This window comes from Mesorhizobium sp. CA15 (assembly GCF_020165215.1).
In the GTDB taxonomy this organism is placed as follows: domain Bacteria; phylum Pseudomonadota; class Alphaproteobacteria; order Rhizobiales; family Rhizobiaceae; genus Mesorhizobium.
Genome location: NZ_JAIUHQ010000005.1, coordinates 1 through 112673, shown reverse-complemented (window position 1 = coordinate 112673; position 112673 = coordinate 1). Strand labels below are relative to the sequence as shown.

The 112673-nt window shown below is 64.4% G+C and carries 108 protein-coding genes and 1 tRNA gene (1 of these 109 running past the window's edge); 51 read left to right on the top strand and 58 right to left on the bottom strand.

What is annotated here, in order from left to right; genetic code table 11:
* From LB515_RS11565 to LB515_RS11550, 4 genes are all read right to left on the bottom strand, one after another.
* Window positions 1-875 carry the 5' portion of a tetratricopeptide repeat protein gene (locus LB515_RS11565; protein WP_224707786.1) on the bottom strand. It extends 556 nt beyond the left edge of the window, so only the first 875 of its 1431 coding nucleotides appear in the window; it begins with the start codon at window positions 873-875; its stop codon lies beyond the left edge, outside the window.
* Window positions 862-1830 carry a GDP-L-fucose synthase gene (fcl, locus tag LB515_RS11560; protein WP_224631062.1) on the bottom strand — a complete coding sequence of 323 codons (969 nt, stop codon included), beginning with the start codon at window positions 1828-1830 and terminating at the stop codon, window positions 862-864. The genes LB515_RS11565 and fcl overlap by 14 nt, the downstream gene beginning before the upstream one ends.
* 12 nt (window positions 1831-1842) lie before the next feature.
* Window positions 1843-2949: a GDP-mannose 4,6-dehydratase gene (gene gmd / locus LB515_RS11555; RefSeq protein WP_224707785.1), complete on the bottom strand. Its 1107-nt coding sequence runs from the start codon at window positions 2947-2949 to the stop codon at window positions 1843-1845.
* 80 nt (window positions 2950-3029) lie between these two features.
* A complete protein-coding gene (locus LB515_RS11550) occupies window positions 3030-4184 on the bottom strand; it encodes a dihydrodipicolinate synthase family protein (protein WP_224707784.1) in 1155 nt (384 codons plus the stop codon).
* Window positions 4185-4422: 238 nt separating this feature from the next.
* On the opposite strand from LB515_RS11550, the gene LB515_RS11545 reads away from it, so the two are divergent.
* The 14 genes from LB515_RS11545 to LB515_RS11480 all read left to right on the top strand — a co-directional run bounded on the left by LB515_RS11545 (window position 4423) and on the right by LB515_RS11480 (window position 20379).
* Window positions 4423-5466, top strand: a complete 1044-nt coding sequence (locus LB515_RS11545; protein ID WP_224603665.1) for a LacI family DNA-binding transcriptional regulator — start codon at window positions 4423-4425, stop codon at window positions 5464-5466.
* The gene (locus LB515_RS11540; RefSeq protein ID WP_224707783.1) at window positions 5463-6479 is read left to right on the top strand and encodes a Gfo/Idh/MocA family protein; all 1017 of its coding nucleotides are present in this window, start codon (window positions 5463-5465) and stop codon (window positions 6477-6479) included. The genes LB515_RS11545 and LB515_RS11540 overlap by 4 nt, the downstream gene beginning before the upstream one ends.
* Window positions 6476-8077 carry an acyl CoA:acetate/3-ketoacid CoA transferase gene (locus LB515_RS11535; RefSeq protein WP_224707782.1) on the top strand — a complete coding sequence of 534 codons (1602 nt, stop codon included), beginning with the start codon at window positions 6476-6478 and terminating at the stop codon, window positions 8075-8077. Before LB515_RS11540 ends, LB515_RS11535 begins: the two co-directional genes overlap by 4 nt.
* A complete protein-coding gene (locus LB515_RS11530; RefSeq protein WP_224707781.1) occupies window positions 8070-8843 on the top strand; it encodes an enoyl-CoA hydratase/isomerase family protein in 774 nt (257 codons plus the stop codon). The genes LB515_RS11535 and LB515_RS11530 overlap by 8 nt, the downstream gene beginning before the upstream one ends.
* 10 nt (window positions 8844-8853) lie before the next feature.
* Window positions 8854-10365: an aldehyde dehydrogenase family protein gene (locus LB515_RS11525; RefSeq protein WP_224707780.1), complete on the top strand. Its 1512-nt coding sequence runs from the start codon at window positions 8854-8856 to the stop codon at window positions 10363-10365.
* 58 nt (window positions 10366-10423) lie between these two features.
* Window positions 10424-11677 carry an ABC transporter substrate-binding protein gene (locus tag LB515_RS11520; protein ID WP_224631068.1) on the top strand — a complete coding sequence of 418 codons (1254 nt, stop codon included), beginning with the start codon at window positions 10424-10426 and terminating at the stop codon, window positions 11675-11677.
* Between the two features lie 123 nt (window positions 11678-11800).
* Complete coding sequence (locus LB515_RS11515) at window positions 11801-12760, top strand: carbohydrate ABC transporter permease (RefSeq protein WP_224707779.1); 960 nt, start codon at window positions 11801-11803, stop codon at window positions 12758-12760.
* Window positions 12757-13701 carry a carbohydrate ABC transporter permease gene (locus tag LB515_RS11510; protein ID WP_224707778.1) on the top strand — a complete coding sequence of 315 codons (945 nt, stop codon included), beginning with the start codon at window positions 12757-12759 and terminating at the stop codon, window positions 13699-13701. The genes LB515_RS11515 and LB515_RS11510 overlap by 4 nt, the downstream gene beginning before the upstream one ends.
* Before the next feature lie 21 nt (window positions 13702-13722).
* Window positions 13723-14838, top strand: coding sequence for an ABC transporter ATP-binding protein (locus LB515_RS11505; RefSeq protein WP_224707777.1), 1116 nt, complete (start codon window positions 13723-13725; stop codon window positions 14836-14838).
* Between the two features lie 6 nt (window positions 14839-14844).
* Entirely contained in the window at window positions 14845-16347 is a 1503-nt protein-coding gene (locus LB515_RS11500; protein WP_224707776.1) for a GMC oxidoreductase, read from the top strand.
* Entirely contained in the window at window positions 16344-17105 is a 762-nt protein-coding gene (locus LB515_RS11495; protein WP_224707775.1) for a 3-ketoacyl-ACP reductase, read from the top strand. The genes LB515_RS11500 and LB515_RS11495 overlap by 4 nt, the downstream gene beginning before the upstream one ends.
* Window positions 17106-17111: 6 nt before the next feature.
* Window positions 17112-18740: a GMC family oxidoreductase gene (locus LB515_RS11490; RefSeq protein WP_224707774.1), complete on the top strand. Its 1629-nt coding sequence runs from the start codon at window positions 17112-17114 to the stop codon at window positions 18738-18740.
* 10 nt (window positions 18741-18750) lie between these two features.
* Window positions 18751-19068: a Dabb family protein gene (locus LB515_RS11485; protein WP_224707773.1), complete on the top strand. Its 318-nt coding sequence runs from the start codon at window positions 18751-18753 to the stop codon at window positions 19066-19068.
* Between the two features lie 93 nt (window positions 19069-19161).
* Complete coding sequence (locus LB515_RS11480) at window positions 19162-20379, top strand: MFS transporter (RefSeq protein ID WP_224707772.1); 1218 nt, start codon at window positions 19162-19164, stop codon at window positions 20377-20379.
* A 10-nt stretch (window positions 20380-20389) separates the two neighbouring features.
* Here LB515_RS11480 and LB515_RS11475 read toward each other — a convergent pair whose 3' ends face one another.
* The 13 genes from LB515_RS11475 to LB515_RS11415 form a co-directional block, all read right to left on the bottom strand.
* A complete protein-coding gene (locus tag LB515_RS11475) occupies window positions 20390-21235 on the bottom strand; it encodes an EamA family transporter (RefSeq protein ID WP_140842193.1) in 846 nt (281 codons plus the stop codon).
* Window positions 21236-21242: 7 nt separating this feature from the next.
* Window positions 21243-22160, bottom strand: a complete 918-nt coding sequence (locus LB515_RS11470; RefSeq protein ID WP_224707771.1) for an endonuclease/exonuclease/phosphatase family protein — start codon at window positions 22158-22160, stop codon at window positions 21243-21245.
* A 108-nt stretch (window positions 22161-22268) separates the two neighbouring features.
* Window positions 22269-23822, bottom strand: coding sequence for a cation:proton antiporter (locus tag LB515_RS11465; RefSeq protein ID WP_224707770.1), 1554 nt, complete (start codon window positions 23820-23822; stop codon window positions 22269-22271).
* Window positions 23823-23956: 134 nt separating this feature from the next.
* Window positions 23957-25021: an ABC transporter ATP-binding protein gene (locus tag LB515_RS11460; RefSeq protein WP_140842199.1), complete on the bottom strand. Its 1065-nt coding sequence runs from the start codon at window positions 25019-25021 to the stop codon at window positions 23957-23959.
* A 26-nt stretch (window positions 25022-25047) separates the two neighbouring features.
* Window positions 25048-25839: an ABC transporter permease gene (locus LB515_RS11455; RefSeq protein WP_224707769.1), complete on the bottom strand. Its 792-nt coding sequence runs from the start codon at window positions 25837-25839 to the stop codon at window positions 25048-25050.
* Window positions 25836-26750 carry an ABC transporter permease gene (locus LB515_RS11450; protein ID WP_140842203.1) on the bottom strand — a complete coding sequence of 305 codons (915 nt, stop codon included), beginning with the start codon at window positions 26748-26750 and terminating at the stop codon, window positions 25836-25838. Before LB515_RS11450 ends, LB515_RS11455 begins: the two co-directional genes overlap by 4 nt.
* 62 nt (window positions 26751-26812) lie before the next feature.
* Complete coding sequence (locus LB515_RS11445; RefSeq protein WP_140842205.1) at window positions 26813-27919, bottom strand: ABC transporter substrate-binding protein; 1107 nt, start codon at window positions 27917-27919, stop codon at window positions 26813-26815.
* 245 nt (window positions 27920-28164) lie between these two features.
* Entirely contained in the window at window positions 28165-29337 is a 1173-nt protein-coding gene (locus LB515_RS11440) for an iron-containing alcohol dehydrogenase (RefSeq protein WP_224707768.1), read from the bottom strand.
* 18 nt (window positions 29338-29355) lie between these two features.
* Window positions 29356-30744 carry an aldehyde dehydrogenase family protein gene (locus tag LB515_RS11435; protein ID WP_224707767.1) on the bottom strand — a complete coding sequence of 463 codons (1389 nt, stop codon included), beginning with the start codon at window positions 30742-30744 and terminating at the stop codon, window positions 29356-29358.
* Window positions 30745-30932: 188 nt separating this feature from the next.
* The gene (locus tag LB515_RS11430; RefSeq protein ID WP_095766696.1) at window positions 30933-32303 is read right to left on the bottom strand and encodes a glutamine synthetase family protein; all 1371 of its coding nucleotides are present in this window, start codon (window positions 32301-32303) and stop codon (window positions 30933-30935) included.
* An 88-nt stretch (window positions 32304-32391) separates the two neighbouring features.
* Window positions 32392-33948, bottom strand: a complete 1557-nt coding sequence (locus tag LB515_RS11425) for an amino acid permease (RefSeq protein WP_224707766.1) — start codon at window positions 33946-33948, stop codon at window positions 32392-32394.
* A gap of 88 nt (window positions 33949-34036) precedes the next feature.
* A complete protein-coding gene (locus tag LB515_RS11420) occupies window positions 34037-35575 on the bottom strand; it encodes an amino acid permease (RefSeq protein ID WP_224543424.1) in 1539 nt (512 codons plus the stop codon).
* A 12-nt stretch (window positions 35576-35587) separates the two neighbouring features.
* Window positions 35588-36415, bottom strand: a complete 828-nt coding sequence (locus LB515_RS11415; RefSeq protein WP_224707765.1) for an N-formylglutamate amidohydrolase — start codon at window positions 36413-36415, stop codon at window positions 35588-35590.
* 145 nt (window positions 36416-36560) lie between these two features.
* Here LB515_RS11415 and LB515_RS11410 point away from each other — a divergent pair, with 145 nt between their 5' ends.
* Window positions 36561-37385 (top strand): MurR/RpiR family transcriptional regulator, encoded by an 825-nt coding sequence (locus LB515_RS11410; protein ID WP_224524066.1) that lies wholly within the window; start codon window positions 36561-36563, stop codon window positions 37383-37385.
* Window positions 37386-37468: 83 nt separating this feature from the next.
* Here LB515_RS11410 and LB515_RS11405 read toward each other — a convergent pair whose 3' ends face one another.
* From LB515_RS11405 to LB515_RS11380, 6 genes are all read right to left on the bottom strand, one after another.
* Window positions 37469-37876 carry a GtrA family protein gene (locus LB515_RS11405; protein WP_224707764.1) on the bottom strand — a complete coding sequence of 136 codons (408 nt, stop codon included), beginning with the start codon at window positions 37874-37876 and terminating at the stop codon, window positions 37469-37471.
* Entirely contained in the window at window positions 37873-38691 is an 819-nt protein-coding gene (locus tag LB515_RS11400) for a ChbG/HpnK family deacetylase (RefSeq protein WP_224707763.1), read from the bottom strand. The genes LB515_RS11405 and LB515_RS11400 overlap by 4 nt, the downstream gene beginning before the upstream one ends.
* Window positions 38688-39656, bottom strand: coding sequence for a glycosyltransferase family 2 protein (locus LB515_RS11395; protein ID WP_224524059.1), 969 nt, complete (start codon window positions 39654-39656; stop codon window positions 38688-38690). The genes LB515_RS11400 and LB515_RS11395 overlap by 4 nt, the downstream gene beginning before the upstream one ends.
* Window positions 39649-40815: a glycosyltransferase 87 family protein gene (locus tag LB515_RS11390; protein WP_224707762.1), complete on the bottom strand. Its 1167-nt coding sequence runs from the start codon at window positions 40813-40815 to the stop codon at window positions 39649-39651. The genes LB515_RS11395 and LB515_RS11390 overlap by 8 nt, the downstream gene beginning before the upstream one ends.
* A 227-nt stretch (window positions 40816-41042) precedes the next feature.
* On the bottom strand, window positions 41043-42080 hold the full coding sequence (locus LB515_RS11385) for a zinc-binding dehydrogenase (RefSeq protein ID WP_224603290.1): 1038 nt from the start codon (window positions 42078-42080) through the stop codon (window positions 41043-41045).
* 5 nt (window positions 42081-42085) lie between these two features.
* A complete protein-coding gene (locus LB515_RS11380; protein ID WP_224603288.1) occupies window positions 42086-43327 on the bottom strand; it encodes an acyl-CoA dehydrogenase family protein in 1242 nt (413 codons plus the stop codon).
* Window positions 43328-43445: 118 nt separating this feature from the next.
* Between LB515_RS11380 and LB515_RS11375 the strand changes: the two genes are divergently transcribed.
* The 6 genes from LB515_RS11375 to LB515_RS11350 all read left to right on the top strand — a co-directional run bounded on the left by LB515_RS11375 (window position 43446) and on the right by LB515_RS11350 (window position 47815).
* Window positions 43446-44261: an SDR family oxidoreductase gene (locus LB515_RS11375; protein ID WP_224707761.1), complete on the top strand. Its 816-nt coding sequence runs from the start codon at window positions 43446-43448 to the stop codon at window positions 44259-44261.
* 51 nt (window positions 44262-44312) lie between these two features.
* The gene (locus LB515_RS11370; RefSeq protein WP_095766281.1) at window positions 44313-44792 is read left to right on the top strand and encodes a MaoC family dehydratase; all 480 of its coding nucleotides are present in this window, start codon (window positions 44313-44315) and stop codon (window positions 44790-44792) included.
* Window positions 44789-45826 (top strand): phosphotransferase family protein, encoded by a 1038-nt coding sequence (locus tag LB515_RS11365; protein WP_224707760.1) that lies wholly within the window; start codon window positions 44789-44791, stop codon window positions 45824-45826. The genes LB515_RS11370 and LB515_RS11365 overlap by 4 nt, the downstream gene beginning before the upstream one ends.
* A gap of 18 nt (window positions 45827-45844) precedes the next feature.
* Window positions 45845-46621 carry an SDR family NAD(P)-dependent oxidoreductase gene (locus tag LB515_RS11360; RefSeq protein WP_224707759.1) on the top strand — a complete coding sequence of 259 codons (777 nt, stop codon included), beginning with the start codon at window positions 45845-45847 and terminating at the stop codon, window positions 46619-46621.
* A 149-nt stretch (window positions 46622-46770) separates the two neighbouring features.
* The gene (locus LB515_RS11355) at window positions 46771-47415 is read left to right on the top strand and encodes a TetR/AcrR family transcriptional regulator (protein ID WP_224707758.1); all 645 of its coding nucleotides are present in this window, start codon (window positions 46771-46773) and stop codon (window positions 47413-47415) included.
* A 169-nt stretch (window positions 47416-47584) separates the two neighbouring features.
* A complete protein-coding gene (locus LB515_RS11350) occupies window positions 47585-47815 on the top strand; it encodes a DUF680 domain-containing protein (RefSeq protein WP_095766277.1) in 231 nt (76 codons plus the stop codon).
* Window positions 47816-47903: 88 nt separating this feature from the next.
* Here LB515_RS11350 and LB515_RS11345 read toward each other — a convergent pair whose 3' ends face one another.
* From LB515_RS11345 to LB515_RS11325, 5 genes are all read right to left on the bottom strand, one after another.
* The gene (locus LB515_RS11345; RefSeq protein WP_224636827.1) at window positions 47904-48128 is read right to left on the bottom strand and encodes a hypothetical protein; all 225 of its coding nucleotides are present in this window, start codon (window positions 48126-48128) and stop codon (window positions 47904-47906) included.
* A gap of 72 nt (window positions 48129-48200) precedes the next feature.
* The gene (locus LB515_RS11340; protein ID WP_224707757.1) at window positions 48201-48785 is read right to left on the bottom strand and encodes a sarcosine oxidase subunit gamma; all 585 of its coding nucleotides are present in this window, start codon (window positions 48783-48785) and stop codon (window positions 48201-48203) included.
* Window positions 48778-51771, bottom strand: a complete 2994-nt coding sequence (locus tag LB515_RS11335) for a sarcosine oxidase subunit alpha (RefSeq protein WP_224707756.1) — start codon at window positions 51769-51771, stop codon at window positions 48778-48780. The genes LB515_RS11340 and LB515_RS11335 overlap by 8 nt, the downstream gene beginning before the upstream one ends.
* Window positions 51768-52064, bottom strand: a complete 297-nt coding sequence (locus tag LB515_RS11330; RefSeq protein ID WP_140842248.1) for a sarcosine oxidase subunit delta — start codon at window positions 52062-52064, stop codon at window positions 51768-51770. Before LB515_RS11330 ends, LB515_RS11335 begins: the two co-directional genes overlap by 4 nt.
* Before the next feature lie 86 nt (window positions 52065-52150).
* Window positions 52151-53404: a sarcosine oxidase subunit beta gene (locus LB515_RS11325; protein WP_224707755.1), complete on the bottom strand. Its 1254-nt coding sequence runs from the start codon at window positions 53402-53404 to the stop codon at window positions 52151-52153.
* Between the two features lie 213 nt (window positions 53405-53617).
* Between LB515_RS11325 and LB515_RS11320 the strand changes: the two genes are divergently transcribed.
* From LB515_RS11320 to LB515_RS11290, 7 genes are all read left to right on the top strand, one after another.
* Entirely contained in the window at window positions 53618-53986 is a 369-nt protein-coding gene (locus tag LB515_RS11320) for a YrdB family protein (protein WP_224707754.1), read from the top strand.
* Window positions 53987-54087: 101 nt separating this feature from the next.
* Window positions 54088-54846, top strand: a complete 759-nt coding sequence (locus tag LB515_RS11315) for an SDR family oxidoreductase (protein WP_224707753.1) — start codon at window positions 54088-54090, stop codon at window positions 54844-54846.
* Between the two features lie 109 nt (window positions 54847-54955).
* A complete protein-coding gene (locus LB515_RS11310; RefSeq protein ID WP_095766271.1) occupies window positions 54956-55342 on the top strand; it encodes an SET domain-containing protein in 387 nt (128 codons plus the stop codon).
* Window positions 55343-55521: 179 nt separating this feature from the next.
* On the top strand, window positions 55522-55788 hold the full coding sequence (gene rpsU, locus LB515_RS11305) for a 30S ribosomal protein S21 (RefSeq protein ID WP_027165252.1): 267 nt from the start codon (window positions 55522-55524) through the stop codon (window positions 55786-55788).
* Between the two features lie 132 nt (window positions 55789-55920).
* A complete protein-coding gene (locus LB515_RS11300) occupies window positions 55921-56772 on the top strand; it encodes a tetratricopeptide repeat protein (RefSeq protein ID WP_224524038.1) in 852 nt (283 codons plus the stop codon).
* A 222-nt stretch (window positions 56773-56994) separates the two neighbouring features.
* Window positions 56995-57471 carry a DUF992 domain-containing protein gene (locus LB515_RS11295; protein WP_140541919.1) on the top strand — a complete coding sequence of 159 codons (477 nt, stop codon included), beginning with the start codon at window positions 56995-56997 and terminating at the stop codon, window positions 57469-57471.
* Between the two features lie 228 nt (window positions 57472-57699).
* Window positions 57700-59166, top strand: coding sequence for an MFS transporter (locus LB515_RS11290; protein ID WP_224707752.1), 1467 nt, complete (start codon window positions 57700-57702; stop codon window positions 59164-59166).
* Window positions 59167-59214: 48 nt separating this feature from the next.
* Here LB515_RS11290 and coaBC read toward each other — a convergent pair whose 3' ends face one another.
* The 3 genes from coaBC to ubiE all read right to left on the bottom strand — a co-directional run bounded on the left by coaBC (window position 59215) and on the right by ubiE (window position 63157).
* The gene (gene coaBC / locus LB515_RS11285; protein ID WP_224707751.1) at window positions 59215-60690 is read right to left on the bottom strand and encodes a bifunctional phosphopantothenoylcysteine decarboxylase/phosphopantothenate--cysteine ligase CoaBC; all 1476 of its coding nucleotides are present in this window, start codon (window positions 60688-60690) and stop codon (window positions 59215-59217) included.
* Between the two features lie 72 nt (window positions 60691-60762).
* A complete protein-coding gene (gene ubiB / locus LB515_RS11280; protein ID WP_224707750.1) occupies window positions 60763-62337 on the bottom strand; it encodes a 2-polyprenylphenol 6-hydroxylase in 1575 nt (524 codons plus the stop codon).
* A gap of 43 nt (window positions 62338-62380) precedes the next feature.
* Entirely contained in the window at window positions 62381-63157 is a 777-nt protein-coding gene (ubiE, locus tag LB515_RS11275) for a bifunctional demethylmenaquinone methyltransferase/2-methoxy-6-polyprenyl-1,4-benzoquinol methylase UbiE (protein ID WP_224707749.1), read from the bottom strand.
* A 168-nt stretch (window positions 63158-63325) separates the two neighbouring features.
* Between ubiE and LB515_RS11270 the strand changes: the two genes are divergently transcribed.
* The 3 genes from LB515_RS11270 (at window position 63326) to LB515_RS11260 (ending at window position 65868) form a co-directional block, all read left to right on the top strand.
* Window positions 63326-64300 carry an adenosine deaminase gene (locus tag LB515_RS11270; protein WP_224707748.1) on the top strand — a complete coding sequence of 325 codons (975 nt, stop codon included), beginning with the start codon at window positions 63326-63328 and terminating at the stop codon, window positions 64298-64300.
* 165 nt (window positions 64301-64465) lie between these two features.
* Window positions 64466-65095: a uracil phosphoribosyltransferase gene (gene upp / locus LB515_RS11265; RefSeq protein WP_027165262.1), complete on the top strand. Its 630-nt coding sequence runs from the start codon at window positions 64466-64468 to the stop codon at window positions 65093-65095.
* A gap of 206 nt (window positions 65096-65301) precedes the next feature.
* Entirely contained in the window at window positions 65302-65868 is a 567-nt protein-coding gene (locus tag LB515_RS11260; protein WP_224603479.1) for a TIGR02281 family clan AA aspartic protease, read from the top strand.
* Between the two features lie 108 nt (window positions 65869-65976).
* On the opposite strand, the gene deoA is transcribed toward LB515_RS11260, so the two are convergent.
* The 6 genes from deoA to LB515_RS11230 form a co-directional block, all read right to left on the bottom strand.
* On the bottom strand, window positions 65977-67293 hold the full coding sequence (deoA, locus tag LB515_RS11255; protein ID WP_224707747.1) for a thymidine phosphorylase: 1317 nt from the start codon (window positions 67291-67293) through the stop codon (window positions 65977-65979).
* Window positions 67293-68096: a purine-nucleoside phosphorylase gene (locus tag LB515_RS11250; protein WP_224524023.1), complete on the bottom strand. Its 804-nt coding sequence runs from the start codon at window positions 68094-68096 to the stop codon at window positions 67293-67295. The genes deoA and LB515_RS11250 overlap by 1 nt, the downstream gene beginning before the upstream one ends.
* A 13-nt stretch (window positions 68097-68109) precedes the next feature.
* Entirely contained in the window at window positions 68110-68502 is a 393-nt protein-coding gene (gene cdd / locus LB515_RS11245) for a cytidine deaminase (protein WP_095766692.1), read from the bottom strand.
* Between the two features lie 76 nt (window positions 68503-68578).
* Entirely contained in the window at window positions 68579-69550 is a 972-nt protein-coding gene (locus tag LB515_RS11240) for an ABC transporter permease (RefSeq protein ID WP_095766261.1), read from the bottom strand.
* A 1-nt stretch (window position 69551) separates the two neighbouring features.
* Window positions 69552-70691, bottom strand: coding sequence for an ABC transporter permease (locus LB515_RS11235; protein WP_224524019.1), 1140 nt, complete (start codon window positions 70689-70691; stop codon window positions 69552-69554).
* The gene (locus LB515_RS11230; protein WP_224524006.1) at window positions 70688-72220 is read right to left on the bottom strand and encodes an ABC transporter ATP-binding protein; all 1533 of its coding nucleotides are present in this window, start codon (window positions 72218-72220) and stop codon (window positions 70688-70690) included. Before LB515_RS11230 ends, LB515_RS11235 begins: the two co-directional genes overlap by 4 nt.
* Window positions 72221-72473: 253 nt before the next feature.
* On the opposite strand from LB515_RS11230, the gene LB515_RS11225 reads away from it, so the two are divergent.
* Both LB515_RS11225 and LB515_RS11220 read left to right on the top strand, forming a co-directional pair.
* The gene (locus LB515_RS11225) at window positions 72474-72683 is read left to right on the top strand and encodes a SlyX family protein (protein ID WP_140901446.1); all 210 of its coding nucleotides are present in this window, start codon (window positions 72474-72476) and stop codon (window positions 72681-72683) included.
* A 22-nt stretch (window positions 72684-72705) separates the two neighbouring features.
* Window positions 72706-73107, top strand: a complete 402-nt coding sequence (locus LB515_RS11220; RefSeq protein WP_224524004.1) for a hypothetical protein — start codon at window positions 72706-72708, stop codon at window positions 73105-73107.
* On the opposite strand, the gene LB515_RS11215 is transcribed toward LB515_RS11220, so the two are convergent.
* The 4 genes from LB515_RS11215 to LB515_RS11200 form a co-directional block, all read right to left on the bottom strand.
* Complete coding sequence (locus tag LB515_RS11215) at window positions 73102-73557, bottom strand: GNAT family N-acetyltransferase (RefSeq protein ID WP_224524001.1); 456 nt, start codon at window positions 73555-73557, stop codon at window positions 73102-73104. The two genes, LB515_RS11220 and LB515_RS11215, sit on opposite strands and share 6 nt — an antisense overlap.
* 67 nt (window positions 73558-73624) lie before the next feature.
* On the bottom strand, window positions 73625-74614 hold the full coding sequence (locus LB515_RS11210) for a BMP family protein (protein ID WP_095766256.1): 990 nt from the start codon (window positions 74612-74614) through the stop codon (window positions 73625-73627).
* Window positions 74615-74838: 224 nt separating this feature from the next.
* Window positions 74839-75165, bottom strand: a complete 327-nt coding sequence (locus tag LB515_RS11205) for a hypothetical protein (RefSeq protein ID WP_095766255.1) — start codon at window positions 75163-75165, stop codon at window positions 74839-74841.
* An 84-nt stretch (window positions 75166-75249) separates the two neighbouring features.
* Window positions 75250-75951 (bottom strand): DUF2569 family protein, encoded by a 702-nt coding sequence (locus tag LB515_RS11200; RefSeq protein WP_140846322.1) that lies wholly within the window; start codon window positions 75949-75951, stop codon window positions 75250-75252.
* Between the two features lie 453 nt (window positions 75952-76404).
* Between LB515_RS11200 and LB515_RS11195 the strand changes: the two genes are divergently transcribed.
* Window positions 76405-76494: transfer RNA gene (locus tag LB515_RS11195), tRNA-Ser, on the top strand.
* Window positions 76495-76511: 17 nt separating this feature from the next.
* Here the strand turns inward: LB515_RS11195 and LB515_RS11190 are convergent.
* Entirely contained in the window at window positions 76512-76742 is a 231-nt protein-coding gene (locus LB515_RS11190; RefSeq protein WP_224707746.1) for a KTSC domain-containing protein, read from the bottom strand.
* Window positions 76743-76837: 95 nt separating this feature from the next.
* Here LB515_RS11190 and LB515_RS11185 point away from each other — a divergent pair, with 95 nt between their 5' ends.
* The 3 genes from LB515_RS11185 to LB515_RS11175 all read left to right on the top strand — a co-directional run bounded on the left by LB515_RS11185 (window position 76838) and on the right by LB515_RS11175 (window position 79198).
* Entirely contained in the window at window positions 76838-77449 is a 612-nt protein-coding gene (locus LB515_RS11185; protein WP_224603252.1) for an alpha-ketoglutarate-dependent dioxygenase AlkB, read from the top strand.
* A gap of 83 nt (window positions 77450-77532) precedes the next feature.
* The gene (locus LB515_RS11180) at window positions 77533-77928 is read left to right on the top strand and encodes a hypothetical protein (RefSeq protein WP_095766251.1); all 396 of its coding nucleotides are present in this window, start codon (window positions 77533-77535) and stop codon (window positions 77926-77928) included.
* A gap of 79 nt (window positions 77929-78007) precedes the next feature.
* Window positions 78008-79198, top strand: coding sequence for an NADH-quinone oxidoreductase subunit D (locus LB515_RS11175; protein ID WP_224707745.1), 1191 nt, complete (start codon window positions 78008-78010; stop codon window positions 79196-79198).
* 77 nt (window positions 79199-79275) lie between these two features.
* On the opposite strand, the gene LB515_RS11170 is transcribed toward LB515_RS11175, so the two are convergent.
* Entirely contained in the window at window positions 79276-79710 is a 435-nt protein-coding gene (locus LB515_RS11170) for a hypothetical protein (RefSeq protein WP_095766690.1), read from the bottom strand.
* Between the two features lie 301 nt (window positions 79711-80011).
* Here LB515_RS11170 and LB515_RS11165 point away from each other — a divergent pair, with 301 nt between their 5' ends.
* Window positions 80012-80194, top strand: a complete 183-nt coding sequence (locus tag LB515_RS11165) for a hypothetical protein (RefSeq protein ID WP_095766249.1) — start codon at window positions 80012-80014, stop codon at window positions 80192-80194.
* A gap of 41 nt (window positions 80195-80235) precedes the next feature.
* Here the strand turns inward: LB515_RS11165 and LB515_RS11160 are convergent, their stop codons facing one another.
* From LB515_RS11160 to LB515_RS11150, 3 genes are read right to left on the bottom strand one after another with little or no spacing between them, the layout of a single operon-like run.
* On the bottom strand, window positions 80236-81027 hold the full coding sequence (locus tag LB515_RS11160; RefSeq protein WP_224707744.1) for a sugar isomerase domain-containing protein: 792 nt from the start codon (window positions 81025-81027) through the stop codon (window positions 80236-80238).
* Window positions 81028-81049: 22 nt separating this feature from the next.
* On the bottom strand, window positions 81050-81817 hold the full coding sequence (locus tag LB515_RS11155; RefSeq protein ID WP_224707743.1) for a GntR family transcriptional regulator: 768 nt from the start codon (window positions 81815-81817) through the stop codon (window positions 81050-81052).
* Entirely contained in the window at window positions 81814-82686 is an 873-nt protein-coding gene (locus LB515_RS11150) for an ROK family protein (protein ID WP_224707742.1), read from the bottom strand. Before LB515_RS11150 ends, LB515_RS11155 begins: the two co-directional genes overlap by 4 nt.
* A gap of 280 nt (window positions 82687-82966) precedes the next feature.
* Between LB515_RS11150 and LB515_RS11145 the strand changes: the two genes are divergently transcribed.
* From LB515_RS11145 to LB515_RS11135, 3 genes are read left to right on the top strand one after another with little or no spacing between them, the layout of a single operon-like run.
* A complete protein-coding gene (locus LB515_RS11145; RefSeq protein ID WP_224707741.1) occupies window positions 82967-84259 on the top strand; it encodes an ABC transporter substrate-binding protein in 1293 nt (430 codons plus the stop codon).
* A gap of 38 nt (window positions 84260-84297) precedes the next feature.
* Window positions 84298-85188, top strand: a complete 891-nt coding sequence (locus LB515_RS11140) for a carbohydrate ABC transporter permease (RefSeq protein ID WP_224707740.1) — start codon at window positions 84298-84300, stop codon at window positions 85186-85188.
* Complete coding sequence (locus LB515_RS11135; protein ID WP_224543482.1) at window positions 85185-86045, top strand: carbohydrate ABC transporter permease; 861 nt, start codon at window positions 85185-85187, stop codon at window positions 86043-86045. Before LB515_RS11140 ends, LB515_RS11135 begins: the two co-directional genes overlap by 4 nt.
* A gap of 21 nt (window positions 86046-86066) precedes the next feature.
* Here the strand turns inward: LB515_RS11135 and LB515_RS11130 are convergent, their stop codons facing one another.
* Window positions 86067-86723: a class I SAM-dependent methyltransferase gene (locus tag LB515_RS11130; protein ID WP_224707898.1), complete on the bottom strand. Its 657-nt coding sequence runs from the start codon at window positions 86721-86723 to the stop codon at window positions 86067-86069.
* Between the two features lie 212 nt (window positions 86724-86935).
* Here LB515_RS11130 and LB515_RS11125 point away from each other — a divergent pair, with 212 nt between their 5' ends.
* Window positions 86936-87562 (top strand): TetR/AcrR family transcriptional regulator, encoded by a 627-nt coding sequence (locus LB515_RS11125; protein WP_224707739.1) that lies wholly within the window; start codon window positions 86936-86938, stop codon window positions 87560-87562.
* A 30-nt stretch (window positions 87563-87592) separates the two neighbouring features.
* Here LB515_RS11125 and LB515_RS11120 read toward each other — a convergent pair whose 3' ends face one another.
* Window positions 87593-88777: a Gfo/Idh/MocA family protein gene (locus tag LB515_RS11120; RefSeq protein WP_224707738.1), complete on the bottom strand. Its 1185-nt coding sequence runs from the start codon at window positions 88775-88777 to the stop codon at window positions 87593-87595.
* Window positions 88778-89198: 421 nt separating this feature from the next.
* Between LB515_RS11120 and LB515_RS11115 the strand changes: the two genes are divergently transcribed.
* The 9 genes from LB515_RS11115 (at window position 89199) to LB515_RS11075 (ending at window position 98972) form a co-directional block, all read left to right on the top strand.
* On the top strand, window positions 89199-90086 hold the full coding sequence (locus tag LB515_RS11115; protein WP_224707737.1) for a MurR/RpiR family transcriptional regulator: 888 nt from the start codon (window positions 89199-89201) through the stop codon (window positions 90084-90086).
* Between the two features lie 197 nt (window positions 90087-90283).
* Complete coding sequence (locus LB515_RS11110; protein ID WP_224707736.1) at window positions 90284-91066, top strand: SDR family oxidoreductase; 783 nt, start codon at window positions 90284-90286, stop codon at window positions 91064-91066.
* A complete protein-coding gene (locus LB515_RS11105) occupies window positions 91042-92589 on the top strand; it encodes a mannitol dehydrogenase family protein (protein WP_411969128.1) in 1548 nt (515 codons plus the stop codon). Before LB515_RS11110 ends, LB515_RS11105 begins: the two co-directional genes overlap by 25 nt.
* A gap of 19 nt (window positions 92590-92608) precedes the next feature.
* Window positions 92609-93520, top strand: coding sequence for a sugar phosphate isomerase/epimerase family protein (locus LB515_RS11100; RefSeq protein ID WP_224707734.1), 912 nt, complete (start codon window positions 92609-92611; stop codon window positions 93518-93520).
* 53 nt (window positions 93521-93573) lie between these two features.
* Window positions 93574-94626 carry an ABC transporter substrate-binding protein gene (locus LB515_RS11095; RefSeq protein WP_411962454.1) on the top strand — a complete coding sequence of 351 codons (1053 nt, stop codon included), beginning with the start codon at window positions 93574-93576 and terminating at the stop codon, window positions 94624-94626.
* Between the two features lie 228 nt (window positions 94627-94854).
* Complete coding sequence (locus LB515_RS11090) at window positions 94855-96399, top strand: sugar ABC transporter ATP-binding protein (protein ID WP_224707897.1); 1545 nt, start codon at window positions 94855-94857, stop codon at window positions 96397-96399.
* Entirely contained in the window at window positions 96396-97382 is a 987-nt protein-coding gene (locus tag LB515_RS11085; protein ID WP_224707733.1) for an ABC transporter permease, read from the top strand. Before LB515_RS11090 ends, LB515_RS11085 begins: the two co-directional genes overlap by 4 nt.
* Window positions 97379-98365, top strand: coding sequence for an ABC transporter permease (locus LB515_RS11080; RefSeq protein ID WP_140846303.1), 987 nt, complete (start codon window positions 97379-97381; stop codon window positions 98363-98365). Before LB515_RS11085 ends, LB515_RS11080 begins: the two co-directional genes overlap by 4 nt.
* 103 nt (window positions 98366-98468) lie before the next feature.
* Window positions 98469-98972, top strand: coding sequence for a hypothetical protein (locus LB515_RS11075; protein WP_181164935.1), 504 nt, complete (start codon window positions 98469-98471; stop codon window positions 98970-98972).
* 89 nt (window positions 98973-99061) lie between these two features.
* Here the strand turns inward: LB515_RS11075 and LB515_RS11070 are convergent, their stop codons facing one another.
* The 10 genes from LB515_RS11070 to LB515_RS11025 all read right to left on the bottom strand — a co-directional run.
* Window positions 99062-101731 (bottom strand): nitrate reductase, encoded by a 2670-nt coding sequence (locus LB515_RS11070; RefSeq protein ID WP_224707732.1) that lies wholly within the window; start codon window positions 101729-101731, stop codon window positions 99062-99064.
* A 3-nt stretch (window positions 101732-101734) separates the two neighbouring features.
* Window positions 101735-102064, bottom strand: a complete 330-nt coding sequence (gene nirD / locus LB515_RS11065; RefSeq protein ID WP_224707896.1) for a nitrite reductase small subunit NirD — start codon at window positions 102062-102064, stop codon at window positions 101735-101737.
* A 5-nt stretch (window positions 102065-102069) separates the two neighbouring features.
* Window positions 102070-104520, bottom strand: a complete 2451-nt coding sequence (gene nirB / locus LB515_RS11060) for a nitrite reductase large subunit NirB (RefSeq protein ID WP_095766230.1) — start codon at window positions 104518-104520, stop codon at window positions 102070-102072.
* Window positions 104521-104536: 16 nt separating this feature from the next.
* Window positions 104537-105838, bottom strand: a complete 1302-nt coding sequence (locus tag LB515_RS11055) for an MFS transporter (RefSeq protein WP_224603225.1) — start codon at window positions 105836-105838, stop codon at window positions 104537-104539.
* Between the two features lie 64 nt (window positions 105839-105902).
* On the bottom strand, window positions 105903-106079 hold the full coding sequence (locus LB515_RS11050; protein WP_224543498.1) for a twin-arginine translocation signal domain-containing protein: 177 nt from the start codon (window positions 106077-106079) through the stop codon (window positions 105903-105905).
* A 320-nt stretch (window positions 106080-106399) separates the two neighbouring features.
* Window positions 106400-107626 (bottom strand): CmpA/NrtA family ABC transporter substrate-binding protein, encoded by a 1227-nt coding sequence (locus LB515_RS11045; protein WP_224707895.1) that lies wholly within the window; start codon window positions 107624-107626, stop codon window positions 106400-106402.
* A gap of 2 nt (window positions 107627-107628) precedes the next feature.
* Complete coding sequence (locus tag LB515_RS11040; protein ID WP_224707731.1) at window positions 107629-108231, bottom strand: ANTAR domain-containing response regulator; 603 nt, start codon at window positions 108229-108231, stop codon at window positions 107629-107631.
* A gap of 137 nt (window positions 108232-108368) precedes the next feature.
* Entirely contained in the window at window positions 108369-109700 is a 1332-nt protein-coding gene (locus LB515_RS11035; protein ID WP_224707730.1) for an HlyD family type I secretion periplasmic adaptor subunit, read from the bottom strand.
* The gene (locus LB515_RS11030; protein WP_224707894.1) at window positions 109697-111421 is read right to left on the bottom strand and encodes a type I secretion system permease/ATPase; all 1725 of its coding nucleotides are present in this window, start codon (window positions 111419-111421) and stop codon (window positions 109697-109699) included. The genes LB515_RS11035 and LB515_RS11030 overlap by 4 nt, the downstream gene beginning before the upstream one ends.
* Before the next feature lie 37 nt (window positions 111422-111458).
* On the bottom strand, window positions 111459-112673 hold a 1215-nt coding region (locus LB515_RS11025), incomplete at its 5' end, for a VCBS domain-containing protein (RefSeq protein ID WP_224707729.1).

Genomic DNA, 112673 nt, shown 5'->3' with positions numbered 1-112673 from the left:
TGTCGGCTGAGTTCAGCCAGAATCATTTCCGCGGCTCTCGAACTGTCGAACAAGGTTTTCGGATGGACGAGACCGACATCGCCCATCGTCGATGCGACGGACGCATAGACGCTGCCGCCTGCATAGATTTTCTGGCACCGCGCCATCAGCCTCATCTCGAAGAATGCCTTGAGCGTCTCATCTGCGAATTCCGCCGATCCCAGATCGTCGCCCAGCAAGGCTCCCGTTTCGGACCGCAGATATTCGAGCGTTTCACGATCCTGACCGATCAGAAGAGTTGTCAGGCCTTTTGACGAAAGCTCCGACGCGACAGCTTTGACCAAGGTCGAGGCCACTACCTTGTCGCTGAAATGCAGCATGAAGCGATACTTGCCGCGCACGATGTCGCCGCTGCGAAGATGCACAGCGGCGATCGGCCCCGGAAACGGGCATCTGTCGGCGGCGTCGAGCGCCTGGTTCACGGCCCTGGAAAAACCGAAACCTCGCAATGTCTCCGATCGTCGGACGAATTGGGGTCCGCCCTGAAAATGATCCAGTATCTCAAACTCGTTGCAGATCCAGCCGCGAAACCTTCGCCGTGCCGCCGCGGCATCGAGACTGGCACGGCTAAAGGCTACCTCGTCCAGAACATCGAAACCCAATGGTTCGACCGTCTCCCCCAGCCAGTGCTTCTCGATGAAACCGGCGGAGAATATCTTGTCGACTTTCTCGACCGAGTGAAATTTATCGTCATGGATCGGCTTCCATGCAAAGCCGAAGCGATAGCCGAGCGAGTCGGCAAGCGCCTTGGCGTTGACCATAGCCAGAAGCCGGCCGCCCAAACCGTCCTCCCTGGTCGCCGCGATGAGTTTCGATTGAGAATCATGCAGCGCCAAGACGGATATCGCCTTTCTCGACATGGTCGAGGAACCAGGCATAGGTCTGTTCCAATCCATCTCGAAGCGAATAGGCCGGCCTCCAGCCGGTCTTGAACAGGCGCGAGACGTCCATCAGCTTGCGCGGCATCCCGTCCGGCTTCGTCGGATCGAACGCGATCTCGGCGCCGGCGCCGACGACCGATACGACGGTGCCGGCAAGCTCCGCGATGGTGATGTCCTCACCGCTACCGACATTGACGTGGCCGTCGCCGGAATAAGTCTTCAAAAGCCAGACAAAGGCGTCGGCGGCGTCGTCGACATGCAGGAATTCTCGCATCGGCCGGCCCGAACCCCACACCTGCAGGGTCTTTTGACCGGTTAGCTTCGCCATATGCGCCTTGCGCATCAGCGCAGGCACGACATGACTGCTGTCGAGGTCGAAATTATCGCCCGGACCATAGAGATTTGTCGGCATGGCCGAGATGTAGTCGACGCTATGTTGGCGCCGGTAGGCCTGGCAAAGTTTCAACCCGGCGATCTTGGCGACGGCGTACCATTCGTTTGTGGGTTCGAGCGGGCCGGTGAGCAGCGCGTCTTCCGGGATCGGCTGCGGCGCAAGCTTCGGATAGATGCAGGACGAGCCCAGGAACAGGAGCTTCTGCACCCCGCTGCGAAAGGCGGCCTCGACGACATTGGTCTGCACGACGAGGTTTTCGTAAAGGAAATCCACCGGGAAGCTGTCATTGGCCAGGATGCCGCCGACCTTGGCGGCCGCCATGATCACGGCGTCCGGCCGCCGGGCCTCCATCCAGCGGCGCACGCCGGCCTGGTCGAGAAGGTCGAGCTCGCTGCGCGCCACGGTCACGATCTCGCAATCCTCGCCGGCCAGGCGGCGCACCAGGGCCGAGCCGACCATGCCGCGATGGCCGGCAACGAAAATGCGCTTTCCTTTGAGATCGAAACTCTTGTCCATAAGCGCGGAGTCCTAGGTTGAACGGCCGTTGCGCCAAGTAGCGCCGGCGGCGCGCATCAGATCGGCCCGAACCATTTCCGCTACCAGATCCTTGAAGCCGATGGTGTGCGACCAGCCCAAAACCTTTCTTGCCTTGGCGGCGTCGCCGACCAGCGTATCCACTTCGGTCGGCCGGAAGTAGCGCGGATCGATCCGCACAAGCGCGGCGCCGGTGGCTGCGTCGATGCCGACTTCATCGGCGCCGCTGCCCTGCCAGCGAATGCGGTGTCCGGCCTCGGCGAAGGCGAGTTCCACGAATTCGCGCACCGAATGCGCCTCGCCGGTCGCGAGCACGAAATCGTCCGGCTCGTCATGCTGCAGGATGCGCCACATGCCCTCGACATAGTCGTGCGCATGGCCCCAGTCGCGACGTGCGTCGATATTGCCGAGATAGAGCGTGTCCTGCAGGCCGTGATGGATCGCGGCAACGGCGCGCGTGATCTTGCGGGTAACGAAGGTTTCGCCACGCGTCGGGCTCTCGTGATTGAACAGGATGCCGTTGGCGGCGAACATGCCATAGGCCTGGCGGTAATTGACCGTGATCCAGTAAGCATAAAGCTTGGCTGCCGCATAGGGTGAGCGCGGCCGGAATGGCGTGCTCTCGTTCTGCGGAGTTTCGATGGCCTCGCCATAGAGCTCCGAGGTCGAGGCCTGGTAGAAGCGCACCGATTTCTCGAGGCCGAGAATGCGGATCGCTTCGAGAAGCCTGAGCGTCCCCAGCGCATCCGCATTGGCGGTGTATTCCGGCGTCTCGAAGCTCACCTGGACATGGCTTTGCGCGCCGAGATTATAGATCTCGCTGGGCTTCGTCTCCTGCACGAGGCGGATCAGATTGGTCGCGTCGGTCAGATCGCCATGATGCAGAAAGAAGCGCGCGCCGCTCTCATGCGGATCGACATAGATGTCGTCGACGCGCTCGGTGTTGAAGGAAGACGACCGGCGTTTGACGCCGTGGACGACATAGCCCTTGCCGAGCAGCAGCTCAGCCAGATAAGCCCCGTCCTGCCCGGTAACCCCGGTGACAAGCGCAACCCTGTCTGCCAGGGCGACCTTGTCTGCCGGGGCGACTTTGTCCGCCATTGCCATGTGCGCCCGCGCCTACTTTTCGGCAAGCGAATACGATTTATCGCCGAAACGCAAATCCTCGCACGGGGACCGGCTTAAACGCCCGCGACCGCCAGCAGGGTCTTCATCCTGGCGATGGCAAGATCGGGGTCGGCCAGCAGCCCGGCCTGGTCGGAGAGCCGGAAGACATCCGCGTAGTGGCATATGCCGCGCGCCGATTGCATGCCGCCCACCATCGTGAAGTGGTCCTGATGCCCGTTCAGCCAGGCCATGAAGACGATGCCGGCCTTGTAGTATTCGGTCGGCGCCTCGAAGATTTTTCGCGACAGCGGCACGGTCGGCGCCATCAGCGCGTCATAGCCGGCCTTGTCACCTTCCGCCAGCTTCGCCAGCGCGGCATTTGCCACCGGCGCGATGGCGTCGAAGATGCCGAGCAGCGCGTGCGAGTGTTTCCTGCCGTCGCCGGCGATCAGTTCGGGATAGTTGAAATCGTCGCCGGTGAACATCACCACCCCGTCGGGCAGCCGGTTGCGCAGCAAGACCTCCTTCTCCGCGTCGAGCAGCGATATCTTGATGCCTTCGACCTTGCCCGCATGCCGCTCGATGATGGCGACGACCGTGTCGAGCGCGGTATCGAAATCGTTGCTGCCCCAATAGCCCTTGAGCGCCGGATCGAACATGTCGCCCAGCCAGTGCAGGATGACCTTGCCCGATGCCTGGGACAGCATGCGCTCATAAACGCGGGCATAATCGTCCGGCCCTTTGGCCACCGCCGCCAGCGCGCGGCTCGCCATCATGATTGCCTTGCCGCCCCCGCCTTCGATGAAGGCGAATTGCTCTTCATAGGCGCCGATGACGTCGTCGAGCGTCTTGGCCGCCGCCGGCGCCAGGTGATCGGTCCCCGCCCCCGACGCCACGTCGGCGCCCGGCACCGTTTTGGCTTCCGCGATCGAGCGGCGAATCAGCTCCTTCGCGCTCGCCCAGTCGAAACCCATCCCGCGCTGGGAGGTATCCATGGCCTCGGCGATGCGAAAGCCGAGCCGCCACAGATGATGGCGGAACGCCATCGTCCTGTTCCAGTCGACCGCTGGCCGCGACCCCGGATCGGTCATGGCGATGGGATCGGCAACGACATGGGCGGCGGCATAGGCGATGCGCGAAAAGCGTGCGCCCTCGATCGGTTCGACCGGTTTGCCGACAAGCCGGTAGCTGACGCGGTCGCCGTTTGCCGCAGGCAAGGTGATGTCCATGGAACTCTCCCGTGCGGTCGCTATAAATGGAACGTTCCAATAAATCAAGAACCTTTAGATTCACGGCATCCAAGCCGGAAGACATTGTGTCTCCTTCGGATAGCCCTTACATTCATTGACGTTTTGAACCGCTCCAATCAATTTTTCGAATCTCAGCGGAATCGTGATTGACTCGGATTTGGATCGATGATTAGAACGTTCCAATAGATTTTCTCGAAACTTGGAGGACATGACGAGGATGGCCAGCCGGGCCAAGGCGACGATCCTGGACATCGCTCGCGAGGCCGGCGTGTCCAAATCGACGGTATCGCTCGTACTGCAGGGCAGCGGGTTGATCCGGCCTGAAACCGCGGTCAAGGTGCGCAAGGCGATCGAGGATGTCGGCTATGTCTACAACCGCGGCGCCGCCAATCTGCGCAAGGCCCATTCCAATGTCATCGGCATGGTGATCAACGATCTCACCAACCCCTTTTTCGCCGAGTTGGCGGTCGGCATGGAGCGCGTCTTCCAGGCGGCGGGCGTCGTCCCCTTCATCGCCAACACGGCGGAAAACCCGGTGCGTCAGGAAGAGGTGCTGAAGTCGCTGATGGAACAGGGCGTCGCCGGCCTGATCGTCTCGCCGGCGCGCGGCACCACGCCTGGTACCTTCCGCCGCATCGAGACGGCCGGCGTCCCGATCGTCTTCACCATGCGCAGGCTGCCGGACAGCCGCATTCCGGTGATCGCGCCGGACAATCATCGCGGCGCGGTGCTTGCCGCCGAACATCTGATCCGCAGGGGCCATCGCCGCCTGGCCTTCTTCGGCGGTTCATCCGATCTCGTTGTTTATCAGGAGCGCCTGGGCGGCTTCCTTGAAGCCTGCGAAACGCTCGGCATCCCAGCTTCCGACCGGCTGATCGTCGAGGGCGAAACCAGCCGCAAGGGCGGCATAGCCTGCCTGGAGACGGCCCTTGCCGTGCCGCAACCACCGACCGCGGCGCTGTGCTTTAACGATGCGGTTGCCTTCGGCGTCATGCTGGCATTGCGCAAACGCGGTCTCGAGGCGGGCGCAGACTTTGCCGTCGTCGGCTTCGACGACGTCGCCGAGGCCGAGCACTACAGCCCGGCGCTGACCAGCGTCGCCGTCGACACCGCAGGCCTCGGCGAGCGCGCGGCGCACGTCATGCTGAAGATGATCCAGTCGCGCACCACGCGCGCCGAGAACCATATCGGTGCCGTCAGCCTGGTCGTGCGGGAAAGCAGCGGCCCGGACCGCAACAGCCAAGTGGGAGACGCGGCGTGAGCGTGCGATGGGGACTGATCGGCGCCAGCACGATCGCCAGACAGTTCATGATCGATGCCATCCGCGCGCAGGCCGACGGCGAGGTCGCCGCCGTGATGAGTTCCAGCCCGGAACGGGCCGAGACCTATGCGAGGGAAAACGGCATCGCACGCGCCGTCTCGTCTCTCGACGCGCTACTCAACTCGGACATCGACGCGGTCTACATCTCGACCACCAACGAATTGCATCTCGAACAGGGGCTTGCCGCGATCAAGGCCGGCAAGCATGTGCTGTGCGAGAAACCGCTGGCGCTGACCAGCGCCGATGCGCGTGAGATGGTTGTCGCCGCGAAAGCTGCCGGCATCGTCTTCGCCACCAACCACCATTTGCGCAATGCCGGCGCGCACCGCGCCATGCGGGAGGCGATCGCCGCCGGCCGCATCGGCAAGCCGATCGCGGCGCGCGTCTTTCATTCCGTCTATCTGCCGGAACACCTGCAGGGTTGGCGCATAACCAAGCCCGAAGCCGGCGGCGGCGTTGTGCTCGACATCACCGTGCATGATGCCGACACGCTGCGCTTCGTGCTGGACGACGACCCCGTCGAGATTTCGGCCTTCACGCAAGCCGCCGGCATGGCCGGCGGCGGATTGGAGGACGGCGCCATGTGCATCTGGCGCTTCAAGTCCGGCGTCATCGCGCAGTCGCATGAGGGCTTCACCACGAAATTCGCCGGCACCGGCTTCGAGGTGCATGGCTCGGAAGGCTCGCTGATCGCCGCCAATGTGATGACGCAGAAGCCGGTCGGCTCGGTTCATCTGCGCAGCGCGAGCGGAGAAGAAGAGCTGAGCTTCGACCGCGAGGATCTCTACACCCGCTCGCTGCGCCACTTCCATGCCGCGATCCGCGGCGAAGGCCAGCCAGCCGCCACCGGCGAGGACGGCGTCTGGTCGCTGGCGTCGGCCGAAGCAGCACTGCAATCATCGAACACCGGCAAGGCCGTCGCTATCGACCCGCAACTTGGGGGCATCGCGTGAGCAAGCTCGTCTCAGCGGCCTATGCCGCCAGCCTGATCAAGGATGGCATGGTCGTGTCGGTGTCGTCGTCGAGCGGGCTCGGCTGCCCCGACGCCGTGCTTACCGCGATCGGCGAGCGTTTCGACGCGGAAGGCCATCCGCAGGCGATCACCACGCTGCATCCGATCGCCGCCGGCGACATGTACGGCATCAAGGGCATCGACCATCTCGCCAAGCCGGGCCTGCTCAAGCGCACGCTCTGCGGCTCCTATCCGTCCGGCCCCTCCTCAGCCGAGCCGCCGGAGATCTGGAAGATGATCGGCGACAATTCGATCGCCGCCTACAACGTGCCGTCCGGCATCCTGTTCGACATGCATCGCGAGGCCGCCGCCAAACGTCCCGGCGTGCTGACCAAGGTCGGCCTCGACACCTTTGCCGATCCGCGTCATCAGGGTTGCGCCATGAACGCCGCGGCCAGCGAGCCGATCGTCTCGGTTGAGCAGTTCGACGGCGAGGAATGGCTCTATTTCCGCGCCATCGTGCCCAACGTCTCGATCATCCGCGCCACGACGGCCGACGAGCGCGGCAACCTCACCTATGAGCATGAGGGCGCCTATCTCGGCGGGCTGGAGCAGGCGCTGGCCGCCCGCAACAATGGCGGCATCGTCATTGCGCAGGTCAAGCGCGTCGTCGAGAACGGCACCCTGAAGCCGCACGATGTGCGGGTGCCCGGCGTGCTGGTCGACCATATCGTCGTGGCGCCCGACCAGTTGCAGACGACGCAGACGCCTTACGACCCGGCGATCTCGGGCGAGATCTTCCGGCCGCTGTCGACCTTCCGCACGCCCGAGATGAACATCCAGAAGGTGATTGCGCGGCGCGTCGCCATGGAATTGCGCGACGGCATGGCCGTCAACATCGGCTTCGGCATCTCGGCCAATGTGCCGCGCATCCTTCTCGAGGAAGGCCAGCACGGCAAGGTCACCTGGGTGATCGAGCAAGGCGCGGTCGGCGGCGTGCCGCTGCTCGACTTCAAGTTCGGCTGCGCCTCGAACGCCGAGGCGATCATGCCCTCGCCGCACCAGTTCATCTATTTCCAGGCCGGCGGCTTCGACGCCTCGCTGCTGTCCTTCCTGCAGATCGACCGCCACGGCTCGGTCAACGTCTCGAAGCTCTCGGCGCGGCCGCATGTGACCGCCGGCGCCGGCGGCTTCGTCGACATCACCGCGCGCGCGAAGAAGATCGTCTTTTCCGGCTTCTTCAATGCCGGCGCGAAACTCTCGCTGACGGATGGCGCCATCCGCATCGACCAGGAAGGCAAGATCAAGAAGGTGGTCGCGGAGGTCGAGCACATCTCCTTCTCCGGCAAGCGGGCGGTCACCCAAGGGCAGGACATCACCTATGTCACCGAGCGCTGCGTGATGAAGCTGACGCCGGACGGGCTGATGGTGACGGAACTGGCGCCCGGCATCGACCTCGAACGCGATGTGCTGGCGCAGGCCGAGATCCCGCTCGCTGTGGCGAACGACCTCAAGGTCACGCCTGCGGCGCTTTATCAGGACCGGCCGATCGGCCTGTCGCTCAATGGCGGCGCTTCGCTCGGAGGCGCGCATGGCTGAGCTTGTCACCTTCGAGCGGGACGGCGCCGTCGGCATCGTCACGCTGCGCCGGCCGGAAAAGTTCAACGCCCTCGATATCCCGATGCTGCGCGCGCTCGAGACGGCGCTTGACCAAGCTGAACTGGCCGAGGGCGTTCGCGCCGTGCTTATCCGCGGCGAAGGCAAGGGCTTCTGCGCCGGCGGCGACGTCGAGGCGTGGGGTGCCATGAGCGCCGCCGACTTCCAGGTGCAATGGGTGCGCTACGGCCACCGCGTTTTCGACCGGCTGGCGCGGCTCAGGCAGCCGACCATCGCCGTGCTCTCCGGTCATGCGCTGGGCGGCGGGCTGGAACTGGCCGCGGCTTGCGATTTCCGCGTCGCCGAAACGCAGGTGAAGCTCGGCTTCCCCGAAACCTCGATCGGCGTCGTTCCCGGTTGGTCGGGCACGCAGCGCGCGGTACGCCGCTTCGGCGCACAGATCGTGCGCCGTATGGCGATCGGCGGCGAGATTTTCCTGGCACCCGACGCGCTCGCGCACGGCGTCGTCGACCGACTGGCCGAAACAGGCAAGGCTTTCGACGAAGCCAAAGCCTGGGCCGAAAAGATCGCCGAGCGCGGTCCGCTGGCGACGGAGGCCGCGAAGCTGATGATCGGCGTTGCCGAGGGCGAGGAAGATGCGGCCGCGACCGAGGCGCTGGCCAGCGGTTTCATTGCGCTCACCGCCGACCTCAAAGCCGGCGTCGGTGCGTTCAAGGCCAAGCAGAAGCCGGCCTTTTCGAGATCCTAGAGAAGACATGATGAACGCACAGCTCAACATTGCCATGCCGGCCGAGGCGTCTGAGGCGCCGAAGGCCTACAAGCTGCTGATCGACGGCAGGCATGTCGATGCCTGCGACGGCCGCAGCATAGAGCGCGCCAGCCCAGGCCACGGCTTCGTCGTGTCCTGTTATGCGCAAGCGGGCGCGGCGGAAGTCGAGGCGGCGGTGCAGGCCGCGCACAAGGCTTTCGAGACCGGTCCGTGGCCGCGCATGAGGGCATCGGAACGCGCGGCGGTTCTGCTGAAGGCTGCCGACCTGATCGAGACGCGGATGGAGCAGATCGCGCGGCTCGACGCGCTGGAATCCGGCAAGCCGATCGCCCAGGCGCGCGCAGAGATCGGCGGCGCGATCGACATCTGGCGCTATGCCGCTTCGCTTGCCCGCACGCTGCATGGCGAAAGCTACGCCAATCTCGGCGACTCCATGCTGGGCGTCGTGCTGCGCGAGCCGATCGGCGTCGTCTCGATCATCACGCCGTGGAATTTCCCCTTCCTGATCGTCAGCCAAAAGCTGCCCTTCGCGCTTGCCGCCGGCTGCACGGCGGTGGTGAAGCCGAGCGAGATGACGTCCGCTTCCACTTTCGTGCTCGGCGACATCCTGCTCGAGGCCGGGCTGCCGGCCGGCGTCGTCAACATTCTCGCAGGCTACGGCGCCGATGTCGGCGTGCCGATGGTCGTCCATCCGCTGGTCGGGATGGTCTCCTTCACCGGCTCGACCCGTGTCGGCAAGACAACCATGGCCGCCGCTTCCGATTCCTTGAAGAAGGTCTCGATGGAACTCGGCGGCAAGAACGGCCAGATCGTCTTCCCCGACGCCGACCTCGAGGCCGCTGCGGATGCCGCGGTGTTCGGCGGCTTCTTCAACGCCGGCGAATGCTGCAATGCCGGCAGCCGCCTCATCGTGCATGAGGCGATCGCCGACGACTTCCTCAACGCGGTCAAGGCGCTATCCCAGAAGGTCCGCGTCGGCGATCCGCTCGACGACCGCACCAAGGTCGGCGCGATGATCTCGGCCGACCATATGGAAAAGGTAGCCGGCTATGTGACGGCGGCGAAGACCGACGGCGGCAGCGTTTTCGCCGGTGGCGCGCGGCTTCCATCCAATGCCGGTCAATATCTCGATCCGACCATCATCCGTGACGTCACGGAGGATATGGCGATCGCGCGCGAGGAAGTGTTCGGACCGGTGCTGTCCGTGCTCACTTTTGAAACGATTGAAGAGGCATTGCGCATTGCCAACAACACGCCCTATGGTCTGTCTGCAGGGGTGTGGAGCGCCGGTATCGACACGTGCATGTCGGTGGCGCGCGGCGTGCGTTCGGGGACGGTTTGGGTGAATACGTTCATGGAAGGTTATCCCGAACTGCCCTTCGGCGGCTACAAGCAGTCCGGTCTGGGACGCGAACTCGGCAAACGCGCCGTCGAGGATTATACCGAGGAAAAGACTATCCAGTTTCATCGCGGCCAGCGCACCGGATGGTGGGTCGGCTGAGTTGGGAGACCCCGGCGGACACCCGCCGGTTCTGTGAATGCAACAAGGGAGGTAGTACATGTTGCGCAAACTGCTTATCGGAACGGCTCTTGCGACGAGCTTTGCGTTCTCGGCGCACGCCGCGGACGTCAAGGAAGTGCAGATGCTGCATTGGTGGACGTCGGGCGGCGAAGCGGCTGCTCTGAACGTGCTGAAGCAGGATCTGGCCAAGGAAGGCTACGCCTGGAAGGACGTGCCGGTGGCCGGCGGCGGCGGCGACGCCGCCATGACCGCGCTGAAGGCGATGGTTGCGGCCGGCAATTATCCGACCGCATCGCAGATGCTCGGCTACACCGTGCTCGACTATGCCGCCGCCGGCGTCATGGGCGACCTCACCGAGACCGCCAAGAAGGAAGGCTGGGACAAGTCGGTTCCGGCCGCCTTGCAGAAGTTCTCCGTCTATGACGGCAAGTGGGTCGCGGCCCCGGTCAACGTCCACTCCGTCAACTGGCTGTGGATCAACAAGGCGGTGATGGACAAGATCGGCGGCACCGAGCCGAAGACCTTCGACGATTTCGTGGCGTTGCTCGACAAGGCCAAGGCCGCGGGCGTCACCCCGCTGGCGCTCGGCGGCCAGAACTGGCAGGAAGCGACCATGTTCGATTCCGTCGTGCTGTCGACCGGCGGACCGGAGTTCTACAAGAAGGCGATGAACGACCTCGACGAAGAGTCGCTCAAGTCCGACACGATGAAGAAGTCGTTCGACAACCTCGCCAAGCTCGTCAAATATGTCGACCCGAACTTCTCGGGCCGCGACTGGAACCTCGCCACCGCGATGGTCATCAAGGGCGACGCGTTGGTCCAGGTCATGGGCGACTGGGCCAAGGGCGAGTTCCACGCCGCCAACAAGACCCCGGGCACCGACTTCCTGTGCTACCGCTTCCCGGGCACCGACGGCTCGGTGATCTATAACTCCGACATGTTCGGCATGTTCAACGTGCCGGAGGACCGCAAGGCCGCTCAGGTGGCACTCGCCACCGCCACTTTGTCGAAGAGCTTCCAGTCGGCCTTCAACGTCGTGAAGGGTTCGGTCCCGGCCCGTACCGACGTGCCTGATACCGACTTCGATGCTTGCGGCAAGAAGGGCATCGCCGACCTGAAGAAGGCCAATGAGGGCGGCACGTTGTTCGGCTCGCTGGCGCAGGGCTACGGCGCCCCGCCGGCCGTCGCGAACGCCTACAAGGATGTCGTGTCGAAGTTCGTCCACGGTCAGATCAAGACCTCCGACGAAGCCGTGACCGAGCTGGTCAAGGCGATCGACGACGCCAAGTAAGCCGTTGCTTGAACTCGGATCTCCCCCGCTTCGGCGGGGGAGGTCTCCCGTCGACAAGTGCGGGAAAGACCCTGGCGCGTTTCGCGCCGGGCGGTTTCCGACCAACCGGTACTGGACGAGCCTATGAGCACAGTTGCCGAAACCCGGATCAAGCTGACACCGGAGCATGACGCCCGTCCTGGCGCGTCGGTCCGGTCGCGGCTGCAGGATCTGCTGCCGAAGATCGTTTTGGCGCCGAGTTTCGCGGCGACGATCGTCTTCGTCTATGGCTTCATCCTGTGGACGATCTATCTGTCCTTCACCAATTCCAAGACATTCCCGTCCTATGCCGTCACCGGAGCCCGCGCCTATCAGCGGCTGTGGCGCTGGACCTTCGAGAGCGACCCGCCGTCGAGCTGGTACACCTCGATCACCAATATGGGCATATTCGGCTTCCTCTACATCCTGATCTGCCTGGCGCTCGGCCTGTTCCTGGCCATCCTGCTCGACCAGAAGATCCGCGGCGAAGGCGTGCTCAGGCCGATCTACCTCTACCCGATGGCGCTCTCCTTCATCGTCACCGGCGTCGCCTGGAAATGGTTCCTCGATCCCGGCCTCGGGCTGGAACAGACGCTGCATCAGTGGGGCTGGACGAGCTTTCATTTCGACTGGATCAAGAACAAGGATTTCGTCATCTACACCGTGGTGATCGCCGGCGTCTGGCAGGCGTCCGGCTTCGTCATGGCGATGTTCCTGGCCGGCCTGCGCGGCATCGACGGCGAGATCATGAAGGCCGCGCAGATCGACGGCGCGTCCAGCTTCCAGCTCTATCGCCGCATCGTCATTCCGCTGCTCAGGCCCGTCTTCCTGTCGGCCTTCATCGTGCTCGCGCATCTGGCCATCAAGTCCTATGACCTTGTCGTGGCGCTGACCAGCGGCGGGCCCGGCGGCTCGGCCTGGCTGCCGTCCAACTTCATGTATGAGTTCACCTTCAAGCGCAACGAGATGGCGGTCGGGTCGGCCAGCGCGGTGATCATGCTGATGACCATCACCGCCATCATCGTTCCGTATCTCTATTCCGAGCTCAGGGAGAAGTCGCGATGAGCGCTGTCGCTTCACCCGCCGGCCAGGCCGCAAGCGGCGCCCGCGCCAGGACGCTCAACCGCATCGTCATCTACGGGCTGCTTGGGCTGTTCGCGATCTTCTATCTGATGCCGCTCTTCGTCATGCTGGTCACCTCGTTCAAGACCATGGACGAGATCCAGAACGGCAACATGCTGTCGCTGCCGCATGCGCCGACTTTCGCGCCATGGATAAAGGCGTGGAGCGAAGTCTGCTCGGGCCTGACCTGCGTCGGCATGAAGGGCTATTTCTGGAACTCCATCAAGATGGTCGTGCCGGCAGTGCTGATCTCGACGCTGCTCGGTGCGCTCAACGGCTATGTGCTGACCAAATGGCGCTTCCGCGGTCACACGCTGGTCTTCGCCATGATGCTGTTCGCCTGCTTCATCCCGTTCCAGTCGGTGCTGTTGCCGATGGCCACGATCCTCGGCAGCCTCGGCCGCTTTGGTGTTACCTTGCAGAACGCCACGGGGTTCAACTTCGGTCTCGGCAATTCCACCGTGAACCTGGTCTTCGTCCATGTGGTCTACGGCCTCGGCTTCACAACGCTGTTCTTCCGCAATTATTACGAGGCCTTCCCGACCGAGTTGGTTAAGGCGGCACAGGTCGACGGCGCGTCCTTCTTCCAGATATTCCGGCGCATCATGCTGCCCAATTCGCTGCCGATCATCGTTGTGACGGTGATCTACCAGTTCACCAACATCTGGAACGACTTCCTGTTCGCCTCTGCCTATGCCGGCTCCGGCGACGTGATGCCGATGACGGTGGCGCTGAACAATGTCGTCAACACCTCGACCGGCGTCGTCGAATACAACGTCAACATGGCGGCGGCGATGATTGCCGCGCTCCCCACCCTGATCGTCTATGTCGTCGCCGGCCGCTATTTCGTGCGCGGGCTGATGGCGGGCGCGGTCAAGGGCTGACCACATTCGGAAGGAACGACCATGGCTTTTCTGGAAATTGATGGGCTGAAGAAGCGCTTCGGGAATGTCGAGATCCTGAAGGGCATCGATGTCGAGCTCGAAAAGGGCGGCTTCCTGGTGCTCGTCGGCCCTTCCGGCTGCGGCAAGTCTACGCTGCTCAACACCATTGCCGGCCTGGAGCAGATCACCGAGGGCGAGATCCGCGTCGACGGCCGCGCGATCAACGACCTGCATCCTTCGAAGCGCGACATCGCCATGGTGTTCCAGAGCTATGCGCTCTACCCGAATATGACGGTTGCCGGCAACATCGCCTTCGGCATGGAGATGCGCGGCGTGCCGGCGGCGGAACGCCAGGCGGCGATCGACAAGGTGGCGAAGATCCTGCAGATCGGCCATCTCCTCAACCGCAAGCCCAGCCAGCTTTCCGGCGGCCAGCGGCAGCGCGTCGCCATGGGCCGGGCGCTGGTGCGCGACCCAAAGCTCTTCCTGTTCGACGAGCCGCTCTCCAATCTCGACGCCAAGCTGCGCGTCGACATGCGCATCGAGATCAAGCGCCTGCACGCCACGACCGGCACGACCATTGTCTACGTCACGCATGACCAGATCGAGGCGATGACACTGGCGACCAAGATCGCCGTCATGCGCGACGGCGAGGTGCAGCAATTCGGCACGCCGGCCGAAATCTACAACAACCCGACCAACATCTTTGTCGCCGACTTCATGGGCTCGCCGGCGATGAACCTGATCCCGGCCAAGATCGATGCTAACGGCAGCGGGCTGTCGGTGGTTCTGGACCGCGAAGCGCGCCAGCCGATCGTGCTGCCGATGCCCGGCGCGCCCACCAGCCTTGCGGCCTTCAAGGACAAGCCGGTGATCTTCGGCGTGCGCCCCGAAGCGCTGACCGACCCGGAAGGTGCGGAACGCAACGGTTCGAACATCGCCACCGCCGACTGCCATATCGAAGTGGTGGAGCCGGCGGGATCGGATACTTTTGCCGTCACCAATCTGGGCGGCAAGGGCGTGGTGGCGCGGCTGAGAGCTGATGCGAATATCCAGCCCGGCACCAGCACGCCTTTGGCCTTCAACCTCAGCAAGGCGGTGTTCTTCGACCCGGCGACCGAGAAGCGCATCCTTTAAAAAGCTATGGCAAACCCGGATATCGTCATCATCGGCTCCGGCATCGGCGGCGCCACGATCGCCTCCGGCTTGGCCGGCAGCGGCGCCTCGATCCTGATCCTGGAGCGTGGCGAGCCGCTGCCCGCGACGCCGCATGCGCGCTCGACGCGCTCCATCTTCATCGACGAGCACTACCGGCCGAAGGAGATGTGGCGCGAGGCCGGCGGTGCCGCCTTCAACCCGGGCAACTACTACTATGTCGGCGGCAATTCGAAGTTCTTCGGCGCCGTCCTGATCCGTTACCGCAAGGAGGATTTTTCCGAGCTCGAGCATTTCGGCGGCGTCTCGCCGGCCTGGCCGTTTTCCTATGACGAATTCGAGCCATGGTATTCGAAAGCCGAGCAGTTGTTTCGGGTTCGCGGCACGCTGGGCGAAGACCCGACCGAGCCGTTCCATTCGATCCCCTATGCCTTCAAGCCGGTGCCGGACGAGCCGCCGATCGCGCGCGCCCGCGCCGAACTGAAGAGCCTTGGACTGCACCCCGCTTCGCTGCCGCTCGGCGTCGACATCGAGACCTGGCTGAAAGAAGGCAGGACGGGCTGGGACGCCTTCCCCAACACCGGCCAGGGCAAGATCGACGCCCAGACCGGACCGCTGACGGCGGCGCTTACAGACAAGAACATCCGCATCGAGACCGGCGCGCATGTCGACTGGCTCGAAACCGCGCCGGACGGCAAGTCGATCGCCGCCATCCACTACACCCAGAACGGCGCGCACAAGACGCTGTCGCCGAAGCTCGTCATCCTGTCCGCCGGCGCGATCAATTCGGCCGCCATCCTGCTGCGCTCGCCCTCCGCTACCGGCAACGGCCTCGCCAACAGCTCCGACCAGGTCGGGCGCAATTTCATGAACCACAATTCGAGCGCGATGCTGGCGATCGACCCGCGCCGCCGCAACACATCCGTCTACCAGAAGACGCTGATGCTCAACGATTACTACCTGTCCGACGGCAAGGACGGCAAGCCGCTCGGCAATGTGCAGCTGCTCGGCAAGATCGACGGCAACATGCTCAAGGCCAATGTGAAAACGATGCCGAAATTCATGCTCGATTTCATGGCCGGCCACGCCGTCGACTGGTACCTGATGTGCGAGGACCTGCCCGATCCCGAAAGCCGCATCATGGTCGATGGCAAGGAGATCATCATGCAGTGGCGGCGCTCCAACATGCAGTCGCTGGATGGCCTGACCAAGGTCATGCGCGAGAATCTTCGCGCCTGCGGCTATCCGATCGTTCTGTCGCGGCCCTTCGACAAGCGCACGCCGTCGCACCAATGCGGCACCGTGAAGATGGGCAACGACCCGGCAACATCGCCGCTCGACCCCTTCTGCCGCGCCTGGGACCATCAAAACCTGTTCGTCGTCGACGGCGGCTTCCTGCCGACATCGGCCGCCGTCAACCCGGCGCTGTCGATCGCGGCGCAGGCGCTGCGGGTTGCCGACCATATCCGCAAGACGGAGCTTGCCTCATGACCCGCCCGGCAGCCATCGTCACCGGCGGCGCGCGGGGCATCGGGCTCGCCTGCGCCGAGGCGCTGGCGGATGCCGGCTTCGACATTTTGATCGCCGATCTTGCGGAGAAGCCTGCAGCCGGACTTGCCGAAAACATCAATACGCGCGGCGCGAAGTTCGCTTACGCCCAATGCGACATCGCTGATCTCGCCGGCCATTCGAAACTTGTCGAAGCCGCAATCAACGCCTTCGCCCGCATCGATTGCCTGGTCAACAACGCCGGCGTCGGCGCCGTGGTGCGCGGCGATCTGTTGGAGCTGAAGCCGGAGAATTTCGACCGCGCTCTGGATATCAACCTGCGCGGTACAGTGTTCCTCAGCCAGGCCGTCGCCAAGGTCATGCTTGCGGCACCCGCAAACGCCGTCCGATCGATCATCACCATCACCTCGGTGAGCGCCGCCATGGCTTCGCCGGAACGTGCCGACTACTGCATCTCCAAGGCCGGGCTTTCGATGTGGGTGAAGAACCTGGCGCTGCGGCTCGCACCCGAAAATATCGGCGTGTTCGAGGTCCGGCCGGGCATCATCCGAACCGATATGACGGCTGGCGTTTCAGCCAAGTATGATGCGCTGATCGAGGACGGCTTGGTGCCGGCAAAACGCTGGGGCGAGGCCAGCGACATCGGCGCCGTCGTGGCCGCGCTTGCCTCCGAAAAGTTCGCCTTTTCGACCGGATCGGTCATCGATGTCGACGGCGCGCTCTCCGTGCCACGCTTGTGAGGAACCATGGCTGACTACATCATCGTCGGCGCCGGTCCGGCCGGCTGCGTTCTCGCCAACCGGCTGAGCGAGGATTCGTCCAATTCCGTTCTGCTTTTGGAGGCCGGCGGCAAGGACTGGCATCCGCTGATCCACATGCCGGCGGGCTTTGCCAAGATGACCAAGGGCATCGCCTCCTGGGGCTGGTCGACAGTGCCGCAGAGGCACATGAAGGACCGCGTCTTCTGGTACACACAGGCCAAGGTCGTCGGCGGCGGCTCATCGATCAACGCCCAGATCTACACGCGCGGCAATGCCCGCGACTATGACGCCTGGGAGAAGGAAGAGGGACTGGCCGGCTGGGGCTATCGCGATGTGCTGCCCTATTTCAAGCGGGCCGAGAACAACCAGCGCTTCGCGAACGATTTCCATGGCGACCAGGGGCCGCTCGGCGTCTCCAACCCGATCTCGCCGCTGCCGATCTGCGAGGCCTATTTCCGCGCCGGGCAGGAAATGGGCATACCGTTCAATCCGGATTTCAACGGCGCCAGCCAGGAAGGTGTCGGCTACTATCAGCTGACCCAGAAGGATGCGCGGCGTTCATCAGCCTCCGTGGCCTATCTGAAGCCGATCCGCAGCCGCAAGAACCTGACGCTCAGGACCGATGTGCTCGTCACCCGGGTCGTCGTCGAGAAGGGCCGCGCCGTCGGCGTCGAGATCGTCGACAAGCCGGGTGGCGAAAAGACGATCCTGCGCGCCGAACGCGAGGTGATCGTCTCGTCGGGCGCGATCGGCTCGCCCAAGCTCCTCATGCAATCAGGCATTGGCCCGGCCGATCATCTGAAATCGGTCGGCGTCACGCCGGTGCATGACCTGCCCGGCGTCGGCTCCAACATGCAGGACCATCTCGACCTGTTCGTCATCGCCGAATGCACCGGCGACCACACCTATGACAATTACGCCAAGCTGCACCGCACGATGTGGGCCGGCTTGCAATATCTGCTGCTCAAGAAGGGCCCCGTCGCCTCGAGCCTGTTCGAGACCGGCGGCTTCTGGTACGCAGACCCGACCGCCGCCTCGCCCGACATCCAGTTCCATCTCGGCCTCGGCTCCGGCATCGAGGCCGGCGTCGAGAAGCTGAAGAATCCGGGCGTGACGCTGAACTCCGCCTTCCTGCGCCCGCGCTCGCGCGGCACGGTGCGACTGAAGAGCGCCGACCCGGCCGACCACCCGCTGATCGATCCGAACTACTGGTCCGATCCTTACGACCGCGACATGTCGATCAAGGGCCTGCGGCTGGCCCGCGAGATCATGCGGCAGAAGGCGCTGCAACCCTATGTGCTGCGCGAGGTGCTTCCGGGTCCGAACCTGCAGAGCGACACCGACCTTTTCGACTATGCCTGCCGCAGTTCCAAGACCGATCATCATCCCGTCGGCACCTGCCGCATGGGCCACGACGCGATGGCCGTGGTGACGCCGGATTTGAGGCTGCGCGGCATCGAAGGTCTGCGCGTCTGCGATGCGTCGGTGATGCCGCGCGTTCCCTCCTCCAACACGAATGCGCCGACGATCATGGTGGGGGAAAAAGGCGCCGATCTCATCCTCGGCCGCGAGCCGCTGCCGCCGGCCGTGTTCAAGGGCAACCAGGCGGCATGAGGCATCAACGATGATCCGGCATTGCGTCTTTGTCCGCTTTCGCGACGACGTCCCTGAAATCGAGCGCGCGGCGATTCACGCTGATCTCGAAGCCTTGCGCGCCGTTATCGAAGGCATGGACAGGGTGCAGTTCAGCGCCAATGTCAGCCCGGAGCCGTTCGGGCGCGGCTTCGACCACGGCTTCACCATCGACTTCCGCGATGCCGCCGCGCGCGACGCCTACCTCGTTCACGAGGCGCATCAGCGCGCCGGCGCGCGCCTGGTCGCCGCGCTCGAAGGCGGCACCGACGGGCTGATGGTCATCGATCTGGAGGTGACGCAAATGTGACCGCTCGCCGGCTCAAATCCGGCGGCCGTCCCGTTCTCTTTTGCCCGCCCTGGAACATATCGTGCTTTCGGGGGATGCAAAAGGAGCACTGCCTTGAACCTCACCCCCGAGCAGAAGAAAACCGTAACCGCATCGTTCCTCGGCTGGACGCTCGACGCTTTTGATTTCTTCCTTCTGACATTCCTGCTCACCGATATTGCCGCTGAATTCCAGACCGACGTGCCGGCGGTCTCCAAAGCACTGTTCCTGACACTGGCGACGCGTTTCATCGGCGCGTTCTTCTTCGGCGTGCTTGCCGACAGATACGGCCGCAAGCCCATTCTGATGCTCAATATCGTCAGCTATTCGGTGATCGGCGCCTTGGCCGCCTTCTCGCCCAATCTCGGCATATTCCTGGCGCTGCGTGCCCTGTTCGGCATCGCCATGGGCGGCGAATGGGGTCTGGGCAGCTCGCTCGCCATGGAATCCATTCCGCCGAGCGCGCGCGGCACGGTCTCGGGTATCCTGCAATGCGGCTATCCGGCCGGCTATCTGCTGGCAGCGGTGGTCTACGGGCTGCTCTACGGGCAGAAGATCGGCGACTTCACCTTCGGTTGGCGCGCCATGTTCCTCCTGAGCTTCCTGCCGGCGCTGATCGTGCTCTTCATCCGCTCGCATGTGCCGGAATCGCCGGCCTTCGTCGAAGGCCGCGCCCAGACGCGGCCCGGCCTTTTGGAAACGCTGCGGAAGCACTGGCGGATCGCGCTCTACGCCGTGGTGCTGATGATGTTCTTCAACTTCTTCAGCCATGGCACGCAGGACCTCTATCCGACCTTCCTGAAGAAGCAGCACGGCTTCGACACGCACACGGTGAGCTGGATCACCATCGTCGCCAATATCGGCGCCATCGTCGGCGGCCTGGCCTTCGGCGCGCTATCGGAAAGAATCGGCCGCATCAACGCCATCACGCTCGCTTGCGTGATCGCCCTGCCGGCAATCCCGCTCTGGGCCTACACGACCACGCCCTTCATGCTGGCGATCGGCGCCTTCATCATGCAGGTCGCGGTGCAGGGCGCCTGGGGCGTCATCCCGGTGCATCTCAACGAATTGTCGCCAGGCTCGGTGCGGGCGACCTTGCCCGGCTTCATCTATCAGGCCGGCAATCTCGCCGCTTCCTATGGCGGTCCCTATCAGGCCGGTATCGCCGAAGCGCCGGGAGGCAGCTATGGCTATGCGCTGGCCCTGTTTGCCGGCGTGGTCGCCGTCTGCATCATCGTCGTCATCCGCTTCAGTCCGGAAAAGCGCGGCCAGGTGATGACCGTCCTCGGCTGAGGGTCTGTCTTCAACCCATTCTGAGCGCCGCGACGCCGGCAACGATGCCGAGCGCCGCGGCCGCGCGCCAGACGGTCATCTTCTCGCCCAGCGCCAGCACCGAGATCAGCATGGCGAACAGGATCGAGGTCTCGCGCAGCGACGCGACCGAGGCGATCGGCGCCTTGGTCATTGCCCACATCACGATCCAATAGGCCGCGCCGCTGAGCACGCCGGTAAACAGCCCGGCCTTCCAGTCGCGCGCCAGCACAGGCAGCGACCGCAGCCCGCGAAAGAAGATGCACAGCAAAAGCGCCCACGTCGCGTCGCAGACGAACAGCCAGGCCGCATAGCTTTGCGCGGTTGCCGCCAGCCGCGCGCCGCTGCCGTCGGAGAGTGTGTAGCTGGCGATGAAGATCGAGGTGCCGAGCGCAAAGCCGACCGCGCGCAGATTGAGCTTCTCCAGATGCGCCCCGCCCCGGAACGACATGACCAGCGTGCCCGCCGACAGAAGCACGATGCCGAGGATGGCGAACGGCGCCGGGACCTCGCCGATCAGCACGATGCCGCCGAGCGCCGAGAGCAATGGTGCGGTGCCGCGCGCCAGCGGATAGGTCTGAGCGAAATCGCCGGCCTTGTAGGCGCCGATCAAGAAAGTGCGGTAGCCCATGTGGAAGATCAACGAGGCGAAGATATAGGGCCAAACTTCGGCCTTTGGCACCTCGACGAAGGGAAGCGCGACCAGCGCCGCAAAGCCCATGCCGAGCGTCATCAGTGTGATCGACAGGAAGCGGTCGAGATGCACCTTGACCAACGCGTTCCAGATCGCATGCATGGCCGCCGCCGAAAGCACCGCCAGGACGACGAACAGCGTCATGCCTGCCTCACCTGCCCGCCAGGCCGGAGGCGATGCCTGGCATTTCAAGATCGATATCGACCCTCAGCGGGAAATGGTCGGAAGCCACCTCGCCGATATCGGCGCTCACAGAACGCACCCTCCCGGCCAGCATGCCGCCGACGAAGCAATGATCGAGCCGTCGTTTCGCCAGCCTGCCGTCGATGATCTTTTCGTGCGTGTGGAAATCCGGCCCCGGCTCGCCGGCGACGGCCGCGGCATCGACGAATCCGTCGATATAGGCAGCGCCGTGATGGTAGGGCGTATCGCCGACGATGCGCCGGTATTCGGCGCTGCCCGGCTCCATGTTGAAGTCGCCCAGCCAGATCGCCGCCAACGGGTTTTCCGGTTCCGGCTGGCCGTTCGACCAGTTGCGCTGCGGCTCGTCGTCGACGCCGCTCCAGGGGCCGCCGTCGGACGGCGCGCGGCGATGTTCGGCAAGCAGGTAATCGATCTGCTCCAGCCGCTCTTCAGCCGCGATATGCGCCAGATGCAACGAAAGCACCCGCACCGGTCCCGCCGGCGTGCGGATCATGCATTCGAGCGCCGCATTGCGGGTGTTGAGCGGCCTCAGCGTCCGCCGCTGCGGCAAAGTGTGCAGCCGCGACCAGACAATCGGCAGCTTCGACAGCACCATCGTGCCGAACTGCCGCCGCCGGTTTACGACGCGGCCATCACGCTTCTCGCTGGCATCCATGTCGAAGGCGGGGCCGTAGGCCGAGTAATAGCCGGGCAGCAAGCTGGACAGGATCTCGGGCTGGTCGTCCTCGTTGCTGCGTTGCCAATGCCGCTCCACCTCCTGCAGCGCGACGATGTCGGCGCCGTCCACCAGCCTGGCGCAGCGGCTGAGATCGTAGCGCCCGTCGCTGCCGTAGCCATACTGGATATTGTAGCTGATCAGCTTCATTGATTAACCGGCTCACTTCTGGTGATCGCAGTAGCGCCCCGCCCCTTGCGTTGCAATGCACCGGCGGGGCAAGCGGAATAGTCCAGTGGAAATCGGCGAACCGGCGCTCTAATAAGTCGTCAGCGGCTGGAAGCTTCCGGCGGGCGACGCCGCAAGTTCCGACCAGTCGATCTCCTCCTCCAGCCGGTGATAGGCTTCGTCGCCGATCGTGCCGTTGCTGCGCAGTTCCTCCAGCGTGTCGCGCTGCCGCTTGATGGCGTAGAGGCGCAACCGGTCGTATTCCGTCGCGGCCTGCGCGTCGTCGGGATTTTCGGCGATCCGCCGCTGCGCCTCGTACTGCTCGCGCACGACGGCGGCAGCCGACGAGGTCTTGCGGCTCAGCACATCGAGCGCGGCCTGCATGATGGCGACGCGCGCTTCGGCCACCTCGCGATCGATCGTCGTATCGCGCGGGAAATTGAGCCAGCGCAGCAGAACCTTCAGGCTCATGCCTTGCAGCACCAGCGTGCCGAGCACGACCGCGAAAGCGGCAAGCACGATCGGGTCACGCCCGGGAAAGCCGGCCGGCAAGGCAATGGCGGCGACCAGCGTCACCAGCCCGCGCATACCGCACCAGCCGACAAGCGCGGCACCGGCAAATGTCGGCGCATCCTGCTTTTCTTCCTCGCTGTCGTTGCGGGCAAACCATCGGATGATCGCGACATACCCCGCCACCCAGACGAGGCGCGCCACGATGACGACGGCAAGAACCGTCGCGGCGAAGACGAATGCCTCGCCTTGCCCATCGCCGGCCAGCCGGCCGATGATCGACCGTGCCTGCAGGCCCATCAGCACGAACGCCAGCACATTGAGCACGAACACCGCCGATTCCCAGACCGAATAGGCGCTGACGCGGCGTCTGGCCGACATGCGGCGCGGCGTGGTGCGCGCGATGGTGATGGCATAGACGACGATGGTGATGATGGCGGAGAGGCCGAGCTTGTCGGCAATGATCCAGACGGCGAAGGTTCCGGCGAACTGCACCACGGTGCTGCTTGCCGCGTCCTCGATGCGTGTCAGCGTGAGCCGCGACACTCGGCCGAACAGATAGCCGGCGATAACGCTGCCGACCGTTGCAAGCAGGATGACGGGCACTGCGTCTTTGAGCATGAGTGTGCCGATGGCGGCTGAAACCGATATCCGGTAGATCAGCAGCGCCGTGGCATCGTTGAGCAGGCTCTCGCCCTGCAGGATCGCAGTCAGACGGTGCGGCACCTTGAACTGATTGAGCACCGCGCTTGCCGCGACTGCGTCCGGCGGCGCGACGATGGCGCCGAGCGCGATCGCCGCCGCGATCGGCAGGCCGGCCATCTTCCAGCCGACAAAGGCAACGACCACCGCCGTGAAGACGACCGCGCCAAGCGCCAGCAGGGCAAGCGACAGCCGGTAGCGCTTCAGGTCGCGCAACGAGGTGTCATAGGCAGCGTCGAGCAGCACCGGCGCGATGAACAGCGCCAGCGCCAGTTCCGGATCGATCTCGATCGTCGGCGCGCCCGGCACGAAGGCAAGCCCAACGCCCGCAAGCGCCAGCAATGACGGGTAAGGTACCTCCAGCCATCGCGATACCGCCGTCAGCGCGACGGCGATGAGCAGCAGGACAAGGGTGAGTTCGAACAGCGCCATGGCTCATCGTAGCCATGGAACCAGGCGTTTGGCACTGCAAAAGTGAATGGTGAATGGTGAATGGGTATCATCAGAACATCTCAAGCTGTAGAGTGCTGATCGCCATTCACCATTTATTACCATTCACTCTTTCCCTAATGCAAAACCAGCATATCGCCCGACGAGAACGAGATGTCCGCCTTGTCGCCTACGGCAGGGGGCGGTGTCGCCGAGTTGTTGAACGTATCGAGCGATACCGTGTTGCCGCCGATGCCGACGCGCACGCGGATGACGGAGCCGAGGAAATGCACTTCGGCGATCTCGCCCGACAGGCTGGTGTCGTGGCCAGGCTGGCGCCCCAGCGAGATGGCTTCGGGCCGCAGCGCCAGCGACAGCGTGTCGCCTGACTTCGAGCCGTTGAGCTTGCCCTTGAGCGACACTTCCTGGGCGTTGACTTGCACCTTGCCGGACGCGGCGTCGGTGACCTTGCCTTCCAGCACGTTGAGCGTGCCGACGAAATTGGCGACGAATTTGGTGGCCGGCCGGTTGTAGATCTCGAACGGCGTGCCGACCTGCTCGGCCTTGCCGCCATACATCACCGCGATGCGGTCGGAGATCGACAGCGCCTCTTCCTGATCATGCGTAACGAAGATGGTGGTGATGCCGAGCTTCTTCTGGATCGATCGGATTTCCTCGCGCAGCGACACGCGCACCTTGGCGTCGAGCGCCGACAGCGGCTCGTCGAGCAAAAGCAGCTTCGGCTTTGGCGCAATCGCCCGCGCGAGCGCGATGCGCTGCTGCTGGCCGCCGGAAAGCTGGTAGGGATAGCGATCGGCCATCTGCGGCAGCTTGATGATGTCGAGCATCTCGGCGACGCGCCTGTCGGCATCGGCCTTCGGCATGCCACCGACCTTCAGCCCGAAGGCGATGTTCTGCGCCACCGTCAGGTTCGGAAACAGCGCGTAGGCCTGGAACACCATGCCGACATTGCGCTGGTTGGGCTTCAGCCTGGTTATGTCCTTGCCGCCGACGACGATCTTGCCGGCCGAGGGCTCCTCAAAGCCGGCGACCATACGCAACACCGTGGTTTTGCCGCAGCCGGACGGCCCCAGGAAGGAGACGAATTCGCCCGGCGCGACATCGAGATTGAAGTCCTCGACCACTGTTGTGGCGCCGAAGGATTTTCGCACATGCTGGATGGAGAGGAACGGCTCGGCCATGGCTTTTTTCTTTCGATGCTCTTCGCTCAGTTGGGGCGGTTCGCCGATCTTGGCGCGAAACGCGACAGAATCTGGATCAGGGACATGCAGCCCCAGGTTATCACGAAGGCGATGATGGACAGCGCGGCCGGTTCGTAGGCGCGATTAGCCACAAGGTTCTGCAGATACGGACCGAAGGCAGGGCGATTGAGCAGACTGGCCATGGTGAATTCGCCAATGACGATGGCGAAGGTGAGGAACGCGCCCGACAGCACCGCGATCAGCACATTGGGCAGAATAACCCGAGTGATGATCGTACCCCAGCCTGCCCCCAGAATCTGCGCAGCCTCCGTCAGCGTGCGAACGTCGATAGTGCGAAGACCGGTGTCCACGGCCCGGTACATATAGGGCAGCGCGAGTGCCGCGTAGCCGATGACCAGCAGCGCGTTCGCTCCCAAATTCGACCCGAGAAACGGCAGCGGCGAATTCGAGCCATACATTCTGATATAGCCGAAAACGATGACGATGGCTGGGATAACCAACGGCAACAAGGTGATGAACTCGACCACCGGGCGCAATTGGGGCAGGCGCAGGCGGATCCAATAGGCGGTTGGCACCACGATCAGCACACCCAGGAGAATCGTGAAGATGGCGACGACCACGGAAAATATGAAGGTAGCCTGAAACTGGCTGTCGCCCAGCACGACCTTGTAGGCATCGAAGGAATAGACACCGCGCCGCATGCGCAGCGAGAACTCGACTGTCGCGATCAGCGGTATGAAGAAATAGGCCGCACCGAGGACGAAGACGGCCCAGGCCCAGAATTTGCCAGCCTTCATTTGAGCCACCTCTCCGAGCGGGTCCGAAACCAGATGTAGAAGATGTTGGCAAGCCCGGTGATGAAGATCATGCCGAAGGCGATCGCATAGCCGAGATGGGCATTGTGCAGCACGTCGCCGCGGATCTGCGCATAGAGCAGGATCGGAACAATGTTAAGCGACGAGCCGGTCAGCGCATAGGCGGTTGCGATTGCTCCGAACGCATTGGCGAAGAGCAGGATGACGGTGCCCAGGAAGCTCGGCCAAAGCACCGGAATGACCACCATGCGCCAATATTGCGCCTGGGTGGCGCCGAGCGTGGCGGCGGCCTCGCCCCATTCCCGTTTCAGCCCGTCGATCGCGGGCACGATGATGACCACCATCAGCGGAATCTGGAAATAGACATAGGTGATCGTCAGACCCCAGAACGATAGCAGGTTGAAGCCATGCGCGTAGAGGTTCAGGCCGACCAGCGTGTTGAGCAAGACAGTGACGAGACCGACCCGCCCAAGCGTCGCGATGAAAGCAAACGCGAGCGGCACGCCGGCGAAATTGGATGCGACGCCCGAGAAGGTCAGTGTCGCTGAACGTATCCAGTCGGGCAGCCCGCCGCGCACGATGGCGATGGCGATGGCAAGGCCGGCTAAGGCGCCGATGAGTGATGACGCCAGGCTGACCTTTATCGAGATCCAATAAGCGGCAACGATGTTGGCCGAAAAGAGCGCGACGATGTTTGCGAAGGTGAATTCGCCTGCCTCATTCTGGAAAGCGCCCAGCATCAGATAGAGCGTGGGCAGGATCAGGAACATCACGGCGAAGATGAAGAAAGGCGTGACGCCAAGCCACTGCGTAGGCAGCCTCAGGCTCCGAGCCTCTGCCGGCGGCGCGGTCTTTCCCGCAATAGCCTTGTTGGAGAGCGAGAGATCGGTCATGCGCCGGTTACCGTTCTGAAACGAGGCCGGGCGGCTAGGGCCGCCCGGTCGATATCACCCTGTTACTTCACATTGGCGCCGACAGTGGCGTCCCAATTCTTGGTGATGGTTTCTTTGGCCTTCCCCTGCTCGTCGAGCGTCGGGAACACGGCGGAAGCGTACGACTCCGCCGGCGGCAGCTTGGCCAGCACGTCCGCCGGAATCTTGCCGTTCTTGGCGAGATCGTTGAAGCGGATCGGATGGCAGTAGCCCTTCAGCCAGCCGATCTGGCCTTCGTCGGAATAGAGATACTCCATCCACAGCTTGGCGGCGTTCGGATGCGGCGCAAAGGCGCTGATCGCCTGCACATAGACGCCGGCGACGACGCCGGTCTTCGGCACGATGACGTCGACGGGCGGGTTGCCCTTCAGCGTGTCGCGGCCCGAAAGCGCGTTGTAGTCCCAAGTGACGAGGATCGGCGTCTGGCCCTGGGCGAGCGTCGCCGTCTTGCCAATGACCGGCACGAAATTGCCGGCCGCATTGAGCTTCTTGAAGTATTCGAGGCCGGCGGTGCCCGCGGCTTCACCAGCAGCGGCGCCACCAGAAAGGCCTGCAGCATAAACGGCCTGAATGGCTTGGTTCGAAGCACGCGGATCGCCGGCAAGCGCGACCGAGTTGGCGAATTCCGGCTTCTGCAGGTCAGCCCAGTCGGTCGGCGATTCCTTGACCAGATCCTTGTTCACCTCGAAGGCGAGCACGCCGTAATAATCGCCGTACCAGGCACCATCGGCATCCTTGGCGCTGTCCGGGATCGAGTCCCAGGTCGACACCTTGTAGGGCATCAGTAGGCCGTCTTTCTTGGCGGTCGGGCCGAAGGACAGGCCGACGTCGATGACGTCAGGCGCCTGCGGGCCCTTGTTGTCCTTGTTGGCCTTGATCGCCTCGACCTCGTCGCCCGAGCCGGCGTCGGGATTGAGCTCGTTGATGGTGATCCCCGGATACTTAGCCTTGAAACCGTCGATCACTGCCCCGTAGCCACACCAGTCATGCGGAAGCGCGATGGTGGTGAGCTGGCCTTCAGCCTTCGCGGCCTTGACGAGATCGTCCAGCGAATCCGCGGACGAAATCACCGTCGACGCAAAGAGCGCCGCGGCCGAGAGGGAAAGCACTTTCCCCGTGAACTTGAACATGTGTTCTCTCCGTTGAACTGGCGCGTTTAGCGCCTGCGATGCGGGTATCGTTTTCGTGTGACAGCCGGATGAAGGCTTTTTGAAACCCGATCCCCGCGGCGAAAAAAGTTAACTCTTTTTAACGGACTGTAGCAATTAGCCCGCGCTTAATTTTCCGGCTAATGGTTATTCACCTTGCCCTTTGCCCTCTCCCTTCCCCTTTGGAACGCCTCTTCAGTCAACTCTTCGGCATTGAAAGCCGGCTCTCAGACGGAGCCGGCGATCGCATTTTCGAGCAGCGTCAGCGCCGCCTTCTTGGTGAGCTTGACCGGGTTGCCGCCGGCGGTCGGGTCGACCACCGCCATGTCGGCGATCAGCGTCTTGCGCTTCTTGTCCATGTCGAGGCCCTTGATCAGGCCGGGCAACGCATGCGGCACCTTGAGTTCCTTGCGCAGCTTGACGATCGCCTTGGCGAAGCCGTCGAAGCCGCCCTTGATGCCGCAATAGGCGGCGAGCCTGGCGATACGCTCGTCGATCGCCTCGCGGTTGAAGGCCAGCACATAAGGCATGAACACGGCATTGGTCATGCCGTGATGAGTGTCGTAGAGCGCGCCGATCGGATGCGACAGCGAATGGATGGCGCCCAGCCCCTTCTGGAAGGCGGCAGCGCCCATGGCGGCGGCGCTCATCATATGGGCGCGGGCAACCAGATCCTTGCCGTTGACGAAAGCCTTGGGCAGGTTCTCAAACACCAGCCGGATACCTTCCACCGCGATGCCGTCGGCCATCGGGTGATAGCCCGGCGCGCAATAGGCCTCCAGGCAATGCGCAAGCGCATCCATGCCGGTGCCGGCGGTGATGAAGGCCGGCATGCCGACCGACAGCTCCGGATCGGCAATGACGATCGCCGGCAAAAGCTTCGGATGGAAGATGACCTTCTTGGTGTGGGTCTCCTCATTGGTGATGACGCCGGCGCGGCCGACCTCGGAGCCGGTTCCCGCCGTGGTCGGTACCGCGATGATCGGCGCGATCGCGTCCGAGTTGGCCCTGGTCCACCAGTCACCGACATCCTCGAAATCCCATACCGGGCGCGTTTGCCCGGCCTGGAAGGCGATCAGCTTGCCGAGATCGAGCGCCGAGCCGCCGCCGAAGGCGATGACACCGTCATGCTTGCCCTTCTTGAACACGGCGATGCCGGCCGTGAGATTGGACTCGACCGGGTTCGGCTTCACCTCCGAAAAAACGCCGTAGGGGACCTTGGCGTCGTCGAGGATCTTCAGCGTCGAAGCGACGACCGGAAGTTTTGCCAGGCCCGGGTCGGTGACGAAGAGCGGGCGCTTGATGCCCGCGGCAGCCAGCACGTCCGGCAGTTCCTTGATACGCCCGGCGCCGAAACGGACGGTGGTGGGGTAGTTCCATTTGGAGATCAGCTTGGACATGTCTTGTCTTTCAAAAAGTCAGATTGCTTCGCGCAGGTGATAGGATTTCGGCCGGGTCAGATTGTCATAGCCGATGGCCGAGAGTGCGGCGCCCTTGCCGGTGTCCTTGACGCCGGTCCAGACCAGCGCCGGGTCGAGATAGTCGCAGCGGTTCATGAACACCGTGCCGGTCTCGACGCGGTCGCCGATGGCCACCGCGCGCTCCGTGTCGCGCGTCCAGATCGACGCCGTCAGTCCGTAGGGGCTGTCGTTCATCAGCGCGATCGCTTCCTCGTCATTGCGCACCTTCATGATGCCGACGATCGGCCCGAAACTTTCCTCGCGCATGACGCTCATCTGGTGGTCGACCCCGGTCAGCACTTCCGGCGCCAGATAGGGCGAGCCTGGCCTGTCGTTCTCGACCTTCATGCCGATATGGGCCTTGGCGCCCTTGCGCAGCGCCTCGGCCTTTTGCTCGCGGATCAGGTCGGCGAAGCGTGGCTGCGCCATCGGCCCCATGGTCGTCGCCTGCTCCAGCGGATTGCCGACGACATAATTCCTGGTCTCGGCGACAAAACCCTCGACGAACTCGTCATAGACCTTCTCGTGCACATAGACGCGCTCGATGCCGCAGCAGCACTGGCCGGAATTGAAGAAAGCGCCGTCGACCAGATTGGCGACCGCATGATCCATCTTAGCGTCGGGCAGCACATAGGCGGGGTCCTTGCCGCCGAGCTCGAGGCCGAGCGTCATGAAGGTGCCGGCCGCCGCCTTCTCGATGGCGCGGCCGCCGCCGACCGAGCCGGTGAAATTGACATGGTCGATCTTGCCGGAGCTGAGCAGCTTCTCGGTCTGGGCGTGGTTCATGACCAGGTTCTGGAACAGCCCGTTTGGCAGGCCGGCCTTGTCGAAAGCCTGCTGGAAGCGCTCGCCGACCAGCAGCGTCTGCGCGGCATGCTTGAGGATAACGGCGCTGCCCGCCATCAGTGCTGGCACGATCGTGTTGACCGCGGTGAGATACGGATAGTTCCAAGGCGCGATCACCAGCACGACCCCGAGCGGCACCTTCTTCACATAGCGGCGGAAGCCGTCCTTCGGGTTGGAGGCCAGCACCGGCTTCAGCGCGGCCTCGGCGATCTCGACCATGTAGTTGGTGCGTTCCTTGACGCCGCCGAACTCGCCGCCATAGCGCACCGGCCGGCCCATCTGCCAAGCGATCTCGGGCACGATCTCGTCGGTCATCGCAACCAGGGCTTCCAGCATCGCCAACATGTATTTGCCGCGCTCGACGACCGGCGTCTCGGCCCATTTTTCTTGCGCCGCCCTGGCGCGCTCGACCGCCGCGTTGATCGCCTGGTCGCTCGCGACCGGCCGCTCGGCATAGATCGAGCCGTCGATGGGAGATTTGAGTTTGACCGTTTCGGTCATTTTTTCCTCGCAGTTTTACAACAATCGAAAATCACTTGGCTTGGCGCCGCCCCTCATCCGCCTGCCGGCACCTTCTCCCCGTATAGTGACGGGGAGAAGGGAGAAGCTCCTGCGCGGGCGACCCCCTCTCCCCGTTCTTCCCGGGGGAAGGGGAAGGGTGAGGGCGGCGCCGACGCTAACCCAGCCCCCTAGTACCTCTCAAAGCCCCTGTGCAGCTCCCAATCCGTGATGCGGCGGTCATATTCGAACTGTTCCCAGCGGGCGGTGTGCACATAGTGCTCGATCACGTCGTCGCCGAAGGCCTGCTTCAGCATCTTCGACTTCGAAAGTGTCTCGGTGGCGTCGCGCAGCGTCTTCGGGATCTCGGGCAGACGCGAGGCCTGATAGGCGTCGCCGACGAACGGCTTCTGCAGCTCCAGCTTCTCATCGATGCCGGCGAGACCCGACGCTATCAGCGCCGCGAAGGCGAGATAAGGATTGAGATCGGCGCCGCCGATACGGCACTCCATACGGATGCCCTTGGTGCCTTCGCCGCAGAGCCGGAAGCCGGCGGTGCGATTGTCCTCGCTCCACATGATCTTTGTCGGCGCGAAGGTGCCGGCCTGGAAGCGCTTATAGGAATTGATGTAGGGCGCCAGGAACCAGGTGAACTCCTTGGCGTATTTGAGCTGGCCGGCCGCCCATTGCTGGCCGAGGCTCGACAGCGTCCAGTCGGCCGTCTTGTCGAAGAACAGCGGCGTCTTGCCGTCCGCGCTCCACAGCGAATTGTGGATATGGCTGGAATTGCCGGCCAGCCCGTAATTGTACTTGGCCATGAAGGAGATCGCCTTGCCCTCGGAATCGGCGATCTCCTTGGCGCCGTTCTTCAGGATGACGTGGCGGTCGGCCATCTCGAGCGCTTCGGCATAGCGCACATTGATCTCTTCCTGGCCGGGACCCCACTCGCCCTTGGAATTCTCGATCGGAATGCCAGCGGCTTCCATCTCGTTGCGAAGCCGGCGCATGACGCCCTCTTCCCTGCTGGTGATGCCGATCTGGTAGTCGCCGATATAGGGCGAGGCGCTGTCGAGCCCCTGCCAGTGCTTCTTGCGCGCGGAATCGTAGGTTTCGCTGAACAAATAGAATTCGAGCTCGGAGGCGAAATAGCCGATATAGCCGCGCTCCTGCAGGCGCTTGACCTGCTTCTTCAGAATCGCGCGGGGTGAGTGTGCCAAATCCTCATGGTCGTGATGGTCGAGCACGTCGCAGATGACCAGCGCCGTCTTCTCCAGCCAGGGAATGCGCCGCAGCGTCGACAGGTCCGGCTTCATGACGAAGTCGCCATAGCCCTTCGACCAGCTCGCCGCCTTGTAGCCCGGCACCGGCTCCATATCGATGTCGCAGGCCAAGAGATAGTTGCAGCCATGCGTCTCGCCATGCGCGGAATCGACGAAATACTGAGCCAAGAAGCGTTTTCCCGAGAGCCGACCCTGCATGTCGACGATGCAGGCCAGCACCGTGTCGATCTCGCCGTTAGAGACCGCTTTCTTCAACTGATCGAACGAGAAATTCCCGGCCATTCCTTTGGCACTCCAGCGCTTGTCGATTGAAAAGGGAGAAACAAAACCATGGCCGGCGTTGCGCCGGCCATGGCCATGAAGCGAAGTATCAGTGGCCGGTCTCGCCAACCGCCTGTTCGGCCGCCTTGATCGCTGCCTGGCGCGCCGCGATAATGTCGCCAAGCGGCGGGCCTTGGAAGCGGTTGCGCTCGAAGGCGAACCAGACGATCGCCGTCAGGACGAAGAAGCTGACGGTTATGTAGAGCGCCCAGTCGTTCGGCGGCTGGATGCCGATGACGAAGATCAGGATCATCGACACGATCGAGAGAACGCCGAACAGCATGAACACGGCGCGCCCCATGTTCCACGGGCCCATCTTGTCCCACTTCGGCGTTCCCCAGGCCATCATGCCGAGCACGATAGGCACAATGAAGGACAGAAACAGGAAGATGACCGTGCAGGACACAACGATCGTATACGCCGAGGTGCCGGCGACCGAAACCAGGGTCGAACCCCACACGAACAGCACCGACAGGATCGAGGCCGTCCAGATCGCCGCCACCGGCGTGCGGTAGGTCGGGCTGACCTTGGCAAGCGCTGCCGAGCCCGGCAGGCCGCCGTCACGCGAGAAGGCGAAGATCATGCGCGAGGCCGAGGTGACGGTGGCAAGACCGCACAGCAGTTGCGCGATGAACACCACGAGGTAGACGAACTCCTTGAGGCCGGGGCTGACGCGCTGGTCGAAAGCCCAGAAGAACACGTTCCAGCCCTGCTTGGCGGCGTCGTCCATGTTCGGGATCATCAGCACGAAGGCGGCCAGGAACAAGTAGCCGAACAGCGCCGACCAGACGACCGACATCACCATCGCGCGCGGCACCGAAGAAGCCGCCTTGATGGTCTCTTCCGACGTATGCGCCGAGGCGTCATAGCCGGTGATCGTGTAGATCGGCAGCAGGAGGCCGAGCGCGAACACCCAGGCGTTCGAAACCGATGGCCACACACCGCCGCCGGCGTCGCCGGAGTAGTTATGGAAGGTGAAGAGGCGGCTGAAATCCCAGGTCTCGGCCGAAAGCAGGCAGACCACTGCGATCAGGATCGAGCCGAAGAAGATGAGATAGCCCGAGAAATCGGTCAGTTTCGCTGTCAGCTTGATGCCGAGATGGTTGATCAGCGCCTGGGCGCCGGTGATGACGACCAGGAAGATCATCTGGTTGGTCAGCGTGCCCTCGATGCCGAGAGCCGGTCCGAAGGCGCCGACGAAGAAGGTCCAGGTGCCGACATTAATGGCGCCCAGCACGGTGATCAGGCCAAGCAGGTTGAGCCATGCCGTCACCCAGCCGGTGCCGCGATTGCCGAGGATCGAGCCCCAGTGATAGAGGCCGCCGGCCGTCGGATAGGCCGAGCTGATCTGCGACATGGCAACCGCGAAGGTGAGCGACACGAAACAGCCGACCAGCCAGCCGATGCCGATGCCGATGCCGCCAGCGCCCGATGTTGCCTGGGCCAGCGAATTGATGCCGCCGGACAGGATGCAGATAATCGAGAAGGAAACCGCGAAATTCGAGAAGCGGCTGAGCCGCCGCTCCAGTTCCTGGGCATAGCCCATGCTGTGGAGGGCTTTCACGTCCTCCGCCTTGTCGACGTCTGTATAACCCGGTGTCGTCATTTGGAATTCCCCTATGGTTCTTGGCTGGCCGGTCCTGCGCCTTGATGCCCGATCGACCTGAGCCGACCGGGCGATATTGTGTTTGCCGTTAGCCCGCTGTCTGGCCGACTGCTTTTTCTGCGGCCGCGATCTCCGCCGCGCGACGAGCAATGTCGGCACCGATCGGCGGCCCCTTGAAGCGCCGCGATTCGATACCGAACCACAGAACTACCAGCAGAATGATCAAACCGATGGCATAGTTGATCAGGATGTCGAAGGGCGGCTGGATGCCGGCATACATCAGCACCAGAACGCCGAGCACGGTGACGATGGCGAAAGGCTTTGACCAGACGCCGAGACGGAACGGGCCGAACTCCGTCCAGGTCTTGCCTTCCGCGAGCAAGCCTGCCGCCACCGGCATGGCATAGGAGACGTAGAGGAAGAGAGCGCAGCCTGCTGCCAACGCCGCGAAGGCTGGCGAATAGAGCGTGGCCGCGATCGACAGCACGACGCCGAGCCAGATGGCCGGAACGGGCGTGCGCCACGTCGGCGAAACCTGCTTCCACAAAGACGACCCCGGCAGACCTCCGTCACGCGAGAAGGCGAAGATCATACGCGAGGTCGACGTGAGTCCGGCCAGCGCGCACAGATAATTCGACACCACGATGCAGATGCCGAGCAGATCCTTCAGCCAGGTCGGCGCGGGCAGGTTGTTGAAGAGGTTGAACCAGGCATTGCCGCCGTCCTTGGCTGTCGCCACGAGATCGGGACTCGCGACGACGAAGGAGACCGCCATGACGAAACCGAAGACGAGAGACCACAGAACCGCGTGGATCATGCCCCTGGGCACTGCGACGCGGGCATTGTGCGTCTCCTCGGCAGTGTGCGCGGAGGCGTCAAAGCCGGTGATCGTGTAAAGCGGGTAAAGCAGGCCGATCAGGAAGGCCACGAACGCCGTGCGGGCTGTCGGAACATAGCCGCCGCCGGGATCGCCGGTCGTGTTGACGAAGGTCGTGAACCGCGACAGCTCGAAGCCATGCGCGCCCCAGATCAGGAAGGTCAGCGTCAGCACGACCGCAACGACGAGGATGAGGTAACCTGAAAAGTCGGTCAACATCGTCGTCGTCTTGATGCCGAGGTGGTTGAACAGGCCTTGGGTGACGGTGATGATGACAACCGCCGTCGTCTGTTGCCAGAAACCCCAGGTCGATGTGTCCAGGCCAAGGATCGGTCCCGCGACGAGCCCGGAAAACAACAGGTAGACGCCGACATTGACCGAAGCGACGACGAAGATCAGGCCGAGCAGATTGATCCAGGCCGTCGCCCAGCCCCAGCCGCGCCCGCCCAAGATCGACGACCAATGGTAAAGCCCGCCGGCGGTCGGATAGGCCGAACCGATCTGGCCGAGCGAAGCCGCGACCACAAGAGCGAACAGACCGCCTATAACCCAGCCGATGGTCGCTTCGAAACCGCTGCCGGTGCCCATGGCCAGCGGGAACGACGTGATGCCGCCCGCCAGGATGCAAATGATCGAGAAGGAAATGGCGAAGTTGGAGAAGCCGCTCATGCGGCGAGCCAATTCCTGGGCATAGCCCATGCTGTGAAGGATTTTTACATCCTCCGATTTCTCTGCGTGGTCTGTTGTCATGTTGGAGTTCCCCTATCGTTCTTGGCTGGCCGTTCCTACTGACTTTCCCATTGCGCGTTGTCGGGAGCCCCTGGCCTCGTCAGGCTCCAGATTCGAGAATATGCCGGTGAGCAGATCCGCCCATTTCCGCTGCCCGGTCTCGCCGGAGATTTCGTCGTTGCGGATTTCGATCATCGCGCAGGCAAGGCCGCGCGAACGCGCGTGCCGTTCCAGCGTGAAATAGACGCGGTCGGCCGGCGAATAGGGTTCGTTGACGCCGACGGTGACGCCGGAGAGCCGCTGCAGCGCCGATATCAGCGGCGCCGCCAACCGGCGATCCTCGTCATGGATGATGCCGATATGCCACGGCCGGCTCTTGCCCTTGTAGACCGGCGTGAAGGAGTGCACCGACACCAGCCGCGTCTCCTGGCCGCGCGCCAGCCGCTCGTCGATGATCTGGGCGATTGTGTCGTGGAACGGGCGCCAGGCAAGGTCGACGCGCGCGGCGCGCTGCTTGTCGGATAGATCTGTGTTGCCCGGGATGGCCGTCGTCTCGCTAATCGGCGGCACGAGATCCGGCGCGTCGAGCGGCCGGTTGCAATCGATGACGAGCCGCGACACGCGGGTCTCGATCAAGGTGGCATCGAGCGTCTCGGCCATGCGGCGGGCGACGGGAAGCGCGCCCGGATCCCAGGCGATGTGGCGCGAAAGATCCTCGACCGGCAGGCCGAGCGTCCCGAATTCGGCGGGAAGGACGTTGGAAGCGTGGTCGCAGGTGAAGACAAAGGGGCTTGAGCCGCCGGGGTTCGTCACCCTCACGGTTTCAGACGGTGCAAGGCTGGCGGGCCGTCCTCTCTCCATACTGCCGTCCCCTGGGGGCGCTGTATCGAATGTTACGTATTTTGTCTCATTGCGTCCCTATGAATGATTTCATACAGTTTGACCGGCTTTGTCAAACGCGAATTCGGGAAAACGGCGGCGGGCGGCCAACGGGCGGGGGAAAACCATGATTTCCAGCATTGCCGAACTGATCTCGGACCGCATCGGGACGATGCCGGCCGGCGAGCGCCGCGCCGCCCAGACGCTGATTGCCAACTATCCCTTGACCGGGCTGAAGACAGTCGCCGAATTCTCGGCCGCGGCCGGCGTGTCCTCGCCGACGATCCTGCGCTTCGTGGCCAGGCTCGGCTTCCAGAACTACCCCGAATTCCAGTCGGCGCTGCAGGATGAGTTGGCGGCGCAATTGCAGTCGCCCGCTTCGCGCACGCTCAATCCAAGCTCGGCCGGCGGCGCCATCTCGCCGATGCTCGAGGCAACGCTCGACAACATGCGCGAGACCTTCCGGCACCTCACCGACAGACAGCTGGCGGACATCGCCACGAGACTTGCCGAGCGGCGCGGCAAGACCTTCCTCATCGGCGGCCGTTTCACCGATCCGCTGGCGCGCTACATGGCCGCTCACCTGGCCATCATCCAGCCGGATGTCTATCACCTCGCCGGCCAGGAGAGCATCTGGCGCGACCGGCTGATCGACATGGGCAAGCGCGACGTCCTGGTGATCTTTGACATCCGCCGCTACCAGGAAAGTCTCGTGCGCTTCGCCGAGAAAGCTCACCACCGCGGCGTGCAGATCATTCTCTTCACCGACCAATGGCTTTCGCCGATCGCCCGCTTCGCCCGACACGTGATCGCCGGACGCACCGCCGTGCCCTCGGCCTGGGATTCGTCCGCCGCGCTCTTCGTCGTCGCAGAAACGCTGATCGCCGCCGTGACGAGGCAATTGGAAGCCGCCGGCGCCAAGCGCATGCGAGACCTGGAGAGCTTGCGATAGAGCCGGATGATTTCAGGTCGGACAGACCTGAAATCTGAATCCGTCCCCACGCCGCCTATATCGACGCGGAGCCGGCCGAGCAGCTACTTTACGATCCTGCCCTCGATCGACCAGCGCGCCGCCAAAAAGTTCAGCACGGCGGCCACCACGACGCCGAGGATCTTGGCCGGCCAGACGCCGACAACCCCCGCCAGTACAGCGATCGACAGGCTCGAAACACCGAGCGAAATCAGCGCCCCGAGCGAGACGAAACGCAGGAAGGACCGATGCAGCCGGATATCCGGGTCCCGCTCGAACGACCAGAAGCGGTTCGCTACGAAGGAGAAGAGCACCGCGACGAACCAGGCACCGACATTGGCGGCCAGAGCCGGCACCACGAGCTTGAGTAGCAGGAAGAATGCGGTGAGATCGATCCCGGTGTTGATCAGTCCGACCAGGGCGAAGCGGACGACCTTGTTGCCGGTCGAACGCCGCGGCTGACCGGCGCTCATGCTTTGCCGTCCATGACGCGCACTCCGGCCCGTTCGAGGCTGGCGCCGAGATCCTCAGAAGTGAGAATCGTGAACTCGACCTCACGCGCGCCCTGCATCGGGTCTCGCGCCCGTAAAATGTCATCGACCTGACCCGGATGACACATGAACACCCCTTGTTCGGGCAAGGTGTCGACCGCCGCGCGCAGCGTCGGACCGAATTTTTGCGGCTGCCGCCAGTCATAGATGCCGCAGAGCGGCGTCATCACGTTAAAGCCGGCCCGCTGCATCGACCTGTTGAAACCCGCGGCCAGCGTGGCGATCGCCGCGATCTTGGCCGCCGCGTCCAGGCCGCCAAGGCTCGGCGCGCCGCGCAGCGCCGGCTTGTGTGCGCTGCCTCCAAACCGGGCGAGCAACCAATTCCGTACCACGGGAAGAAAATGCACGTGCTGGTGCCCGTCGATGTGATCGGGCGGGCCGGCCAGCGCGTCGGTGAAGAGGTCGTACTGGGCGTCGAGCTCGGCATGAATGTCCCGCTCGTCGATGCGCCCTCGACGGACCGGCAGCGCAAGAGAGGCAAGCCCAGGCAATTTGCCATTTGGCGCCAAACTGGACGAGCCGGTTGCGGCGGTCTGATCGGTGAGGGTCAGGTGCAGCCCGATGGCGGCCCGTTGACGCAACGGCCTGATGCGCGCCGCCGCCTCTTCCCATTCGGCAAACCCGGTCATGCAACTGGTCCCGGTCAGGCGGCCGCGCTCGATGAGGTCGAGGATCGCGCTCGATACCCCCGGCGCAAGCCCGTAATCGTCGGCGATCAGGCGGATCGGCCGGGTCATTTGCCGGGGGCAACCTGCTCGGCGGCATTGCCATGCAGCACGTCACGCACGATATAGACGGGCCGGTCCTTGCTTTCGCTGAGCGTGACCCAGACATACTCGCCAATCAGGCCGAGCAGCGCCAGGTTGAGGCCTCCAAAAAGCACGACGGCGACCATGATGCTGGGGTAGCCAGGCACGGCGATGCCATAGAACAGCACCTCGAAGAGCACCTTCACGCCATAGGCCAGACCCGCGAATGCCGCGAGCAATCCGATGAGGCTGATGACGCGCAGCGGGATCACGGAAAACGAGGTGAACCCTTCAAGCGAGAACGCGATCAGGTTGAACCTTGTCCATTTCGACGTGCCGCCACCACGGTTTTCCGGCGAATAAAGCACAGCCTTCTGGCGGAAGCCGGCCCAGGCGAACAGACCCTTGTTGAAGCGGCGCTTGTCGCGCACGCTGGTCAAGGCACGCGCCACCGCGCCGCGCATGACACGGAAATCTCCAGCATTCTCGGGAATATCGAAGCGCTGGCTGCTGTTGATCAGCCTGTAGAAGAGCCGCGCCAGCTGGCTGCGCCGCCAGCTCCCCTCGCGCCGGTCGTTCTGCGCGTAGACGACATCGATCTGCGGATGCTCGACCAGCTCGCCGATCATCCTCAGGCTGATATCCATGGAATGCTGGAGGTCCGAGTCCATGATCAGGACCATGTCGCCACGGGAATGATCGAGCCCGGCGAGCACCGCCGCTTCCTTGCCGAAATTACGGCTGAGCCGCACGATCTCCCAGGAGCCGGAGAGCGTGGCCGCGAACGTCTCGGCGCTGCCGTCGCGGCTGCCGTCGTCGACGAGTATCTTGCGGACTGTCATGCCGAAGCGCTCCGCCACGGCCACTTCCAGCTTGTCGAGCAGCCCGACAAACGCGATGGCGGATTCGGCCTCGTCGAAGAACGGCGCGATGATGTCGAGCATCTCAGCCATGCGCGACGGCCCCGGCGGCAGGCGCCTTCTGTCTGTCTTGCGTCCAGAACCAGCCGACGAGCACGCAGCCAATTATGGTGATGCTGATCGGCCGGAACCACGGGTGGAAAAGATCGTGCAGTTGCAGGTCGGCACTGGTCAGTCCGGTGACGAAGAGGAACGCCGCCAAGAACCAGCATATGGCCCCGGCTCCCTTCTCCCGCCAAAGCAAGGCGATGGAGAGACCGGCAGGCACCGCCACCATGGCGTAAGTGTTCTGCTCGACCCGCGGATTGAAGACGCACATGTAGAATGCCGCGGCGAGGAAGACGGCGAGTCCGCTGATGTTGGCGTCCAGCCTGCGATCGAGCTGGATCACCAGCCAAAGCGTGAGCAAACCCGCAACGACGCGCACGATCGTCGCGTCAAACTCGGAAATCGGGGTGCCAAATCGCATGAAAGGCGCCGTGAAGTCGGCCGGAACGAAGGGGCCGGTCGGGTCCACCGTCATCGAAGTAAGAAGCCGGAAGAAATCATGATACTGCGCGTTGACGTAGTCGCTCGACGCAAAGCCATAGGGTATCGCGAGCACGACGAGCACCGCCAGCACCAGCACCGGTATCAGCCGGGGACGCAGCGCCCCCGCCAGAAGCAGCATGATGATCGCGGTCGGCTTGGCGATGATCGCAAGCATGGCCCAGAAGAAGCTTTCGGACCGGCGCCCCTCGAGTGTCGACAGTGTAAGGAACCAGCACGCCCCTGTGAGCAGGATCGTCGCCTGGCCATTGCGAAGCGCTGCAAGCGCCACCGGCAAGGCAAGAAAAAGACCCAAGGACAGCAGCCAGGTCTGCTCCTGGCCGCCAAGCTTGCGCACCTGACGCATTGCGGCAAAGGTCAGGACGCTGAAGCCCAGCATGTGCCACAAAATATTGCCTAGATAGGGCCCGAGCTTCAGCAGGGGAACATACAGGACGGCGAAGGCGGGAGCGTATAGATACCCCATGGCAACTTCGACCTGATACAGCGGTTGGCGATTCAGAAAAGCTTCACTGCCATGCCTGTAGATATGGACCACCGAACGCGCATCGGGCGACCATAGCGCCAGACCAAGCACAAGCAGAAACGACCCGGCCCAAAGCCAAAGCCCCAAACGGTCGAAAACCGGCTTGGTTACCATCATAGCGCACCCCGCATTCCGACCAGGACGGCTTTCCCATCGCCGCCTGGTTTTTAACCGCCGGCGAGATATCACATCGAATGGAATAAAACATCCGAACGTGGCTGTTACCGGCGCGAGGCAATGACGGCGCAACAGCGGCTTTTTTCCGCCGCTGTCGGGCCGATCACAGCTTTGTGTTCAAGGCTTTGGTCTGGTCTGAACAGCTGCGATCGGGCGCTCGGATTGCCTCACGGCCTGATGAACACCTTTCCGTTTGGCTTGGCGAGCTCGGCCGGCAGCCTTGCCATCGCTTCGTCGAGCGGCACGACCGCGGTGACGTCGGTCGACCAGCGTCCATCGGAAAAGCGCTTCTGCGCTTCCAGCACCGCCGGGCCCAGCCTGTCGCGGAACTGGCGCATCCATTCGGCCAGCCAGAACCCTTCGACGCGCTTGTGCTGGAAGATCAGTTGGCCGGGCTCGCGGATCACCGTCGGCTCGGCGTCGAGCCTTCCATAGACGATCCAGCGCGCGCGTTTCGGCATGGCATTGAAGATGGTCGAAGCCAGCGGGCCGGTGACCGCGTCGAGGAAGATGCGCGGCTGCTCGGCCTTCATCGCCTCGCGCAAGACCGCCTCGAAATCCGCCGCTTTCTCGTTGAGCACATGGGCGGCGCCGAGCTCCTTCAGCGGCGGAATCTGCTCGTCGCGACGCACGGTGACGATCGGGCGGAAACCTTCCTCCTTCGCTAGGCCGATGATCAGCTTGCTGAGCTGGCTGGCGCCCGCGGTCATGATGAAGGATTTTTCGCCCTCCTCTCTGACGATGTCGAACATGGCCAAGGCCGTCAGCGGATTGACGATCATCGCGGCGCCGTCCTCGTCGCGCACGGTGTCGAGAAGCGGAATGCAAGACGCGGCCTCGGCAACCGCATAATCCGCCCAAGCGCCCCAGTTCGACACGCCGGTGGCGAAGGCCACGCGTTTCCCTGCAAGGCTCCTTGCATAGGGATCGTCGCCCGTGGCGACGACGATGCCGACGCCTTCGAAGCCCGCCGGCCGGCCCTTTACCCGCGGCTGGCCGTACTGGCCCTTGATGAAGGCGATGTCGGACGGGTTGACCGAGGCGAGGCTGACCTTGATCAGCGCCTGCGAGGGACCGGGCGCCGGCACCGCGATGCTGCCGGGCTGGAGGTAAGGCTCCATCGCCTCCAGCGCGGCCGCCGAGGGCGTCCTGGTGTAACCGTCGCCGACAAGCAGCAGACCCTGCATTTGCGAAGGAAGCGTCATGGCCGTCAGACCTTTTCCTGCGTGTATTTCTTCAGTTCCGTGCGCGCCACCTGCCGCCGGTGCACCGCGTCCGGCCCGTCGGCCAGCCGCAATGTCCTCAAATGCGTCCACGAGCGGGCGAGCGGCGTGTCCTGGCTGATGCCTTGCGCACCGAACATCTGGACTGCCTCGTCCGTGACCTTCAGCGCGACGCGCGGCGCCACCACCTTGATCTGGCTGATCCAGGGCGCGGCCGCGCGAGCGTCCCCCTGATCGATCATCCAGGCAGCCTTGAGGCATAAGAGCCTCGCCATCTCGATCTCCATCCGGCATTCGGCGATGATGTCGAAATTGGCGCCGAGCTTTGCCAGCGGCTGGCCGAAGGCCTCGCGCCGCACCGAGCGTTGGCACAGCATCTCCAGCGCCATCTCGGCCTGGCCGATCGCGCGCATGCAGTGATGGATGCGGCCAGGCCCCAGCCGCCCCTGCGCGATCTCGAACCCTCTGCCCTCGCCGAGGATCAGGTTCGTCGCCGCCACCCGTACATTGTCGAATCTCAGATGCATATGGCCGTGCGGCGCGTCGTCGTCGCCATAGACCTGCATGGGCCGCAGCTTGGCGATGCCCTTGCTGTCGGAGGGCACCAGGATCATCGAATGCCGGCGATGCTGCGGCTCCTCGTCCGATCCCGTCCTGACCATGACGATATAGATGGCGCAGCGCGGATCTCCCGCTCCGGAAGCCCACCATTTTTCGCCGTTCAGCACATAGTCCTCGCCTTGCCGCTCGCAGCGCATCGAAATGTTGGTGGCGTCCGAGGAAGCGACGTCCGGCTCGGTCATCAGATAGGCCGAGCGTATTTTCCCTTCGAGCAGCGGCTCCAGCCAGTCGCGCTTGTGCGCTTCCGAGCCGTATCGCTCCAGCACCTCCATGTTGCCGGTGTCAGGCGCCGAGCAGTTGAAGGTCTCGGCGCCGAGATGCGCCTTGCCCATCTCCTCCGCCAGATAGGCGTATTCGACGGTGGAAAGGCCGTAGCCGCGCTTGGAATCGGTGAGCCAAAAGTTCCACAGGCCGCGCTCGCGCGCCGTCTTCTTCAAGCCGTCCAGGATTTCCGTCTGCCTAGCGGTATAGGCCCAGCGGTCGCCATTCCTGCCGACTTCGGCGAGGAACTCTTCGCCGAGCGGCGCGATCTCGTCGCGCACCATCGCCGCCACGCGCTGATGGAGCGGCTTCAGCCGCTCGGTCATGCCGAGATTCATGTCCGCCATCGCTTCCGGCCTTTCTGAAGATAAACCTTTACCCGTGGCAAGGATGACCGTACTTCGGCTAGCCTTGTCAACGCGAGTCCTTGGGCGAGTCCCGGCCGGCCGGATGCGGAGAAACACGATGAGCTATGTGGACAAGCTGTTCTCGGTCGCCGGCAAGACCGCGCTGGTGACGGGTGCGGCGACCGGCATCGGCCGCATGGTGGCGACCGGGCTGGTACGCGCCGGCGCGCAGGTGATGATCGCCTCGCGCAAGGGCGAGGATTGCGCGAAAGTCGCCAACGAATTGAATGCGCTCGGCGGCTCGGGCCACGCCGAGGGCTTTGCCGGCGACGTGTCCAGCGAAGCGGGCATCGCCGCTTTAGTCGCCGAGGTCAAGGCGCGCACGGAACGCCTGCACATCCTTGTCAACAATGCCGGCATTTCCTGGGGCGCGCCGCTGCAGGATTTCCCCTACCATGCCTGGGCCAAGGTGTTCGGCGTCAACGTCACCGCCGTCTTCCATTTGACGCGGGAGCTCTTGCCGCTTCTCGATGCCGCCGCGAGCGACGAGGATCCTGCCCGCGTCATCAATCTCGGCTCGGTGATGGGCACCCAGCCGCTGGCCGACGACGCCTATTCCTACGCCGCCTCGAAAGCGGCGGTGCATCATTTGACGCGCACGCTGGCGATCGAGTTCGCCGCCCGCCGCATCACCGTCAACGCCTTTGCGCCCGGTCCTTTCCAGAGCCGCATGACGGCCTTTGCCACCGCGACCGAGGAGCAGGCGAAACATGTCGGTAACCATGTTCCGCTCGGCCGCATCGGCGTGGCGGATGACATTGCCGGCGCAACGCTTTATTTGTGCAGCCGAGCCGGAAGCTATGTCACCGGCGCCATCCTGCCTATCGACGGCGGCCAGTCGGTGCAGCATGGCATGACTTTGTTCAAGGAATAAGGTGCCCGGTTCGAGGAATCGCGGTCCGGGCGGGTTGCGGAGGACATCAGTGTGGAACCGATCAGTCTCGATACGCTTCTGGCAAGCGTCGGCAAGGAGGTCGGCGTCTCGCCCTGGCGAACGGTGACGCAGCGCATGATCGACCAGTTCGCCGATGCGACCGACGACCATCAGTTCATCCATTGCGATCCTGAGCGCGCCGCGCGCGAGACGCCGTTTGGCGGCACCATCGCGCATGGCTTCCTGTCGCTGTCGCTTTTGTCGGCAATGACCTTCGAGACCATGCCGCCGCTGGAAAACAGCAAGATGGGCGTCAACCACGGCTTCGACACGCTGCGTTTCCTGGCGCCGGTGAAGACGGGTTCGCGCATCCGCACCCGCTTCGTGCTGGCGGACGTCAAGGTCAGGCCGTCCGGCTGGGTGCAGACCGCACATGACGTGACCATCGAGATCGAAGGCTCGAAGAAGCCGGCGCTGACGGCGCGCTGGCTGACCTTGACGCTGATTGAGCGCCAACCCGAGAACGCATGAGCGGCGAGGCCGGTGCCATAGACCAGGCGGCCCTTGCGCCCTACCTCGAGGCGCATATCCCGAGTTTTGCCGGCCTGTCGGCGATTGAAAAATTCAAGTCAGGGCAGTCCAATCCGACCTATCTTTTGACCGCCGCCAGCGGCCGCTATGTGTTGCGCGCCAAGCCCCCGGGACAGTTGCTGAAATCCGCGCATCAGGTCGACCGGGAATTCCGGGTGATGCAGGCGCTTGCCGGCACGGCGGTGCCGGTGCCGCGCATGCTGCATCTTTCCGGCGAGGACTCCCCGATCGGCCGCATGTTCTACGTCATGGAGTTCCTCGACGGCCGCATCTTCTGGAATCCATCGCTGCCGGACGCATCCGGCAATGACGAGCGCGCCGCGATTTACGATGCCATGAATGCGACGCTCGCCGCCTTGCACGATATCGATGTGGACGCCGTCGGTCTTGGCGATTTCGGCCGGCCCGGCAGCTATTTCGAGCGCCAGCTCGCGCGCTGGACCAGCCAGTACAAGGCCTCGGAAACCGAAACCATAACAGACATGGACAGGCTGATTGCCTGGCTCGAAACGCATATGCCTGCCGATGACGGCCGCGTCTCGCTTGTCCATGGCGATTACCGGCTGGACAACATGATGTTCGTGCCGGGCGCGCCGAAGATCATCGCGCTGCTCGACTGGGAGCTGTCGACGCTCGGGCATCCCTTCGCCGACCTTGCCTATCAATGCATGCAATGGCGTCTGCCGCATGCCTCGGGCTTTCGCGGCCTCGGTGGCATCGACCGCGCCGCTGCCGGCCTGCCTTCCGAGGAAGCCTATGTCGAGGCCTACTGCAGACGGCGCGGCATCGAGAAGATAGACAACTGGACCTTCTTCCTCGCCTTCTCCTTCTTCCGGCTGGCGGCGATCTGCCAGGGCGTCTACCGCCGCGCGCTGGACGGCAACGCCTCCAATCCGGAAAAGGCAAGGACCTACGGCCAGGCGGTAAAATTGCTCGCCGCGCTCGCGGTGGAACTGGTTGACGAGAACAGCTGAACGCGGAGAAGCCGGGCAATGGGCCGTTTCGATGGGATGACGGTGCTGATCACCGGCGCGACCGGCGGTCTCGGCAGCGGCGCGGCAAAGGCCTTCGCCGCGGAAGGGGCACGGCTCGTTCTGTCCGACCTCGACGAGTCTGCGCTTGGCGATTTCGCCGCAACGCTCGACGCCGAGACGGCTCACCTTGCCGGCAACATCGCCGACGAAAAGCTCTCGGAGGATCTGGTGAAGCTGGCCGTGCAAAAGTTCGGCCGGCTCGACATCGCCGTCAACAATGCCGGCATTGTCCACTCCTTCGCACGCCTGCCGCAGGTCACCTCGGAGGAAGCGCGCCGCGTGGTGGAGGTCGACCTGCTCGGCGTCTTCTATGCCATGAAACACCAGATTCCTCAGTTGGAACGGCAATTCAGGGAAAGCGGCAAGGGCGGCGTCATCGTCAACATCGCCTCGGTCGCCGGCCTCTCAGGCGCGCCGAAGCTTTCGGTCTATGCCGCTGCCAAGCACGGCGTCGTCGGGCTGACGCGCTCGGCTGCCGTGGAATACGCCAGCAAGGGCATACGCATCAACGCGGTCTGCCCGGCGCACACCCGCACCGCGATGGTCGACGGCTTCGTGCGTTTCACCGGAGCGCCCGAGGCCGAAGCGATGGCCGAGCTCACGCGCGGCGTGCCGATGAAGCGTGTCGGCGAGGTCGACGAGATCACCACCGGCATCCTGTTCCTCGCCGACCCGGCCAATTCCTTCATGACCGGCCACGCTCTGGCGCTCGACGGCGGCATTGGCGCCATCTGAGCAATTTCAAGAAAAGGTGCCTTAGCGGTTTTCCGTCCGCAATTGCGTTAAGACGGAGAGTGCACGCAAGGGAACCGGAGGCGCTCTTGTCCGTTTCCGTACAGCGTATATAATTTCGTCAGGCAACCAATCACAAAGGCAGGCGTATATTGGCGCTGAGCGTTCAGAAACGCCGCGAAAAACAGAAGGCGGAGCTTCGCTCCGAACTCGTCGCGGCGGCCCACGAGCTGGTCCAGGAAGAGGGCTATGAGGGCCTGACGATCCGCAAGCTGGCCAAGCGGGTCGGGTATGCGCCGATGTCGGTTTATTCCTATTTCGCCGACAAGCAGGACATCCTGTTCGCGCTTGCCGAAGACGCCTTCGAAACGCTCGCGCGGCGCATCGAGGAGCATCCCGCCGACGATCCGATCGAGGCGCTCAAGGCGGTGATGACCGAATATGCCGCCTTCGGGCTCGGCAACCCCAACGAATATCGCACCGTCTTCATGACCGAGAAGACCAAGCTGCCCGAAGGACGCAGCTACGCGGAAACGGAAGAGGGCAATCCGGCCATGAAGGTGCTGATCAAACGCGTCGAGGCCTGCGTTGCCGCCGGCAGGCTCAAGGGCGACCCGCGCGCCATCGCCACCATGCTGTGGACCGTGGGCCACGGCACGATTTCGCTGTTGATTACCTTTCCCTTGTATCCATTCGGCGACGCCCAGGCCTATGTGAAGCGCATGTGCGATTTCACGCTAGCGGGGTTGCAGGCGCAGGATATTCCGCCGCTGACCGCAACGCCCGTCAACTGCTGATCTCTTTGATCGTCGGCTCGCATCGATTCGCTTGATTTGCGGCGCCGAATTCCTGTGTTCAAAAAAATTTTGTCGTACACGTACAGATTCCTCCTTGAATTCCGACTTCATTAACCGTATTTGTACACCGTATCGTACATGTACGAAAAAGATTGACTGGAGACGGAAAATGAAGAAGACCATCCTTGCTCTCGCCACCGTGCTGGCTTTCTCGGGTACCGCTTTCGCTGGCGCAAGCCAGCCGGCCAAGCACGCCCCCGCGGCTTGCGCTCAGACCAACGCCAGCGTGAAGCTCGACTGCACCTCGACCGGTTCGGTGGAAAAGGCCGACGCCAACAAGACGACGAAGAGCCCGCGGCTTGGCATCGATGTCAGCCCATGGTTCGTGCCCGGCCTCTGAGCACTATTGGCAAGACTTCGAACGAAAACGGGCGGCATTTGGCCGCCCTTTTTCGTTTCTGCCCGCGCCCCTGAGAACTTGCTCGAGCCTATTTCTTGCGCGGTTTCGTTCCTGCCGCGGTCCTGGCCTTATTCTGCTTTGCCGGTCCGCCGGGGATGGAAGTGCTGGTGATCGATACCGGATCGCTGGCGGGAAATGTGTCCTCGAGGCCTTCCTCGAGTTCCTCTTCCTCGACCTCGTGGCGCCGCTCCTGCTCCAGCGAGCGGACTGCAGCTGTCTTCTTGGACGACTTCGGCGCGGATTTGGACGGCATCGGCAATCTCCCTCGCAAGCCGCAGAAACGGCATGGACTGGCGATGGTTCCTTGAAACCGACGCCGCGAAGCTCAGTTCGCCGCGTCGCTTGCCGCTTCCGAAAGCAGAGTAAAGACATAGTCCGAGAAGGAACGCCAGCATTCCACCCGGAACGCATCGGCCGCGCTGCGCAGCAGCACGATCTCGGATTTGCCGAGAATGGTGCGCGAGGCAGCACCCACCGGGAAAGCCTCGAGCGACAGGTTCTGCGGGCAACCCGAATTGACCGTCGCCGCGGCGGCAGGTCCGACAACCGAAATCGCGACATTGCGATGCGAGATGCCGACCGCCGAATGCAGCATTGTCACCTTGGCGCAGTCGGCGAGCGGATCCTTGCCCGCCTCGTCGATGATCATCCATTCGTCGGGCCCGAGCCACAGCGCCGTGCGCCCGTCCTTGGTCGCCGAAGTCTTGGGCGTTGTCGGCAGCGTGAGGCCGAGCGCCTTGGAAAGCGCGGCAAGCGACGCCTGCGGGGCGCGCAGCGAGATGCGTTCAGCCGGCGGCAGCATCTCGACCTTGACGCCCGGCACCGACAGCGTGCGGCCGGCAAGCGCGGGCCGACGCTCGACGGAGGTGGAAGCAGCAGCGGCTTTTGTCTGGGCGGCGGCCTTAGCCATTGAGGCGTTCTCCCTTTTCGTCGACGAACACCATGCCGGTGACTTCCACCTCGATCGTGCCGTTCGGCATCGGCACATAGAGCGTCTGGCCCATGCGGTCGCGGCCGCCGGCGACGAGCGCCAGTGCGATCGAGCGTCCGCAATTCTCCGACCAATAGCTGGAGGTGACGTGGCCGATCATCTTCATCGGGATCGCCTGCTTCGGGTCCGCGACGATCTGCGCGCCCTCTTCCAGCACGACCTTCGGGTCCTTGGTCTTCAGGCCGACCAGCTGCTTGCGGCCCTTGGCTACAAGGTCCGGCCGGGTCAGGCCGCGGATGCCGACGAAATCGGTCTTCTTCTTGCCGACCGCCCAGTCGAGTCCTGCATCGTTCGGCGTCACCGTGCCGTCGGTATCCTGGCCGACGATGATGTAGCCCTTTTCGGCGCGCAGCACGTGCATCGTCTCGGTGCCGTAAGCGGTCGCGCCATGCTTCTGGCCTTCGGCCCACAGCGCTTCCCACACGGCCTCGCCGTAATCGGCCGGCACGTTGACCTCGAAGCCGCGCTCGCCGGTGAAGGACATGCGGAACAGCCTTGTCGGCACGCCGCAGATCTTGCCCTCGCGCACCGACATATGCGGCATCGCTTCGTCCGACATGTCGATGCCCTCGATCAGCGGCGCGATGATGTCGCGCGACTTGGGCCCCTGCACGGCAATGACAGCCCATTGCTCGGTGATCGAGGTCAGCCACACATTGAGATGCGGGAACTCGGTCTGGAGGTAATCCTCCATGTGGTTCATGACGCGCGGCGCGCCGCCGGTGGTGGTCGTCACGTGGAAGCGGTCCGGCGCCAGCCTGCCGACGACGCCGTCATCATAGATGAAGCCGTCCTCGCGCAGCATGATGCCGTAACGGCAGCGGCCGGTTTCGAGCTTCTCCCAGGGATTGGTGTAGAGCAGCTCCATGAACTTCGCCGCGTCCGGCCCGACCACCTCGATCTTGCCGAGCGTGGAGGCGTCGAACAGGCCGGCGGCCTTGCGCACCGTCACGCATTCGCGGTCGACGGCGGCATGCATGTCCTCGCCTGCCTTGGGGAAATACCAGGCGCGCTTCCAATGGCCGACATCCTCGAACACTGCACCATGCGACGCGGCCCAGCCATGCGTGGCCGTGCGGCGGGTCGGGTCGAACAGCGCGCCGCGCGCGTGGCCGACGATCGAGCCGAACGTCACCGGCGTGTAAGGTGCCCGGAAGGTGGTGAGGCCGACCTGCGGGATCGGCTTGCCGAGCGTCTCGGCGGCGATCGCCAGGCCGTGCATGTTCGACGTCTTGCCCTGGTCGGTCGCCATACCGTTGGTGGTGAAGCGCTTGACGTGCTCGATCGAGTGCATGCCTTCATGCACCGCCTGGCGGATGTCCTTGGCAGTGACGTCGTTCTGGAAATCGACAAAGGCCTTGACCGTCGTGCCCGGGCCGGCACCGGGCGCGGCGCCCAACATACCGCGCGACCAGCTCTCGCCGGCGTCGACCTTGGGCTTGGCGCCCTTGCCAACCTTGCCGCCGGCCTCCTTCGCCGCCTTGGCGCCCGCCGCGTAAGCCTCGTCAACTGAGGCGGCCAGCCCGTCGGTACCGTTGCAGGCGCCGACCGAGACGCAGTCCTGCGCGTAGGTGCCCGGCACGAAGCGCTTGGTCTCGTCGTTGAAGGCGACCTTGCCGCGCGATTGCGAGAACAGATGCACCGATGGCGTCCAGCCGGCCGACATCAGGATCGCGTCGACCGGGATGGTCCGCTCGCCGCCGCCATTCTTCGGCTGCACGGTCATTGAGGATACGCGCAATTTGCCGCCGGCGCTGACCACCGCACGGCCGAAATTGATCTCGATGCCGAGCGCCCTCGCCTCGTCGATGACTACCCCCGACGGATTGTCGCGCAGGTCGACGATCGCCGCGATGTTGATGCCGGCCTTCTTGAGGTCGATCGCGGCGGCGTAGGCGGAATCGTTGGCCGTATAGACGCCGATATTCCTGCCGACCGCGACGCCATAATGGTTGAGGTAGGTGCGCGCCGCTGAAGCGAGCATCACACCGGGACGGTCGTTGTTGGCAAACACCATGTGGCGCTCGATGGCGCCGGTGGCGATCACGACGCGCTTGGCGCGAACCTGCCACAGGCGTTCTCGCGCAAGCTCCCGGCCCGGGCTCTTGAGATGGTCGCTGACCCGCTCGACCAGTCCGACGAAGTTCTGCGCGTAATAGCCGAAGGCGGTCGTGCGCGACAGCACGCGCACATTGTCCATCGCCTTGAGCTTCGCGATCGCCGCTTGCGCCCACGCATAGCCGTCGTGGCCGTCGATCCTGGCGCCGCTCTCGAAGCGCAGGCTGCCGCCGAATTCGGCTTGCTCGTCGGCGACGATCACCCGCACGCCCGTTTCGGCCGCGGCGAGCGCGGCCGCGATGCCGGCGGCGCCGCCGCCCAGCACCAGCACCTCGCAATGCGCGTAGCGCGCGGCATAGTGGTCGGGATCCGGCTTGTCCGGCGAAACACCGAGGCCCGCGGCAGCGCGGATCTTCGGCTCGTAGAGATCCTTCCAGGCCCATTTCGGCCACATGAAGGTCTTGTAGTAGAAGCCGGCCGAAAACATCGGTGATGCGATGTCGTTGACGGCGCCGACGTCGAAGGCAAGCGACGGCCAGCGGTTCTGCGAGTTGGCCGTCAGCCCGTCATAGAGCTCCTGCACTGTCGCCCGCACATTCGGCGTCTTGCGCGCATCGTCGCGCACGATCTGCACCAGCGCGTTGGGTTCTTCCGCGCCCGCCGACAGGAAGCCGCGCGGACGGTGATATTTGAACGAGCGGCCGACCAGGTGCACGCCGTTGGCGAGCAGCGCCGAGGCCAGCGTGTCGCCCTCGATGCCGATATACGGCTTGTCGTCGAAGCTGAAGGAGGCAGTCTTCGCCTGGCTGAGGCGACCGGCGCCGGAAATGCGGAAGGCGGCGTTCATTTTGAGGCTCCGGGCAGCTTCGCAGGCTTCGGCTCGCCGGCCTTGTAGGTCATGATGAACCTGTCGGTGACCGTGTCGCGCACCGCGTTGAAGAACCGCGCGCAGCCATGCATGTGCCGCCAGCGCTCATAGATGACGCCTTTAGGGTTGGCGCGGATGAAGAAGAATTTCTCGAAATCGTCGTCGCTCTCGGCGGCAATGTTGGTCGGGCGCGCAATATGCGCCTCGCCGGCATTGCGGAACTCGAGTTCCGGGCGCTCTTCCTCGCAATAGGGGCAGCGGATGAGAAGCATTTTCGGTGGATCCTACAACTCGCCATGGCCGACGCGGGCGCCGGCCGGTTGATCGCAAAGCGGCTTAAGGGTCATTTGGCCCATCGTCAGTGCGCCACAGCCGCCGCGGCGGCCTCATCGATGAGACGCCCCGTGCGGAAGCGCTCGAGCGTGAAGGGCGCGTTGATCGGGTGCGGCTCGTCCCTCGCGATCGTATGCGCGAAGACGTTGCCCGAGCCGGGCGTCGCCTTGAAGCCGCCGGTGCCCCAGCCGCAATTGACGTAGAGGCCCTGGACCGGTGTCTTCGCCAAGATGGGCGAACGGTCGGGGGTCACGTCGACGATGCCGCCCCAGGAGCGCAGCATCTTCATGCGGGTGAAGATCGGGAACATCTCGCAGATGGCGTCGAGCGTGTGCTGCAATATGTGCAGGCCGCCGGTTTGCGAATACGAGACATACTGGTCGGTGCCGGCGCCGATCACCAGCTCGCCCTTGTCCGACTGCGAGATATAGGCGTGCACCGTGTTCGACATCACCACACAGGGCACCACCGGCTTGACCGGCTCCGACACCAGCGCCTGCAGGGGATAGCTTTCGAGCGGCATGCGCACGCCCGCCATGTTCATGATCACGGAGGAATGGCCGGCGGCGACCACGCCGACCTTCTTGGCGCCGATGAAGCCGCGCGTCGTCTCTACCCCGCTCACAGCGCCATTGGCCGCGCGCTTGATGCCGGTGACCTCGCAATTCTGGATGATGTGCACGCCGCGCGCCGAAGCCCCGCGCGCATAGCCCCAGGCGACCGCGTCATGACGCGCCGTGCCGCCACGGCGCTGCAGCGCGGCACCCATCACCGGATAGCGCGCCTCCCTGGAGATGTTGAGCGGCGGACAGAATTCCTTTGCCTCTTCCGGCGTCAGCCATTCATTGTCGATGCCGTTGAGGCGATTGGCATGGATATGGCGCTTGAACACCTGGACGTCATGCACGTTGTGCGCCAGCATCATGACGCCGCGCGGCGAATACATGACGTTGTAGTTGAGTTCCTGGCTGAGCCCGTCCCACAGCTTCAGCGCATGGTCGTAGATGCCGGCGCTCTCGTCATAGAGATAGTTGGAGCGGATGATGGTGGTGTTGCGGCCGGTGTTGCCGCCGCCGAGCCAGCCCTTTTCCAGCACCGCGATGTTGGTGATGCCGTGCTCGCTCGCCAGATAATAGGCCGTCGCCAGGCCGTGTCCGCCCGCGCCGACGATGATGACGTCGTATTCCTTCCTCGGCTCGGGCGACGTCCACTGCTCTTCCCAGCCTCTGTGGCCGCGCATCGCCTCGCGGGCAATGGCGAATACCGAGTATTTCTTCACGTTAAGCCTCGCGCCAGTAGCTTTCGCGGATTTGCGGCCGGGCATCCCTGCCCCGGCTTGCGAGGTGTATCACTAGCGAAACCGCGTCGCCATCCTTGCGCTGTTTGCGACGGCGCTTGCCGTTTTGCGCCACGGTCAAAAAACGAAGCGTCTGCTCTGGCTTCCGTGGTTCCGTTCGCCGACACTCCTGTCGCGTGATGCTGGGGGACGACAATGGGTAATGCCTGGTGGAATCTGACCCTGCGCTTCCTGCTGGAACTTGCAGCGCTGCTTGGGCTCGGCATGGTCGGCTGGAGCTTTGCCGTCGATTTCAGCCGTTGGATTCTTGCCGTCGCCTTGCCGCTCGTCGCAGCGGTGCTGTGGGGCACTTTCGCCGTGCTCAATGATCCGAGCCGGTCGGGTCGAGCTGCGGTGCCTGTGCCAGGCGCCCTCAGGCTGGCGCTGGAACTCGTCATCCTGTGCGGCGGCGCCGCGGGATTCTGTCTGACCGGTCACGTGGCCATTGGCATCGTCATGGCTCTGCTGATTGCCTTCAGCTACGCCTTCTCGCTGGATCGGCTGGCTTGGCTGTTGCGGCAGTAGGGCAATGGCGCCTTTGCCGGTTTCGGGTGGCCGCCGTAATCCTCATCTGCGACCAGCATCCAACCGCCGGCAAGCCCGGTACAGAGGAAGGATGCAAAGACATGTTCACCCTTACAAACAAGGTCGCCATCGTCACCGGCGCGAGCTCCGGCATCGGCCGCGCCACCGCCAAACTGTTTGCCGAGCAAGGCGCATCCCTGGTCGTCGCGGCCCGGCGTCAGGCCGAGCTCGACGTGCTTGTCGACGAGATCGAAGCGACCGGCGGCACGGCAGCCGCGCTTGCCGGCGATGTAAGGGAGGAGGCCTATGCGAAGGCGGTCGTCGAATTCGCCGTCGCAAGGTTTGGCGGCCTCGACATCGCCTTCAACAATGCCGGCGCCGTCGGCGTGATGGGACCGGTGACCGATATGGCGCCAGCCACCTGGCACGAGACGATGGACACCAATCTGACCAGCGCCTACCTCGCCGCAAGGCACCAGATACCGGCCATGCTGGAGCGCGGCGGCGGCTCCCTGATCTTCACCTCGAGCTTCGTCGGCTACACCGCCGGCATGCCGGGCATGGCGGCCTACGCCGCTGCCAAGGCCGGACTGATCGGCCTGACGCAGGTGCTCGCTGCCGAATACGGTCCGCAAGGGCTGCGCGTCAACGCACTGCTGCCCGGCGGCACCGACACGCCCGGCGCAACCACGACCACGCCCGAGGCGCGCGCTTTCGTCGAAGGCATTCATGCTTTGAAGCGCATGGCGCAGCCGGAAGAGATCGCCCGCTCCGCGCTTTACCTTGCCTCGGATGCGTCGAGCTTCACCACCGGAACCGCGCTGTTTGCCGATGGCGGTGTCTCGATCAACCGGACATGATCTATTTTGGCAGACGACAGACATGCCCATCCGCCAAAATGTTGCGATGCGGCCTTGCATTCCCGTTCATTTTGACGATTTTCGTTTCCGTCGAAATCGGACCGGAACGATGCTGCTGATCAGAACCTATGTTGCCCAGAGCGCCATCGAAGGGGTCGGGGTCTTCGCCGCCGAGCCGATCCGTAAGGGCGCTTCGATCTGGCGCCTCGATCCGGATTTCGACCGGCTGATCCCGATGGATAAATATGAGGCGGCGCCGCCGCATCTGCGCGAGTTGCTCGACCGCTATGCCTATCCGAGCCCGGACAAGCCCGGCTTCATGGTTTATGAGGTGGACAATGGCCGCTTCATGAACCATTCGGAGCGGCCGAACACGGATTTCTCGCAATATGGCGGCGCCACAGCCATTCGCGACATCGCTGCAGGCGAGGAAATCACCTGCGATTATGGTGAGTTTTTCGAGGACTTTGCGCGCCACCATCTGGCGACCGCGTAGCGCGAGCGAACATGCGGGCGCAGCGCTCGGGTTTTTGATCGCCGTTTCGCGCAATCGGAGGTGGACATCCCAGCCTGATTCTGCTATCAGCCGCCACAATTCGCGGTGCAATTCGCCGCGGAGGCATGTCAGCTATGGCTGTTTGCCTAATGATTTCAAACCCGAAGACAGGATTGCCCGTGCAGGTACTCGTCCGCGATAACAACGTTGATCAGGCGCTTCGCGCGCTGAAGAAGAAGATGCAGCGCGAAGGTATTTTCCGCGAAATGAAGATGCGCGGTCACTACGAGAAGCCGTCCGAGAAGCGTGCCCGCGAGAAGGCCGAGGCCGTGCGCCGCGCCCGCAAGCTGGCCCGCAAGCGCGCCCAGCGCGAAGGCCTGCTGCCGATGACCCCGCGCCCGGCTCCGGCTGGTGCCGCCGGCGCATCGCGCTCGCCGCGCTCATAACGCCTATTTTTCGTCCTTTTCGAAGGATACCAAAGGTGGCGCGATGCGGAATCGCCGCCACCTTTTTGTTTATGTATTGGAGCCGGTTCGGAGAGGGAACGGACTGACGGCGCTGCGGCAGTGAGGACAAAGATGAACGCAATTACCGTGGAGCGCAAAACCGCTTTTCGCGGCTTCGCCCTGACGGCGGCCCTGCTTTCGGGTCTGACGCTTGCAGCATGCCAGACGACCCCGACGGGCGAGTTCAACTCGATCGACAAGGCGCAGGCGTCGAGCGAGAACATCTCCTCGCTTTCGGCGGTCATCCAGCGCAATCCGCAGGATCCCGAGGGCTATAACGTGCGCGGCTCGGCCTATGGCCGCGGCGGCCAGTACCAGGCGGCGCTCAAGGACTTCAACCAGGCGATCCAGCTCAATCCGAACTTCTACCAGGCCTATTCGAATCGCGCGCTGATCCAGCGCTTCCTCGGCAATCAGGAAGCCGCTTTGGCCGACTACAACCGCTCGATCCAGATCAACGCCAACTACGACGCAGCCTATATCGGCCGCGGCAATCTCTACCGCAAGGCGGGCCGCACCCAAGATGCCTTCAACGACTTCCAGAAGGCGATCCAACTCGACACTACCGATGCCCGCGCCTACCACAATCGCGGCCTGATCTATCAGAGCCAGGGCCAGCACAAATTCGCCATCGAGGATTTCTCGACCGCGATCTCGCTGGCGCCGGACGCCGCCGAGCCCTACAACGGCCGCGGCCTCTCCTATCTGGCGACAGGCGACGAGGACAACGCCTTCTCCGACTTCAACATGGCCATCAAGCTCGACGGCAAGAACGCCGAGGCCTGGGCCAACCAGGCGCTGATCTACGAAAAGCGCGGCGACAAGGGAAGGGCCGCGAAGTCCTACCGCGAGGCTGTCCACCTCGACCCCAACTACCAGCCGGCCAAGGATGGTCTGTCGCGCACCGGCGGCAACGCCAGCTGATCAAGCCGACGCCGGAAGGGTGTATTGCACGGCGCCTAGGCGTCGTTCCCGGTCGCCGTCGGCGGCCGCGATGATGCGCTGCGGAGACGCCGATAGCGATCCGTTAACCGCCCAGGGCAATGCGTTAACCCTTGCCATGTTCGCGTCAAAGTTTCGGCGGAACGCTCCGTGCACCTCGATCGTTTAAGCCGGGGCCAAGATTTTCGCGAAAGGGACTTTCCAATGATCAAGACACTTGCCTGTGCCGCTGCCGCGCTTGCCGCCACGGTCCTCGCTTCTCCGGTCAGCGCCGGCACGCTCCGGCTCGGCACGCTCGATTGCACCATCGACGGCGGTGTCGGCTATGTCATCACGTCGAACAAGGGCGTCTCCTGCGTCTTCCGCCCCTCCCATCACGGCCCGGCCGAGATTTATACCGGGATGATCTCCAAGCTCGGCGTCGACGTCGGCAAGACGCATCAGGGCCAGCTCGTCTGGGCGGTGCTTGCCGCCACCCGCAGCCATGACGCGGGCGATCTCGCTGGCAGCTATTACGGCGTCAACGCCGAGGCGAGCGTGGTGACCGGCGGCGGCGCCAACGTCCTGGTCGGCGGCCTGGACAGCGCCTTCATGCTGGAGCCGCTCAGCGTCCAGGCACAGACCGGCCTCAACCTGGCCGTCACCGTAGCGTCGCTGGACCTCGTCCACTCCTATAAGTGAGCCCTTGGCTTTTCAAATTCATTGCGCCGCACTCGGCCCGGAACATCCGTTCCGGGCCGAGTGCTTTGGAAAGTCGGATCCCTTCGGCGCAAATGATGGCTTGCCTCGAAATCCGCGAAAAAGCCTCTTGAGCTCAACTGCGCTTGAGGTTCTACAAGCCCTGCCGAACTGGATCTTGCCCCTCGTTCGCAACGCGGATGAGGTAAGCAAAACAAGCAGGAGATCGGCGTGACGGCAGCGAGCGGCAACAAGGTGGCCAGCAACAGGGTGGCCAGCAAGAGGGTGGATTGGCGGGCGCTGTGGGCAAGCGGCGACCTGGCGCGCTTCTGCTTCGTCAGCCTCGGCATCCTGCTGCATGCCACCAACGAAACAATGGTGGCAACGGTGATGCCGGCCATGGTCGGCGAACTGGCGGGCGTGCAGCTGGTCGGCTGGTCGCTGGCGATCTACGAGCTCGGCGCGATCGTCGCCGGCGCCGCGGCCGGCCGGCTGGTCAGTTATGTCGCCCTGCGCTCCAACATGATGGTCGCGGCCCTGCTCTATGCGACCGGCGCGCTGATCTGCGCCGCAGCGCCGTCCATGCCGTTGTTCCTCGTCGGGCGACTGGTCGAAGGGCTTGGCGGCGGCGCGCTGGTATCGCTGGCTTTCGTCTCGGTCGAGCGCCTGTTTCCACGCAATATCTGGCCGCAGCTCTTCGGCATCATGTCCGCGATCTGGGGCGTCGCCGCCTTCAGCGGCCCGATGCTCGGCGCTCTCATGACCGAATTCCTGTCGTGGCGCTGGGCTTTCGGCGTATTCACCTTCGGCGGCGCGGCGATGGCGCTGGCAAGCTTCGTCGTGCTCGACACGCCTGAAGCGAGGAAGCCGCAGGCGAGCGGCGGCAAGGCACCGCCCTTTCCCTATCCCGCGCTTGCCTGTCTCGCCCTCAGCGTCGTGCTGATCGCCGCCGCCGGCATCGATATCGCCCTGTTGCGATCGTCGCTGCTCCTCTTCCTCGGCCTGACCGGCCTGGCGCTTTTCTTCCACGTGGATGCGCTTAGACCGCAATCCCGGCTCTTCCCGTCGCCTCTGTTTTCATGGCGCTCGCCGCTTGGCAGCGGCATGACGATGGTTGCGGCTTTCTCCGTGGCGACCTGCACCTTCACCATTTACGGGCCGCTGCTTCTGACCACGTTGCACGGCATTCCGATCCTGACCACCGGCTACATCATCGCCGCAGAATCGATCGCCTGGTCGATCCTGTCGATCCTCATCGCCAATGCACCGCTGGAGCGCGAGAGGCTGATCATCGTCGTCGGCGCCTTGATGATCGCCTCCGGCCTCGCCGGCTTCGCCTACACAATCCCGGCAGGCTCGATCCCGCTGATCCTGCTCTGCGCCCTTTTGCAGGGCGGCGGCTTCGGCGTTTGCTGGCCCTTCCTCACGCGCGTCATCGTCGCCTCGGCCCGCGACGGTGAGCAGACCATCGCCTCGGCCGCCGTGCCGACCATGCAGCGCATCGGCTACGCGGTGGGCGCAGCGCTTGCCGGCATCGTCGCCAATGCCAGCGGCTTCTCCGAGGGGTTGAACCGCGATGCGGCGGCAAGCGTGGCCGGCTGGCTGTTTCTGGCCTTCGTGCCCCTCGGCGTGTTCGGCTGCCTGGCGGCGCTGAGGATATTCTCAGCGGCAAACCGGCCGCGATTGGTAGCGGGTTGACGGGAATGTCATAGCGCCGCGGCAGAAGCACCGGCTTGCCGCTCGGGCTCAGACGACGACAGTCTGCCGCAGCCGCTCCGCAATCAGCGCGGCGAGCCGCGCCGCCACCTCGTCCTTGCCCATTTCCGGCCATTCCTCGACGCCGGTCCTGGACACGATGCGCACCTTGTTGCGGTCGCCGCCCATCACGCCGGACGGCCCGATGCCGCTTTCATGCGAGACGTCATTGGCGACGATGAAGTCCGCGCCTTTCTTTTTCAACTTGGCCTCGGCATTGGCGATCAGATCCTGCGTCTCGGCGGCGAAGCCGACGACGAGGCTTGGTCGCTCCGCGTGATGGCCGATGCCGGCGAGGATGTCGGGGTTCTCGACCATCCGCAGCGAAGGCGGTCCCTTGCCCGCAACCTTCTTGATCTTCTCGCCGGCGGCGTTTTCCGTGCGCCAGTCGGCGACGGCGGCAACAAACACGGCGGCATCCGCCGGCAGCAGGCTCTCGACCGCTTGCTTCATCTGCGCGGCCGTTTCGACGTGGGTGGTCGCAACACCGGCCGGATCGGCGACGGTGACCGGGCCGGAGACAAGCCTGACATCGCCGCCGAGCTTAGCCAAGGCGGCCGCGATGGCATGGCCCTGCTTGCCGGACGAGCGGTTGGCGATGTAGCGCACCGGATCGATCGGCTCATGCGTCGGGCCGGAGGTGACGATGATCCTGCGCCCGGCAAGCGGTTTCGGCTTCTCGTCGAGCATCGCCTCGATCGCAGCGACGATCTCCAGCGGTTCGGCCATGCGGCCCTCGCCCGCTTCGTTGCTTTCGGCCATCTCCCCCTTGGCGGGGCCGACAAAGGCGATGCCGTCCTTCTGCAAGGTGGCCCGATTGCGCCGCGTTGCCGGATGCCCCCACATCTTCGGGTTCATCGCCGGCGCCATCAGCACCTTCTTGTCGGTGGCCAGAAGCACCGTCGAGGCAAGGTCGTTGGCATGACCGTTGGCGAGCTTCGCCATCAGGTCCGCGGTTGCCGGCGCCACGACCAGCAGGTCGGCCTCGCGCGACAGCCTGATATGGCCGACATCGTGCTCGTCATTGCGGTCGAACAGCTCGGTGAAGACATGGTCGGCCGAAAGCGCGCCGACCGACAGCGTGGTGACGAATTCCTGCGCGGCCGACGTCATCACCACCCGCACCGAAGCGCCTCGCTCGCGCAACCGTCGGATCAGATCGAGCGCCTTGTAAGCCGCGATGCCGCCGCCGATGATGAGCAGGATGCGCTTTCCGGAGAGCGAGCCTCGCGAAACTGATTTCGCGGATGCGGTGACAACTGGCGCCGCCTGCTCCTTTGAGCCTGTCAGCGCACGCAGCTTTTCTTCGATCTGACCGATGCGGTCGGCCTGCCCTGCCCGGCCTTCGACCGCGGCGCGTATCATCGCTCGTGCCTGCTCCTCCATCGAGCAGCCATTTTCGGCTGCGAGTTGCCGGAGCAGGTCCTTGACCTCATCATCCAGATTGCGGATCGTGATGCTGGCCATGTGATTGCACTCGCTTCAGCTAACGCTTGCAATGATAGCAATGCAATCAATCGGTAACAAGCCGTGTGGCGGTCAGAGCAATTTCCACGCTATGTAGATCAGCGTCAACGCAATCACCCACAGCGCCACGCGGCCGGAGCGGGTGTGGCGCGCTTCCGCCCTGCCTATCGCGTGCGCGGTCGCTTCGTCGAAGCGCAGGCCGTTTTCCGCCATCAAATCGATCTCGCGCGACAGCCGCTCGGTGCGGGCCACAAGATCCGGCGCCTGCCTTGCCAGCGACACAAGGGCTCTGCCCGCGTCGCGCGCGTCGGTGAGCATGCCGCGCGGGCCGAGATTGCCCGCGATCCAGTCGCTGACCACAGGCTCGGACGTCTTCCACATGTTGAAGGCCGGATCGAGCGTGCGGGCGACGCCTTCGACCACCACCATGGTCTTCTGCAAAAGCACCAGCTCGGTCCGCGTCGCCATATCGAACAACTCGGTGACTTCGAACAGCAGCGTCAGCAGCTTCGCCATCGAGATGGTCTCCGCCGACTGGCCGTGGATCGGCTCGCCGATGGCGCGGATCGCCTGCGCGAAGGCCGAGACATTGTGTTGGCGCGGCACGTAGCCCGCCTCGAAATGCACCTCGGCGACGCGCTGATAGTCGCGCACGATAAAGCCGTAGAGGATCTCTGCCAGGAAGCGGCGCTCCTTCTTACCGAGCCGGCCTGCAATGCCGAGATCGACGGCGACGATGGTGCCGTTCGCCTCGACAAACAGATTGCCCGGATGCATGTCGGCATGGAAGAAGCCGTCGCGCAACGTGTGCCTGAGGAACGACTGGACCAGATTGGCGGCGATCGCCTTGAGGTCGTGGCCGGCGTCGGCAAGGCCGGCGAGATCGTTCATCTTGATACCGTCGATCCACTCCATGGTGAGGACATCGCGTCCGGTCCGCTCCCAGTCGACCGCCGGCACGCGGAAGCCCGGATCGTCCTTGGTGTTCTCGCCGAGTTCGGAAAGCGCGGCTGCCTCGAGCCTCAGATCCATCTCGATTCTGGTGGTCTGTGCCAGCGTCTCGGTCACTTCGACCGGGCGCAGGCGACGCGACGCGGGGATGTATTTCTCCTGCAGGCGGGCGGCAAGGAAATAGCTTTCGAGATCCTGGAAGAAGCGGTGCCGCACGCCGGGCCGGATAACTTTCACCGCCACCTGCGAAGCGCTACCCTCGCGCACGATTTCGGCGCCGTGCACCTGCGCGATAGAGGCCGCCGCCACCGGTTCGCCGAAGCTCGAATAGAGATCGTCGATCCTGCGACCGAGCGAGGCTTCGATCGCATGGACCGCCTCCGCTCTCGGGAAGGTATGCATCTTGTCCTGCAAAAGCGCGAGGTCCAGCGCCATGTCGTTGCCGACGACATCGGGCCGCGTCGCCAGGAACTGGCCGAGCTTGACGTAGGAAGGTCCGAGCCGCACCACCGCCCGCGCCAGCCTGTCGCCCCGCTGATAGCTCAGCGCCCGGCGGCGGGTGAAAAGCCGCGCCACGCGCCAGCCGAATTTCGGCATTCCGGAAAGCTCTTCGCCCGGCAGCGCCGCGACGACGCCCTCGCGGACCAGCACCCAGCCGGCCCTGGCGAGCCTGAAGGCGGCGCCGACGCTGCTCATAGCCCTGCCTGCTTCAAAGGGGCCTGCTGCAAGGTGCCGCGCCTCAAAGCTTCCAGCCGGAATGAAGGGCGGCGATGCCGCCCGAATAGTTGCGGAAGGTGACGCGGTCGAAGCCGGCGCGGGTGATCATTGCTGCGAAATTCTGCTGGTTGGGGAACTTGCGGATCGATTCGACGAGATAGGAATAGGGCTCGCCATCGCCGGTCACCGCCTTGCCGATTTTGGGGATGGCGTTGAACGACCAGGCCTCATAGGCCTTGTCGAGCAGCGGCATGTCGACCTCGGAGAACTCCAGGCACAGAAACCGTCCGCCCCGCTTCAGCACCCGATAGGCTTCGTCAAGAGCGACCTCGATGCGCGGCACGTTGCGGATGCCGAACGCAATCGTATAGGCATCGAAGCTGCCGTCCTCGAACGGCAATTCCTCGGCATTGGCCTCGACGAAGTCGGTGTTTGCGGCAAGCCCCAGCTTCTCGGCGCGGTCGCGGCCGACGGCCAGCATCGAGCCGTTGATGTCGAGCACCGTGGCATGGGCCTGGCGCTGGCTGGCCTCGATGATGCGAAAGGCGATATCGCCGGTGCCGCCGGCGACATCGAGCACCTTCCAGCCCGCACGCTTCGGCGGATTGAGCCAGGCGACCGTCGCGTCCTTCCACAGCCGATGCAACCCGGCCGACATCAGATCGTTCATCAGGTCGTATCGATTGGCCACCTTATGGAAGACGTCGTTGACCAGGGGCTGCTTCTCGCCTTCCCCGACCTTCCTGAAACCATAGGAGGTTTCCATGCCGCCCGCGGCCGTGGTTCTCTCAACCGACATTATTTTGATCCGCCATAAAACCGGCGGGACCATAGCCGATCGATGGTGCCGACGCTATTGTCCAAGGCGCGGTTTTCGGCCGCGCCTTCAAAACCCGGCAGGGAAAGGCCACGCATGATTTTCCGGCCAGAATCTGCGCGAGAGCAGCACATCGGACGGGATGACCGCATGATTTTGAAGGCCGAACTGCACTGCCACATCGAAGGGGCGGCGGCGCCCGAGCTCGTCGTCGCCCAGGCCCGCAAATACGGCAAGGACCCTTCGCCCTACATCCAGGACGGCTCCTTCGTCTGGCAGGACTTCACCTCGTTTCTCGCGGCTTACGATTTCGCTTCCGACCTGTTTCGCACGGAAGAGGACTATGCCCGCCTCGCCGACTACTATCTGACCAGCCTCGCCCGCGACGGCGCCATCTATTCCGAGATCTTCACCTCCCCGGACCATGCCAAAAAGGCCGGCCTGTCGCCAAAAGCCTATACGGATGCGCTGGGCGAAGGCATGACCCGCGCCAAAGCCAAGACTGGTATCGAGGGCCGCATGATCGTCACCGGCGTGCGCCATGTCGGGGTCGAGGCGATCGAGCAGGCGGCGCGCTTCGCGGCGCGCTGCGGCCACCCGCTGGTGACCGGTTTCGGCGTCGCCGGCGACGAGCGCATCGGCGACTTCGAGGATTATGTCCGCGCCTTCGAGATCGCGCGCGAGGCGGGCCTCGGCATCACCATCCATGCCGGCGAGCTGATGGGCTGGGAAAGTGTGGCGGCGGCTCTCGACCACGTCCGCCCCTCCCGCATCGGCCACGGCGTTCGCGCCATCGAGAATCCGGACCTGGTCCGCCGCATCGCCGCCGAAGGCGTGGTGCTGGAATGCTGCCCGGGCTCCAATATCGCGCTGAAAGTATTCGACAGCTTCGCCGACCATCCCTTTCCGGCGCTGCGCGCAGCCGGCTGCAAGGTGACGCTCAACTCCGACGACCCGCCCTACTTCTGGACCTCGCTGAAGCGCGAATACGATATCGCCGCCGAGCATTTCGCCTTGAACGACAAGGCACTCGCCGGGATCACCAGAACGGCCATCGAAGCGGCCTTCGTGGACAAGAAGACCAAGGCGGTGCTGCTAAGCCGGTTGGACGCGAAGGTGCGGTGAGTGAGTAGGGGAGTAGTCGGTAGTCAGTAGTTATGCATTTGGCCGAGCGCGCATAGAGCGGTTGAAGGCAGGAGCTTTCCCCGAGGCGAGGACTCGCAAATCGGCTCACTATTCACTACTCACTACTGACTACTGACTACTACCCCGAACCAGTCGGAGCACATCATGCAGGGCGTCACCGTCGTCGACCATCCCCTCGTCCAGCACAAGCTGACCATCATGCGCAAGAAGGAGACCTCGACGGCCGGCTTCCGGCGGCTGCTGCGCGAGATTTCGCTGCTGCTCGGCTATGAGGTGACCCGCAATCTCGAGCTGACCACGACCATGATCGAGACGCCGATCGAGGAGATGGAGGCACCGACGCTGGAGGGCAAGAAGCTGGTCTTTGCTTCGGTGCTGCGCGCCGGCAACGGGCTGCTCGAGGGTCTGCTCGACCTGGTGCCGGCCGCACGCGTCGCCCATATCGGCCTCTACCGCGACCACGAGACGCTTGAAGCGGTCGAGTATTTCTTCAAGGCGCCGAGCGATCTTGCCGACCGCCTGGTGATCGTCGTCGATCCGATGCTGGCGACCGCGAATTCCGCGATCGCCGCGATCGACAAGCTGAAGGGGCGCGGCGCCACCAACATCCGCTTCCTCTGCCTGCTTGCCGCCCCCGAAGGCATCGAGCGCTTCACCAAGGCGCATCCGGACGTGCCGATCTTCACCGCCTCGATAGACCGGCAGTTGAACGACAAGGGTTACATCATGCCGGGCCTCGGCGACGCCGGCGACCGCATGTACGGCACAAAGTGAGCGCCCTTTTTAACCGGCCGTTTACGCAAGCTTGCGGTTCCCGCACGCGTTAAAGTCGTGCACACCATGCCGGGTTTAGGGATGCTGCCTTCGGGAGCAATTCCAGTAAAAGTGTGAAGCGGTTTTCCGTTCGGGATTGCTCCAAACCAAAGGGATAGAGCGGTTCAACGTTTTCGTGAAACGGTGAAAACGCTTTAGGGGCATCCATGCTGCGCAAGCTTCTCATCCTCGGCATCTTTGCCGGAACTTCGGCTTCTATTCCGATCGTCTATCAGGCTAACCCGCATCTGGTGGACGGGCTCCTGGAATCGGTCGTCGCCCCGCAGCCGGCAGCCCCGGAGGCTCAGCCCCTGGTCAATCTCGCTTCGGTCCCGAACAAACCAGCCGCGCCGATGCCGCTCGGCCGCCAGGTGCTGGTCAATGCCGATGCGCGCGGCCACTTCACGTCGCAGTTCAAGCTCAATGGCCGCCAGATCGACGGCATGATCGACACCGGCGCGACGCTGGTCGCCATCAACACCTCGACGGCGCGACGGATCGGCGTCTCGCTCAATCCGTCCGACTTCAATCGACAGGTGAACACCGCCAACGGCGCGGTGAAGGCCGCCGTGGTGACGGTCGACCGTCTGCAGATCGGCAAGATCTCGGTCGACAACGTCCAGGCGATGGTGCTCGACGACAGGGCGCTGCAGACCAACCTGATCGGCATGAGCTTCCTGCAGCGGTTGCAGAAATACCAGGTCCAGGACGGCTCGCTGCTGCTCGTTCAGTAAATCCGACGTAAACAATTCCAGGAAAAGTGCGCAGCGGTTTTCCGTCCGGAATTGCGTCAGCCACACAAGATAGAGCAGTTCACCGTTTCCGCGAAACGATGAACTGCTCTAGCGCGGCAGTATCCGCCTGAGCACGGTCTTTTCGGCGGGCGGTTTGGAACCGCCGATCGTATAAGCAGCTCGCACGGCCGCCGCCGCCGCCTCGGCCCCCGCATTGGTACGGGCATGCACCAGCGCCAGTGCCTCGCCCGAGCGCAGTTCGGCGCCGACCGGCAACAGCCTGGTCAAGCCGACGGCATGATCGATCTTGTCGTCCGGATGGCTACGGCCGCCACCGAGCGTGACGACGGCAAGCCCGATATCGCGCGTGGCGATGCCGGTCACGAATCCATCCTGTTCCGCCTTCACGGCCAGTTCGACGGGCGCAGTCGGCAAACATTTTTCCGCGTTCTCGATGAAATCGGCGGGACCGCCAAGCACGGACACCATTCGCGCGAAGACGGCCGCCGCACGGCCTCCGGCAAGCGCTTCGGTGGCGCGCCTGATGCCGTCCTGGTTGGACGAGACGAGCCCCGCCGACTGCAGCATCTCGGCCGCCAGCGCCAGCGTCACCTCCTCCAGCCGCCGGTCGCGATATCGCCCGGTGAGGAAATCGACGGCATTCTTCACCTCGACCGCGTTGCCGGCGGCCGAGGCCAGCGGCTCGTTCATGCCGGTCACCAGCGCTGAGGCGCTCAAGCCGGCGCCATTGGCGACCTCGACAAGGCTGTTCGCCAGGGCGACGGCATCGCGCGACTTCTCCATGAAGGCGCCGTTGCCGACCTTGACGTCGAGCACCAGCGAGCCCAGGCCCGCGGCAAGCTTCTTCGACAGGATCGAGGCGGTGATCAGCGGCACCGATTCGACCGTCCCGGTCACGTCGCGGATCGCATAGAGCCTGCGGTCGGCCGGCGCGAGATCGGCGGTCTGGCCGATGATGGCGCAACCGGTCTCGAGCACCGTCTTGCGGAAAAGCGCCACGTCCGGCTGGCTGGCATAGCCGGGGATGGCATCCATCTTGTCCAGCGTGCCGCCGGTGTGGCCGAGCCCGCGGCCCGAGATCATCGGCACACAGGCGCCGCAGGCCGCGACGATCGGCGCCAGCATCAGCGAGACATTGTCGCCGACGCCGCCCGTGGAATGCTTGTCGGTGACCGGGCCCGGCAGGTCGGACCAGTCGAGCACATCGCCGGAATCGCGCATCGCGATCGTCAGCGCCACCGCTTCCTCGCGGCTCATGCCGTTGAGGAACACGGCCATCGCGAAAGCGCCGACCTGGCCCTCGGAGATGGTGCCGGCCGTCAGCCCCGCGATGAAGTCCGCGATCTCGTCGGCCGAGAGCCTGTGGCCGTCGCGCTTGCGGCGGATGATCTCCTGCGGCAGCATCAGTCGGGCAAGCCGTCCTGGAAGACGCGCCGCAGGATCGTCGCCAGCCGCGCGCCGCCGATGGGCGCCATATCCTTGGTTTCCTGGTGCGAGAGCTCCGCTCCGGTCATGCCGGCCGCCAGGTTGGTGATGACCGAGCAGGCGGCGACCTTGAGCCCGAGGAAGCGGGCGAGGATGACCTCCGGCACGGTCGACATGCCGACGGCGTTGGCACCCATGACGCGGGCCATGCGGATCTCGGCCGGCGTCTCGAAGCATGGCCCGGAAAACCACATATAGACGCCTTGATGCAGCGCGGTTCCCGTTGCCTTCGCCGCCTTCTCGATCGCTTTGCGCAGGCCGGCATCATAGGCCTCCGTGAGGCCGACGAAGCGGCGGTCGCTCGGCTCGCCGATCAGCGGATTGGAGCCGGAGAAATTGATGTGGTCGGTGATCAGCATCACCGAGCCCGGCCCCATTTCAGGATCGACGGAGCCGGCGGCATTGGTGAGGATCAAATGCGAGATGCCGATGCCGGCAAGCACCTCCAGCGCCGGCCGCATCGCCGCGGCATTGCCATGCTCGTAATAATGCGCGCGTCCGGACAGCATCAGCACCGGCGTGCCGGCGAAATGCCCGGCAACCACCTCGCCTGCATGGCCGGAAACACCGCTGCGCGGGAAGCCCGGCAGTTCGGCATAGGAGATGCGCCTGGCATCCTTGACCTGGTCGACCAGCCCGCCCAGGCCCGAGCCCAGCACGAGCGCCGCGGTCGGCGCCAGTCCGTCCAACTTCTCGACCAGATGATCCAGCGCTTCCTTCATTTCAACCCGCTCTTCATTTCAAGATGTCGCCCCTGAAGCCGTAGGGCAGCATGTCGCCCATGGTCACCGTCTCGGCCACGCCGGCGTTGTCGCAGAGATAGAGCTTCGTGTCCGGCCGGCAGAATTCCGCCAGCCGCTGCCGACAGCCGCCGCATGGCGAGCATTTGGCCATGCGTTCGGCGATCACCGCAATCTCCACGATCCTGCCGCCGCCGCCCATGATGTAATGGCCGAGCGCCGTCGTCTCGGCGCACCAGCCTTCCGGATAGGACGCCACCTCGATATTGGCGCCGGTGAAGACGCGCCCGTCCTCGGTGCGCAGTGCTGCCCCCACAGGGAACTTCGAATAGGGCGCATAGGCCTTTGCCATCGCCGTCTTCGCCGCCTCGAACAGATCATGCGACATTCGGTTCTTCTCTCCCACGATCTTGTTCAAATACCGGTCGCCGCCGCACGAAAAACCCGCCCGGCATTCTCCGACCTCAGCGTTCCTTCACATAAGGCACGCCGCCGGCGCGCGGCGGGATGGCTTTGCCGATGAAGCCGGCGAGCAGGATGACGGTCAGCACATAGGGCAGCGCCTGCATGAATTGCACCGGCACCTTGCCGATGATCGGCAGCGGCGAGCCCTGCAGACGAATGGCGGCGGCGTCCAGAAAGCCGAACAAAAGGCAGGCGAACATGGCGTTGACCGGCTTCCATTTGGCGAAGATGAGCGCGGCCAGCGCAATATAGCCCTTGCCCGCAGTCATGTCCTTCACGAAGCCGCCATTCTGCACCATGGAAAGATACGCGCCGGCGACGCCGGTGAGGATGCCGGTGCAGATCAGCGCGCGGTAGCGCAGCCAAGCGACCGAGATGCCGGCGGTGTCGACCGCGGCCGGGTTTTCGCCGACCGCGCGCATCCTGAGACCGAAGCGGGTGCGAAACAGCACCCACCAGGTGAACGGCACCATGGCGAAGGCGAAATAGACCAGGATCGAATGGCCGGAGATCAGCTCGGCATAGATCGGGCCGATGATCGGCACGTCCTTGATCGCCTCGGCGCCGGGCCAGATGATCGCCTCGAAGCGTTCGGCCGGCTGCAGCGCCGGCGTGCGCCCGCCCTGCTGGAACCAGGCCTGGCCAAGGATGATGGTCGATCCGGCGGCGATGAAATTGATCGCCACGCCGGAGACGATCTGGTTGCCGCGATGCGTGATCGAGGCGAAGCCGTGCACCAGGGCGAAAGCGACCGAGATCAGCACCGCCGTGCCGAGGCCGATCAGCGCCGAATGGAAGACGGCGGCGGCCGAAGCGCCGGCAAAGGCGCCGACCAGCATCTTGCCTTCCAGCCCGATGTCGAAGATGCCGGCCCGTTCCGAATAAAGACCCGCCAAGCAGGCGAGCAGCAGCGGCACCGAAAGGCGGATGGTCGAATCCAGCACCTGGATGATGGCGTTGAACATGTCCATCTCAGGCCCCCTTACCGTTCACTGCCTGCATGCCGACCGATTTCGGGCTGACCGAGGCGAACAGCGCCTGGATGTAAGGCCTGAACATGTGTTCGAGCGCGCCGGCGAACAGGATGACCAGCCCCTGGATGATGACGATCATGTCGCGGCTGATCGCCGGCATCTCGAAGGCAAGCTCCGCGCCGCCCTGGTAGAGCATGCCGAACAGGATCGCCGCCAGGACGATGCCGACCGGATGCAGCCTGCCCATCAACGCGACCGCGATGCCGACATAGCCGGCGCCGGACACGAAATCGATCGCGACATTGTGCTGGTCGCCCATCACCGGGTTGAGCGCCATCATACCGGCCAGCGCGCCCGAGATCATCATCGCGGTGATGATGATGCGGGTTTCCGATATGCCGGCGTAGCGCGCCGCCTTCGGGCTGTGGCCATAGGTGCGCATCTCATAGCCGAGCCTGGTGCGCCAGATCAAAAGCCAGACCAGGAAGGCCATGACCAGCGCCAGCAGGAAGCAGATGTTGAGGGGTGCGGAACGGATCTTGGCGCCGAACAATTCGATGATCCAGTTGAGCTTCGGCAGCTCGGCGCCGGCGAGGAAATTGCGCGTCTGCGGCGCCTGCGAGCCGGCCGGCTTCAGCGCACCGACCAAGAGATAGACCATCACCGAGGCGGCGATGAAGTTGAACATGATGGTGGTGATGACGATGTGCGAGCCGCGCTTGGCCTGCAGATAGGCGGGGATCAGCCCCCACAGCGCACCGAACGCCGCCGCGGCTACGATCGCGATCGGAAAGATCGCCCACCAGGGCAGCACGCTGTCGAGACTCAGGCAAACGAGCGCGATGCCGAGGCCGCCTATATAGGCCTGGCCCTCGGTGCCGATGTTGAACAGGCTGCAATGCGCCGCCACCGCCACCGACAGCCCGGTGAAGATGAAGGTCGTGGCGTAGAAGAGCGTGAAGGCGATGCCCGTGCCCTTGCCGAAGGCGCCTTCGACCAGGATGACGGCGGCACGAAACGGGTTTTCGCCGACCAGCATGACGACGAAGCCGGCAACGATGAAGGCAACCGACAGATTGATCAGCGGAATCAACCCATAATCGGCCCAGGCAGGCAGCTTGGCGTAAGGCGTGCTCATTCGGCGGCCTCCTGGTGCTCGACGCCGGCCATCAGCAGGCCGAGCTCGCCTTCGGTCGCGTCAGGGCCGCGCTCGCCGACGACACGGCCGGCGAACATCACCAGGATGCGGTCGGACAGCGAGCGGATCTCGTCGAGCTCGACCGATACCACCAGCACGGCCTTGCCCTGGTCGCGCATGGCGATCAGCCGCTTGTGGATGAATTCGATGGCGCCGACGTCGACGCCGCGCGTCGGCTGGCCGACGATCAGCACGCCGGGATCCTGCTCCATCTCCCTGGCCAGCACGATCTTCTGCTGGTTGCCACCGGAGAAGTTCGCCGTCTTCAGCCGCGGATTGCCGGGGCGGATGTCGTATTTCTCGATCTTGTCCTTCGCGTCGGCCATGATGGCATCGACGTCGAGGAACGGCCCCTTGAGGTACCGCTCGTCGTCGTGGTAGCCGAGGATCGAATTCTCGTTCTCCTCGAAGGCGAGCACCAGCCCGACATGGTGGCGGTCCTCCGGGACGTGGGCAAGCCCCCGGTCGCGCAATTCGCCGGGATCGGCCTTGCCGGTGAGATCGATCGGCTTGCCGTCGAGCATAACCTCGCCGGAAACCGCATGCCTGATGCCGGAGATCGCTTCGAGCAGTTCGGACTGGCCGTTGCCGGCAACGCCGGCGATGCCAACGATCTCGCCGCCGCGCACGTCAAAAGAGACATTGTCGACCATGGTGACGCCGCGCGAATCCTTCACCGTCAGGTTCTTGACCGAGAGTTTTACGGCGCCAGCGTCCGACTGGCCCTTCTCGACCCGCAGAAGCACGCGCCGGCCGACCATCAGCTCGGCCAGTTCGCCGACCGTGGTCTCCTTCGTCACCCGGGTCGCCACCATCGTGCCCTGGCGCATCACCGAAACCGTGTCGGTGATCGCCATGATCTCGCGCAGCTTGTGCGTGATGAGCACGATGGTTTTTCCTTGATCCTTCAATTGCTTGAGGATGCGGAAGAGGTGGTCGGCCTCGGCCGGCGTCAACACTCCCGTCGGCTCGTCGAGGATCAGGATCTCGGCGCCGCGATAGAGCGCCTTGAGGATTTCGACACGCTGCTGCAGGCCGACCGGCAGCTCTTCGATGACGGCGTCGGGATCGACCTCGAGCCCGTATTCGCGCTCCAGCCGGTCGAGTTCCGAGCGCGCTTTGGCGATGCTGCTCTTCAGCAGCACATCGTTTTCGGCGCCGAGGATGACGTTCTCCAGCACCGTGAAATTGTCGACCAGCATGAAATGCTGATGCACCATGCCGATGCCGAGTGCGATGGCGTCGTTGGAGGTGTTGATCGACACCGGCTTGCCGCCGACGTGGATCTCGCCGCTGTCGGCCTGGTAGAAGCCGTAGAGGATCGACATCAGCGTCGATTTGCCGGCGCCGTTTTCGCCGACGATGCCGTGGATGGTGCCGCGCGCCACTTCCAGGTTGATATCGCGGTTGGCGCGCACTGCGCCAAAGCTCTTGTTGATGCCTATGAGCTCGATTGCGGCTTGCGCCATGCAGCCTGTTCCCACTGTTATTTTTTATCGCTTGGTCAAAAGGCCTAGCATGATGCCCCGCTTATGCCAATCGGCCGTTCACTCTCGACAAATCGCCGCGCCCTTGTCAATTTCGAACCTGAGCAAGTTCCGCAAAACTGTCCACGGTTTTGCGATCAGAACCTGCGAGAACCAACAGGGCCTAAGCAGATATTCGGGCATCCCACGAATATCTGCTTGGGTGGAGGCTTCACATTCGAAGGGTCGGTTTTGCATGGCCATGCCTGACGATCGGTTGACGACGCTGGAAATCCGCGCCGCCGAGCAGGAAAAGACCATCGAGGAACTGTCCGGCCAGATCGCCGAACAGTGGAAGGTGATCGAGCGCATGGAGCGCAAGCTCGCAGCCCTCGCCGACCGTTTCCTGGAATTGGAGGAGCAGACCGCCTCCGACGTGCCGGTGACCAAGCCGCCGCATTGGTGAGAAGCCATGGGGAAAGACGGCCATGTCCAGTGAAAGCGACAACGTCGCCAGGGCCGGCGATTATGTCTTTGGCCTGATGAACGACAGGGAACGCGCCCGCGCCGAGCGCGACCTCGAGATTGATCCCGCCTTTCGCGACACGGTGCTGCGGCTGGCCGAGCGCTTGCGCGCCTTCGATCCCGCGGCACCTGAAGGGCGCGACAATCGCTGGGAGCTGGTCACGCAGGGCCTTGCCGAATTGCCGCAGATGCAGGCACGGCTCGCCGGCATTGCCGCCGAGGCCGAACCGCCGCCGCCGATGATCCACCGGCTCGAGCGCAAGCCCTATCGCGTCGGCCTCCATCCGCGCGGCAGGCTTGGCTTTGTTATTGTGCTTGCCCTGCTGGCCGCCTTTGCGCTCGGCTATCTCGCCGGCACGCTATAGCTCACGCGACATGAGAAGCATCGGCGCGCCGTCCTGCTCGAAGGTCTCGACCGCCGTCCATCCAAGCGCCTCGTAGAAGCCGCGCGCCTGCCAGGTGTAGAGATAGAGCTTGCCGATACCGGCCGAGACAGCACGAGCCTCAACGGTTCTGACCAGCGCCGTGCCGACGCCGCTGCCGCGATATCCATCCTCGACGATCAGCCCGGCCAGCCATGGCGAGAAGTCGTGCGGCGAACTGATTTCGCTGCGGACGAGCAGGCAGCTCCCGATCGGCCGGCCACGGTCGCGCGCAACGAAGGCTGCCTCGGAGCCGTCGCCGGCGATCAACCCGCGCAACCCGGCCATGTCCTCGTCGAGTGTCCGGTCCGTGCCTTCGAAGAAAGCCGCGAGGCGAAGCCCCGCGATTGCTTCGACGTCGCCTTCAGCCATGGCCTCGATCGTCGGCCGCATCGTTCCCTCTCCAAAGCGAAGCCGCCGGGCGTTGGCCCGGCGGTTCAAACCTTGCTTCAGCCGCAGATCAATACGGGCAGGCGTTGTCGGTGGTGTAGTCGTGCACCTGGACCTTGCCCGAGATGATGTCGGCCTTGGCCTTTTCGACGGCCGCCTTCATCTCATCGGTCACCAGCGCCTTGTTGTTGTCGTCCATGGCGTAGTCGACGCCGCCTTCCTTGAGGCCGAGATTTTCGACGCCGCCTTTGAAGGTGCCGTTCTTGCCGTCCATGAAGGCATTGTAGACGGCAACGTCGACGCGCTTCAGCATCGAGGTCAGCACCTTGCCGGGCTGCAGGCCGTTCTGGTTGGAATCGACGCCGATGCCGAGCTTGCCCGCATCCGCCGCCGCCTGGAGCACGCCGACGCCGGTGCCGCCGGCAGCCGCGTAAACCACGTCGGCGCCCTGGTCGATCTGCGTCTTTGCGATCTCGCCGCCCTTGGCCGGGTCGTTCCATGCGGCCGGCGTGTCGCCGGTCATATTCTGGATGACGTCCGTCGCGCCGGCCGACTTGGCGCCGCCGACATAGCCGCATTCGAACTTGCGGATCAGCGGGATGTCCATGCCGCCGACGAAGCCGACCTTCTTCGACTTCGACGCCATCGCCGCCAGGATGCCGACGAGGTAGGAGCCTTCATTCTCCTTGAACACCAGCGAGCGGACATTGGGCAGGTCGACGGCATCGTCGATGATGGCGAAGTTGAGATCGGTATATTCGGCCGCGACCTTCTTCAGCGCGTCCTCCCAGGCAAAGCCGGCCATGACGATCGGGTTGCGGCCGTCCTCGGCGAAGCGGCGCAGCGCCTGCTCGCGCTGCGAGGCGTTGGAGACCTCGAATTCGACATAGGCGATGCCGGTCTCGGCCTTGAACTTCTCCGCGCCATGATAGGCGGCCTCGTTGAAGGATTTGTCGAACTTGCCGCCCAGATCATAGAGGATGGCCGGCTGGACATCCGCGGCGAAAGCCGGAAGAACCATTGCGGTTGCGGCCAGAAGGCCGAGAACGATACGTTTCATGTGATCCACACCCTGTCGGTTATTTTTCCGTTATGCGCCGCCTGCCCGCCCGGTTCTCCGGCAGGCTTGCGGTGCCAGGCAGGAAGTGTTTTGCCCCTCCCGCTCGCGGTCAATCTGGCACGGCGCGAAACAAAATTCACGTGGAATTTTGACCTGTTGGAAAAAGCGGTTACCGGCGATTTCGCCGTGGCCGTCCGTCCGCAACAGCGTCAAAACAAGAGCCTTCAGGGACTTGGGGCGAATTCCGCGCCGCGGCGCTTGCGCCGGTAGCCGATGGCGTAGAGCAGGAAGGCCAGCACCGCGAAAACAGCAAAACCTGGTTGTGCGAGCACCCATGCGACGGCGCCGTCCCAGACCAGCGGGCTTGCCTTGGTGCGCACGAAAGTCTCGAAGGCCGCACGGGTATCGGGCGAGACCGCGAGCCAGCTTGCATTGAGCGGCGTCATCACCAGCGAGGAGGCTGCGACCGAGCGTGTCGTATCGATCACCGCCATGATCACCGAGATCGACAGCGCAACCATGGCTGCCAGCCGAAAGATGAAACGCAACATCGACGCTCTCCCCGGGAACGCTCCCGTCTGCTCCGCAATCGACATAGAGCGTGCGTGGTTTCCGCGCAATCGCGGCCCGTGAAATTAGCGAGCCCGCGCCGGCTTGCGCCGGTTCACCCGCCAGATGGCGAAAATGCCGCCGGCGACCGCGCCGACGATCAGGCCGCCCAGGCCGACAAAAGCCGCGAAAAATCCGCAGGCGCCCTCGAAACAGCTCATATGCGTTAGGTCCGCTATCAGCGAACCGGCGAAGAAACCGGCGCAGGCGCCGATCGCGCCGCCAAGGATGATGCCGAGCAGCGCGGCAAGGATCGAGACGAAGACCGGCGGCCGCTCGGTCTCCGGATTGGCGTAGATCGTCTCGGCGCCGGCCCCGTTGCGCAGCAGGTAAATGCAAAGTAGGCCGATGGCGATCTCGGCGACGGTGAAGCCCAGCGCCTCGGCCGAGAAGACGAAGTCGGACACGAGCAACACATAGGCCTGGCGCACCAGGAGCCAGATGATGATGGCGATCTGCCAGATCGTGTAATGGCGAGGAAAGCGAGCCGACCGGTTGAAGGCAAGGCCAAGCAGGTACAGCCCCCACAGGATGGTGATGACGCCGCCCGTAAGGCCGCCATAGACCAGGAAGAACACGCTGTCGGGCAGGCTGAAGTCGCCGATCAGCCGCCAGGAGGAGATCAGCCCGTAGGCCGACAGCCCCATAACGATGACGAGCCACGCCACCGGGATGAGGGAAAGCCCGCCGTCCGGCCGCCCCGCGGGTTGCTGGTCGATCGATGCCATGTCGGGACGATGCCCCTCGCCCAGGCAATTCCGGGAAAGCCGCCTCGCGGCTTTCCGGCGGGAACTGCAAAACCGAACCTGCAGTTCCAGGGAAAGCTCGCAACCGTCCACCGGGACTGCACGAAACAAAGATTTGGCGCAGTCGACAGCCGGGCGGAGGCGAAGTCAAGCGTCGCCGGCGCGCCGCCATCGGCCTGTGCACATCATTCGAACGCATCGCCCCCTGAACCGCCTTTGCGCCCATACACGGCAAAAGCCGCGGCAATGCCAATATGGCTTGGCATTCGCTTTAGGATCTACTAGATGAGCCCCGCGCCTGTTTGCCTAGACGGCTAGCGGTGCCGGGAAGGGTTGCCTGCCGGTTGAGGGCACACCAGATATCCGTTGAGGACTTCCCATGGGAGCATCTCCCCAACCCGCGCGGCAAAACCGGCCGACGCGAGATGCCAAGACGGAGAGGTGGCCGAGTGGTTGAAGGCGCACGCCTGGAAAGTGTGTTTACGGGAAACCGTAACGCGGGTTCGAATCCCGCTCTCTCCGCCATTTAACTTCATTGATTTCTATATTTTTTCGGAGCAGGCCGAGTCTTCATGCTCGACCAGGTGATATCTGAAACGGTCGCGAACGAATTCGTTGAAGAACTGCCCTTTTGAGAAGGCCGCCTTGAAAGCCGTGTAGACCTCGGGTCCTACGTCCTCATAGTCATAGCGCTTGCCGGTCGGGATGAACCATACCGAGAGGACCCGCCTCGACGGATCGTAGCGAATGTTCTGGATCGCGGTGGAAGGCATGTGCCGCCTCCTGCTTCCAACGCTTAATTCTTCGTGCGCCGCGAGGTTCCGCCGTGCCGGCTTGCACAAGGAGCCCGATTGCCTATCTGAGCCGCATGACATCATTGAAAAACCGAGCTGCCGGCGACGCTTTCCAGGGCGATCTGTTCGGTGGGCCTGCAAGCCAGCCGCCCATGCCCGTAGGCTTCTCCTACCAGCCGGACCTGATTGCCCGCGACGAAGAACACGAGCTGGTCCGTCATATCCGGGGCCTGCCCTTCAAGCCGTTCGATTTTCACGGCCATCTTGCCAACAGGCAGGTCGTCGGCTTCGGCTTGCGCTACGATTACGAACGCCGCCAGGTCGTCGAAGCGCCGCCCATACCGGACTTCCTGCTGCCGCTTCGCGCCAAGGTCGCCGCTTTTGCGTGCATCCCCGCAACAGAGTTCGCGCAAGTGCTGATCAACGAATATCGCCCGGGCGCGGGGATAGGCTGGCATCGGGACAAGCCGCATTTCGAGCTGGTCGCCGGCGTTTCCCTGCTGGCGTCCTGCAGCTTCCGGCTGCGCCGCAAGAACGGCGCGGCGTGGGACCGTGAAACGATCGAGGTCGAGCCCAGATCGCTCTACCTCATGGCAGGGCCGGCCAGGCACGAGTGGGAGCACAGCATTCCGCCAGTCGAACGCCATCGCTATTCGGTGACGTTGCGGACAATGCGGGCTCTTTAAGCAGCCGCGCCGGCGATTATCCGGGAACCATCGCCGGGCGCCTGGGTTGTGTCGTCAGGTTTTCCAGATGGAAAGGAAAGACGATGCGCATGTTGACGATGGTCCTGACGCTGTCGGCAATGGCATTGGCGCAACCCGCTTCCGCTCAACGCGCCGATCCGCAGCCGCCGCAAGCGACGCCCCCTGCCCAGGAACCCATCCCCGGCCAGCCGCAGCCCGGCCAGGACGATGCCGCCCAGAACGTCACTAACATCGTCGTGGTGGCGATGGAGGACCTGCCCTCGGAAGTGAAGGCGCAGGCCGAAGCCATAGTCACCAGGACGACCGCCAAGGAACTGGCCAAGCTGCAGAACTCGGTCGACGCCTCGCCCGAGGCGACGTCGGTTCTGCATGCGAACGGACTGAATTCCTCGCAGGTCGTCGCCGCTAACATCGACGGTGACGGCACGCTGACGCTGATCATCCAGACGACGGCCTGACCTTTGGGGACATGACCCAGCCGAACGGCGGCCGACGGGCCGCGGTTCGCCTTCGATCCTCACTCTTGCGGAGGCCGTCATGACCGAAGCCGCGGTCCGCAACTTCATGCTCAACTTCGGGCCGCAGCACCCGTCGGCGCATGGCGTGCTCAGGCTGGTGCTGGAACTGGACGGCGAGATCGTCGACCGCGCCGATCCGCATATCGGCCTGCTCCATCGCGGCACCGAGAAGCTCATCGAATACAAGAACTATCTGCAGGCCCTGCCTTATTTCGATCGGCTCGACTACGTCGCGCCGATGAACCAGGAGCATGCCTTCTGCCTTGCCGCTGAAAAGCTGCTCGAGCTGTCCGTTCCCCGGCGCGGCCAACTGATCCGCGTGCTGTTTTGCGAGATCGGGCGGCTCTTGTCGCATCTTCTCAACGTCACCACGCAGGCCATGGATATCGGCGCCCTGACGCCGCCGCTATGGGGTTTCGCCGAACGCGAGAAGCTGATGGTGTTTTATGAACGCGCCTCAGGCGCGCGTATGCACGCGAACTATTTCCGCGTCGGCGGCGTCCACCAGGACCTGCCGGAAAAGCTGCTCGACGACATCTGGGATTTCTGTGATCCGTTCCTGAAGGTCTGCGACAATCTCGAGGGCCTGCTCACCGACAATCGCATCTTCAAGCAGCGCAATGTCGATGTCGGCGTGATCTCGCTCGACGACGCCTGGGGCATGGGCTTCTCCGGCCCCATGGTGCGCGGCTCGGGCGCCGCCTGGGATCTGCGCAAGGCGCAGCCCTATGAATGCTATCCCGAAATGGATTTCGACATCCCCATCGGCAAGCACGGCGACTGTTACGATCGCTATCTGGTGCGCATGGAAGAGATGCGCCAGTCGGTGCGGATCATGCGGCAGTGCCTGGAAAAGCTGCGCTCATCCGGTGGCCGGGGCCCGGTCGCGGTGCCCAACCAGAAGATCACGCCGCCGCCGCGCGCCATCATGAAGCGCTCGATGGAAGCGACCATCCATCATTTCAAGCTTTATACCGAAGGCCACCGCGTGCCGCCCGGAGAGGTCTATGCCGCTGTCGAGGCGCCGAAAGGCGAGTTCGGCGTCTATCTGGTCTCGGACGGCAGCAACGTTCCCTACCGCTGCAAGATACGCGCGCCATCCTTCGCCCATCTCCAGGCGATGGATTTCCTGTCGCGCGGGCACATGGTGGCCGATGTCGCGGCGATCATCGGCTCGCTCGACATCGTGTTCGGCGAAATCGATCGCTGACGCGGAGGAGAGCCCGGCGCCTCTCCTTCGTCTGCGTCAGCCAGCGAGCCCGACGCGATCCCGCCGACGGAACCGCTCTAGCGCATGAACACCGCTCTCAGCCACGCAAGAATGCCGGCGCCCGGGGAGATCGCCGCGCGCACGCGCGAGGCCGCCCAGCGGGCCGGCATGTTGGCGCCGACATGGCAATGACAGACGACTTCATGCAGCTGCCAGTCGCTCATTTCGAAGAAGCGCTTGGCTTCGCCGTAAGTGTCGTCCCGCAGGCCTTGCGCGCGGAAGATCGGATCCTCGAAAGCGATGGTGATCGCCGAGCCGTCGATACGCATTCTTTGGCGCACATCGGCAGAGGCGTATTCGGTGCCCGCCAGCGCCGTGAGGCGGCGGCCGGGATTTTGTTCAAGAAGCTGCGCCCAGCGCTCAAGGCGCTGACCGCGATTGGCGATGAGAGCCGGTGCTTCGGTGTGAACGTCGGCAACGGCGTTGATCTGATCAAGGGTTTGGTGCTTCACGGCCGTCTCCTGTGTCGGCAGATGGCCCCCGTCCACAACGGGATTTAAGGCGCCGACCGACGCCGGCAAGAGCCGAAACAGGCAGGTGAAATCATTTGATCATTGTCTGCCGCCGTCGCGCGCCGCGATCGTGTTGGAACCATCCGCGGGCGTGGCCGTTCTGCCAGCTTGCGCCGCCGATCGCTCCAGACGAAGCGTCCGAATGCAGCGGTCACCTCCATCAGTTCAGGTCGGGCAGGACATCCCGGTTTTTGGGATTCGCAGCAGGCCTTGCCAAGGCATCGAACGGAAGGAAAACGCGATGGCCATTCTCCCCAATCCGGACCCATCTCCCACGCCCGTGCCCACGCCGCCGCCCATCCCGGAACCGAAACCGGTGCGCGAGCCGGAGCCGGACCGGCTGCCCGACGAGGAGCCGATCCCCAATCCCGATGAGAATGACGCGCCGCCCAGGCATTCCGCAACCAGGCGGCGCCGGATCTGAGCGGCTCGCGGGAGGCGCCTGATGCGCCTCCCGCAGCCTGATCATTCCCCGCGCATCGTCGCCTGGAAGGTCGGCAGGTGCTTCTTCTGCGCCTCGATCATGCGTTCGCGGTAGACGCCGTAGATGACGTCGGTGTCGTGCAGCGTCACGCCCGCAATGGTCGGCGAGGCGAAGACCGGCAGCTCGATGCCGCGCTTCGACAATTGCTCGGCCGTGCGGGCGAGCAGCTCATGCGCCATGATCATCGCCAGCACCGTCGACGAGCCCGACACCGGGCGGCTCCAGCCTTCGATCGGCACCACCGCGTCCTCGATCGGCGAGCAGGTGTCGATGACGAGGTCGGCGGCGTCCGCCAGCCGCTTGCCGGAGGAATGCGTGGCCGGCTTGTCGAGATTGTTCTTGCTGGTGACCGCGACGACGAAGATGCCGCGCTTCTTGGCATAGAGCGCGGTGTCGATGCCGGAGGAATTGCGGCCGCTATGGCCGAAGATGATGATGGAATCGCCCGTGTTCAGCGGCTGATGGTCGAGGAACTTCTCGGCATATTTCTCGGTCCGCTCCAGCCACAAAAGCTCGCGCACGCCACCTGCGCCGAGCACGTTGTGCCACATCACACGCGGGTCGGTCAGCGGATTGAAGCCGACGAAGCTGCCATAGCGCGGAAACATCTCCTGCGCCGGCAGCACCGAATGGCCCGAGCCGTAGAGATGGACCAGCCCGCCATTTTGCAGCGTGTCGGCGAAGCGGCTCGCCGCCTGGCCGAAGGCTTCTTCATTGGCCTTCGATGCCTGTTCGATGAGGGCGGCGAGACGGGGGATGTAGAGATCGGACACTTCGGTACTCCTGTTGATCGTGTCAGCTTCTGGTGTTTGGGGGACGGCCGGCGCGCAGCGTCGAGCGTATCTCGTAGCGGTCGCCGCGCATGACCGAGACGGTGAATTCGAACGGGCCGCGCTCGTCGATGGTGATGCGCTCGACGACGAAGGCGGGACTGCCCGCGGGCAGGTCGAGCAGCTCGGCGTCGGCGCCGCTGACCGCGCCGACGCGGTAGTTCTCGCGCGCCTCGACCGGCACGATGCCGTACTGACGCTCCAGCGCCTCGTAGAGCGAGCCCTTGAGCAGGCCGGCATCGAGAAAGCCCGGCACGCGCGCGGCCGCCAGTTGCGCCGTCTGGATGCCGATCGGCTCGTTGTTGCCCAGCCTCAATCGCCGGATCCGCACGACAAAATCGCCCTCCTCGATCTCCAGCGCGCCGGCCGCCGCCGCATTCGCCGTCGTCAGGCTGCAGTCGAGCAGGCGCGAGCCGGCGACCACGCCGATATTGCCCATCTCCTGGGTGAAGGAGGTGAGCTCGCGCGTGCCGGCGACCAGCGTCGCCGAGCGCACGAAGGTGCCCCTCCCATGCTCGCGCCTGAGCAGTCCGCTTTCCTCAAGATTGCGCAGCGCGTGGCGAAGCGTGATGCGGCTGACGCCGAACAGCGCGCAGAGCCGGTCCTCGGCCGGGATCTGGTCGCCGGTTGCCCACTCGCCGCTCTTGACGATGGCGCGGATCGCCTCCTCGACCTGGTACCAGAGCGGCTCCGGTCGCCTGCGGTCCGGCTGCTGAAAGCTTGCTTCGCTCATCGGATCTGCCTCCACCCGCTTCCCGCCTGTCCGGCAAGCGCAGCACCGACCAGGCCGGCGCGGGAGCCGAACAATCCAGGTTTAAGTTCGATGCCGCGCAGATGCGGCGGCAATTGACGCCGTAGCGCCGCAAGCAAAGGCGGCGCGATCACATCCAGCGCATCGACCAGGCCGCCCGAGACCAGGATGACGCCTGGATCGAGCAACCCGACCGCGCCGGCCAGCGCCGTGCCGAGTTGGCGCGCCGGCACCTCGAGCAGGGTCTGCGCGGCAAGCTGGCCCGCTTTGGCGGCGGCGATCAGCTGGCGGCTGTCGGCCAGTCCGATCTGTGCGGCAAGGGCGTCCAGCGCACGGCCGGAGGCGACACGTTCCAGCCAGCCGCTGCGATCCTCGCCGTGGTCCCGGACGTCGGCGCTGGCCCAGCCGAAGGAACAGGCGCCGCCATGCGCGCCGGCGACGATGCCGCCATTGGCCAGCACCGCCGAACCGATGCCGGTGCCGATCGCAAGCAGGATCGCATCGGAAACACCCTTGGCCGCGCCGTGCGCCGCTTCCGCGAGCAGCGCGATCTGCGCGTCATTGCCGACCGCCACGCGAAGGTCGGGAAACAGCGCCGCGACGTCGACGCCGTCGAGCCAGGGCAGATTCGGTATCCAGCGGCATGCGGAGCCCTCGACAAGTCCCGGCACGGCAAGCCCGAGCGCTTCGGCCTCGCCTGCGGCCGCAAGCGTGCGAACGTGCGTCACGAACGCGTCAAGGCTCGCCGGAGCCGGCTCACGGACCTGGGGCACGAGGGCGCCGATATCGCCCGTATGGACCGCGGCGCGCAGATTGGTGCCGCCGAGATCGATGGCGAGAACCCGTGTCATGTATGGCGGCTCCGGTCAGCATTTTTTCAGATGTCATTATAACGACATGATGCCGCTCGCAAGAGCCGCAAAGACGTCGACGGCTGCTTATTGATCGGTGATCGGCCAGGAAAACGCATCTTATCCTGCTGATCTATTTACATAATCTGAATGGATCGACGCCATCTAGTTTTTCATCTGCAAACGTGCTCCGAACCTTCGCGCGCAAGGGGGCTTGCGCCTTTGCTCAAAGTTGTCATAACGTCACCCACTCTGGTCACGGCTTATGTGGAGGACGCCGATGTCGCTTGCCTGGATCTCGAAGCTTGGATTCGCCGCGGGGCTTATTGCGCTGCCCGCGACCGGCTGGGCGCAATCGGTCAACATCTCCTACCTGACGCATTGGTCGCCGGAGACGGTGGCGCTGCTCGAAGCGGCGGCCAAGGATTTTTCCAAGGAGCACCCGGATGTCGCCGTCACCGTGCGTGCGGTTCCCTTCGGCGACCTCTTGACCACGCTGCGCTCGCAGGGCGGGTCCTCCGACGGTCCGACGATCGGCGGTATCTACGATCTGTGGCTGCCGGAACTGGCAAAGGACAAGCTCGTCGCCCCCGCTCCCGACGAGGTGGCAGCCGAGGTGAAGAGCGCCTGGCCGGCGGGCGTCGTCAGCGCCGCCTCGGTCGGCGGGACGCTCTACGGCATTCCGAACGAGATCGACGTCTATGCGCTGAACTACAACAAGGAACTGTTCAAGGAAGCGGGCATCGCCGCTCCGCCCAAGACCTGGGTCGAACTCAAGGACACCGCCGCGAAGCTGACCGACAAGGCCAAGGGCCAGCAGGGCTTCGGCATGATCAACTCATGGGCGGCGGGCGTGGTCCATCCTTTCGCCTCGCTGCTCGTCTCCAACGGTGGCAACCTGGTCAAGGACGGCAAGCCGGCGCTGGACAGTCCCCAGGCCGGCGAAACCTTCGCGCTCTATGAAGACTTGATAAAGTCCGGCGCAAGCAATCCGGCGATGGCAACGGCGGACGCCAACACCACGGGCCCGTTCCTCGACAATTTCGTCTCCGGCAAGACCGGCATGATCATCATGGCCAACTGGTGGGAAAGCGCGCTGAAGACCGGCATGGGCGACAAGTTCGCAAACATCGCCACAGCGCCTATCCCTGTCGGCCCGAGCGGCGACAAGCCGCATTCGATCTCCTATTCCTGGATGACCGTCGTCAACGCCAAGGCCGGCGAGGCCGAGCAGAAGGCGGCCTGGGAGTTCCTCGCCTGGCTGAACAGCCCGAAGTCGGGCAAGAACGGCGCCTCGGCCATGTCCGACATATTGATGTCGATGGGCATCCTGCCGTCACGCACCTCCGACATCGAGGCGCATAAGGACAAGCTCGGCTCCGAATTCCTGTCCGGCTACGTCTCGGTTCTTGCCGATGCGCGCCCCTTCCCTGTCGTGCTCGGCGGCCAGGAATTCTCGGAATCCCTGCAGCAGACGCTCGAGGCGTTGCAGTATGGCCAGGTCTCGGCCAAGGATGCGCAGGCGAATGCGCAGGCCGACGCCACGTCGATCCTGGAGCGCGCGGCGAAATAAGCTCGGGTCTTTGACCCGAAGCCATCGGAAGCAGGTGAATGGCCAAAGCTTTTCGTGCCTCGGCGGGCATCATGCTTGCGCCCGCCGTGACATTGATCGGCGTGTTCGTGCTGCTGCCGATGCTGCTGACCGTGTGGCTGTCCTTCCAGGACTGGTCGACGCAGACGCCCTTTTCCGAGGCGAGCTTCGTCGGGCTTGGCAATTTCCGCGAGATCTTCGGCCCCACCTCGGTCGGCCGCGATTTCAAGACGGCCCTGCTCAACACCACGATCTACACCGCGCTGTCCGTCGTTCTCATCCTGCCGCTGTCGGTCGTCTTCGGACTGCTGGTCTACCAGCGCGACGTCGCCGGCGGCACGGCGCTGCGCACGGTGCTGTTTTCGACCTACATGGTGCCGATGATCGCGGTCGCGCTGGTCTGGTCGAAGCTTTATTCGCCGAGCGAGGGACCGCTCAACCAGCTGCTCGGCCTGGCCGGCATCGGTCCGCAGCCCTGGCTCTCCTCGCCGCACTCGGCGCTGGTCTCCATCGTCTTCCTCAATGTCTGGCAGCAGGTCGGCTATTTCACGGTGCTCGCCATCGCCGGACTGACGCAGATCCCGGGCAGCCTCTATGAGGCGGCGACGCTCGACGGCGCCAACGGACGCGAGCAGTTCCGATTCATAACCCTGCCCTTGCTTCGCCGCACGCTTCTGTTCAGCGCGGTCATTGCCATCATCAATGCGGTGCAGGTATTCGAGCCGGTGGCGCTGATCACGCAAGGCGGACCGGTCGGCTCGACCAACGTGCTCACCTACCAAATCCGCCGCGTCGGCATCGAACGCGCCCAGGGCGGGCTGGGCTCGGCCATGGCGGTGATGCTGATGCTGTCGCTGATCGTCTGCGTCTCGGCGCTGTTTGCCTTTACCAATCGCAAGGACAGCGAATGAGCGCTCCAACCCGATCGCTCACCCGCAAGCGCCCTTCGGGCCGCAAGGCGCTGCTCGCGACCGCAATGCTTCTGGTCGCCGTCGCCTCCGCCTTCCCGCTGGCCTGGATGGTTCTCTCCAGCCTGAAGACGCCGGCCGAGACCATGCAGGTGCCGCCGGTCTGGATCCCGCATACGCCGACCCTGGAGGCCTATGGCAAGGTCGCCGGCGTGATCAATGTCGGACGCTCGATGTGGAATTCCTTGGTCATCGCCACGATCACCACCGCCGGCATCCTGGTGACCAGCATGATGGCCGGCTACGCCTTCGCCAAATATTCTTTCCCCGGCCGCTCGCTGCTCTTCTCGCTGCTGATCGCCACCATGTTCCTGCCGCCGATCGTGACGCTGATCCCGCTCTACCGCATGGTCGGCTCGATCGGGCTGAGCGCTAGCCTTGCCGGCATCATCGTGCCCAACCTCGCCAACGCCTTCGGCATCTTCCTGATGCGCCAGTTCATCGCCGGCGTGCCGGACGAGTTGATCGACGCCGCCCGCATGGACGGCGCTTCCGAGCTGCTCATCCTGTTCAAGATCGTGGCGCCGAGCGTGGCGCCGGCCATCGCGGCGCTGGCTCTGTTCGCCTTCGTCTACCACTGGAACAGCTATCTGTGGCCGCTGACCGTGCTGCAGGGCAATGCCGACGCCTATCCGATCGTCATCAGCCTGAGCCGGCTGCTCAGCTACAACCGCGGCGCCGTCAACACCGGCCTGGTGATGGCCGGCGCAACGCTCGCCGTGCTGCCGCCGCTCATCCTCTTCGTCTTCCTGCAGCGCTTCTTCGTCGATTCGATCGTTGGCTCGGCAATCAAGGGGTAGCCATCAGCACGGCCGCAGTGTTCATGATTTGATGCCCCGCAGGTAATGCAGGCCCAACCAGTTGAGCGGGCCGCCTTCTATGCGCTCGAACCCGGCTGCCGCCAGCGGTTCGCGAAGGCGGTGCAGGTCGAATTGGCCATGCAGGCCGTGCTTTGCCGACAGGTGTCTACGCTCGCCCGCCGGTCCGGCGTAATCGATCACCAGCAGCCGCCCGCCGGGGGGCAGAACGCGCGCGGCCTCGCGCAGACAAAAACCGCGCCTTGCCTCCGGCACCATGTGCAGCACGGTCGTGAAGGTGACGACATCGAAGCGACCTTCCTCGAACGGCAGCTCGGCCGCATCGGCGTGGTGAAACGCGATGTCGAGGCCCGCCCGGCTCGCCTTGCGGCGCGCGGCGGCAAGCATCTTTTCGGAGACGTCGACCCCGACCACCGATCCACCGGGCTGCACGCGGCGCCAGGCCGAAATCGCCTGGCTGCCGGTGCCGCATCCGACGTCCAGCAAGTGGAAACCCGGTGCCAGGCCGGCCAGATCGAGCATGGCCTCGCGATAGGCCTTGTCGCGCCCACGGGTTAATATGAACACCAGCAGATCGTAGAGGCGCGGAAAGCTGATACCCCTGTTGGCCTCAGGGCCGATTGCGGCCCCCGTGTGTGCTTCGCTTCGCATATGGAGCATGTTCGTCACGTCCTTTCTTCAGCAGCGCAAGGTCCGGCCGATACCGGCACAGCGACCGCGGCTGGCGTAGTTTCGAAACAGCTCGTAGGATAATGGACAGCTTGTTCGGGATTTTCGACGGAAGAAGCGGGTGGACCGTTCGCTACCGGACAATCCGAGCCCGCTGTCCCGGAAAAATCGCCCAATCCGGGCGACAGCAAAGGAGCGAACCCATGCCTCAGGAAATCGACCGGAGGGCGGCCCGCACCCGCAAAGCCCTCCACGAGGCGCTGCTGGCGCTGATGTTGCGCAAGGGCTACGAGACCCTTTCGGTGCAGGACATCATCGACGAAGCCGATGTCGGCCGATCGACATTCTATGCGCATTATACCGGCAAGGAGGACTTGCTGCGCAGCGGCTTCCAGATGCTTCGGGAGGAGCTCAAGGAGGCGCAGTCGGCGACGCGCGCTGGAGCCGAAGCATTGCACGACGATCCGCTAGGTTTCAGCACGGCCATGTTCGAGCATGCGGCCCGATATGCCGACCATTACCGCACGATGATCGGCGGGCGGGGCGGCGCCGTGACGGAGAGCGAAATCCGCCTGATCCTGTCGGAAATGGTGCGGCAGGAATTGCCCCCTACCCTCCACGGCGATGCCATCCCGCGCGACTTCGTCGTGCAATTCATCGTCGGCGCTTTTCTTACAGCGTTGAACTGGTGGTTCGAGCGAAAGCCGAAATTGTCTCCGTCCCAGGTCGACGCCATGTTCCGGCGCCTGGCGCTCGAAGGGCTTTCACACCTGATCGGCGGCGAGCACCGGCAGGTCGGTCGCCCGGCCGCAAGCCGCGACACCGATTGATCGGTCTCAAGGACGCAAGAGACGCAGCGTTCATCCAAACCTCGCCGCCGTCCAAGCCCCTCCCGCCGCGTTCGACTCCACCGCGGCGGCGACAAACTTCACGCCGCGCGCGCCGTCGACCACGTCGGGTACCTGCGCCGCGCGCCCGGCGTCTACGGCACCGCCCGAGCGATGCGCGCGGATGATCTCGGCGGCATCACGATAGAAATTGGCGAAGGCCTCGATATAGCCTTCCGGATGCGCAGCCGGCATGCGCGAGACGCGCCGGGCTTCCGCCGTCGAGCCATGGCCGCCGCGCACCAGCGTGCGGGTTTCCTCGCCATAGGGCGAGAAGCGCAGTTCCTCCGGCCGCGATCCAAACCATTCGAGCCCGGCCTTCTCGCCATAGATGCGCACCGAAAGGTCATTGTAGTGGCCGGGCGAGGTCTGGCTGGCGAGGATCGTGCCGCGCGCCCCGCCCGCCCAGCGCAGCAGCACATGCGCGTTGTCGTCGAGCCGCCGTCCCGGCACGGCGGTGAAGAGGTCAGCCGAAACCGCCTCGGCCTCGAAGCCGGAGACGAAGCTTGCCAAGTTGAAGGCATGTACGCCGATATCGGCGAGCACCGCCGACTGTCCGGCGCGCGCCGGATCGGTGCGCCATTCCGCCTGCTTCTGGCCCTCGGCGTCGATCGGCCTGGTCAGCCAGTCCTGGATATAGGCGCCATGCACCGAAACGATGCGGCCGAGCTCGCCCGCCGCCACCATTTCGCGCGCCTGGCGCACCATGGCGTAGCCGGTGTTGTTGAGCGTGACGACGAAGCGGCGCTGCTTCGCTTTTGTCAGCGCCACCAGCGCCTCGGCCTCGGCAAGCGTCGTCGACAGCGGCTTATCGCAGATCACGTCGGTGCCGGTTTCGAGGAAGGCGGTCGCGATCGGCGCGTGCAGATGGTTGGGCGTGACGATGACGACCGCCTCGATGCCGTCGGCTCGCGCCGCTTCGGCCTTCGCCATGGCGTGGTAGTCGGCATAGCTGCGCTCAGGCGAAATGCCGATTTCCGCGGCGGAGGCTGCGGCATTTTCCGGATCCGAGGACAGCGCACCGGCAACCAGCGCGATCTGGTCGTCGAGCCGCATCGCCAGCCGGTGCACGGCGCCGATGAAGGCGTTGCGGCCGCCTCCCACCATGCCGACCCGCAGGCGTTGACGCGAGGTTCCGTCGGCAGTTGCATAGACCATGTTTCGATTCCTCGCGGATAACTGTCGTTGGCAGCGCGCGACTATACGGGGCTTCCCACCAGTTTCGAACAGTTTTTCCAGATTTTGTTTTGTAAAACGATCGTGCCGCACTAGGCTTGTGGGAAAGACGGAGGGTCTGGGTGATGAAGCGTCGGATGGCTGCCCTTTTTCCGGGCGCTGGAGCCGCCCCTCACCTGCCTGCCGGCATCCTCTCCCCGTATGGTGATGGAGAAAGGGGCGCTCTCATCACCGGTTTCGCCAATCGCCAGTGTCGCGGAAAAGGCGCCAAGGCTGCGGCCGCTCCCCTTCTCCCCGTCACCATACGGGGAGATGGTGCCGGTAGGCGGATAAGCGGCGGCGCCAACGTAGAAAATTGGCGGTCTTCACCTTCCCGCGCGGTACTTCAAACCTGGCCCATGCCATGAGCGGCGTGCGAACCTCACCCGGCCAGGCCGGCGAAAGCGCTCCCCGCAAACAAGGCCGTTCGCTGGCAGCACTTGGCTACACGAAGCCGCAAACCTACGAGGAATTGCGGGCGGTGCTTGCGTCGGGAACCGTGCATTTCCCGAAGCGGCTTCGCCAGGTGGCGATCTTCCTCTGGCAGCATCCGAGCGAAGTGGCGTTGGGAACGATCGCGCAAGTGGCGGACCAAGCCGGCGTGCAGCCTTCGACCCTGGTGCGCTTCGCGCAGATCTTCGGCTATTCCGGCTTTTCCGATTTCCAGCTCCTGTTCAAGGACCGCATGAAGGGCTCCTGGCCGGACACGCAAGGCGGCCAGGACAAGGCCGCGGAGCCGAACGCCAACCTGCATTTTCTCAATGGCATGATCGGCGCCTGCCAGACCTCGCTTGGCCGCATCGGCAATGATTTCGATATCGCGGCTTTCGAGACGATGATCGATCATCTGGCGGCGGCCGAGCTGATTTATGTCATCGGCAGCAAGCGCGCCTTCCCCGTCACCACCTATCTGTCGCTGACGCTCTCGCAGCAGGGCGTGCGCAACGTGCTGGTCGACAATGTCGGCTCGACCGCGCTCGACCAGGTCGGCTGCATCACGCCGCGCGACGCGGTGCTGGCCGTCTCCTTCAGCCCCTACAACTCGATTACGCCCGATCTCGTCGCCGTCGCGCATGAGCGCAAGGCGCGCATTCTCACCATCACCGACAGCACCTTTTCGCCGCTGGCAAAACTCTCCGACACCTGGCTGGAAGTGGTCGAGCAGGACTTCGGCGGCTTTCGCTCGCTTGCCGCCTCGCTCGCGGTCGGCATGGCGTTGGTCCACGGCGTCGTCGCGCAACGGACAGGCTGACAAGAGCAATTCCAGGAAAAGTGTGAGCGGTTAAGTTCGGCGTCTTCGCCGTAACCTTCCGTCCGGAATTGCGAAAGACAAGGAGATAGAGCGGTTCACCGGTTCCATAGAAAACGGTGAACCGCTCTAGCACGATTGACTAAAGAGAACCGTCGTTCCATATTTGAAAAAATGGAAACTTTGTTCCGGGAGGAGGAATGGAGGTTCGTCTCGACGGCAAGGTGGTGCTGGTCACCGGCGCGACGCAAGGCATTGGCCGGGCGATCGCCGAGACGCTTGCGCGCTCCTGCGCCGCCGGATTGCTGATCACCGGGCGGGACCAGAAGCGCGGCAATGCTGTCACCGCCGAACTCTCGGCCATGGGCACTCCCGCCGCCTTCGCTGCTGCCGATCTCGGCGATCCCGAGGCCCCGGTGCGGCTGGCGCAAGCCTGCATCGACCACTTCGGTCGCATCGACGGCCTGGTCAACGCCGCCGGCCTGACCGATCGCGCCTCCTTTATCGACGCCAGCCTCGACGATTGGGCATCGCTGTTTGCCGTCAACGCCCGCGCGCCCTTCTTCCTGATGCAGGCGGCAATCGCCGATATGAAGAAACGCGGACAGGGCGGCTCGATCGTCAACATCCTGTCGATCAACGCGCATTGCGGCTCGCCGGAACTCGCAGTCTATTCCGCCACCAAGGGTGCGCTGGCGACGCTAACCAAGAACGCCGCCAATGCCCATCGCTTCGACCGCATCCGCGTCAACGGCATCAATGTCGGCTGGACCGATACGCCGGCCGAACGGATCATGCAGGCCGAGACGCTCGGCCATGGCCCGGGCTGGCTCGACGCGGCCAATGCGACGCAGCCCTTCGGCCGGCTTTTCTCCGTGACCGACATAGCCAATCTTGCCGTCTTCCTGCTTTCCGACGCGGCAGGTCCCATGACCGGGGCGCTGATCGACCAGGAGCAATGGGTGATCGGAGCCAATCGGTGAGCGCCGAGAACCTCGGCCCTGCCCTGCTCGGCCGCCTACCGTCGGAGGTCCGCACGCCGGCTTACGACCGCGCTGCGCTGAAGCCAGGCATCGCCCATATCGGCGTCGGCGCCTTCCACCGTTGCCATCAGGCCGAATACACCGACGATCTTCTGGCGAAGGATTTCGACCGTTGGGGACTGGTCGGCATCAACATCCGCCCTCCCCTGCTGGCCGGCACGCTGGGGCGCCAGGACGGTCTCTACACGCGGCTCATCCGCCAGAACGACGAGGTCGAGGCGCGCGTCATCGGCAGCATCGTTCGCGTCGTCGACAGCCAGGACAGCGCGGCGCCGGCGCTGGATGTGCTCGCCTCGCCCGACATCGAGACGGTCACCATGACGGTGACCGAGAAAGGCTATTGCCACATCCCCTCGATCGGCGCGCTCGACCTCGACCATCCTGACATCGCGCACGATCTCGCCAATCCCGAGACGCCGCGCAGCGTTCCCGGCATCCTGGCGCGCGCGCTGGAACTGCGCATGGCCAGGCATAGCCGGCCGGTGACGCTGTTGTCCTGCGACAACATCCCGACCAACGGCATCATCCTCGGCAATGTCGTACGCGCATTCGCCGAACGGCGCGGCGGCAAGCTGGCGGACTGGATCGAAGCCAATGTCGCCTTCCCCGCGGCCATGGTCGACCGCATCGCGCCGGCGACGACCCAGGCCGACATCGACACCGTCGAGCAGCGCTTCGGCTACCGCGACAGCGCCGTGGTCGTCGGCGAGCGCTTCCGCCAATGGGTGATCGAGAACCGCTTCGCCGGCCGCGTCCCCCGCTGGGACATTGTCGGCGCGACCTTCGTCGACGACGTTACGCCATTCGAGCATCTCAAGATGCGTGTGCTGAACGGTGCCCAGACGACGCTCAGCTATCTCGGGGTGTTGGGCGGCTTCGAGCACACGTTCGAGACGATGGCCGACCCGCTTCTGGCCTGTTTCGTCCGGCGCATGCTGACCGAGGAAACATTGCCGACGCTGACGCCCGTGCCCGGCATTCAGCCGGCGGCCTATGTCGAGCAGAGCCTGTCGCGCCTCACCAACACGGCGATCCGACATCGCAACCACCAGATCGCCACCGACGGTTCGCAGAAGATCGTGCAGCGCCTGCTCAACCCGATCCGCGACCGGCTGGCGAAGGGCGAGGGCATTGCGCTCCTCTCGTTGCCGGTCGCCGGCTGGATGGCTTATCTGATCAAGGCTTCTTCCCGCTTCGGCCGCGCCTGGCAGGTGTCCGATCCTTTTGCCGACAAGATCGCCGCCATCGCCGACCGCATCGGTGCCGACAGCAAAGCGCTCGTCGATTCGATCCTCGCCATCGACGCTATCTTCGATCCGGCCTTGGCCGCCAACGCCAAATTCCGTGCCCATGTCGCCACCGGGCTCGATGGTTTGCTTTCGGGCGATCCGATGGGCTTTGTCGGTCAGGTCTGCGCTGGGCCAACCGATGCGCGGTTGAAGCAGCCGGCGCGATCTGCATAGTTAGCAACCGGGAGGGATCATGAAGCTTGGACTGTTGACAGCACCGTTTCCGGATACACCGCTCGGCGAAGTCGCCGATTGGGCGCGCTCGGCCGGCTTCGAGGCGCTGGAAATCGCCTGCTGGCCGAAGACCTCCGGCGCAAGCCGTCGCTATGCCGGCACCAGCCATATCGACGTGGACGTCTCAGCCGCTGAGGCCAAGGACATCGCCACCGAGCTTGCCGGCAAGGGCCTGGCCATCTCGGGTCTCGGTTTCTATCCCAATCCGCTCCATCCCGACCAAGCGCATCGCGAAGCGGTGATCGACCATCTGAAGAAGGTGATCGTGCTTGCCAGCCGCATGGGCGTGCCGCTCGTCAACACCTTCTGCGGCGGCGATGCTTCGAAGACCATCGATGCCAACTGGGAGGATGCGCAAAAAGTCTGGCCGGCGATCGTCGCCCACGCCCGCGGGCACGGCGTCAAGCTCGCCTTCGAGAACTGCCCGATGATTTTCAGCTATGACGAATGGCCGGGCGGGCACAATATCGCCTACTCGCCCTATGTCTGGCGCCGCATCCTCGAAGCCTGGGGCGGCGATGTCGGCATGAACTTCGATCCTTCGCATCTCGTCTGGCAGATGATCGAAAAGGAGCGCTTCATCCGCGAGTTCGGCGCAAACATGCTGCATGTGCATGCCAAGGACCTGATGATTGATCATGATGGTTTGTACGAGCGCGGAATCCTTTCGGCTGGCATAGGCTGGCAGGTGCCGCGCATGCCGGGGCTTGGGGATATCGACTGGAGCAGGATTTTTTCGGGCCTCTACCGGGCCGGCTATGACGGACCGGTCGTCATCGAGCATGAGGACCGGCGCTTCGAGGGGACGGATGAAAAGGTCAAGCGCGGCTTCCTGCTGGCCCACGACGTGCTGCGCCCCTTCATCAAATGACGAAAAGCTTGGCTCCGACTGAATCAGAGCCTGGAACCGAACTGAAAAGATCAATGTGGAGGAGTACTGAAATGAAAAGACATCTGACCGTGGCCTCGCTCCTTGCCGGCGCCGCGCTGCTTGCCTCGGTGGGCGCCTCGGCCGCCGCCGGCAAGTACACGATCGGCATTTCCAACACCGTGCAGGGCAATGGCTGGCGCGAGGAAATGATCTGCGCGATGAAGGCGCAGGCGCTCGCATCCGGCGAGGTGGCGAAGCTCAACATCGCCCATCGCAACACCGACGCCGCCGGCCAGCTCGAGGACATCCGCAACCTGATCAGCGCCAAGGTCGACGCCATCGTCGTCAACCCGGCCGATCCGGCCGGCATCAAGGCCGGCCTCGAGGAAGCCACCAAGGCCGGCATCGTCGTCGTCGCCGTCGACCAGGCGGTAACCGAGCCGTCCGCCTACATCATCTCCAACAACCAGGAACAATATGCCTATCTCGGCGCCAAGTGGCTGTTCCAGCAGATGGGCGGCAAGGGCGAGGTGCTCTACATGCGCGGCGCCGCCGGTGCTTCGGCCGACTCGGATCGCGACAAAGGCTTCAAGAAGGCGCTCGCCGAATTCCCCGACGTGAAGGTCGCGCAGGAAGTCTTCACCGGCTGGCAGCAGGATCAGGCCAAGCAGCAGATCCTGTCCTTCCTCGCCACCGGCACCCCGATCAACGGTATCTGGACCTCGGGCATCGACAACGTCATCGTCGATGCGCTGGTCGAGCAGCAGGCGCCGATGGTGCCTGTGGTCGGCGCCGACAATGCCGGCTTCGTCGGTCAGTTGAGCTCGGTCAAGGGCCTGGTGGGCGCGGCCGTCACCAATCCCGGTTCGATCGGCGGCGCCGGCGTGACGCTGGCGCTGCAGATCCTCGACGGCAAGAAGCCGGCGCAGCAGACCGTCCTGGTCGAGCCGCAGCTTTGGGAAAACGCCACCGACGAAGGCAAGGCCAAGCTGAAGAGCGTCGTCGACCCCTCGCTCAGCCCCGAATGGCCTGTCTCGATCTCGATCCCGGATTGGACGACCTACACCAAGGATCAGATCATCGCCTGCAAGGGCCCGGGCGAATAAGCGACGAAATCCTCTTCTGCCTTCTCCCCTTGTGGGAGAAGGTGGATCGGCGCGTAGCGCCGAGACGGATGAGGGGTATTCCAGGGAACGCCAACGTCTCACTCCGCTGGAGCACCCCTCATCCGTCGCCTTCGGCGACACCTTCTCCCACAAGGGGAGAAGGAGGAGGTCAGCCGCGGCCTGCATCGGTTTTTGGAACGAGAACCACACGATTTGACAACAAACCCGTTGCCGCAAAGCCCTCTCCTCGACGCCACCGGCGTAGCGAAGAACTATGGTGCAGTTGCCGCGCTGCGTAACGCCTCGCTGTCCGTGCTGCCGGGCGAGGTGCATGCGCTGATGGGCGCCAACGGCGCCGGCAAGTCTACGCTGGTGAAGATCCTGACGGGGGCGATCAAGGCGGACGCCGGGCGCATCCTGATCCGCGGCCAGCAGCTCGATGTCCGCTCGCCCGCCGCCGCCCGCCGCGCCGGCCTGCTGCCGGTCTACCAGGAACCTTCGCTGATCCCCGACCTCGATGTCCTGTCCAATCTGCGGCTCACCGGCACGCCGGTCGAGCCGTTCCGTGCATGGGTGCGCGAGCTCGGCATTCCCGACCTCGATATCCGCGAGACGGCGCGTCATATCCCGTTGGCCATCCTGCGCGTGCTCGACTTGGCGCGCGCGCTCGCCGTCGAGCCCGACGTGCTTCTTCTCGACGAGATGACCGCCGCACTACCGGCGAACCTCGCTGAGAAGGTGCTTGAGGTCGTGCGCCGCCAGGGCGACGCCGGGCGCTCCGTCATCTTCATCTCGCACCGTTTCGTCGAGATCTCCGCGCTCTGCGACCGCGCCACCGTGCTGCGCGACGGCGCAACCGTCGGCGTCGTCGACATTGAGCCCGGCATCGAGGAAAGAATAGTCGAGATGATGCTCGGCACCCGCATCGAGAAGACGCGCGTCGCCGCGCGCGCGGCGAATGAAGGGGCGGTTGCCGGCGACGGTCGTCCGCGATTGTCGGTCCGCAACCTGCAGCTAGGCACCAAGCTCAACGACGTCTCCTTCGATCTCGCCAATGGCGAGGTCGCCGGCGTCTTTGCACTCGAAGGTCAGGGCCAGGACGAGCTCTTCGCCGCGCTTGCCGGCTCGATCCGTCCGACCGGCGGCAGCATCGACGTCGACGGCGCGCCGGTCAAATTCTCGCATCCGAGCGACGCCATCCAGGCCGGCATCGCCTATGTGCCGGGCGACCGCGCCGAGGCCTTGGCCATGCAGCGTTCGGTGCGCGAGAACATCGCGCTGCCCTTCAGCGCGGCGCCGCGCAAATGGGGCCCCATCCGCATGCGCCGCGAGCAGGTGGTGGTTTCCGGCGCCATCGGCAGGTTGCAGATCGACACCCGCGCCCAGGGCGAAGTGCAGCGCCTGTCCGGCGGCAACCAGCAGAAGGTGACCATCGCTCGCTGGATCGCCGCCAACGCTCGCACCATCCTTTGCTTCGACGCGACGCGCGGCATCGATGTCGGCACCAAGCAGGAGATCTACAAGCTGCTGCGCGAGCTCGCCGGCCAGGGTAAGTCAGTGCTGTTCTACACATCCGAGATGGAAGAGGTGCAGCGTGTCTGCGACCGCGTCATCGTCATCTTCGGCGGCCGCGTCGTCGACACTTTCCCGGTCGAAGACGCCGACGAAGCGGCTTTGATGCGGGCCGCCTACGGCCTGCCGCGCGGCGCCAGGGCCGATGTCGGCATCCTTGCCGAGGTCAAACCCGGTTCCAGCGCCGAGGCCGCGTCATGAGCCGCTTCTTGCGCAACCAAGGCTGGGTGGCAGGCCTGTTCGCCCTGCTGATCCTTGTCTTCGTCGTCACCAAGCTGATCCAGCCGGGCTATGGCAGCGGCGACTTCGGTTCGCTGGCGCGGGCGGTTCTGCCTTACGCCTTTGCCGTCGCGGCCCAGACCGTCGTCGTCATCGCCGGCGGCATCGATCTGTCGGTCGCCGCCATGATGGCGCTGACCAGCGTGACCGCCGCCTCGATGATGAACGGCGCCAGCGAGGAATATGCATTGTTCGTCGTGCCCTTCGTGCTGGCCATGGGGCTGGTGCTCGGCGCGCTGAACGGCGTGCTTATCGTCGTCACGCGGGTGCCCGACATCGTCGTCACCTTGGCCATGCTGTTCGTGCTCCAGGGTGCGGCGCTGCTGGTGCTTGGTGCGCCCGGCGGCGCCGCCGCCGAGTGGCTGAAGGCCAGCGTCATCGGCACCGCGCCCATCCCCGGCCTGCCGGACTGGGCCGACGCCTGGGTCCCGAAAGCCCTGGTGCTGCTCGTCGTCTGCCTCTGCATCGTGTGGATTCCGCTCAGGCGCTCGCGGCTTGGCCTCTCCATCTATGCCATCGGCAGCGATGAGCTCGCCGCCTTTCGCAGCGGCGTGCCGGTGGCGCGCACCAGGATCGTCGCCTATGCGCTCTCCGGCCTGTTCGCCGCGATGGGCGGATTGTCTCTCACCATCAGCACCGGCATCGGCGCGCCCATTCCCGGGCCTTATCTGCTCGCCAGCGTCGCCGCCGTCGTGCTGGGCGGCGTCGCGCTCGGCGGCGGCAAGGGCGGCCTGCTCGGGCCGATCATCGCCGTCTTCGTGCTGCGGCTGGTGCGCACCGATCTGACGCTTCTGGCCATCGATCCGAACGTGACCGCCATCATCGAAGGCGCGATCATGGTCGCGGTCGTGATGTTCGGCGCCTTCATCACCATCCGCGGCCGTCCGGTAGGAGCAACGCCATGACCGACATCGCGACCATGCCCCAGCCGGTCTCGTTCGGGCGCCGCTTGAAGCGCTTCATGGCGGACCGGCCGCTCATCCCGCTGATCATCCTTTTGATCATCCTCGTGGCGATCCTGCAGGTCCTGCGTCCGGGCATCGTCAACGAGCGCTGGATCGCCAACACGGCGAAATTCGCCATCCCGCTGGCGATCCTCGCCGGCTGCCAGACCATGACCATGCTGACCGGCGGCATCGACCTTTCGGTCGGCACCGTGGCGACGATGAGCGCCTTCATCATGGCGACGCAAATCGTCAACCAGGATCCCGCGGTGGCTTTCCTGCTGGCCATGCTGCCCGCCGTGCTGATCGGCTTCGTCAACGGCATCGGCGTCGGCGTGTTTCGGGTGCATCCGCTGATCATGACGCTCGGCACCAGCCTGATCGGCACCGGCTTCCTGCAGGTCTACCAGCGCACCGTCATCGCGTCCGGCGCGAAAATCCCGGATTTCCTCAACTGGTTGGGCACCGGCCTCACCTACGGCTTTCCCAACGCGCTCTTCCTGTTCGTGCCGGTGGCGGTGCTGATCGTCTTCATGCTGAACCGCACCGGATTCGGCCGCCTGCTCTATGCCGTCGGCGACAACGAACGCGCCGCGCGCCTGTCAGGCGTCCGCTACTGGCAGGTGATCACCGCGCTCTATGTCCTCTCCAGCCTGCTCGCCGGCATCACCGGCCTGCTCTATATCGGCCTGATCAAGGCGCCCTCGCTGTCGCTCGCCGAGCCGCTGGTGCTGCCTTCGGTGGCGGCGGCCGTCATCGGCGGCACCTCGATCTTCGGCGGCCGCGGCGGCTACACCGGCACCATCGTCGGCGCGCTGATCCTGACGGTGCTGACGACGCTGCTCACCATCCTGCAGATGCCCGAAGGCGGCCGCCGCATCCTGTTCGGTTTCATCGTGCTGTTCGTGACGGCGGCGTATTTGAGGATCATCGAGGATCGGTAGTATTTGAGCTAAGGCATGTCGCGCAAAAGTGTGCAGCGGTTTTGCGGCAACGACATGCACAAAATAAGCGGCTCATCCCTGTCGCATCGGAGAGGCACCCCTTATGGCCGAGCGTTCGCGTGCTGCTGCAAACAGTCCCGCCGACGATGACCCTCGTCTTGCGTTCATCTACCAGGAGGCGGTGAGAGGTCTCACCCATCAGCAGACCGTGGTGGAGAACATGAGCACCCGCGCCGGGAGCCTGATCTTCGCCACAGCATTCGCGAATTCGCTGCTCGGCGGCGCGGCCCTTTCCGACGGGCTCGGGCTTTGGGAATGGATTGCGGTGTCGCTGCTGTTCAGCATCGGCGGGCTCATCGTCTTCATGCTTTGGCCTTACCACCAATACTCATTCCGCTTCGATCCGGAAGAACTGCTGCATCAATATGTCGATGGCGACGGGCCGGCATCTATGTCGGCGATGCACCGCGCCCTTGCTCTTCGCATCAAGGCGGACATGGCCGCCAACTGGCGAATCATCCAGCGCCTGCGGGTGGCTCTGCAGATCGCGCTGCTCTTTCTGTTGCTCGACATTCTGGCATGGCTCTTGGCGATCGCGGGCGTCTGAGCCAAAACCGCGCTGTAGCCCTATGCGGGACCAGTGCAGAAAGACCCGGAGTAGAACGTTTCGATGCCGGCGACGGCGACACGCATGGGTTACTCGGCAGCCTGCACACGGCGGGCGTCGATGATCGCCCTGATCTCCGAGCGGCATGAGCCGCAATTGGTGCCCGCGCGCAGCGTCGAGCCGATCGCTTCGAGGCTGTCGCATCCCGCGGCGACCGCCGAAGCGAGCTGGTTGGCGCCGACATGGAAGCAGGCGCACACGACGCGCCCGATCGCAGGGATGGGCACCGGCGAGCGACCGGACAGAAGCGCGTGCCTGTCTGTAGCCGAGAGCGGCTGGCGCGTGGCGAGCAACGACACCAGCCAGTCGCGCATGGGCAACTGGTCCGGAGCGGCGACCAGCAGGGCTTCGGCCATGGCGCCGCCTTCGTCGATGGCGGCGGCGCGATAGGCGAGCCCGCGACGGTCGGTGTATTCCAGGAGCTGATCCCGTCGCTGCGCGCCGAGCAGCTTGCGCGCCAGGAGAATGCCCTGGTCCGGCGGCTCGGTTCCGGTGAGCTCGTAAACCCATCCGCCCTCGACAGCATGCCGGCTCCAATGGACGAAACCGGTCGGCCTAAGATCGCGCCGCGTGATGAGCACACCCGCCCAGCCAGCCTCTTCCCGCGCGATCCTGGCGGGGACATGCTTGAGCTCCGGCTGGCCGGAATGCGGATCGGTGACCGGTGAGGACAAGAGGCCGGCTGCTGCCCTGGCCGCGAACTGGCCGCTCCAATGCATGGGCATGAAGGCTTGGCCGCGCCGCTGTGCGTCGGCCACGCGCACCCTGGCGCGGACAAAGCCGAAGCGGGTTGAAAGATGAGCGAGATCGCCATCCTTGAGCTGATGCGCGGCCGCGTCCGCCGGATTAAGATCGACCGCGGGCTCCGGCGCATTCGCCATCAAACGCGGCACGTTTCCGGTGCGCGTCATGGTGTGCCACTGGTCGCGCAGCCGGCCGGTGTTCAGGGCAAGCGGATAGTCCGCGTCGACCGTGAAGGCCGTCGCCTCCTGCCGCACCGGCACGAAACGCGCGCGGCCGTCTTGTGTCGCGAAACGGCCGTCGGCGAACAATCTCATCTGGTGGCCGCCTCGCTCCGACGCGGGCCAATGGCGCGGCACGAAGGCGGAATAATCTTCATCGCTGAGATCAGCCACGCCGCCAAGGTCGAACAGACGCTTGCCGTCGTTCTCAAAGGCGGAGAGTGCTGCATGCTCGCGGAAGATCGCGGCCGGCGTCCGGTAGGCGAAGGCCTCGCCAAAGCCCATGCGCGCGGCGACCTCGCAGATGATACGCCAGTCGGCTTTCGCCTCGCCGGGCGGCGGCAGGAACGGCCGCTGGCGCGAGAGGCGCCGTTCCGAATTGGTGACCGTACCGTCCTTCTCACCCCAGGCGGCGGCCGGCAGCAGCACGTCGGCATAGCGCGTGGTGTCGGTGCGGGTCACATCCGAGACGGCGACGAAATCGCATTTGGACAACGCAGCGCGCACACGCGAAGCGTCGGGCATCGAGACTGCGGGATTGGTGCCCATGACCCACAAGGCCTTGACGCGGCCGTCCGCGACCGCCTGGAACATGTCCACGGCTTTCAAGCCGCCGCGCCGCGCGATGTTCGGCGCATTCCAGAAGCGGGAAACCCGGTCGATATTGGCCTCGTCTCCGAAATCCATGTGCGCGGCGAGCTGGTTGGCAAGCCCTCCGACCTCGCGCCCACCCATGGCGTTCGGCTGCCCGGTGACCGAGAACGGCCCCATGCCGGGCCTGCCGATGCGGCCGGTGGCGAGATGGCAGTTGACGATGGCGTTGACCTTGTCGGTCCCATGCGCCGACTGGTTGACGCCTTGGCTGTAGACGGTGACCGTCCGCTCGGTCTCGGCGAAGAGATCGTAAAAGGCGTGGACGTCGGCTGCCGCCAGTCCGCACCCTTTCGCGACACGCGCGACCGACGGCGCATCGGCGGCGGCGAGCGAGGCTGCCGCATCGAAGCCCGCTGTATGGTCGCGGATGAAACCGGCATCGGTCTTTCCGGTTTGCGCGAGATGCGCGAGCAGCCCGTTGAACAACAGCACGTCCGTGCCAGGATCGAGCGCCAGATGCAGGTCGCACTCGTCCGCCGTTGCGGTGCGGCGAGGATCGATGACGACGATCCTGGTCCCGCGTTCCTTTCGCGCCGCGAGCATGCGCTGGTAGAGCACCGGATGGCACCATGCGGTGTTGGAGCCGGTGAGCACGATGAGGTCGGCGCGCTCGAAATCGTCATAGACACCGGGAACGATGTCCTCGCCGAAAGCGCGGCGGTGGCCGGCAACGGACGAGGCCATGCAGAGCCGCGAATTGGTATCGATATTCCCCGAGCCGATGAAGCCCTTCATCAGCTTGTTGGCGACGTAATAGTCCTCGGTGAGCAGCTGGCCCGAGACGTAGAAGGCGATCGAGTCCGGGCCGTGCTCGGCTACCGCCTGCGAGAATTTCGCGGCCACGAGGTCGAGCGCTTCGTCCCAGCTCGCCTGCCTGCCGCCGATTTCCGGCCGCAGCAAGCGGCCTTCGAGGCCGAGCGTCTCGCCGAGAGCCGAGCCCTTCGAGCAGAGCTTGCCGAAATTGGCCGGATGATCGGGGTCGCCGCGGACGGTCGTCGTGCCGTCCGCGGCGACCTCGGCGAGCACGCCGCAGCCCACCCCGCAATAGGGGCAGGTGGTCCTCACCTCGCGTGCTTCTTGCATGCCTCAGGCCGCTTTCGAGGACAGCGCTTCGAGCGCGATGAACAACCGTTCGCCCTCGACCTTGACCGGTATAGTCCGGACCGAGCCTTCGTCGGCGCCAAGCGCCTTGCCTGTCTCCAGCGAGATCACCCAATTGTGCAGCGGGCAAGTCACGGCAGCGCCATGGACGATGCCCTGGCTGAGCGGCCCGCCCTTGTGCGGGCAGTGGTCGTCGATGGCAAACACCTTGTCGTCTGCCGTGCGAAAGACGGCGACCTTGCCTTGCGGTGTCGCAACGCAACGCGCACCGCGCGGCGGGATGTCGGCGATGGAGCCGATGGCGATCCAGTTCATATAGGTCACTCCGCCGCCTCCGCGAACCCGACCGACGCCATCGGCCTGAACTCATGCTTGTCCTTGCCGGAGACGCGCTCCGACCACGGATCGACCTGCGCGAATTTTTGGCTGAAGACGAAGCGGTCGAAGAGCGTCCTGCGGCGCTCGGCATCGTCCAGGATCTGCTTCTTGATCTCGGCGGTGCCGATCCGCTTGGCCCATTTGTAGATGCGCTCCAGATAGCGGGCCTGCTCGCGATACATCTGGACGAGCGCCACGATCGCCTCCAGCGCCTCGTCCTCGGTCTTCACCAGCCCCAGCACTTCCGTGCCCTTGATGTCGAGGCCGGCGGCGCCCGCGAAGTGGATCTCGTAGCCAGAGTCGACGCACACCACGCCGACATCCTTGCAGGTCGCTTCCGCGCAGTTGCGCGGGCATCCCGAGACCGCCATCTTCACCTTGGCCGGCGTCCAGGAACCCCACATGAACTTCTCGATACGGATGCCGAGCCCGGTCGAATCCTGCGTGCCGAAGCGGCACCAGTCCGAGCCGACGCAGGTCTTCACCGTGCGCAGGCCCTTAGCATAAGCATGTCCGGAGACGAAGCCCGCCTTGCCGAGATCGGCCCATACCGCCGGCAGGTCTTCCTTGCGGATGCCAAGCATGTCGATGCGCTGGCCGCCCGTCACCTTGACCATCGGGATATCGAACTTGTCGACCACGTCGGCGATGGCGCGCAATTCGCCGGCGCTGGTGACCCCGCCCCACATGCGCGGCACCACTGAATAGGTGCCGTCCTTCTGGATGTTGGCGTGCACGCGCTCGTTGATGAAGCGCGACTGGTAGTCGTCGGCATATTGGTCCGGCCAGTCGCAGACGAGATAGTAGTTGAGCGCCGGCCGGCACTTGGCGCAGCCGCAGGAGGTCTTCCACTCCAGCTCCTGCATGACAGCGGGGATCGTCTTCAGGCCCTTTGCCTTGATCAGGCGCCGCACGTCGTCATGGCCAAGGCTCGTGCAGCCGCACATGGGCTGCACCGCTGCCGGATTGTAGGCGTCACCCAGCGTGAGCTTAAGCAGCTGCTCGACGAGACCCGTGCACGAGCCGCACGAGGCCGAGGCCTTGGTGTGGGCGCGCACGTCGTCGAGGCCGGTCAGCCCCTTGGCCGTGATCGCGCCGGTGATCTTGCCTTTGCAGACGCCGTTGCAGCCGCAGATTTCCGCATCATCCGCCAGTGCCGCAACGGCCGCCAAAGGGTCCGAGGAAACGCCCCCCTGGAACGCCTGGCCGAAGATCAGCGTGTCGCGCATCTCCGAGATGTCGGTCGCCTTCTTCTTGAGGTCGTTGAACCACGCGCCGTCGGCCGTCTCGCCGAACAAGACGGTGCCGATGATGCGGTTGTCCTGCAGCACCACACGCTTGTAGATGCCGGCCGACGCGTCGCGCAGGATGATCTCCTCGCGGTCGTCGCCGTCGGCGAAGTCGCCCAGCGAATAAAGGTCGATGCCGGTGACCTTGAGCTTGGTCGGCGTGTCGGAGTGGACGAAGCGCCTGTCCTCACTGTCCGTCAGTTTGGCTGCCGCCACCCGTGCCATCTCGTAGAGAGGCGCGACCAGCCCGTAGACATGGCCGCCGACCTCGGCGCATTCGCCGAGCGCCATGATGGCGGGGTCGGAAGTCCGCATGCGGTCGTCGACGACGATGCCGCGATTGACCTCGAGCCCAGCCTCCTTGGCTAAAGCGGTGCTCGGCCGGATGCCGACCGCCATCACCACCAGCGTCGCCGGAATGATCGTGCCGTCCATAAGCTCGACACCCTCGACCTTGCCGTTGCCGACAATGGCCTTGGTGTTGGCCTTGGTCATGACCTTGATGCCGCGCGCCTCGACGGCTTTCTGCAAAAGGTAGCCGGCGGCGGGATCGAGCTGGCGTTCCATCAGCGTCGGCATGACGTGCAGCACGGTGACGTCCATGCCGCGCTCCTTCAGACCGGCCGCGGCTTCTAGGCCGAGCAGGCCGCCGCCGATGACGACCGCTTTGGCGCGCGACTGCGCGGCAAGCAGCATGGCGTTGACGTCGTCGAGATCGCGGTAGCTGAGCACGCCGGGCAATTCCTTGCCCGGAACCGGAATGATGAAAGGAACCGAGCCGGTGGCGATGACCAGCCTGTCGTAGCTCTCGGTGACGCCGTGGTCCGAGGTGACGGTCTTGGCCTCCCTGTCGATGGCGACGATCCGGTGACCCTTGTAGAGGGTGATGCCGTGCTTGATGTACCAGCCGTCGCCATGGATGACGATTTCCTCGAACGCCTTCTCGCCCGAAAGCACCGGCGACAGCATGATGCGGTCGTAGTTCACGCGCGGTTCGGCGTTGAAGATGGTCACGGCGTAGCGGTCGGGCGCGGCTTCCAGCAGGTGCTCCAGCATCCTGCCCGGCGCCATGCCGTTGCCGATGATGACGAGTTTCTCGGTCATGTCGCTCTGCTCCGATCTATTCGGCGGCGTAGGAAAGAGATGCGTTGTTGACGGCGGCGGCGCGCTCCATCCGGCGGATGGTGACGTGCATCCAGACCAGGCAGGAGACGACGATGAGGAAGAGCAGCATGAAGCAGCTCGACCAGACCCCGGTGAGATCGTTCAGCGCGCCGAAGGCGATCGGCAGGATGAAGCCGCCGAGCCCGCCGATCATGCCGACGACGCCGCCGACCGCGCCTACGCTCTGCGGATAATAGGCGGGGATGTGCTTGTAGACGGCCGCCTTGCCGAGGCTCATGAAGAAGCCGAGCACGCAGGCGACGGCGATGAAGGCGAGCGGGCCGATCTCGAAATGGAAGGGGATCGGCCCGCTGATGCCGCGCACGACATAGTCTGCCGAGGGGAGAGACAGAACGAGTGTCGCGACGGCACAGACGCTGAAGGTCCAGTAGAGCACGGTGCGGGCGCCGATGCGGTCGGAAAGCACGCCGCCATAGGCGCGGAAGATGCTGGCGGGGATCGAATAGGCGGCGCCGATCATGCCGGCGGTGGCGATGCCGAAACCGTAGACGCCGATCAGGTAGCGCGGCAGCCAGAGCGACAGCGCCACGAACGCGCCGAAGGAGAAGAAATAGTAGAACGCGAAGCGCCAGACCCGCAGGTTCTTCAGCGGCGCGAATTCCTGCCAGAAGCTTCTTGCCGGCGCCGCCTTGCCGGCGCGGCGCTCGCGGATGACCGGATCGTCGCCGGTTGTGAACCAGAAGATGGCGGCCATGACGACCAGCGCCGCGGCCCAGATCAACGCCACCGACTGCCAGCCCCAGGCGAGCAGCACGAACGGCGCCAGGAACTTGGTGACAGCGGCACCGACATTGCCGACGCCGAAAATGCCGAGCGCGGTGCCTTGTTTTCCGGCCGGGAAGAAGCGCGAGACATAGGCGACGCCGACGGCAAAGGAGCCGCCGGCAAGGCCGACGCCGAGAGCGGCAAGCAGCATCTGACCGTAGGTGTGGGCGAAAGCGAGCAGGAAGGTCGCGATCGCCGCGGCGAGCATGGTCGCTGTATAGACCAGGCGTCCGCCATAGCGGTCGGTCCAGACGCCGAGCACCATGCGCACGAGCGAGCCCGTCAGGATCGGCGTGCCGACGAGCAGGCCGAACTCGGTCTCGTTCAGGCCGAGTTCCTGTTTGATGCGCACGCCGATGATGGAAAAGATCGTCCACACCGCAAAGCACACGGTGAAGGCGATGGTGGACATCACGAGCGCCTGCCTTGAAGCACTGTCCTGGCTGGGCGCGGCTGGGAGGTTTGCGGTCATCTTGAGCTCCGGTTTGCGGCGTGGGAGGCGCCGCTCGTTGTGTTGATCAGAGGCGTGGCATCGGTCAGCGGGGCGAGGCCGGGACTTGCGCACTCACTTGCGGGCTTTTGCCTTCGGTTTGGTGATTGGCTGGAAACAGCAGGAGCGCCGCGGTGAACAGCGCCGCGGTCAGCGCGCTGCTCGCCAGGAAATCGCGGCGGGTGAAATCCCTGAGCAATGTCGTTGCGATCCGTTTGGTCATCGTCGTCTCCGGTCCAAAACGAAAAAAGCCGCCGTCCAAGCCTCGCGCGTCCGTAAATCCGGGATCGCGCATTGACCTGAGCGGCAGCTTTGCCTGTGGCGCCCGCCATTGGACGCCTGTTCCATTGCCCGCGAACGGGCTCGATTATTTCAAAGCACGAAGCGTGCCAGTTTCGCTCGAAAGCTGAATTTCAAGGAAAATCAATGACGTGGAAGCTTTGCCCTTCGACCGCGCCGAGCGGCGACGCGGTCAAACATTGATCAATGGCACCAGCATTGCGCATAAATTTTGTGCAATGCACAAGAATGGCGCGCAAATGATCAGGCGCGCCGCTGGCCGGCAATATAGGCGTCTATCCGGTCCGGATCGAAGATCTGGCCGTCGAAAAATCCGTCGGGGCCAAGGACCAGGCTTGCCCCCGCTGAGCCGACCGGCGTTGCCATCCTCAGCGCGCCTTCCACCTTGGCATTGGCGCCTGGCAAGGCGACGCCAAGCGGCCTCAACGCCGCGCGGTAGAGGTCGGGCCGATAGCAGTCGCGGGCGATGGCGAGGTTTTGCGGCGTATGCGGCAACTGCCCCCAACGCACCATCTGCGTGTAGAACCAGAGCGCATGACTCTTCCAGGGAAAGTTGGCCGCCTTGTCGAAGGGCAGGAAGAAATCCTCGACGCGCCGTGCCGCGCCCCCGCCAAGTTGAAGCTGCCCGGTCAGGGCCGGCATCTGGATCGCCTCCGGCTGGCCGAGGAAGTCGGGTCTCGCCATCAGCGCCGCCAGCTCACCGCGGTGTGCCGGGTCCTGACACCAGCGGGCGGAATGATGCAGCGCCCTCAGCAGCGCCGCCAGCGCGTCCGGGTTCTCTTCGGCCCACATCTTGCGCACCCCGATCACCTTTTCCGGGCTGTTGCGCCACAGCAGCGCCTTCACGGTGACGATGTGGCCGGTGCCTGCCGCGACGGCGGCGCTGTTCCAGGGCTCGCCGACGCAATAGCCGTCGATGCGGCCGGCGGCCAATGCATCGGCCATGAAGGGCGGCGGCACGATGACAATCTCGATGTCGCGGTCGGGATCGACGCCGCAGGCGGCGAGCCAGTAGCGCAGCTCATAATTGTGCCCGGAATGCGGATGCACGACGGCGAAACGCAGCGGTTCGCGGCCGGCGGCCGCCCGCTCGCGGATCAGTGCGCCGAGCGCTGCTCCGGCGCGCGCCGGATCGAGGTCAGGTGCTGCGCCATGCGCCGCCATGCCTTGCCACACCGCATTGGAAACAGTGACGCAGTTGCCGCCGAGCCCGAGCGAGAACGGCACGATGGTCTCGGAAGCAAGCGGCGTGAGGCCGAGGCTGCAGGCGAGCGGCATCGGGCCGAGCATATGGGCGACATCGAAGTGGCCGATGGCGATGCGGTCGCGGATATTGGCCCAGGAGGTCTCGCGATGCAGCTTGAGCTCGATGCCCTCGAGCGCGGCAAAGCCCATCTCGCCGGCTGCGACCAGGACGGCGCTGTCGAAGAGCGGCATGAAGCCGGCGGTGATCTGATGCGCTGCCGACATGCTCATTCGCCCTCCAGCGGTCCCAGCAATCCCGCCGCCATCACCAGGCTCTGGGCGATGTCGGCGATCTTGCGGTTCTGGTTCATGGCGGTCTTGCGCAGCAGCGCATAGGCCGCCTCCTCGCTTAAGCCCCGCGACTTCATCAATATGCCCTTGGCCCGGTCGATGACCTTGCGGTTCTCGAGCTCGCTGCGCGCCTCCTCCAGTTCGCGCGCCATGCGCGAGAAAGCATTGAAGCGACTGATCGCCATGTCGAGGATCGGCTTGATGCGCTCCTTCTTCAGCCCGTCGATCACATAGGCGGACACGCCGGCATCGACGGCCGCTTCGATCGAGGCCTGGTCGGAGCGGTCGACGAACATCGCGATCGGCCGCTTCACCACGCGCGACAGCTGGAACATGTTCTCCAGCATGTCGCGGTTGGCATTTTCGAGATCGATGACGATGACGTCCGGCTCGATCTCGGCGATGCGCCGGGCGATGCCGGCGACGTCATGGACGACTGTGACATGGCGATGGCCGGCGTCCCGCAATCCGGCCTCGATGATCGAGGCACGGATGCGGTTCTCGTCGATAACAAGGATGGTCAACGAACCGGCGGACATGCGCCTATTGTGCAGGCCGGGCGGAATTGTGCAATGCGGCAATCGACTGGGGTGGATCGCAACCGCCCCCAATGAATGAACTGCTGCGCTATCGCGCCCAACCCTGTGTTGCGGCCAAGGGAGGTTGGCCGCCTTTCTCACTCCTCTCTGAAGGCGTGAGCAAAACTGTCGGCGACCGGCTGGAAGAGATACTCGAGCATGGTTCGCTTGCCTGTAACAACGGAGACCTCCACCGGCATTCCCGGATATAGCTTCACTTGCGGAAGCTTCTTAAGCTCATCGGCGCCCACCTCGACGGTCCCCCGGAAAAAAGTCGCGCCGCTGCGCTCGTCGATCTCTGCGTCGGCCGAAACACGGGTAAGGGCGCCCTTCACCGTGGGCGTGGTTCTCTGCTTATAGGCGACCAGCCGCACCGTCGCCGGCAGACCGGGGCGAACGATATCGATATCCAGGGGCTGAAGCTTGACGTCCAGCACCATCTTGTCCTGATCGGGAACGAGATCGAGAATAATCCCGCCGGGAGGTACAACTCCGCCCGGCGTGAAATATCGAAGGTTCATCACCGCCCCATCTTCCGGCGCAACGACATCGCGGCGCGCCGCGCGCGCGTCGGTCTTCTGAAGCGCCTTTTCGAGCTCGGAGCGTTTGGTCTGGATGTCACGAAGGTCCTCAGCCGCCTTCTTGATGTACGAAAGCCGGCCATTGTCGATCTGCGCATTGGCCTCGGCGATCTGCTGCCGCAAGCTTTCTATGTTCCCACGGTTCGACTCAGCCTCGCCTTGTGCTGCGATGATCTGCCGTTCGAGCTGGAGCACGCGGGACTTCACCCCATAGCCTTTCTTGAGAAGCGTGCGGGCGTCGGCCAACTCTTCCCGCAGAGACGGCAACTGGATCTCGAAGGCCGCAACTCTCGCAGCGAGCGCCGACATCTGGGCATGGTACTGGGCGATCCGCTGCTGCCAGACTTCGACCTCCGACGCCTGAACCTTGGCCTGGTCCTGGAAGATACGCTCCTGACCGGCAAGGGCCTCGGCGACGGTCGGTTCGCTTCGCCGGGCCGACAGGTCTGCCGGGAATGGAATCGTGCTCAGGCCGTCGCGCTGCGCGATCAGGCGGGCTTCGCCGGCGAGCGCCGCATCGAGTTCACCGCGCACGGCATCGCGGTCGGATTCCGCGTCGAGCCCGTCGAGGCGGACCAGTATCTGGCCCTGCCTGACCTGGTCTCCTTCCCGGACCAGGATTTCCCGGATGATGCCGCCTTCCAGGTGCTGTACGGTCTTGCGATTGCTGTCGACCTTCACTACCCCGGGCGCGACCGCAGCGCTTGTCAGCGGCGCGGTGGCTGCCCAGAGGCCGAAGCCGCCGAACAGCAGGCCGATGACGGTCAGGCCGCCGAAGACATGGGCGCTCACCGCCGGCCAGGCGGGCGGTGGCGGCGGCATTTCCAACGACAAGGTGGCTTCCGTCACGATCCGGTCCTTTCGGAGCTCACGACTCGGACCTGCGGCGCAGCCGAGTTCTGCTCGGGGCGGCGCAGTTGCGCAAGCACGACGTCGCGCGGGCCGAACATCTGCGACTGGCCTTCGTTTAACACCAGGACGCAATCGACGTTCACCATCAGCGACGGGCGGTGGGCGACGATCACCACGGTCGAACCTGCCTCCTTCATCGCGGCAATCGCCTGGTTCAGGGCTTCCTCGCCGACGGCATCGAGATTGGAGTTCGGCTCGTCCAGCACCAGCAGCGCCGGACGGCGATAGAGCGCCCTGGCAAGCCCTATGCGCTGGCGCTGCCCCCCGGAGAGCACCGAACCCTGCTCGCCTATCTCGGTATCATAGCCATTTGGGAGCCTGAGGATCATCTCGTGCACGCCCGCCATCCGGGCGGCGGCCACGATCTCGGCCGGATCGCCTTGCTCCATGCGGGCGATGTTCTCGCGGACGGTTCCGGGAAAGAGTTCGACGTCCTGGGGGAGATAGCCCACATAGGAGCCGAAATCGGCGCGGTTCCAGGCAAACACGTCGACACTGTCGAGCCGAACCCGCCCCTGCTGTGGCGAAAGCATGCCGACGATCAGGCGGGCAAGCGTCGACTTGCCGGCGGCCGACGGCCCGATCACCGCAAGCACCTGGCCCGGCGGCACGGCGAAGGAGAGGTTCCTGAGCACGGGCTCCTTTGCGCCAGCCGGCATATATGTGACGGCGTCGACCGAGAGCTGCCCCTGGGGACGCGGCAATTCCATCCCCGGCGGGCGCAGCGACGGAGTCTCGAACAGCCGGTCCAGCCGGCGCCAGGCCTCGCGCGCGGCGGTGGTCTGCTTCCAGGTGGCGATAGCCTGCTCGACCGGCGCGAGCGCGCGCGACATGATGATTGACGCCGCGATCATGGCGCCGGGCGAGACTTCGTGGCGCAGCGACAGCCAGGCGCCGAGCCCCAGCACCGCGACCTGCAGGAACATCCGGAACGGCTTGGTGAATGCATTGATCAGGCCGGCCCAGTCGCTGGCGGTTGTCTGCAGCGCGAGCACGGACGCATTGGCCGCGTCCCAACGTCGGGCGAGCACCCCGCCCATGCCCATCCCGTCGATGACTTCGGCATTGCGGAAACCGGCATCCGCCGCCTGGTAGGCGCGCGCGGAAGCAGCGTTGGCCTGCTTGAGCGTGTTGGCCGTCAGCGCGTTGTTGGCAAGGGCGAGGCCGAACAAGATGATCGCACCGCCCAGCGCCAGAAGTCCGAGCAGGGGATGCAGCAGGAAGACGAAGCCGAGATAGAGCGGCATCCATGGCGCGTCGAACAGCGCCATGATGCCGCCGCCGCCAAGATAGCCGCGCAACGTGGCGAGGTCGCGCAGCGCCTCGGTGCGGTAGGAGGAGCCGCGCAACGCGTTCTCAAGCCCGCGGCCCAGCACCTGCGGCGACAGCATGCGGTCGATCCAGGTGCCGAGCTGCACCAGCAACCGGGAGCGGAAGAATTCGAGCGCGCCCATTGCAGCCAGCGCCGCCGTCGTGATCAGCGTCAGATAGACGAGCGTTTCCACGCTGCGTCCCGTCAGCACGCGATCATAGACCTGCAGCATGTAGATCGAGGTCGAGAGCACGAGCAGGTTGATGACGAAGCTGAACCCCGCCACCGCGGCGAAACCGCCGCGGCAGCGGGAGAGAGCAAGCTTTAGGGGAGAGAGGCCTTGCATCATCTTATCTGCCGCCCTCTGTCACTTTTCATGGTTGTCAGGCGCTCAGGTTGAAGTCGTTGGCAGTGAGCGTGGATACCCCCATCAGATGGATTTCAATGATGTGGGCTCCGCCCGCCACACTCTCGGCCGAGGTTCCGGTATTGGCATAAACGATCGTGTTGCCACTCCCGTCGCTCTGCCAGGCAACGGTATGAGCGGCCAGATTTCCACCCGAGACCGTGCCGGTTGCCGTTAGGCCAAGGGCGCTCGCAAAGTCGATGAAGTCGTGACCCGTTGCCGCCGTCCCGTGCTGGAAATCGAGAATGGTGTCGAAGGCCGCACGGGTTGAATCGCTCACCGCCTCGAACCGGAAATGATCATCCCCGGCTCCGCCGCTCAACCAGTCGGCGCCGCCAAGGCCCTTGATCGTATCGTTGCCGCTTCCGCCGAAGATGTAGTCGACGCCGCTGGAGCCTGTCAGCCCGTCGGCGCCGGCACGACCGTCCGCGATGTTGGGGTTCGTGCTGCTGAGAACGATTCCGTCATCCCCGCTTCCGCCGCTGCTGCCGTTGCCGATCCAGACATTGAAAGTTAGCGGCGACGAGGAAGCGGCATGGTTGTCGGTCGCGGTGACTGTGAGCGTCCCGTTCAGTGTCTGCCCTGTAGGCACGTTGACAATTAGCGAGCCGTTGCTGGCAACGGAGACCGAGCCATTGCTGTTGAGGCCGGGCGTGAAAGTGCTCGTGAATGTGACGGTGTCCTGAGCATCGGGATCGGTCGAAACAAACGAGCCTAGGCTCGGAGCCTGTCCATCCGCCGATGGCGCCGAGCTTGGGACGAAAACCGGGGCGCTCGGCGCATGGTTGGTCACAGGCTCGTCGGCACCGTTCACCGTGATGTCGATGACGTGGTCCGTGCCATCTACCGACGTTACATGGATCTGATCATGCGGATGATCCGCGGAGTTCAGAGCCTGAACGTTGGCGGCGCCATTGTTGAGCGTATAAACCCAGTCGCCGGCGGCATCGATGGTCAATGACCCGTATGTGCCCGCGATCGGATTGCTGCCGTTGTGCACCTGGAACGAACTCTGGCCTGCGTCAGGGTCGTTGACGGTCAGAGCACCGTTTACGGTCAGCACGGCGTCCTCGGTCACCGAACCGCTGCTCGTGCCGGTGATCACCGCCGCGTCATTGGTGCCGTGGATGGTGACGGTGAGCACCTTGCTGGTGCCGTCCGCGGTGGCCACCGTGATGCTGTCGGTATAGTC

Bases quoted from the DNA above. Each gene is read 5' to 3' on its own strand.
- LB515_RS11080 (WP_140846303.1), top strand. From the start codon at position 97,379: ATGACCGACATCGCGACCATGCCCCAGCCGGTCTCGTTCGGGCGCCGC.
- LB515_RS11300 (WP_224524038.1), top strand. From the start codon at position 55,921: ATGAACGCAATTACCGTGGAGCGCAAAACCGCTTTTCGCGGCTTCGCC.
- ubiE (WP_224707749.1), bottom strand. From the start codon at position 63,157: ATGTCGGTTGAGAGAACCACGGCCGCGGGCGGCATGGAAACCTCCTAT.
- deoA (WP_224707747.1), bottom strand. From the start codon at position 67,293: ATGCTGCCGCAGGAGATCATCCGCCGCAAGCGCGACGGCCACAGGCTC.
- LB515_RS11150 (WP_224707742.1), bottom strand. From the start codon at position 82,686: ATGACACGGGTTCTCGCCATCGATCTCGGCGGCACCAATCTGCGCGCC.
- LB515_RS11525 (WP_224707780.1), top strand. From the start codon at position 8,854: ATGAACGCACAGCTCAACATTGCCATGCCGGCCGAGGCGTCTGAGGCG.
- LB515_RS11050 (WP_224543498.1), bottom strand. From the start codon at position 106,079: ATGACCAAACGGATCGCAACGACATTGCTCAGGGATTTCACCCGCCGC.
- LB515_RS11505 (WP_224707777.1), top strand. From the start codon at position 13,723: ATGGCTTTTCTGGAAATTGATGGGCTGAAGAAGCGCTTCGGGAATGTC.
- LB515_RS11215 (WP_224524001.1), bottom strand. From the start codon at position 73,557: ATGCGGCCGACGATCGAGGCCATGGCTGAAGGCGACGTCGAAGCAATC.
- LB515_RS11330 (WP_140842248.1), bottom strand. From the start codon at position 52,064: ATGCTTCTCATCCGCTGCCCCTATTGCGAGGAAGAGCGCCCGGAACTC.
- LB515_RS11520 (WP_224631068.1), top strand. From the start codon at position 10,424: ATGTTGCGCAAACTGCTTATCGGAACGGCTCTTGCGACGAGCTTTGCG.
- LB515_RS11055 (WP_224603225.1), bottom strand. From the start codon at position 105,838: ATGACCGCAAACCTCCCAGCCGCGCCCAGCCAGGACAGTGCTTCAAGG.
- LB515_RS11375 (WP_224707761.1), top strand. From the start codon at position 43,446: ATGAGCTATGTGGACAAGCTGTTCTCGGTCGCCGGCAAGACCGCGCTG.
- LB515_RS11350 (WP_095766277.1), top strand. From the start codon at position 47,585: ATGAAGAAGACCATCCTTGCTCTCGCCACCGTGCTGGCTTTCTCGGGT.
- LB515_RS11425 (WP_224707766.1), bottom strand. From the start codon at position 33,948: ATGACGACACCGGGTTATACAGACGTCGACAAGGCGGAGGACGTGAAA.
- LB515_RS11220 (WP_224524004.1), top strand. From the start codon at position 72,706: ATGTCCAGTGAAAGCGACAACGTCGCCAGGGCCGGCGATTATGTCTTT.
- LB515_RS11210 (WP_095766256.1), bottom strand. From the start codon at position 74,614: ATGAAACGTATCGTTCTCGGCCTTCTGGCCGCAACCGCAATGGTTCTT.
- LB515_RS11380 (WP_224603288.1), bottom strand. From the start codon at position 43,327: ATGGCGGACATGAATCTCGGCATGACCGAGCGGCTGAAGCCGCTCCAT.
- LB515_RS11250 (WP_224524023.1), bottom strand. From the start codon at position 68,096: ATGAAGGAAGCGCTGGATCATCTGGTCGAGAAGTTGGACGGACTGGCG.
- LB515_RS11225 (WP_140901446.1), top strand. From the start codon at position 72,474: ATGGCCATGCCTGACGATCGGTTGACGACGCTGGAAATCCGCGCCGCC.
- LB515_RS11095 (WP_411962454.1), top strand. From the start codon at position 93,574: ATGTGGAGGAGTACTGAAATGAAAAGACATCTGACCGTGGCCTCGCTC.
- LB515_RS11455 (WP_224707769.1), bottom strand. From the start codon at position 25,839: ATGAAGGCTGGCAAATTCTGGGCCTGGGCCGTCTTCGTCCTCGGTGCG.
- LB515_RS11500 (WP_224707776.1), top strand. From the start codon at position 14,845: ATGGCAAACCCGGATATCGTCATCATCGGCTCCGGCATCGGCGGCGCC.
- LB515_RS11040 (WP_224707731.1), bottom strand. From the start codon at position 108,231: ATGTCCGCCGGTTCGTTGACCATCCTTGTTATCGACGAGAACCGCATC.
- LB515_RS11320 (WP_224707754.1), top strand. From the start codon at position 53,618: ATGGGTAATGCCTGGTGGAATCTGACCCTGCGCTTCCTGCTGGAACTT.
- LB515_RS11450 (WP_140842203.1), bottom strand. From the start codon at position 26,750: ATGACCGATCTCTCGCTCTCCAACAAGGCTATTGCGGGAAAGACCGCG.
- LB515_RS11115 (WP_224707737.1), top strand. From the start codon at position 89,199: ATGAGCGGCGTGCGAACCTCACCCGGCCAGGCCGGCGAAAGCGCTCCC.
- LB515_RS11420 (WP_224543424.1), bottom strand. From the start codon at position 35,575: ATGACAACAGACCACGCAGAGAAATCGGAGGATGTAAAAATCCTTCAC.
- LB515_RS11200 (WP_140846322.1), bottom strand. From the start codon at position 75,951: ATGGCATCGATCGACCAGCAACCCGCGGGGCGGCCGGACGGCGGGCTT.
- LB515_RS11110 (WP_224707736.1), top strand. From the start codon at position 90,284: ATGGAGGTTCGTCTCGACGGCAAGGTGGTGCTGGTCACCGGCGCGACG.
- LB515_RS11435 (WP_224707767.1), bottom strand. From the start codon at position 30,744: ATGACCGAAACGGTCAAACTCAAATCTCCCATCGACGGCTCGATCTAT.
- gmd (WP_224707785.1), bottom strand. From the start codon at position 2,949: ATGGCGGACAAAGTCGCCCCGGCAGACAAGGTCGCCCTGGCAGACAGG.
- LB515_RS11395 (WP_224524059.1), bottom strand. From the start codon at position 39,656: ATGGCTGAGATGCTCGACATCATCGCGCCGTTCTTCGACGAGGCCGAA.
- LB515_RS11295 (WP_140541919.1), top strand. From the start codon at position 56,995: ATGATCAAGACACTTGCCTGTGCCGCTGCCGCGCTTGCCGCCACGGTC.
- LB515_RS11510 (WP_224707778.1), top strand. From the start codon at position 12,757: ATGAGCGCTGTCGCTTCACCCGCCGGCCAGGCCGCAAGCGGCGCCCGC.
- LB515_RS11235 (WP_224524019.1), bottom strand. From the start codon at position 70,691: ATGAGCACGCCTTACGCCAAGCTGCCTGCCTGGGCCGATTATGGGTTG.
- ubiB (WP_224707750.1), bottom strand. From the start codon at position 62,337: ATGAGCAGCGTCGGCGCCGCCTTCAGGCTCGCCAGGGCCGGCTGGGTG.
- LB515_RS11410 (WP_224524066.1), top strand. From the start codon at position 36,561: ATGATTTCCAGCATTGCCGAACTGATCTCGGACCGCATCGGGACGATG.
- LB515_RS11390 (WP_224707762.1), bottom strand. From the start codon at position 40,815: ATGATGGTAACCAAGCCGGTTTTCGACCGTTTGGGGCTTTGGCTTTGG.
- LB515_RS11470 (WP_224707771.1), bottom strand. From the start codon at position 22,160: ATGAAGCTGATCAGCTACAATATCCAGTATGGCTACGGCAGCGACGGG.
- cdd (WP_095766692.1), bottom strand. From the start codon at position 68,502: ATGTCGCATGATCTGTTCGAGGCGGCGAAGACGGCGATGGCAAAGGCC.
- LB515_RS11360 (WP_224707759.1), top strand. From the start codon at position 45,845: ATGGGCCGTTTCGATGGGATGACGGTGCTGATCACCGGCGCGACCGGC.
- LB515_RS11495 (WP_224707775.1), top strand. From the start codon at position 16,344: ATGACCCGCCCGGCAGCCATCGTCACCGGCGGCGCGCGGGGCATCGGG.
- nirB (WP_095766230.1), bottom strand. From the start codon at position 104,520: ATGACCGAGAAACTCGTCATCATCGGCAACGGCATGGCGCCGGGCAGG.
- LB515_RS11240 (WP_095766261.1), bottom strand. From the start codon at position 69,550: ATGGACATGTTCAACGCCATCATCCAGGTGCTGGATTCGACCATCCGC.
- LB515_RS11030 (WP_224707894.1), bottom strand. From the start codon at position 111,421: ATGCAAGGCCTCTCTCCCCTAAAGCTTGCTCTCTCCCGCTGCCGCGGC.
- LB515_RS11120 (WP_224707738.1), bottom strand. From the start codon at position 88,777: ATGGTCTATGCAACTGCCGACGGAACCTCGCGTCAACGCCTGCGGGTC.
- LB515_RS11135 (WP_224543482.1), top strand. From the start codon at position 85,185: ATGAGCGCTCCAACCCGATCGCTCACCCGCAAGCGCCCTTCGGGCCGC.
- LB515_RS11155 (WP_224707743.1), bottom strand. From the start codon at position 81,817: ATGAGCGAAGCAAGCTTTCAGCAGCCGGACCGCAGGCGACCGGAGCCG.
- LB515_RS11345 (WP_224636827.1), bottom strand. From the start codon at position 48,128: ATGCCGTCCAAATCCGCGCCGAAGTCGTCCAAGAAGACAGCTGCAGTC.
- LB515_RS11100 (WP_224707734.1), top strand. From the start codon at position 92,609: ATGAAGCTTGGACTGTTGACAGCACCGTTTCCGGATACACCGCTCGGC.
- LB515_RS11405 (WP_224707764.1), bottom strand. From the start codon at position 37,876: ATGAGCGCCGGTCAGCCGCGGCGTTCGACCGGCAACAAGGTCGTCCGC.
- LB515_RS11445 (WP_140842205.1), bottom strand. From the start codon at position 27,919: ATGTTCAAGTTCACGGGGAAAGTGCTTTCCCTCTCGGCCGCGGCGCTC.
- LB515_RS11230 (WP_224524006.1), bottom strand. From the start codon at position 72,220: ATGGCGCAAGCCGCAATCGAGCTCATAGGCATCAACAAGAGCTTTGGC.
- LB515_RS11530 (WP_224707781.1), top strand. From the start codon at position 8,070: ATGGCTGAGCTTGTCACCTTCGAGCGGGACGGCGCCGTCGGCATCGTC.
- LB515_RS11490 (WP_224707774.1), top strand. From the start codon at position 17,112: ATGGCTGACTACATCATCGTCGGCGCCGGTCCGGCCGGCTGCGTTCTC.
- LB515_RS11180 (WP_095766251.1), top strand. From the start codon at position 77,533: ATGCGCATGTTGACGATGGTCCTGACGCTGTCGGCAATGGCATTGGCG.
- LB515_RS11185 (WP_224603252.1), top strand. From the start codon at position 76,838: ATGACATCATTGAAAAACCGAGCTGCCGGCGACGCTTTCCAGGGCGAT.
- LB515_RS11105 (WP_411969128.1), top strand. From the start codon at position 91,042: ATGGGTGATCGGAGCCAATCGGTGAGCGCCGAGAACCTCGGCCCTGCC.
- LB515_RS11140 (WP_224707740.1), top strand. From the start codon at position 84,298: ATGGCCAAAGCTTTTCGTGCCTCGGCGGGCATCATGCTTGCGCCCGCC.
- LB515_RS11365 (WP_224707760.1), top strand. From the start codon at position 44,789: ATGAGCGGCGAGGCCGGTGCCATAGACCAGGCGGCCCTTGCGCCCTAC.
- LB515_RS11550 (WP_224707784.1), bottom strand. From the start codon at position 4,184: ATGGACATCACCTTGCCTGCGGCAAACGGCGACCGCGTCAGCTACCGG.
- LB515_RS11130 (WP_224707898.1), bottom strand. From the start codon at position 86,723: ATGCTCCATATGCGAAGCGAAGCACACACGGGGGCCGCAATCGGCCCT.
- coaBC (WP_224707751.1), bottom strand. From the start codon at position 60,690: ATGGCCAGCATCACGATCCGCAATCTGGATGATGAGGTCAAGGACCTG.
- LB515_RS11190 (WP_224707746.1), bottom strand. From the start codon at position 76,742: ATGCCTTCCACCGCGATCCAGAACATTCGCTACGATCCGTCGAGGCGG.
- LB515_RS11385 (WP_224603290.1), bottom strand. From the start codon at position 42,080: ATGACGCTTCCTTCGCAAATGCAGGGTCTGCTGCTTGTCGGCGACGGT.
- LB515_RS11175 (WP_224707745.1), top strand. From the start codon at position 78,008: ATGACCGAAGCCGCGGTCCGCAACTTCATGCTCAACTTCGGGCCGCAG.
- LB515_RS11340 (WP_224707757.1), bottom strand. From the start codon at position 48,785: ATGGCTAAGGCCGCCGCCCAGACAAAAGCCGCTGCTGCTTCCACCTCC.
- LB515_RS11145 (WP_224707741.1), top strand. From the start codon at position 82,967: ATGTCGCTTGCCTGGATCTCGAAGCTTGGATTCGCCGCGGGGCTTATT.
- LB515_RS11475 (WP_140842193.1), bottom strand. From the start codon at position 21,235: ATGACGCTGTTCGTCGTCCTGGCGGTGCTTTCGGCGGCGGCCATGCAT.
- LB515_RS11335 (WP_224707756.1), bottom strand. From the start codon at position 51,771: ATGAACGCCGCCTTCCGCATTTCCGGCGCCGGTCGCCTCAGCCAGGCG.
- LB515_RS11045 (WP_224707895.1), bottom strand. From the start codon at position 107,626: ATGTCGGCAGCGCATCAGATCACCGCCGGCTTCATGCCGCTCTTCGAC.
- fcl (WP_224631062.1), bottom strand. From the start codon at position 1,830: ATGGACAAGAGTTTCGATCTCAAAGGAAAGCGCATTTTCGTTGCCGGC.
- LB515_RS11430 (WP_095766696.1), bottom strand. From the start codon at position 32,303: ATGGCCGGGAATTTCTCGTTCGATCAGTTGAAGAAAGCGGTCTCTAAC.
- LB515_RS11415 (WP_224707765.1), bottom strand. From the start codon at position 36,415: ATGGAGAGAGGACGGCCCGCCAGCCTTGCACCGTCTGAAACCGTGAGG.
- upp (WP_027165262.1), top strand. From the start codon at position 64,466: ATGCAGGGCGTCACCGTCGTCGACCATCCCCTCGTCCAGCACAAGCTG.
- LB515_RS11205 (WP_095766255.1), bottom strand. From the start codon at position 75,165: ATGTTGCGTTTCATCTTTCGGCTGGCAGCCATGGTTGCGCTGTCGATC.
- LB515_RS11125 (WP_224707739.1), top strand. From the start codon at position 86,936: ATGCCTCAGGAAATCGACCGGAGGGCGGCCCGCACCCGCAAAGCCCTC.
- LB515_RS11315 (WP_224707753.1), top strand. From the start codon at position 54,088: ATGTTCACCCTTACAAACAAGGTCGCCATCGTCACCGGCGCGAGCTCC.
- LB515_RS11465 (WP_224707770.1), bottom strand. From the start codon at position 23,822: ATGGCGCTGTTCGAACTCACCCTTGTCCTGCTGCTCATCGCCGTCGCG.
- nirD (WP_224707896.1), bottom strand. From the start codon at position 102,064: ATGAACTGGATCGCCATCGGCTCCATCGCCGACATCCCGCCGCGCGGT.
- LB515_RS11440 (WP_224707768.1), bottom strand. From the start codon at position 29,337: ATGTCCAAGCTGATCTCCAAATGGAACTACCCCACCACCGTCCGTTTC.
- LB515_RS11545 (WP_224603665.1), top strand. From the start codon at position 4,423: ATGGCCAGCCGGGCCAAGGCGACGATCCTGGACATCGCTCGCGAGGCC.
- LB515_RS11310 (WP_095766271.1), top strand. From the start codon at position 54,956: ATGCTGCTGATCAGAACCTATGTTGCCCAGAGCGCCATCGAAGGGGTC.
- LB515_RS11460 (WP_140842199.1), bottom strand. From the start codon at position 25,021: ATGGCCGAGCCGTTCCTCTCCATCCAGCATGTGCGAAAATCCTTCGGC.
- LB515_RS11075 (WP_181164935.1), top strand. From the start codon at position 98,469: ATGGCCGAGCGTTCGCGTGCTGCTGCAAACAGTCCCGCCGACGATGAC.
- LB515_RS11270 (WP_224707748.1), top strand. From the start codon at position 63,326: ATGATTTTGAAGGCCGAACTGCACTGCCACATCGAAGGGGCGGCGGCG.
- LB515_RS11165 (WP_095766249.1), top strand. From the start codon at position 80,012: ATGGCCATTCTCCCCAATCCGGACCCATCTCCCACGCCCGTGCCCACG.
- LB515_RS11400 (WP_224707763.1), bottom strand. From the start codon at position 38,691: ATGACCCGGCCGATCCGCCTGATCGCCGACGATTACGGGCTTGCGCCG.
- LB515_RS11515 (WP_224707779.1), top strand. From the start codon at position 11,801: ATGAGCACAGTTGCCGAAACCCGGATCAAGCTGACACCGGAGCATGAC.
- LB515_RS11485 (WP_224707773.1), top strand. From the start codon at position 18,751: ATGATCCGGCATTGCGTCTTTGTCCGCTTTCGCGACGACGTCCCTGAA.
- LB515_RS11085 (WP_224707733.1), top strand. From the start codon at position 96,396: ATGAGCCGCTTCTTGCGCAACCAAGGCTGGGTGGCAGGCCTGTTCGCC.
- LB515_RS11260 (WP_224603479.1), top strand. From the start codon at position 65,302: ATGCTGCGCAAGCTTCTCATCCTCGGCATCTTTGCCGGAACTTCGGCT.
- LB515_RS11070 (WP_224707732.1), bottom strand. From the start codon at position 101,731: ATGCAAGAAGCACGCGAGGTGAGGACCACCTGCCCCTATTGCGGGGTG.